This window comes from Arthrobacter sp. MYb214, assembly GCF_002979865.1.
In the GTDB taxonomy this organism is placed as follows: Bacteria; Actinomycetota; Actinomycetes; order Actinomycetales; family Micrococcaceae; genus Glutamicibacter.
Window position 1 is genome coordinate 55,568 of sequence record NZ_PCPZ01000003.1, and the last position, 113,948, is coordinate 169,515.

Here is a 113,948-nt window from a genome sequence, read left to right on the forward strand (position 1 = left end):
ACGGCAAACCCTGTTGCCGCCATGCCAAAGACCCATGGGGCTGCGGGCAAGACAATGCGGTAGAACCGCTGGAGGTTTGCCGGAGTCGTCACGTCGGCCTCCAGGTGATGCCCTGCCCGGTCAGTGACTCGGTCTTCTCGGGCGGTGAACATCAACAGCAACCAGGAAAGCGCCGCGGCGGCATGAACGATGTATGCCAGTTCCGGGCTGCCGCTGGTCCCGACAATTGCCCCTGAAATGACCGGTCCCAGCGCGAAGCCCAAGGACGTGCACAGCGCGGCACGAGTCGCGCCGGCAGCTCCCGGGCTAAGCAGCTTCACCCAGCTGGTGATGGCAACCATGGCCAGGCCCATGCCCAAGCCGGTCAGGATGCGTCCCGCATAGAGACCGGACTCGTGAACCGATCCGAAGATGAGCCCGAGGGATCCCAGAATGGAGCAGGCCAGGGCAAGCAGCGAAAATGGCTTGCGCCCGAACTTGTCCGCCAGCGGGCCGCCGAAAGCCAACGCCGGGATCATGCCCGCCAGGTAGCTGCCCATGACCAGCATGGCCTCGAACTCACTGAGCGCGCGGAATTGCTGGTACCAATTGATCAGCGATACGTATTGGTTGGCACACCAACCAGTGAGCACAAGGCATACGCCCGGAAGCCACCACGGAGTTGCCTTTCGGGTGGTCATGCGAACAGTGATTTCTACCGCTCCAACTCGTGGAACAGTTCACGGACGCGATCAGCAATTTCATCGCGGATCATGTTCATTCTTTCGGCACCGGTGATGCCGTCTTCACTGGGTTCGTAGGTGACCCAGCGTTCGGTCTTGATGGACGGATCGAATTGCGGATTCGCATCGGAGCCAAGGATTACCACGCGGTCAACTTGCTCGACGACGCGAGGGTCGATGGCCTTGGGCGTGCCCTGCGACATGTCCGCGCCGGCCTGCGAGAGCGATTCAACCGCTTCGTGGTTGATGCCTGAACCTGGGTTGGTTCCAGCCGAGTAGCTGGTAACTTTCCCTTCAGAAATGTAGTCCATCAATGCGGCCGCCATTTGCGATTTGCCTGCATTGCGGGAGCAGATGAAAAGTACCGAGTTAGCCATGAACCTATTGAACCATTTGCGCGCCGGTTAGGAGCCTTTGGACGAGAAGGTTGCGAAGCAGGCAAAGACCTGCCCTTGGAGAAAGCAAACAGCACTCCCGCTATAGCTAAAAGTGGCGGATTTGGCTACGGTTGGAAATACTCAGCCCAAGGCAATAGGAGAAAACGTTGCTTGCTCTACATAAGAAGATGATTGTATCCGGCGTCGTCATCGTGTTGGCAGGCGTTCTCATCAGCAGCATCTTGCCCGTCCTGGCGATGTGGAGCTTCGACTCCGGTTTTGGAAGCAGCCCTTTGGGCAGCGCGCCGCTGGCTTTCCTTAATTCATTGATCCAGAGCGCGCTCATCCCCTTCGGCGCCGTGCTGGCCGCCATCGGCGTGGCCAAGCACATGACCCGGGCCGACGCCGCCGACTAGCGGCAAGATAGCTCCTGCGGCGGCGGCACCGAACACGAAGGACCACCCGCGATTCGTTCGCGAGTGGTCCTTCTGGTTCGTTGCGCCGGTCCTACTTCAGCAGCTTGTAGGTCTTGATGGTTTCTCCCTTGAAGAACGCCGGGTGGCGCACCCGCATCCACAGCATGATGCCAACGCCCAGCAGCAGCACGCCGACCCCGAGGATGAACACCATGCCCACTCCCCCGATATTGGAGCCCGAACCGTAGTCCGGATTCATGGATTCGATGGCGGTGGCAAAGAACATCACCAGCAAGACGACGCCACCTGCCAACGGCGCCAAGAACTTGCAGAAGAAGTTCCTGGCATTGGAGAACAGTTCCCCGCGGAAGTACCAGACGCAGGCCAAGGCGGTCAGCCCGTAGTAGAAGCAGATCATCAGGCCCAGCGCCGTGATCGTGTCCCACAATGCGTTCTCCGAGAGCAGCCTGGTGACCACGTAGAACACGGCAGCGGCAGCAGCGGAGGCGAAAGTCGCCACCGACGGGGACATGAAGCGCGCGGAGATCTTCGCGAAGCTGGAGGGCAGCGCCTTGTAGTAGCCCATGGCCAGCAAGGTGCGTGCCGGCGAAACCATGGTGGATTGCAGCGAGGCCGCGGAGGAGGACAAGATGGCCAAGGACATCAGCATCGCCAGCGGGCCCATGACCGGACCGGAAAGCACCGCGAAAATTGATTCCTGGTTCTCCGGGTTGCCTGCGCCCAGGCCCGTGGTGCCCACCCCGGCCCAGTAGATCACCCCGAGGGATACGGCCAGGTACAACGCGATGATCACCAGCACCGTCCAGGTGGCACCGCGTCCGGGGACCTTCTTCGGATCGGTGGTTTCCTCGTTCATGGTCAGGGTGACATCCCAGCCCCAGAAAACGAAGATGGACAGCGAGATGCCCGCGGCGAAGGCCGAGAAGGTATCGATGCCGGCCGGATTGAACATCTGCCAGGTGATGGGTGTCGGATCATTGGGCTGGCTGGAGGTCAGGGCCATGACCGCGAAGAGCAGCAGCACCGCCACCTGGAACCCGACCAGCACGTACTGGAAGACCTTCGTGGCGTTCATGCCCCGGTAGGAGATCCAGGCGGCCACCGCAATGAACACCAGCGTGGTGGGGATGTTGACCCACAGGTTGCCGGTCAGCTCCGCAATCCACGGCTGGCCGGTGAGCTGGGCAATCAGGATATAGAAGAAGTCCACGGCCACTGCCGCCAGGTTGGAGAGCACAATCACCGTCGCAGCGATCAGGCCCCAGCCTCCCATCCAGCCGATCATCGGGCCGAAGGCACGCGTCGCCCAGGTGAAGGAGGTGCCCGAATCGGGCATGGCGCTGTTCAGCTCGCGGTAGCCCAAGGCCACCAGCAGCATCGGCAGGAATCCGGCCAGCAGGATCGCAGGCAGGCTGGTGCCGACTTCGGCCACCGTGGCGCCGAGGCCTGCGGTGAGGGTGTAGGCCGGGGCGATGCAGGAGATGCCGATAACGACAAGCCCCAGAACGCCAACGGTGCCCTTGGACAGTCCTTTTTCGTGCAGTCCGCTCTCGGAGCGTGCAGGCGGCGATGCCTGCCTCAAGTCGTGCGACATGGTGGTTACCTTAAACAATTAGCGAGGTGTGAGTGCGTCGGCCAGAAGTACCGAGCCACCTTCCGTCAGGGGTCAGATGGGCACCGTCCGCGTGCTTCGCGACGGCAAGTGCCCGGGGAACAAGGATCGTGCAGGAATGATGCGCTGCCTTCTAGCTGGCAGCCTCGAGGGTCGGGACGACGCCCATCGGGACGTTGAGCTGGCCCAGGATCCGCTGGGCCTTGGGGCCGATGAACAATCGGCGCGGGGCGGCCAGCCGGGCCGATCCCAGCAGTGCCAGGTCCCCGTCCTGCCAGGACAGCTGGGCGGCCGCTTCGTCCAGGCCGCGCCCGGAGACCACCTCGACTACCGCCTCCAGGCCCAGGGAACCGGTCAGTTCCTGCAGGTAGCTGCGGGTTTGGGCCAGATGGTCATCCAGCTCCAGCCGGGGGTCAGCCAGATCCATATGGGAGACCAGCGTGGCCACGCGCAGCGGCAGTCCGCAGGCGGCGGCGATCCGCGCCGAGAGGCCGATGACTTCCCGTGCCCCCGGGCGGTCCCCCACGAATGCGGTCAGCCTGGTGATCTTCCCGCCGGCTGCGCGCAACGTGGCCAGGGAGGCCGGCGAGGACATGAACACGGCCATCGGCGAGGAATGCAGCAGCGCATTGGCGATCGCCCCTGGGCTGAAGAATCCGGCGCGGTGGCGCTTGCGGCCGCCCAGCACGATCCCGTGGGCCCCGAATTCCTCGCCCAGGCCAATGAGCCCCTCGGCCACCGAGGGCACGGAACGGGCTACCACCGAGGTGGCGATTCCTTCCGGCACCAGGGCCAGGGCCTGCGCCGCCCAGCGGTCCACCTGGTCGGAAAGGATGGAGGAGAACCCATGGTCCCCGCCGGGGTAGACCGCGTTGAACGGGGTGGCGGCAGGCAGCACGATGGCGATCCGCAAGGACGCGTCGCGGGTACCGGCCACCAGGGCGCTGGCCAGTTCGATGGCTTCGGCACCGCGCTGGTCCGCGGTGTAACCTACGAGCAATTTCATGGCCTAGGCACTGGCCTTTTCCTTGGACGGGGTCAGCGTGGCAACGCCATCGTAGCTCTGGTCGTAGGCGGTGCCATCCAGTGCGGCGATGATGCGCGCGGCCGAGCGGCGGCCCATGCGCACCGCGCCGTCCACGTGCTGGAAGCCTTCGCCGGCCAGATCCGAGGAGGAGAAGTAGATCGGTCCGACATTCTCGTTCTGCGCCGGGCCGAAGCGGTGCAGCCCGCCCAGGTCGTAGCTGGTGGCGTAGGCGCCGCGGGTCCATTCCTCGGCGGCGAAGTCCGAGAGGTAGAAGACCTTGGGATCCAGTGCCTTCTCGCCCAGGTAGCCGGCCATGGCCTTGAGGATCACCGCGCGGCGCTGTTCCTCGTCCAGTTCCCACATGGCGTCGGCCTTCAGATCCGAGATGAAGCCGACCAGTGTGCCGGTTTCCTCCCCGGCATAGGTGTTGTCGTAGAGCTCCTGGACCAGGCTGCTCGGGCCGAAGCAGGTGCCCGACAGGCCCTCTTCGCGCCAGAACGGGGTGTCGTAGACGGCGTGGACCTTGATGACCAGGCCCATGGACTGGTGCTGGTGGGTGATCTGCTGCTTGCGCGGCAGCGCCGGGACGTAGGAAATGCGCGAGTACAGGTTCGGCGGTACCGCCAGCACGGCCTTCTTCGCCGAGACGGTCACGGTGCTCCCGTGGGCCACCACCCCGCCATCGAACCATTCGAGCTTGAGCACGGGGTTGTCCAGGAAGACGGTCTGCTGGCCCAGCTTCTCGGCCAGCGTCTTGGATACGCCCTGCATGGTGCCCACAATGCGCCGGTCCAGGATGAAGTCCTCGTCCACCAGGTTGTCGAAGGAGCCGGCCGAGGACGCCATGAGCACCGCCTGCAGCGCGGAGAAGGTGTGCGCCGGCTTGGTCAGCATGCCCCCGGCGATGAACAGGCCCACGTTGTTGCAGGCCAGCTCGTCGGCACAGTGCTGGCGCAGGAAGTGGTGGAAGGAGACCTGGTCCAGCTCCTGGGCCTGAGGGTGCTCCCACGGCTTGTCCGGGTCCATTTCGGCGGCCAGCTGGTTCATGAGTTCTACCAGCTTGTCCATTTCGGCCACGGTGCTGGCGGCCACCGGGAAGTCCTCGCCCTCATAGGCGATCCGCTCGCCTTCCCCGGTGAGGTAGACGCTCTTGCCCGCCTTGTAGCGTTCGAAGGTCTCGATGCCAAGTTCATTGATCAGCGAGTAGAGGCCGGTCTGGTCGGGGCTGATCCACTGGCCGCCGATCTCGATGGTCGCACCGTCCATGATGTCGGTCCAGGTGCGCCCGCCGACGCGGTCGCGGGCTTCGAGCACCGCGACGGACTTGCCGGCCTTGCTCAGCTCATAGGCTGCTGTCAGTCCCGATGGCCCTGCACCGATGACGACGACGTCGCGTTCCAGATGTTGCATGATCGACTCCCTTGCACATTTAAATGAATAAGGTTCATTTACCTGTCATATAGCATAGGGTACGAAGATCCAGTTGTGAAGCACCCCACGTCAGGAAGAGGTCCGCATGAGTGAAACGGAAGCCAGGCGAGCCGGGCGCCCGCGCAAGGCGGTGCTGAATCGGGAGCGCATTACCGAGCACGCGCTGGAACTTGTTTCCGGGGACGGCTACGAGTCCCTGACCATGCAGCGGCTGGCAAAATCCCTGGGCGTCTCTCCATCGGCCCTCTACAACCACGTCGATTCCAAGCACGACCTCCTGCAGTGGATCCAGGAACTGGTCATGGCCGATATAGACACCTCGGTATTCGACCAAGCCGATACCAAGCAGGCTTTGCTTCAATGGGCTACGAGCTACCGGAACGTCTTCGCGCGGCACATTCCCCTGATTCCGGTCATCGCGGTACTGCCCGTCTCCGATTCGCCGCGCACCTTGGGAATGTACGAGCGCGTTGCCGAAGCGCTGGCAGACTTCGGCATGGCAGAGAACGAGATTGTTCCGACGATTGTCGCACTGGAATCATTCATCTTCGGCTCGGCCATGGATACGGCCGCTCCGCATGACATTTTCGACACCAGCAATCACCAGGATCTCACTCCGCATTTCACCCAGGCTGTGGCCGCGCAACGCCGATCAGAGCTTGATACCAGCGACGATTCGTTCCAGCGCGGGTTGTCGGCTCTCGTTGCCGGCTTGCTGGCGAACGGAAGCTGAGCATGGGCTATCCGGAGCAGCGGCCGCCGAAGAAGGGGCTTAGCGCCAAGCAATGGGCAGCTATTGCACTGGTGATCCTCGCGGTGGTCTTCATGCTGCAGAACCTGGCCTTCGTCCGCGTTGAATTCTTCTTGATCCATTCCACGGCCCCGCTGTGGCTTGTCCTGCTCATTACCCTGGCCGCGGGGTATGCCATCGGGTGGTTCTCCAGACGGCGAGGCTAGTCGTCGAGGATTGCCCACTCCCCTACCTGCTCGTTATCCGAGTCGTAGACATCTTCCTGGGCGCCGGCAACGATCGGATACATCGTGATGTTCGTCGACCAGTCGCGCAGAATCTTCTGCAGCTCCTCCAATGGCTTGAGCTGCATGTTCTCGGTATCGAAGTTAACTTCCAAAACAAAACGCATGGCCTGCTCCCGTCCTTCCCGTTGCCGCCATCCTATGCCTGCCGGGCAAGAAATACGAGACTTGCCGCAAGCCCGGCCTCGGAGTAAGCACCTGGTCCGGAAACAGGAAAACGGGATCCCGAGTTGCCTCGGAATCCCGTTTTCCTGGAAATGCTTGCGAGAGCTACTGGCTTGCGCCCATGTAGCTCAGCGACTGGAGAGCTTCATTGCCGCCGACCTTGTACAAAGCCAAGACCAGGCCGCCGAAGACGATGCCCATGATGGCAGAAAAGCCGAGCGAGATCTTGACCAGCGAACGAACTTCGCCGCGGCTAACCTCGGCTTCATCGTTGAGGTAGCGAGCCGCGCCCTGAGTGAAGCTGGCTGCCGGGGTCAATGCGGGAACTGGTGCGGTGAGCAGGTTCGAGGCCGTATCGGTGGCTCCACCGCGCAGATGGGCAACAGTGGTGCGGTTCTTCCGATCCTGGCGGAGCTTGACGATGTTGGCGCCGTGGCGTGCCAAGAGGATGTCTTCACCGAGTGGGATCGAGGCCATTGTTGTTGCTCCTAAAGAATTAACGCTGCTGCATTTCCAGTCATATCCATCATTTCCGACCATTTATCTATTGAGAAGTGGTTTGTTCAGAACCCCACATGCCCCTGTGATGCAATCCGCATGATTCAGGGGTTAAATCGGCTTTTCCGGTGACCGGGGACATAGTTTCCCGGAATTGCGCGAGGTTAATTACCTGCCTGCATTCCGCTGGCACCTGCCGTTTATTCCCGACGCCATTTCCCGGTTCATCAGCTTTGGATAAAGACGGGGCCAGCGGCCGCCCAAGGGCCCTTGACGCGGCTGAGCCCCAGTCCGGAAATGGACTGGGGCTCAGCATCGTCAGCGCATGGGTGCAAACCCTATGCGGTCTTCAGGTCCTGCCCATCCTGCTTTCGCTGGCGCTTTGCCGCGCGGATCTGCAGTACCAGATCGTGGTTCGACAGGTCTTCCGGCGAGGCAACGCCGCGCTTCCGGGCCTTGGCAACCAGGGCCTGGCGGATTTCTGCCTGGTGGGTGCGCTTGTACCGGATCACCAGCACAACGGTTGCGATGGCCAGAACAATCAAGGTCACCAGTGCGGTGACAACAGTTGCGTCAAAATGCATTATCTTCTCGACCTCCCCATTCTTTCAGTCGCAGCTGCGGTGGGGTCCGTTGCTTGTCTGGAGAACCGATCCCCAGCTGCCAACGGGCCGCAGCCATGCTAAGAGAAGAACATCAAGTTTAGCATGTTTCTTCGACCAACGCAGGGCTGCGGGTTGTTCCTGCGAACATCGGCGAGATGGAAATCGGTCAAGAATGGGGCCTAGTACTCTCCGCTGCCGTGGCCGTGTTCGAATACCAGGGAGGTTTGGGTGGTGGCCACGGCCGGATTGGCCGAGAGGTTATCGAGCACGAACTGGCGCACATCCGAAGAATTGCGCACCGCTACGTGCAGGACGAAGTCGTCAGCGCCGCCCAGGAAGAACAGCTGTCGCACCCCCGGTTTGCTGCGCATGTCAGTAGCGAAGTTCGACATCAGGTGACGGGCTCCGGGACGGATTTTCACGAAGATCAGCGCTTCGAGCTCCCGGCCCAGAACCTGCGGATCCACTTCGATGGTGAAGCGCGAAATCACTCCCGAATCGCGCAAGGCATTCAACCGCGCCAGGCAGGTGGACGGTGCTATGCCCAGCTCCTCGGCCAGGGAGTTGTTGGTCCGCCGGGAGTTCTTCGTCAGCAACGCCAGCAGTTTGCGGTCTATGCCATCAAGCTGCGTCGCACGGCTCTCCCGTCCTGATTCGTTCATCGACATTCAGCCGCACCTGCTCCTCATTATTGCGGTTCGCTGGATTCATCATACGGCCCGATTGGCGTCGCCTTGGCGTTTTCTCGCCACCAGTTCCTGGCGCCGCGCCGTTTCGGTTTCAGTCGTTGCGCGATGCTGGAGAATCTTCGTCCAGGATCTACGGAACGCTCTTGATCTGGCGTACCAGCACGGCGCCGAAGAGGCTGATCACCACCGAGCACAGGAACAGGGTCGGGTAGCCGCCGAACCAGCTCACCGCCAGCCAGGCGATCAGCGGGGCGACCACCTGCGGCAGCGAGTTGGCAATGTTGATCATGCCCAGGTCCTTGCCGCGCGAATCGGCGTTCGGCAATACCTGGGTCAGCAGCGCAAAGTCCACCGCCAGGTAGGCGCCGAAGCCGATGCCCAGGAGCACTGCGGCGACAATGGCGGTGGCGAAGGAGGTTGCCGTCGCCAGCACGCCGGCCGCGGCGGCCACGATGACCGAAGAGATGATGACGTACTTCTTGCGCTTGCCGTCCTTGTCCGAGAGCTTGCCGGAGATCACCGAAGAGAAGATCACGCAGAAGGCGTAGATCGCGGTCAGCACCAGCACGCCCTGGGCCGGTTCTGGATGCTTGATGGCATCCTGCAGGAAGAACAGCAGGTAGACCAGGCACAGCTGGCAGCCGAGATACAGCAAGAACCGGGTCAGCCACGCCCATCCGAAGTCGGCATGCTTGACCGGGTTGATCCAGAAGCTGCGCACGAATTCCAGCGGCTTGACAGGCTCCAGTGCTCCCTTGGGCAGCGGAACATCCTGGCGCATCAGCACGAACGGAATGGAGCAAATGGCCACGGCGGTAGCGACGATGGCGTAGCCGAAGACCAGGTTGCTCGCAGCGACCATGCCGATCACGGCACCGATCAGCGAACCGCAGGTTTGGCCCAAGGCCACCAGCCCGCCAACCATGCCGCGCTGCTCTACCGGCACCTTGTCCGGGATGGCCGCGAAGATCGCAGCCAGCGCGGCGTTGCCGGCAGCTTGCATCAGCGCCCAGCCGATGACCAGCGTGCTCACGGTTTGCGAGGTCGACATCAGCAGCAGGGCCAGCGCAGCGCAGATAGTTCCAAAGAACACCCACGGGATGCGGCGCCCGAATTTCGATGTGCTGCGATCGCTGAGCGCGCCGAACAGCGGGTTGGCCACCAGCGAGACTGCCGCGCCGACGCCGGTGACCAGCGAGAGAATCGCGTTCTTCTGGCTGGCATCCAGCTGTTCGGCGTGCAATCCGAGCAGTACCTGGATCGGTGCGAAGAAGCCGACATTGATACCGATATGGACAATGACAACCGCAGCGATCCAGCCAGGGCCGACCCGTTTGGTGGGCGTCTGCAGGGCCGCGGGAACCTTCAGTGGTTCGGCTGCATTCATAAGTTTCTTACCGGCCTAACTCGCGCGGACCCGTCAGGGGGTCCTTCAATTGTTCAATGCTTGGGGTGGCTGATTTCGCAATGAGCCGTTTCGCGGCCTTGGCCATCAGGCCGCCATCGATCATCGAGGCGGACACCAATGCGCCCTTGGCGTCGAGCCCGAAGACCGTCTGGATCTTGCCTCGCCGGTTCAGGCGCGTCACGGTGCTGGCGGCCTGGCTGAAGTCGCCCACCGTTTCCACGTGCATTTCGTGGCGGTCGCTCCAGAACCATGGCACCGAACGCTTCGGTGCGGCTGTGCCCATGATGGTTGCCGCCGCTTGGGCGGCATCTTCCATGGCAGCTTCCCAGTGCACCGCACGGGGCTGGTTTTCCTCCCGGGCGACGTCGCCGATAGCCAGCACCTGGGGGCAGCTGGCAGAACGCTGCTGCGCGTCGACCACGATCCCGTCGTCGACTTCCAGGCCCAGCTGCTCGGCGAGCGCAGTTTCGGGTTCGACGCCGATGGCTGCCACGATCAGCTCCGCATCATGGCGCTGGCCATTGGCCATTGCATAGTTGGGGCCGAGCTCGGTCACCGCACCGGTCAAGGTGGCAATGCCGTGGTTGGCATGATCCGCGTGCAGCTGTTCGGCAAGTTCGTGGCCCAGCACGTGGGCAAGAGGTGCGTCGGAGCTGGAAATCAAGGTGACTTGTGCCCCGGACATCTTGGCGGTGGACGCGAACTCGGCCCCTACCAGCCCCGCTCCGATGACAAGCACCCGCTGGCCGAACATCCCCGATTCCAGGACGTCTGATATGCGGGCGGCGTCAGCTGCGCTGTGCAGGCTGAGCGCATGGTGCCCGCCGGGAACATCCAATGCCTTGGGCGTGGTGCCGGTAGCCAGCACTACCCAGTCGTCAGCGGACTGCGGCAGTTGCAGGCTTTGGACATCTTCCTGGATCAGGCCGACGCCATGGTGCTGGTACCAGGACACCGGTGCGAACGGTTCAACCTGCAGGGACTTGCTCAGCGGCGGACGATCATAGGGCAGGCCCTGGGCATCGCTGATCTTGATGGATCCGGCGTACTGCTGCTGCACCAGGTGCCGGGCCAGTGCGTACCCCGCGACCCCGCCTCCGATGATGTGCACGGAAGGCATTTAGATTTCAAGCTCCAAGAAGCCGTCCACGACGTCCACCTTGTAGGTCCGGGCGTCCACGGTGGCTGGCATGCACTGCACCTTGCCGGTTTTCAGGTCGAAGGTCGAGGAGTGGATGGGGCATTCGATGCTGCAGTCTTCGAGCCAGCCGTCGGAAAGCGAAGCGACCTCGTGGGTGCATTCATCCTGCAGCGCGTAGAAGTTGCCGTCTTCGGCGTGGAAGATCGCGATGTCTTCGCATGCGCCGCTGTCTTTGGCTTCAACCAGCAGCGATTCGCCTTCGGGGACAAGATCTACGGGACCGACTCGGAAACTCACGATGACTCCTTAATAATCACGACGTTCTCCACTAATCTTGTCACCTATTGATTGCCTGCGCCTATTTGATGGCCAGTTATCACCGCTGCCCACGTCTTATGGCTGGGCGCCAAAGCGCGATACGAGGCCTTGCAAGGCGTGGTCCGCTGGCAGGAGGGCCAATGCACGGGCTCCGTCCAGCCCATTTCCCGGCGAATCCTGGACTTGCGCGGCAGGGACCAGCAGGTGCAGCTCCCGCACGAAGCTGCTTCTGGCGAATTCGCCGGCGAGCACTCCCCCGATGGCTGCGACCGGAATCGCTCCGGCCTGCTGTTCCAGCCTCGCGCGGCGCAATGCCGTTGCTGCGGAGCTGGCCAGTTCTGCACCGGCGAGCGCGCAGATCCGCGCCGCCATTTCATCGGTCGAGGCCAACTGGGCAACCCTCTGCGCAAAGGAGGCGACGATGGCCACCCTGTCCGGCATCGCTTGCAAGTCAATATACGCTTCGGAGAGATCGGGCCAGCGCTTCGCGAGTTCCCCGGTCAGCGCGGTAGCTGGCCCGCGGCCGTCAAAGCCGCGCATGGCCGCGTTCATTGCCTTCTGGCCAATCCAATAGCCGCTGCCGGCATCACCCATGATGTGGCCCCATCCATCAACTCGGGCCACCGAGCAGGGGCCTACCGCCAAGGTGACGACACCGGTACCGGCTGCAACGACAGCGCCGTGGCGTTCTCCCAGCGCTCCGAGATAGCTGGTCACCGAGTCGTGGGCCAGCGCAATATGGGAAATAGCGCTGGATCCGATGAGGTCGTAGAACTGCCGTGCATCATGTTCGGCTTTCACCAGGCCTGTGGTGCCTACGCTCACGGTGCTGCACTCCCATTCGGCGGCAGCGGCAGCTTGGTTAATGGCGCGTGCCAGTTGGGGCAGGACGGGTTCATGGGTTTGCACACCGGGAAGCGCTAATTCTGCAGTTTCGCCATCCTGCTCGAATCTCAGCTTGATTCCGGTCTGCCCGCCGTCTACTGCCAAAAGTCCAGATGCCATTTTTCCATTCCTCTTGCACTTAGTTTTCAGGATACTTTGTGCTCCCCGCATTGGCCGCAAAGCTGGCGGGGTTCGACCTGCAATCCGCAGGTGCCGCAAACCGATCACCGGCAAGGTCGAGCCAGCAGCTTTGCGGCCCAGAACTGCGGGCACCGCGGTGTGGTTACCTCTGGCAATGGATGGAAGAAAGCAGGAACCCATTGGCAATTCACCTCTGCGGGATTCCAGCTGATTGGCAGCACCCTTCCGATAGGCCATGCTCTGGAAAGTTCAACGGCCGCTGGCGCCTCGCATCCCGGTTGCTGGTGCACTCGCGACTCGTCGCACGCAAATGGCTAGAGAGGCTTGCTTGGGCGCAGATCACGACCGAACAAGGTTATGAGGCATCTGGAAGCCCTGGTTCAAACCGCAGCCCTGTACGGCACGCGCCGTGGCGAATTCAAGGATTGCACCGCGCAGAGAGTTGAAGGAGGAGCAGAATGAACTTTCCCTCGAACGCGCAAAGGCCGTTGCAATCCCCGGGATCCAGGGATTGCAACGACCGCAAGAACGATGGTTGATTCTCGTTCAGCTATTGGGCTACCGCAGTTTCGATTTCCTTGAAGGCATTCTGCGCCGCGTCGCTTACGCTCTGGCGCTCGAAGAACACTTCCATTTCATAACGGTAGAGGACATCCTGAACCGCACTGAACCCCATTGGCGGGATTGGTTCCGTGCTCTGAAGTTCGGGTTTCAAGCTCGTCACGAATTCTGCAGAAGAAGCTTCGATTGAATCCAATTTTGAGACGACTTGTTCCCGCACTTCGGTGTTCGAAGGTAACCCGCGGTCCATCTGGTTCAGCGCGCCAGCTTCTTGCGAATTCACCATGAAGTCAACAAATCTCTTGACCTCTTCCGGGTGTTCGGTGCGAGCATACCCCGACATCATCATTGACGACTTGTGCCAAAGACCATTGTCCTCAGCCTTGCCGGTGTGGCTTGGCAGTCGCAGCGGAACCAAGTCCGAACCAACCGCTGTGGAAAGGCCTCCCAACTGGTTGCTCCACCACATGCCGAAGGCTGCCACTCCCGTGCCTGTCATAGAACGGTCTGGACCTGCATTCTGGTTTTCCGCCAGGACCGAGGCCTTTGGATAAGAACCGTTATCCATCAAGTCCTTGTGGTGCTGGAAGTACTTGGCCAGATCGTCAGGCGAGAATCCGAGTGATCCATCCGAGCTCGTCAGATTCTTCTTGTCTTGACGCAACCAGGTCTGCAACCCGGCCGGTTCGTTCGGGGCTTCGGCTCCATATTTGCCGTCGAGCTTCTGGCTCACCGTCTCGGTGATCGTCCGGTAGTCATCCCACGTCCAGGTCTTGTCATCTGGAACTTCCAGGCCAGCTTCGGCTAAGACTTTTGGATTGGCGGTCAATGTGAAGGAATTGATTCCGGTGGTAATGCCGACAAGGCCGGCATCGGTCGTACCGTTTTGAACGGCAACGTCTTCGAACTTGGAAACATCTACGCCTTCGAGGTCCAGCAATGCGCCGCGGTCCGCGTATTCGCGAAGGTACTTGTCGTCCATCTGGATAATGTCCGGAGCATCGTTGGAGGCAACCTGTGTTGCGAGCTTGTCCCAGTAGCCGCTCCAGTCGGAGTACTCGCCTTGGACATCGATGTCCGGGTTGGCCGCTTCGAAAGCCTCAATAATTTCATTGGTTGCCTGGGCCCGCGAATCCGAGCCCCACCATGAGAAACGAAGCTGGATCTTCCCGTCCTCACCGTCGGCAGCGCTGCTACCGCCACAGCCAGTGAGGGCCAGAGCGGCTACCGCCACAACTGCAACTGATTTGCTTAGCCGCAGACCGAATTTCCGTCCAGTTTTTCTCGTGCATACCTGCTGAGTCATGAAAATCTTCCTTGGGTGGGGTGGTGATGCGAGGCCATCCTGCAAGCAACACCTGGTTTTTCATTGTGGAAAGCGCTTGCCAAACAATCTAGGTGTGATTGCGGTCACTGGTCAAGGGGTTTCGGGAATCAAGTCAGTTAGTTTTCGCATGGCACGATTCCCAATGAACATCACTACTGGCCGTCAGCCAGCTGCGTGGACTCGCGCAGGACCGGCACACCGGAAACCACAATCTTCCGCAGTTCGCCGTGGTTCAGCGCCATCTCACCAGCCCATTTTCCGATTTCTTCCAGAGGAAGTCGAGCAGTGCTGACCGTGGGCGTAATGTCGATAAGGGTCGGGATGTCGTCGAATCCCACCACAGCGATATCTTCGGGAATACGCAAGCGGTTCTCGCGAATCGCCCGAATGGCACCCAGGGCCATGACATCCGAAACGCAGAACACGCACACCCGATGGACACCGCCTGCCGACTTCTGCCGCTTGAGGTAATCGCTCATTGCAACATAGGCCCCCTCGCGCGAGAAGGGGCCGCTGATAACTTCCTCTGCATCCAGGCCACTGCGCTTCAGCTTCTCCAGGAACCCGTTGGAACGGTCCCTTGATGTCAGCAGATTCGCTTCCCCGGCCAATACGACAAACCTGCGGTGGCCGGCACTGATCAACTCGGCCGCCAGGTGCTCGGCAGTTGCCTCGTTGTCGATTTGTATGCCGCCCATATCGGTCATGGGCTGGCCGATAATCATGACTTGGCCACCATTTTCCTGATAATTCTCGATCAGTTTCAGCAACTGCCCGTTCTCGCCCAAACTGCGCGATCCCGACAGGATGATAGCGTCCGTCCGTTGCGACATGAATGCCTGAACGGCTTCGATTTCCCGCTCGGGATCGTACTCCGTGCTGGCCAAAAGCAGCTGGACACCGCTATCACCAAGAGAGCGCTGCACTCCCCGGGCGATGGTAGAGAAGTAGGGGTCGGCTATGTCCCTGACCACCAAGCCGATCAGCTTCGTGGTGGATCTGGCAAGCGCTTGCGCTTGGGCATTGGGGAAGTAACCGAGCTTTTCAGCCGCAGCACGCACTTTATCCGAGATTTCCACAGCCGGCTTGCGTGCTGACCCATTGAGCACTCGCGAAGCGGTCGCCAGGGAAACCCCGGCTTCATTAGCCACATCAGTTAGTCGAACAGCCATCTGAAATCCTTATCATTCTCTGCAACCTGGCACAAGCTTATCTTTCGCGAACGTGATGGTTGACACTCCAATTACACCTCACTATCGTGGAAAGCGCATTCCCATTCTATTCCCTTACGCATTCCCCGTTTCGAGGAGACCCCAGTGACAGAAACAAAAGTTCTACGCATCGCCATGAACGGCATCACCGGCCGCATGGGATACCGCCAGCACTTGCTGCGTTCAATCCTTCCTATCCGAGACCAGGGAGGAATCACTCTCGGGGACGGTTCGAAGCTGACCGTTGAACCGATCCTCGTTGGACGTAACGAAGCGAAGCTGCGCGAACTTGCGCAGAAGCACCAGGTTGAGCACTACAGCACCGATCTTGACTCCCTGATTGATGACCCGAGTGTCGACATCATTTTCGACGCGTCCATGACTTCCTTGCGTTACGAAACGCTGTCGAAAGCCATCGGGGCAGGCAAGCATATCTTCACCGAGAAACCGACCGCTGAAACCCTCGAAGAGGCCGTGGATCTCGCCCGCCAGGCACAGGCCAAGGGAATTACCGCCGGCGTCGTGCACGACAAGCTCTACTTGCCGGGCCTGGTGAAGTTACGCCGTTTGGTCGACGAAGGCTTCTTCGGACGCATTCTCTCAATGCGCGGCGAGTTCGGCTACTGGGTATTCGAGGGAGACATCCAGGAAGCGCAGCGGCCTTCCTGGAACTACCGTCTTGCGGATGGCGGATCGATGACCACCGACATGTACTGCCACTGGAACTACGTCCTTGAAGGAATCATCGGCAAGGTCAAGTCCGTCACCTCGACCACGGCAACCCACATCCCTACCCGCTGGGACGAACAAGGCGAAGCCTACGAAGCCACCGCAGATGATGCGGCCTACGGCATCTTCGAACTCGAAACTCCTTCCGGCGATGCAGTAATTGCGCAGATCAACTCCTCGTGGGCAGTGCGCGTCTACCGCGATGAACTGGTGGAATTCCAGATCGACGGCACCCACGGTTCCGCCGTCGCGGGATTGAACAAGTGCGTTGCCCAGCAACGCGCCCACACTCCGAAGCCTGTTTGGAACCCCGATTTGCCAGTCACTGAGTCGTTCCGCGACCAGTGGATGGAAGTTCCCGCCAATGCCGACCTGGATAACGGATTCAAGCTGCAGTGGGAAGATTTCTTGGCCGACGTCGCAGCGGGACGCGAACACCAGTATGGCCTGCTTTCGGCCGCTCGCGGTGTCCAGCTAGCGGCTTTGGGATTGCAGTCAGCCGCCGAACGACGCACCCTCGATATCCCGGAGATCACGCTATGAGCTACGCATCCTTGCCCGAATTGACACTCATTGACGAAAACGGGCAGAACTTTTCCTATCGGTTGAAAGGCCCCGGAGAATTCCAGCGGCCGTCTGCCCCGCTTTCCTCGCGCAAGGCCTATGCCGCAGCCCATGTCATCCCCCTCATGGGAGCAGACAATACGCCTGGCGCACCGGCAAGCATCGATTGGGATGCGACGCTGGCCTACCGGCACGAGCTATGGTCCTACGGGCTGGGTGTCGCCGATGCGATGGATACGGCGCAGCGAGGCATGGGGCTGGACTACGCGGCTACCTGCGAGTTGATCAGGCGATCGGCGATCGAAGCGGCCGGGGTTCTCCAGAAGAACAGCTACCCGGCCTTGGCCGGGCTCACCGTCAGGGATATTCTCGCCTGCGGTGTCGGCACGGACCAGCTGTCGGCAGACACTGTCCAGCCGGGCCAGCTGGCTGAAGTCACCAACGCTTATTTGGAGATGCTGCGCCTTGTTGAAGATTCAGGTTCGAAGGCGATCTTGATGTGCTCCCGGGCCCTGGTCAAGGCTGCGCGCACCTCGCAGGATTATCTGGACGTGTATGCGACTTTGCTCGATGCTGCCAAGCAGCCAGTGATCCTGCATTGGCTTGGAGACATGTTCGATCCACAGTTGAGCGGCTACTGGGGAACACCGGATTTGGCAGAAGCCACCGGGGTTTTCCAGTCCATTCTGGAGCAGCATGCGTCGAAAATCGACGGCGTCAAAGTCTCTTTGCTCAATGCCGAGCATGAGAAGCAGCTTCGTGCCGCATTGCCAGCTGGAGTGCGCCTCTACACTGGCGACGATTTCAACTATCCCGAGCTGATCCACGGTGACGGGCAACTGCATTCCGATGCGTTGCTGGGAATTTTCGCCGCCATCTATCCCGCTGCGTCAACGGCCCTGCAGGCTTTCGATGCAGGCGACGCAGAACGCGGCCGGAAGATCCTGGACTCCACCAGAGAGCTGGGATTGCATATTTTCAGCGCCCCAACGTTCTACTACAAGACCGGGATTGCCTTCCTTTCGTGGCTCAATGGGCACCAAAGCGGTTTCCAGATGATCGGCGGGCTGCACGCCGGACGTTCCCTGCCGCATTTGGTGCGCACATTCGTTCTCGCTGATGGCGCTGGCCTGTTGCAAAACCCTGATCTGGCTGCTGAGCGAATGGAACAGCTCGTGGCAATTTCTGGAATCAAAACTACAACTTCGTCCCTGACAGGTGTGTCATGACATTCGAACTATCGCTTAATACCGGCACTACCCCGAATCTCAGCCTCCACGAAGCCGCCGAAGCTGCAGCGCAGGCGGGCCTGAGCCATATTGGTCCGTGGCGGCATTTGCTTGCCGAGGCCGGTGGCGCTGGGCCAGCAGCCCAGATCATCGCTGGGGCAGGGCTCAAAGCCAGCACCTTGTGCCGTGGCGGCTTTCTCACTGCACCTTCTGCCGAAGCCCAAGCTGCCGCGCTGGCATCGAACCGGCAGGCCATCGAGGAAGCTGCCGTCATCGGCGCCAATGAATTGATCATGGTCGTGGGCGGCTTGCCGTCGGCCGCGCATATTCTGGGCGGCACCGGAGATCCAGCAGACAAGAACATTGTCGCGGCTCGCGATCGCGTCGCGCGAGGCTTGGAAGAGCTGGTTCCCATCGCCCTGGAACACGGCGTTCGGCTGGTGCTAGAACCGTTGCATCCAATGTATGCCGCCGACCGAGCAGTGCTTTCCACGCTCGGACAGGCCCTGGACTTGGCCAGTCCTTATCCGACCAAGGCCGTAGGCGTTGTTGTTGACACCTTCCATGTGTTCTGGGATCCGCAATTGCAGCAGCAGATCCAGCGGGCAGGCCTTGAGCATCGCCTGGCCAGCTACCAGATCTGTGATTTCAATCTTCCGATTGCCAGCAATGCGCTGCAATCCAGAGGCATGATGGGCGACGGCCATATCGATTTCTCGGCGATTTCCCGATGGGTGTCACAGGCCGGATACCGAGGTCCAGTTGAAGTCGAGATCTTCAATGACGAGATCAACCAGCAGGATTCCGCGCTGACCTTGGCAACCATGTCCCAGCGCTACGAAACTCTCGTATTGCCCCACCTTGAGCAAGCTGCGGGCGTTCAGCCGGCCAGCGCATTAAACTGATCTGAATTCGAATATCTCTGAAGGAACACGATGAATCAGCAAGCCACCGCAGCGGGATCTGCAACGACTAGTGCCCTGGCAGCGCCAACTGCTCCTGCGGTGGTGCTGATTGGTCTGAACGGATTCGGACGCCAGCATTTGGCAAATATCCATCGACTCGCAGCCGAGGAGAAAATCACGTTCCTTGCCGGCATCGATCCGGTCGATCCCGGGAAAGAGATGCGCGGCAAGGACACGCACGTGTTCGCCGACTTTGATGCTTTCCTCAGCTCCGGATTAACCCCGGACATCATCATTATTTCAACGCCGATCAGTACGCATGCCGACCTTGCGATGGAGGCCTTGCGTACAGGTGCAGATCTCTACCTCGAAAAACCGCCGACAGCGACCCTGGATCAGTATTCACGCCTGCTGCAAGCCGCGGCCGATGCTGGCGCCCACGTGCAAGTAGGGTTCCAGGCCCTTGGCTCGACAGCCTTGAAAACCATAGATGGGTTCTTCGCCGATAACGCGAAGAACTCTCCCATCGGGGCCCTTCGTGCGGTGGGTGCCAGTGGAAATTGGCTCCGCACCACGGGCTACTATGCACGTTCGCCTTGGGCAGGACATCGAAAACTCGACGGCGTCGAGATTGCCGACGGTGTAGTGACCAATCCCCTGGCCCACGCGGTCGCCAGCGCCTTGCACATCGCCGGAGCGCGCAAAGCCCAGGACGTCGCCCATCTTGCCACCGAGCTGTATCACGCGCACAGCATCGAAGCAGACGATACCTCCGTGGTGCGCGTGCAAACGAGCACCGGAATCCCCGTCATTGCCGCGCTGACCGTTTGCGCCAGTGAACAGCAGGATCCATGGATCACCATCTATGGCACCGAGGGCACCGCAACGTTGTACTACACCCGTGATGAGCTGCTGGTTCGACCCAACCCGGACTTGGGACTTCCAGAATCTTCTGAAGTTTTCGGACGAGTCAACCTTCTCGAGAACCTCGTCGAGGTGCGCAACGGCAGCGAAACTGAACTCTTGAGCTCTTTGGCGTCGGCCGGTGCTTTCATGCGCGTCCTCGAGCAGATACGGACCTCGGATGCTCCAACTCAGATCGCAGAAGAGCAGGTTATCCCTGCCGGGGATGGAGCAGATTTCCACCCAGTGATACCGAACATCGAACGATTCATCGACCGGGCGGTGGCGGCGCAGTCCAGTTTCTCTTCGCTCGGAGCGCCTTGGGCCTTGCCAGCGAAAACCAGTGGCTCGTTGTCGCTGATCAATCCCGCAACGGGGAAACAGCGCACCCTTGCGGAGTTGAGGACGGGAGAAGATATTTCCCGCACCAATTCACCGCGTCCCTTCTTGGATAACCTGAAGACCTTCAACGGAGTTGTGGTCAGTGAGCAGCAACCGCTTGACCACACCTGGCATCTAGGTGTCGGGGTTGCATTGCAAGATGTGAACGGGACCAATTTCTGGGGTGGGCGCACCTACACCCGCGACGCCTCACGCTACATATGGCGCGCGGACCATGGACATATCCGCACAGCGTCCAATGCGTTCGCCCGCAATGGCAGCGCTTTGGATTCGCAGCTCGAATGGGTCAGCCACGAACAGGAAATCCTGCTCGATGAGTACCGTTCGATTGAGCTCAATGCATTTGAGGACCATGAAAGCGCCATCACCGGCTGGAGCCTGGATTTCAGTTTCAGGCTCTCGGCGCGCGAACGCCAGGTGTCGCTTGGCTCTCCGGGTACCAACGGCCGTCACAACGGCGGCTACGGAGGTTTCTTCTGGCGTCTGCCGCCAATCGCTGATCCACAGATTTTTACCCCATCGGCTTCCGGGGAATCGCAAGTCCACGGTGTGCACAGTCCATGGCTCGCCTTCAGTGCTACGTTCTCCTCGGACTCGGTGGCTTTGGCTGATCTTGCTGAAGGCCACGGGGATGCCACCATCATTTTCTGCAGTGAGCATGATGACCCATGGTTTGTTCGCAGTTCCGGATATCCGGGTGTCGGCAGTTCGCTGGCCTGGTCTACACCGGTTGTGCTGGACCCTCAGGAAGCGATAACCCGCCAAGTTCGAGTACTCGTGGTTGATGGGAGGGTCCCGGTGCAGACCGTGGCCCTGCTAGCCCGAAAATACGGTTCAGGTTCCAAGGAAGGCTGATTGTGCCCACCACCGCCACTCATGAATACGCAAAGAAGCATACCCAACTGGTCGAGCTCATCAGAAGCCGCGATGGGCAGTATCTGCTTCTCTCAACCCCCGCTTCGCTTGCCTGGCTCTTGGGCGGTGCCCGCACGCACGTATCTCTTGCGGCACCACCCATTGCCAGGGTTCTGGTTCATGCCCAGGGGTGCGAGCTTGCAACGTCCGTGAGTGAAGCTGCACGGATCCAGCGAGAAGAGCTCGGCAACGTGGAACAAGTTTCGGTGCATGTCACCGCCTGGTACCAGGATCTCGACAATGTCCGAGAATGGTTTCCAGCGGCGAGCGGACAAAAGATCCTCAGCGAGCGGGAAATCGAGTCCGATTTGCGAGCCCTTCGCTCAGCACTCAATGAAACTGAGATTAATAGGTATCGCGCTCTTTGCCGCGACACGGCTGCGCTCATGACCCAAGTGCTGTCGGCCGCCCGTAGCGATGATTCCGAGTTCGACGTGGCAGCCAAGCTGACAGCTGGAGCCGTCGTCCAAGGAGGCGAAGTGCTCGTTGCCTTGGTCAGCGGCGATTCACGTGCCGCAGCCCGGCACCCCCTGCCCACCGCGGCCCCGCTCGGAGGCAAAGCCATGGCAGTGCTGTGCGTAAGACGTCATGGGCTCATTGCCAACATCACCAGGTGGGTGCGATTCGGTGCGCCGACGCCTCAGGAACTCTCTGGAGAAGACGACATCCTGGCTGTCGAGGCAGATATCCTTGCGGCAATTCGCCCTGGCGGCGTTCTCGGTGAATTATTGCCCGTCATCCAGGAATCCTACCCGGAGCATGGTTTCGATGCCGGGGAATGGTCGTTGCATCATCAAGGCGGCATTGCCGGCTACAACGGACGAGATCCCCGGCTCACCCCAGGAGCAACTGATCTCTTCCAGTTGAACCAGGCTTTTGCGTTCAATCCCAGTGCAGCACGCGATGGTCTTGCGTTCAAAGTTGAGGACACCATGCTGCTGACCGAGTCCGGGGATTTTGAGGTTCTCACCTTCGATCCGCTCTGGCCCTCAAACCTGGTTAACGGTTTGCCACGGCCAGCAGTACTTCAACGCTAAGCGCACCCTAAACAATTATTGGCTGGGAAATCCTTTTGAGGTTTCCCAGCCAATAATTTTATGTACCGATGCCTTTTATACGGTGGCCTTCAATTCCGAGCGCCAGCTGCGTTTCGGTTCCCAGCCAAGGACATCTCGCGCTTTCTGGATACTGAAGGCAGGGCTATCCGTGGTGAGTCCCGCTGCGACGTCCTCGAGCTCCGGATAAATCTCTGGGATCAGCTCTGCGAGCGGACGCGTTGCCATGGCATCCTTTGCACCAACGAAGAACACCGAGCCATTCTCTACGCGGTCAAACCGTTCAAGCAGTACCAGCAGGAAATCTGCCACGTCCCGCGCATCAACGTAATTGAATAGCGCAGGCGCTGACAAGCGAGGATCTTGTAGGCGCTCAGCAACAGTGTGTCCCTGCTGCGTTGGAGCGCCGGCCCACTCTTCCTCTGCGATCACATAGCAGGGCCTGAAGGAAGCGAACTTCACCGAACTTGCCGGTCCCATTTTCGCTGCGAACATGGCGGCAATCTGCTCGGCTACGAATTTGGAAAGCCCATAAGCATGCCATGGCTTGGGAACTTCGTTTTCATCAAGAGGCAGCTTCTCCGGCACCCATCCGCCCGGAGAACCATAGCCCATTATTGATGGGCTGGAGGCCAGCACGACCCTGGTAGCACCGGCCTCCACTGCCGCCGAGGTGACGTTATGGGCAATGGTCGCGTTCGTGTGCAGAAGCACCTCTTCCGGGGCCATGAAAGGAACAGCCATTGCCGCGAGGGACACCACCGCTTGCGGAGCAAGCTGCTCGAATAGCGCATGCGTAGCCTTCGCATCCATCAGATCGATGCAGTGATACTCCACGCCATCGAGAGGTTCTTCCGGAATCTGCCTGTCAAGAGAGATCACTTCATGCCCTGCGTGAGAAAACCCCGCGAGCACGGCACGGCCTAAACGCCCTGCTCCCCCGGTGATGACGACTTTTTCACCCATGGCTCCGTTTACACCTTGACCTTCGGTTGAAACGAAATGTCCACGCCCAGGCCAGCACTCCCGACGTCCACGAGCTGCCTGGTTTCCAGCGATTGATTTCCGCAAATCCCGACAGCAATGGCGCGCACACCGTCGATGAATCCGGCTTGCCGCGCATATCCATCCTCGTTGGCTCCGCGGAAGAGCTCTTCGAGCAGGAGCTTGTCGCCGCCACCATGCGATCCATTCGAGTTTTCGATCTGAATCTCCACTGCTTCTTCCCAATGCCGCTGCAAAAGCAATCTCTCGCCTTTCGACCTGGCATTGCCGCTCTGGCCATCATTGCTATATGAAGGATCCACCGGATGCCCGCCGGCCGCGGGCAGTACTGCTGCCCGTTCGACAACGTCCAGTTCCAGGCGTCCTTCCGTCCCGTTCACCGCAACCCGGTATCCTTCCCATGGGCTGTGCGCGTTCAGGGAATATGAAAGCACCGGTCCGTTTTGATACTCAGCAGTCAGGCTCAAATTGTCTTCGATGGTGATCTCGCCATTGAAGACTCCCTGGTCTCGGCGGTACCCATCAAAGTGTTCGTTCTCTAGATAGAGCTTTTCCAACCGCTCATCGCTGCGAAGATCCAAATCAAACGGATCCTTATCGCTTAGCCCGTGGGTACCGCGTTCGTTGGCTTGGCGGCCCCTGAACTCTGCGTTGTCGGGCCCGTAGAACTTCAGCCCTCCTGTTGCAAAGACCTTCTGCGGTGAATCGTCGAGCCACCAATTGACCAGATCGAAATGATGGCTGGACTTATGGATTAGCAAGCCGCCAGAGTTTTCCTTGAGTCGATGCCATCGGCGAAAGTAGTCTGCTCCGTGAACGGTATCCAGCATCCAGTTGAAGTCCACGGATGTGACTTGGCCGATTTTCCCATCGTCGATGGCCTTCTTCAGGGCTGTATTCCGAGGAGAATAACGGTAGTTAAACGTGACCACGATTTCATGGCCGCTTTCTTCCACCGCCCGAGCTATACGAGCGGTGCTCGGCGCATCAATTGTTAGTGGTTTCTCAACTATCACATCGGCGCCGGCATACAGAGCGGTGCAGATCAGCTCAGCATGCGTGTAGTCCGGGCTCGTGATGATTACCCGGTCAATGTGGCGTTCTCGAATGACTTTGGCCAAGTCTTGCGGGTCAAAGGACCCAACCTTCTCGCCGAAGGTCTGTTCAACTACGTCTTGGTAGTACTCGATTCGCCCCTGGTTGGTATCTGCCAATGCGACAAGTTCAGCGACGTCGCTATGTTCACCGAAGATAGCAGTCAGGTACATTTCGCATCGGTTCCCTGTGCCGATCAGTACGTAGCTGGTGCGTGATGAGCTTCCCATGCGGTTTCTCCTACGATAAGTTTCTGGCGCTTGTGTCTGGTATCGGTCGAGGCCACTGGCCTAGCGCTGTTGTCCTAGGCCAGTGGCATATTCCTGCTATTTGATACCAGTAGTTGCGATGCCCTTGACCAGGTATTTCTGCCCGAAGAGGAAGGCAAGGAATACAGGGACCAACGTGACGATCGACATTGCGAACAGTGCGCCCCAGTTGGATTCTCCGGTGGAGTCTATGAATGCGTTGAGCGCAACTTGCACGGTGTAATTACTCGGGTTGGTGAGGTAGATCAGTGAGGTAAAGAAGTCGCTCCAGGTCCAGATGAACGTGAAGATTGCCGTAGTTGCCAAGGCTGGAACCATAAGCGGCAGGATGATCTGCAGGAAGATCCGTGGATGGCCGGCGCCATCGATTCGGGCTGCTTCATCCATATCCTTAGGGATTCCTCGGATGAATTGGATCATCAGGAAGATGAAGAACCCGTCCGTGGCAAGCAGTTTCGGAACGATGATTGGCCAGAAGGTATTGACCCAGCCGATCTGAGAAAACATGATGTACTGCGGAACGATAATCACGTGGATCGGCAGCATGATGGTCATCAGCATCAGCGCGAACATAATCTTCTTGAACTTGAAGTCAAGCCTGGCAAATGCGTATGCCGCCATGGAGCAGGACACCAAGTTGCCAAGGATGCATCCCAAAACCAAAATCGCAGAGTTCATCAAGTACTTGCTGAAAGGTTCAGACAGCGCGTTCCAACCGCTGGGGTAGTTATTCCAGTCCACCTGGGAAATAACCAAACCGGCCTCGCGGAAGATCAGGTCGTTCGGGCGGAAGGAGCTAGCTACCATCCACAGCAATGGATAGATCATGACTCCGGCACCCAGGATCAGCAGCGCATGCTTTAGCAATGAGCGCATTGAAACCTTGAACTTCGGGCTCTTACCCTTTACGGTCTTGCCTCGTTCATCAGTACCGCCAACCGGCGGCTTTTTTCCGAGAAGTTCTTCCTCATCAAGCACGAGTTCTTGCGGTGACCCACCGCGTACTTGCGAATCTGGAAGTGAAGTTTGATTAGTCATCGTAAAACACCCAATACTTAGAAACGAAGAAGTTCACAGCGGTAAATGCACCAACTATGAGCACCAGGAGCCATGCCATGGCTGAGGCATAACCCATATCGAACTGTTTGAATCCTTGCTGGTACAGGTAGAGCGTGAAGAACATGGTGGAATCGGCAGGACCGCCCGATCCATTGGACACGATGAAAGCTTGAGTGAAGTTCTGGAAGGCCCCAATGATCTGCAGGACCAGGTTGAAGAAAATAATGGGGCTAATCATCGGCAACGTGATACTCAGGAACTGCCGCCATTTGCTCGCCCCATCAATGGAGGCTGCTTCGTAATACATCATGGGAACTTGACGCAGACCTGCAAGGAAGATCACCATCGGTGAGCCGAAGGTCCACACGTTGAGCAAGATCAGGCTTCCAAGTGACGTGTTTGGATCGGAGATCCATCCAATGCCTTGGATACCGACCAATTCCAAGAGCTGATTCACCAGGCCGGTGGTACCGAAAATCTGCTTCCACAGCACTGCGATTGCAACTGAGGAACCCAGCATGGAAGGCAGGTAGAAAATTGAGCGGTAAAAAGAGAGCCCGCGCATTCCCCGGTCAAGCAAGATTGCTACGGCGAGGGCCACTGCCAGCTGCAACGGAACACCGATCAAAACATAGGTGAACGTGACCCGCAATGAATTATGCAGCCGCTGGTCGTCGAGCATCCGTTCAATGTTCTCAAACCCTGAAAAGGACGGAGCCTGCAAAAGGTTGTAGTCCGTAAACGCAAGATACAGCGACATGGCCATGGGCCCCAGGGTGATAAGGAATAACCCGATCGTCCACGGAATGAGGAAGATATGCGCTGCCTTGTTGTCCTTGGGAGGGACTTTGCGGCCATTGTTCTTGCTGAGGTTCTGCAGTTCGGCAATGGCGCTCATTGACCACTACCTCCTTTCGACGAAACGCGAAGGCAGCCCTTACGAATCGGGACCGACATGAGTGACTCCTTGCTAGAAGCGCTTGGTGAAGATGATTCGAAATCGACTTCAGGAATGCGCTTTCCAATCTCTATTCCTCAACGCTAAACTAAACACCAACGTGAGGTCAACCACACTGGCGAGATAGGTTTGAGGAATCGCCTCGGAGCCACCGCTGGACGCCATCACACGGTGCGAACAGTCGCTGGATGCGTCCATATGAAAATAGGAGATCAGTAAAATGTCGCAGGCCAAAGACGGTTTAAGTGACACTATCGTGTCAATAGAGCTCTATCGGATATCACTGCCTTTTGATGCCGCGCGGCGAAGCCAGGAAGATTCCAATGCGGAATCAATCGATGCTTTCAATGCATCATCACGCACGTTGACCCAGATGGAATCATTAATGGTGAAGGTGCAAACCGCGGATGGGTTCACCGGCTGGGGCGAAGCCTTCGGCCACAAATCCAATCCCGCGACATGGGCTGCCCTTGAACAGATCGTGGCCCCCTTTTTCTTGGGGCGTTCATCGGCCCTCGACGGGAGCATTGCCTCGGCCGAATATGCATTCCACGCTTTCGGGCGCACCGGACCCATTCACTTCGCACTATCCGCAGTGGACATCGCTCTTTGGGATATAGCGGCACGTCGTGCAGGACAGACGCTGCGGGAATTCATCAATATCGATGCCCGCCATGAAATCAATGCCTACGCGTCTTTGGTCCACTATGCCGAGGATCCGCAGGAGGTTGCTTTTCATCTTTCCAGGGCTTTGGAACACGGATTCAAGGCGTTCAAAATCCATGAGTCCTCGATTCCAGCCATCAAGGCCGCACGGCAGGCCGTGGGCTCCCACCCGCTGATGGTCGATGTCAATTGCAAGTGGCATCATCCAGCCGAAGCCGGGTCGTCGATTGCTGCCATGGCGGCCCTGGAGCTGCTGTGGATCGAAGAACCGATCTTCCCGCCAGATGATTCGCAATCACTAGCCGCCCTCAATGCTCGTTTCGGCAACGTCTCCGGTGGAGAAAACCATTCAGGGGTCCAGGGGCTGACCTCGGATATGGAACTCGGCGCCCTGCAGTTTGCCCAGCCTAGCGTCGGAAAGATTGGCGGACTCAGCGCCATGCTCAAAATTCGCGAGGCGGGTCAACGGCTTAATGTCCATGTGGTGCCACACTGCTTCTACTACGGTCCGGCCCTCCTGGCCACCGCGCAGCTGATCGCCGCAGACCAGGAAGTCCAGCTTGCCAACGGGTCACTCCGTCCGGAATTGGAAATCCCCTTCCTCGGTTGGGAAACCCAGCTCCACCCTTGGCATGCGCCGCATCAGGGGAAGCTCACTAACGAGGGTACGATCCGCCTGCCAACGGAAGCCGGGCTCGGTTTCACTCCGGATCCAGTCGTTCTTGAAAACCATGCCCTCAAGCATCTGGTCTTGACCACTGCGCCTTGCGAAGGGTAAATGATCCGGCAAGGCAATAGCCGCTTCAAGCATTGCGGACAGCCCGCGATTGCCTGGAGCCCCGCCGTCCAGACGGGAACCTGCCGTGGTTTCAAGCACCCGAGCGGCAGCTCCGGGCGCATTCGACCACAGAGAAGATAGGGGCAGCAGGCCACCGAAGAAAACACTCGAAAAATCACTTGTGTAATAAGTTTCTTACTTATAGGATAAGTAATTAAATGAGCTTACCCCCACAGTGATCCCAACAGGAGATTCCCGCCATGACCTATACCCCCGACGCCATCCGCCACGTCAAGCTTTCAACGGCCCGGTTGCCGCTGGCCACACCGATCTCCGATGCGAAAGTTTTCACCGGTCGCCAGAAGCCAATGACCGAGGTGGTCTTCCTCTTCGCGGAGATCACCACGGAACAGGGCCATGAGGGTTTCGGGTTCTCCTACTCCAAGCGGGCTGGCGGTCCTGCACAGTACGCCCATGCCAAGGAAGTCGCACAAGCGATGATTGGTGAAGATCCAAGTGACATCGCCAAGTTGTACACCAAGCTCCTCTGGGCCGGCGCTTCGGTGGGCCGCTCTGGTGTGGCTACCCAGGCGTTGGCCGCACTGGATATCGCGCTCTACGACATGAAAGCCAAGCGCGCGGGGCTTCCGCTAGCCAAGTTCCTCGGCTCCCACCGCGATTCGGTGCGCACCTACAATACTTCCGGCGGCTTCTTGAACGCCAGCATCGAGGAGGTCAAGGATCGGGCTACCCAGTCCATCGAGGAAGGGATCGGCGGCATCAAGATCAAGGTCGGCCTGCCGGACAGCGCCGAAGACCTGCGCCGAGTTGCCGCAGTGCGCGAGCATATTGGCCCGGATTTCCCGCTCATGGTCGACGCCAACCAGCAATGGGACCGCGCTACCGCATTGCGCATGGGGCGCAGGCTCGAGGAGTTCAACCTCGTCTGGATCGAAGAACCGCTGGATGCCTACGATGCTGAAGGCCATGCGGCCCTGACCGCTGCCCTGGATACGCCAATAGCCACAGGAGAGATGCTTGCTTCGGTTTCCGAGCACGAACGCCTGATTGCCGCACGCGCCTGCGACATCATCCAGCCTGACGCTCCCCGGGTTGGTGGCATCACCCAGTTCCAGAGACTGGCTACTTTCGCTGACCAGGCTGGTCTGGATCTGGCACCGCACTTCGCAATGGAAATCCACTTGCATCTGGCAGCAGCGTACCCACGCGAGCCTTGGGTGGAGCACTTCGACTGGCTCGACCCGCTGTTCAATGAGCACCTGGAAACCAAGGACGGCCGGATGATCGTTCCGAACAGGCCGGGGCTCGGCTTCACCCTGAGCGACCAGGCCCGCGCGTGGACCACCGAAACCGCGCAATTCGGCACCGCCTGAGTCCCCATGACTGGACCTTCGCGCCGGAACCGCCTGCCAGGCGGTTCCGGCGCTTATCCTTTAAGCATGCACAACGCCAAACCCAATCTGGCATCGGCCTTGGTCGGGCACCTGCGCGCGCAGATCAGCGGCGGGGCCATTCCTCCGGGACAGAAGCTGCCCAGCGAGAACGAGCTGATCGCCGAGCACGGGGTATCGCGCACCGTGGTCCGCGAGGCCATTACCCGGCTGCAGGCCGAAGGGCTGGTCTACACGCGGCGCGGCGCGGGCAGCTTCGCTTTGACTCCTCCACCGCCCGCCGAGCCTGCCGCTCAAGCACTGGTTCCGCGTACCGTCGAGGAACGCCGCCAGTTGATCGAGTACCGGGTGGGTTTCGAAACCGAGGCCGCCGCCGTCGCGGCCCACTCCCGCACCGCGCAGGATTTGTCCGCAATGGACCAGGCCCTGCGGGGCTTCGAGGCCGCAGCGGGCAATGCGGCGGTGAGCATGAGCTGCGATTTCGAGTTCCACCTGGCCGTGGCCAGGGCTACCGGCAATCCCTACTTCGGCCAGGCTGTGGAGAATTTCGGTCCCTCCATGATCGCGATGCCGCGCGGCCGGCTGGATTCGGCCGACACGATCACCGCCGACCGGCTGGGTTCGGTGGCCGCAGAGCACCGCGCCGTGCGTGATGCCATTGCCTCCGGCGACCCGCACATGGCGGCCGCGGCCATGCGCATGCATCTGGGCAACTCCATGCTGCGGCTGCAATCCGAAGCGGGGCTCGGCCCCGCGCTTTAGGGCCGGGACGCGGAAAAGACCTCCGGCTGGCCGTGGCAGCTGCCATCAGCTCCATGTCGCCGAGAGGTCTTTCCTTCAAAGTTCCGTACCGGGCCTAGGCGATCACCAGGTCCAGTGCGAAGACCCCGAGCAACCCGAGTACCGCCAACGTCGTGGTGTAGGTGGTGCGCACCGCGAGCGCCTGCCCGACATTGAGGTTGAAATACTCCTTGAACATCCAGAAGCCCGGGTCGTTCACGTGGCTGAAGGCGATCGAGCCGCAGGCGGTGGCTAGCACCATCAGCTCAGGCGACGCTCCGGTGGCCGCGACCAGCGGTGCGGCGATGCCGGCGGCGGTCGATACCGCCACCGTAGCTGATCCCAGCGCGATGCGCAGGATCACCGCAATGATCCAGGCCAGGAACAGCGGGCTGAGATTCCACCCCGCAGTGGTGTCCGCAATGTAGTCGGCAATGCCGGCGGAAACCAGCACCTGCTTGAAGGCGCCGCCGGCGCCGATGACCAGCAGGATCATGGCCATGGCCCGCGCGGCCTCGCTCATCGACTTGGCGACCTGCGCCATGGAACGGTTGTTCAGCGGGCCGAAGGCGGCAATCGCCACCAGCAGGGCGATCAGCAACGCAATTTCCGCCGAGCCCAGCAGCGCGAGCACATCGTCGGCCTCCTCGCTCAGCGTCACGGTCATGCGCAGGATTTCCGAACCGGCAATCAGCACGATGGGCAGCAGCGCCACCAGGAAGGACAAGGCGCCCGAGGGCAGCTCGTCGTCGGCGAAGTCCTTTTCCGCGAGCAGCCCCGAGGGCATCTGCGGGTTCATCTGCCGCACGAAGGACAGCCGCGGCCAGGCCATCGCAATGGCCACACCGGCCGGAATGGCGATGAGCAGGCCGTAGGCCAGCGTCAATCCGACCGATGCGTTGTACAGCCCGGCCACTGCGGTCGGACCCGGGTGCGGGGGCAGGAAGGAATGCATGGTGGACAGCGAGATGGACATGGGCAGGCCCACCCACAGCAGGTTGACCTTGGTGGCGCGCACCAGGGTGAAGGCGACCGGCACCAGGATCACGAACGCGACCTCGTAGAACATGGTCACGCCGATCAGCATCGCGGAAATGATCATGGCCCACTGCACGCCACGCTCGCCGAAGACCGAGAGGATCTTGCGGGCAATGCGCTGCGCCGCCCCGGCGTCGCCCATGACGCGGCCAATCATGGCACCCAGGCCGATGACGACGGCGGTGCTTCCCAGCTGCCCGCCCAGGCCCTCGGTGATGATCTCCGGAATGTCAGCGACGCCCGCGGGCTCGCCGTCCACGCTCAGCGATCCGGTGGCGACGGCCCAGAAGGCCACGAGGGTGGCGACGAGGATCAGGGCGATGAATCCGTTGAGCTTGAACCTCATCATGAGGATCAGCAGCACGACTACCGCCAGCGCTACGACAAGCAGGGGCATAAAGGGGCTCCGATCTGGGGAATACTTTGGAAAGGGTGGAATCTCGGCATCGCGGGTGGCGGCGGGGGCTTGGGTTTACGTGAGCTGCCGCATATCGCCATGTGCCTGTAGTCACGTTAGTAAGCCGGGATCGCTCCCGTCCAAGACTCGATCCGCATGTTTTGATACCCAGCAGGCATCGCGTTGCGTGCCCGGGTGGCGGCCATCCCCGCGATCCCGCGACATTCCGGCACTCCGCGCCCGGTAGCGCATTCGGCTCGGCGTTTCGGCACTCCCCGGGAACCGTGCATTGAGTGACGAGCCTCACAGTAGTTGACGCGCTGCAACCATTGAGGAGCCACCGGACCGTGGACGCGCAAAGGCCGCGGAAGGCTTCCGTTGAAGCCTTCCGCGGCCCTTGGCAGCGGTGCGGTAGCGGGTCAGCCGGCCTTGACGGCCAGCACCGGATGCTGCGCCTGCAGCAGGATTCGCTGGGCGTGCGAGCCCATGATGAACTTGCCCACCTGGCTGCGCTGGCGCAGCCCGATGACGATCAAGGACACCTCGTGCTTCTCGGCCAGCCCCAGGAACTCCTCGGTCAGGTCATCACGGTAGCTGGACTCCACGATGCGAGCCTCGACTCCCGCCGTGGCGGCAGCTAGCAGCACGCGTTCCAGGTCCTCGGGCGAAGCGGTGTGCTTGTCCACCAGCGACCCCTCGCGCGAGGAGTTCACGATCAGCAACGGTTCGGCGCGCAGCTTCGCCTCGATGATGGCCGCGTCGACGGCGGCCTGCCCTACTGGGGTGGGGACGTATCCCACGATGATGCTCATGCGTTTTCCTTTTCCTTTACGGCCTGCACGGCCACCAAGCGGTTCTTGCGCTGATCGATGGCGGACTTGATCATCGGCCACACGGCCACGAACACGAACACCACCAGCAGCGTTGCGGAGATGGGTCGGGACAGGAAGCCCGAGGGGTCGCCTTCCAGCACCAGCAGGGATCGGCGCAGGTTGGATTCCAGCAGGCTGCCCAGCACGAACGCCAGCACCAGCGGGCCGGGCTCGAAACCGAATTTCTTCATCAGGTAGCCCACGGCGCCGAACATGACCACCAGCATCACGTCGAACATGGAGTTGCGGATGGTGTACGCGCCCAGCAGGGTGATCAACGCGGTGATCGGCGCCAGGATCGCGGCGCGGATGCGCAGGATCCGCACGAATACCCCGATCAGTGGGATCGACATGATCAGCAGCAGGATGTTGCCGATATACATCGAGTTCACCACGCCCCAGAACAATTCCGGGTCATTGGAGATCAGCTGCGGGCCGGGGGTGACCCCCTGGATCAGCAACGCCCCGAAGATGATCGCCATTGTCGCATTCGCAGGAATGCCCAGAGTCAGCAATGGGATGAACGAGCTGGTCGCCGCCGCATTGTTCGCGGTTTCCGGTCCGGCGACACCCTCGATCGCCCCCTTGCCGAAGCGCGTAGGGTCCTTGGCGGTCTTCTTCTCCAGCGCGTAGGAGGCCAGCGAGGAGATCGTCGCGCCGCCGCCAGGCAAGATGCCCAGGAAGAAGCCGAGCACCGACCCGCGGCCGATCGCCCCGGAGGCCTGCTTCAGGTCCTGGCGCCGCGGCCACACGTTGGCCACCTTCAGCGGGGCGGACACGGCCCGGTGCCGCTCCTCCAGGTTGTAGAGGATCTCGCCCACGCCGAACAGGCCCATGGCGATCGGCACGAAGTCGATCCCGTCGGCCAGCGACAGGTTGCCGAAGGTGAAGCGCTCGGCCCCGGTGAAGCCATCGCGACCCACCGTGGCCAGGAACAGGCCCAACGCCGCGGCGATGATCGCCTTGATCTTGGAGCCTCCGGAGATGGTGGCCACCAGCAAGATGCCCAGCAGCGCCAGCGCCGTGTACTCCGGCGGGCCGAAGTCCAGCGCGAAACTGGCCACCAGCGGAGCCAGGAAGGTCAGGCCCACAATGGCGATCGTGCCGCCGATAAACGAGCCGATGGCGGCAATGCCCAGTGCGGTGCCGGCCCGGCCCTGCTTGGCCATGACATAGCCGTCGAAGACCGTCACCACCGAGCTGGCCTCGCCGGGAAGGCGCAGCAGCACCGAGGTGATCGTGCCGCCGTACTGGGCACCGTAGAAGATGCCGGCGAGCATGATGATGGCGGTCACCGGCTCGACACCGTAGGTCAACGGCAGCAGGATCGCGATCGTGGCCGCCGGGCCCAGGCCCGGCAGCACGCCGATCAGCATGCCAATGACAACGCCGAGCAGGCAATACAAGAGGTTTGTGGGGTCCAGGACGGTGCCGAAGCCGTCCAGGACTGGTCCGAAGAAGTCCATGGGAGTCAACCTTTAATTGCGACTTAGAACAGTCGGGGAATCGTGGTGCCGAGCGCGGCAATGAAGATGGCGTAGAAGGCCACGACCACCAGCACCGAATACAAGGCGGCAGAGCGCCAGCGCTCACCGCCCAGCCAGCGCATCCACACGAAGCACAGCAGCAGCGCGGGAATCTCGAAGCCGATCAGCGGCATGAGCACCACCATCAGGATCAGGGTGGCGAAACCAATGACGGTGTACCAGCTCATGGCACTGAACTTCTCCCCGTCCTGCCCGCCGCGCCTGCCCACGATGAGCTGCACCACGGCCATGACGGCGGCAATCAGCGTGACGATGAAGGGCCACATCCCGGCGCTGGGCGCCGCGGGGGTGCCCAGCCCCAGGCCAACGGACAGCGCCATGCCGGCGCAGCCCAGCGCGAGCACCACCAGGCTGGAGGCAAGGTTCGCCACCGGTCCGGCCGGTTCCGGGGCCTCGGCTTCCCACTGGGCGGCGAGTTCCTCCGGGGTCAGCGCCTCGGGCGACGAATCGTCCTCGGGCTGCACCGGGCCGGATTCCGCGCGGGGCGCGGCGGGCACCGGCGGGCGTTCAACGTGTTTGGCTTGCATGATGTCCTCCTGTGCTTGAAGTGTTCCGGATCAGCTGGCTGCCGGGAGGCTACTTGCCGGCCAGCGAGATGTCGTACTCATCGGTCAGTTCCTTGTACTTCGCGGCCAGCTCATTCCATTCGGCGGTGACTTCCTCGCCGGAAATCTCGTTCGGAGTCAGCATGTTCTTCTCGTTGAACGAGGTGTAGGTGTCCGTGGCTACCGCGTCCTTGATGGAGGCCACCAGCTTCTGCTTGGCGTCATCGCTCAGGCCCTTCGGGGCTGCGATGGCGCGGTACTGGGAGACCGGGACTTCATAGCCTGCCTCGATGGCGGTGGGCACATCGGGAAGGAACTCATTGCGCTCGGAGGAGAAGACCACGATCGGGGTGACGGTGCCGGCGTCGATCTGCGGCTTGGCTTCGCCCAGCTGCACTGTGGAGACCTGTACCTGGTCGCCCATGACGGCGGTCAGTGCCGGGGAACCCGAGTCGAATGGTACTGTGGTGCCTTCGATGCCCGCCTGGGCCAGGATCAGTTCCTGGGCCAGCTGCGAGCCGGTGCCCACGCCGGTAGTGCCGAAGGACAGCTTCTTGCCGCTGTTCTTGATGTCATCGAAGTTCTCCATCCCCGACTTGGTGCTGGCTACCATGACGTAGTCATCCTGACTCAGTCCCATGAGGACATCGAGGTCATCGAGCGAAACCGCCTCGTCCGCGGATACCGCCAGCGGGGTAATGGTGATCAACGAGGCGTTGAGCAGCACGAGGTTCTGCCCGTCCGGGGCCATGGCCGCCACTTCTTCGGTGGCCAGCGCGCCGTTGGCGCCCGGCTTGTTCACCACGGGCAGGGCCACGCCCAGGGAATCCGCCATGCCGTCCGCCGCGGCGCGCGCGATCAGGTCGGTGGAGCCGCCAGGCGCCTGGCCGACGGTCAGGGTGATGGGGCCGCTGGGGAATTCGGCGGAGGCCGAGCCCCCGCCGACGTTGCCGCCGCAGGCGGAAAGCGCTAGTACCGCGCCAGTGGCCGAGAGGGCGAGCAGCGAGCGGCGAGTCAAGCGATTTTTCATGGGAAGTTCTCCTGTGGTGTCGAGTGTGGGACCCCGGCCGAGGCCTCGAGTGAGACAGCTCACCTTGCTGGTCTTGGAGTCAAGCGTAGAAACTTGAAGTGATGCATGTCCAAGGTTGAATGTGCATAGAATGATTCCAGAAAGGTATCAAATGTTTACTCTGGACCAAGCACGCAGTTTCGTTGCCGTTGCCGAGGAATTGCACTTCGGCCGTGCCGCCGAGCGGCTGAACATGACCCAGCCGCCGCTGAGCCGGCAGATCCAGAAACTCGAGCGCACGGTCGGCGTGGAACTCCTCGAGCGCGACAACCGCCGCGTGGCCCTCACCGCGGCGGGCCATGCTTTCCTCCAGGATGCCCGCCGGCTGGTCGTGGCCGCCGAGCGTGCCCCGGACAATGCCCGCCGCATCGCCGCCGGCCAGCTGGGCGAGCTGCGCATCGGCTTCACCGCGGCCTCGGGCTTCAGCCTGCTCGGCCCGCTGCTGGGAGAAATCTCGGCGCAGATGCCGCAGGTGCACCTGGAGCTGTCGGAAATGGTGACCGGCGAGCAGGTCGACGCCCTGCTGGACGGCGACATCGATCTGGGCTTAGCCCGCCCGCCCTTCGACGAGAAGCTCTTCGAATCCGCACTGCTATTAACCGAGGGGCTCTACGTGGCAGTGCCCTCCGGCCACCGGCTGGCCCGGCTGCAGCGGGAGGTATTGTTCGATGACCTGCGCAATGAACCGCTGATCATGCACTCCCCCACCAAGGCCCGCTACTTCTACGACCTGGTGGTGCGCCGCGTCGACATCGAGCACAAGAACGTGCGCCATACCGTCAGCCAGGTGCTGACCATGCTCGCGCTGGTCTCCGCCGGGCGCGGTATTGCTTTCGTCCCGGAGAGTGCCAAGCTGCTGGGCGTGGGCGGGGTCAGCTACCTGCGGCTGGGCGAGGTTACCGACGATCCGGTGCAGCTGCACGCCATCTGGAGCAAGTCCTCGCGCAATCCGGCGCTGGAACGGGTGGTCTCGATCGTGCGCCACGCGCTGCACGCTGAATGATGCACAGTAGGTATCAAACAATACAAATATGGGCTTGGACAGGCATCATAGAGGGTTCCTAGGCTGAGGGTAATACCAATGCACCGCCCCCAGCTTTCCCGCCTCGCCTGAGGCGGGAACCAGTCAAAGGAACAAACCATGGCCCAGTACACCCCCGCCGAACTTGCCTCCAAGCTCAAGGACGGGTTGCTCTCCTTCCCGGTCACCGCATTCGACGCGAACCTGGAAATCGACGAGGCCGCGTACCGCAACCACCTGGCCTGGCAGTCCAGCTTCGATGTCGCGGGACTGTTCGCCGCCGGAGGCACGGGCGAAGGCTTCACGCTGACCCCGGCAGAGGCCTCGCGTGTGGTCCGCATGGCAGTGGAAGAAGCCGGCTCCAAGGTTCCGGTGCTGGCCTCGGCCGGCGGTTCGACCAAGCAGGCCATCCAGAATGCGCAAGACGCCGAGGCCGCAGGGGCCGAGGGCCTGCTGCTGCTGCCGCCGTACCTGACCGAATGCGACCAGGAAGGGCTCTACCAGCACGCGTCGGCCATCTGCGCCTCGACGACGACCGGCGTAATCGTCTACAACCGCGCCAACGCGATCTATTCGGCGGACACCGTGGCCCGGCTGGCCGATAACCACGAGAACTTCATCGGCTTCAAGGACGCGCTGGGCGACATCGAGCACCTGACCAAGGTGTACGCCAAGAACGGCGACCGCCTGTTCTACCTGGGCGGGCTGCCTACCGCGGAGACCTTCGCGCTGCCGCTGCTGCAGCTGGGCATGAGCACCTACTCCTCGGCCATGTACAACTTCGTTCCGGAATTCGCGCTGGACTTCTACAAGGATGTGCGCGCCCAGGACCTGAAGGCGGTCAACGAGAAGCTGAACCGCTTCGTGCTGCCGTACCTGGAAATCCGCGACCGCGTCAAGGGCTACGGCGTATCCATCGTCAAGGGCGGGCTGAAGGCCATCGGCCGCGACTCCGGCTCGGTGCGCCCGCCGCTGCAGGATCTGACCGAGCAGGACCTGGCGGACCTGTCCGCGCTGATCCAGCAGGCAGGCATCGTTCCCGCCGGCGCGAGCCTCTAACCAGCACTGGCACTTTACGACACACCAATCAGTCGACTCAGGAGCAATTCATGAGCACAACCACGCAGAACCTCACCGGCGAGTCCATCCTCGCCGGCGCCAGCACCGAAGGCAACGGACGCAAGGTCAACGGCTATAACCCGGCGACCAACGAGCGCCTGGAACCTGCCTACAGCCTCATCAATGAGCAGCAGCTGAAGCTGGCCACCGCTGCGGCGGCCGAGGCCTTCGAGTCCTTCCGTTCCTTGGAACCGTCGAAGCACGCAGAGTTCCTGGAAGCCATCGCGGAGAACATCGAGGCAGTGGGCGCCGAACTGGTCGCTCGCGCCATGGCCGAAACCGGCTTGCCCGAGGCGCGCCTGACCGGCGAGCGCGGACGCACCACCGGACAGCTGCGGCTGTTCGCGCAGGTGGTGCGCCAGGGCGACCAGCACGGCGTGCGCGTGGACCCGGCCCTGCCCGAGCGCACCCCAGCCCCGCGCGTGGACATCCGGCAGCGCAAGATCCCGGTGGGACCGGTCGCGGTGTTCGGCGCGTCGAACTTCCCGCTGGCGTTCTCCACCGCAGGCGGCGACACCGCCAGCGCACTGGCTGCCGGCTGCCCGGTGGTCTTCAAGGCCCACAATGCGCACCCCGGAACCAGCGAGATTGTTGGCCATGCCATCAGCAAGGCCGTCGCCGACTTCGGGCTGCACCCGGGAGTCTTCTCACTGGTTTATGGCCCCGGCGCGTCGATCGGCCAAGCCCTGGTGAAGGATCCGGCCATCAAGGCCGTGGGCTTCACCGGCTCGCGGGCCGGCGGCACCGCCCTGATGGCCGCCGCGGCCGCGCGACCGGAACCCATCCCGGTGTATGCCGAGATGAGCTCCATCAACCCGGTGATCTTCTTCGAGGGAGCATTGGCTCAGGATCCCGTTGCGCAGGCCAAGGCCTACTTGGCTTCTGTTGTCGGTTCTTCCGGGCAGCTGTGCACCGCACCGGGACTCGTCTTTGTTCCCACCGGAGCTGCCGGCGACGCATTCGCCCGCGCCGTCAGCGGCCAGGCACCGGAAACTTCCGGGCAGACGATGCTCACCGAGGGAATCTACAATTCCTGGACCGCTGGTGTCCAAGCGCTCGGCAGCCAGGACGGTGTCGAACTGCTGGGCCGTGGCACCGAAGGGGCAACCGAGAACGCTCCGGCACCAGCCATCTACACCGCTGGAGTGGAGCAGCTGCTGGCCAACCCGGTGCTGCAAGACGAAATCTTCGGAGCCGCCTCGCTGGTGATTCGCTACGCCGATGCCGCACAGCTGCAAACCGCGCTGGGCCGGCTGGAAGGCCAGCTCACCGCCACCTTGCAGCTGGACGATTCGGATCACGAAGCCGCAGGGCAGATCATCGGGACGCTGGAAACCAAGGTCGGGCGCATCCTGGTCAACGGATGGCCAACCGGTGTGGAAGTGGGCCACGCGATGGTGCACGGAGGTCCATTCCCGGCAACGTCCGACCCGCGGACCACCTCGGTGGGCACCCTGGCCATCGAGCGCTTCCTGCGCCCGATCGCCTACCAGAACTTCCCGGACGCGCTTTTGCCCAAGCCCATCGCGGAAGACAACCCGTGGAAGTTGACCCGCCGGATTGACGGCGTCCTGCAGGCGAAAGGCGAATAATCCATGACTTCCCAGCCCACCATTGCCTCGGTGAAGGTCATCCCGGTCGCCGGGCATGACTCCATGCTGCTGAACCTCTCCGGGGCGCACGGGCCGTTCTTCACTCGCAATATCGCTATCCTCACTGACTCCGAAGGCCGCACGGGCCTCGGCGAGGTACCTGGCGGCGAAGCGATCCGTTCGACCATAGAGGAGGCCGGCACACTGATTACCGGCGCCCCTGTGGCGACTTACCGTTCGCTGCTGCGCCAGGTGGCAGCCCGCTTCGCAGACCTCGATTCCGGCGGACGCGGTGCACAGACCTTCGATTTGCGCACCACCGTGCACGCAGTCACCGCACTTGAGTCTGCACTGCTGGATCTGCACGGCCAGTTCCTCGGAGTGCCGGCGGCCGAACTGCTCGGCGACGGGCAGCAGCGCGACGCGGTTCCGATGCTCGGCTACCTGTTCTACGTGGGCAACCCGGATACGACGGATCTGCCGTATCTGCGCGAACCGCAGGGCAACGACGATTGGGAGCGCTTGCGCCGCGAGGAAGCCATGACACCAGAAGCCGTGGTGCGCCTGGCCGAGGCGGCTCAGGCCCGTTACGGGTTCAAGGATTTCAAGCTGAAGGGCGGCGTCCAGGACGGGGACTCCGAGGTCGATGCTGTCATCGCTTTGAAGGAACGCTTCCCCGAAGCCCGGATCACGCTTGACCCCAATGGCGGCTGGCTGCTCGAAGATGCTATCCGGCTTGGCAAGCGCATGCGTGGAGTGGTGGCCTATGCCGAGGATCCGTGCGGCCCTGAGGGCCGCTTCTCGGGCCGCGAGGTCATGAGCGAATTCCGCAGGGCGACCGGTCTGCAGACCGCCACGAACATGATTGCGACTGACTGGCGAGAAATGGCGCACGCGGTGCGCACCAATGCGGTAGACATCCCCCTGGCAGATCCGCATTTCTGGACCATGTCCGGTTCAGTGCGCGTTGCCCAGCTGTGCAACGAGTTCGGACTGACTTGGGGGTCGCACTCGAACAACCACTTCGACATCTCGCTGGCGATGTTCACCCAGGTCGGCGCCGCTGCTCCGGGCGAGATCACGGCACTCGATACCCACTGGATCTGGCAGGATGGACAGGGCCTGACCGAGGAACCATTGGTGATTCGGGACGGAGAGATCAAGGTTCCGCAGCGGTCCGGCTTGGGTGTCAGCCTGGACATGGATCGGGTCGCCCAAGCCCACGAACTGTACCTGGAACATGGGTTGGGCTCGCGTGACGACTCGGTGTCCATGCAATACCTGATTCCCGGCTGGACCTTCGATTCGAAGAGTCCCGCGCTGGTTCGCTGATGGGCTGCCAGGGAATCTGAATAATGCACCGTGGACGGTAGAGGGAGCTTTCGCACCCTCGCCGTCCACGGCTTCGAGAAGCCCCGGAGCTGGGAACACCAGTACCGGGCGGGAAAGGCAATATGCAAGGAGTTCTACAGGGATTCTCCGTTGTCTTGATCCTCATCGGCATCGGCCTGCTGATGTCGGTCGCACTGCCGCGACAACGCGCGGCCATTGCCCAGGGGCTCACCCCGCTCATCTTCTACATCACCAACCCCGCCCTGATGTTCACCCTGCTTGCCAGTACCGATCTGCATGCGGTGGTTGGTGTATTCACCCCGATAGCCTTGATGGTTGCGGTGCTGACCGGCTCCGCTTATGCATTGGTCGCGCGGCTGGCCTTCAAGACTCCAGCTCATCGGCTGCCCGTTGCGGCCATGTCCACGAGTTATGTGAATGCTGGAAATATCGGTGTGCCGCTGGCCCTTTATGCGGTGGGCAGCACCAGTCCCGTAGTGTCGGTGCTCATCGCGCAGTTGCTGATCATCGCTCCCGTCTACCTGTGCATGTTCGCGGTGCTCTCCCGCGCCAAGTCCGGTGACGCGGATGGCCTGCCCGGTGCGAAAATGATCCTCAAGTCCATCGCCAACCCTGTCTCTATTGCGACCTTCCTCGGTGCGGTGTTCTCCTTCTTTGGCCTGGCACTGCCCGAAGTCATTCATGCGCCAGTGCAAATGATTGGCGACGCATCCATCCCCCTGTTGCTGATGTCCTTTGGAATGGCGCTATACGGCCAGCGTCCATTGTCAGATAAGAACCTGCGCGGCGAAATCTATCTGGCGACCGCGTTCAAGGTGTTCTTCATGCCTTTGCTCGCCTGGCTCGTTGCCCGCTTCGTTTTCGGCCTATCAGGAATCGAACTTCTCGGAGTGGTGATCATGGCGGCGCTTCCAACCGCGCAAAACGTCTTGCTGTTTGCCCAGCAATTCAAGCTGCCCGTCGCCGTGCCGCGCGAAGTGGTGCTGGCAAGCACCCTGCTGACCTTTCCCAGTGTGCTGGTCATTGCCTTCTTGCTGGGCTAGATACGTGCAGCACCGGTATTCGCTCCGGTGGGCATCTTGGGCCTGCCGCTGCTACCCATCCCGTGCGACAGCGTAATCCCTGCCTCGAATGCGCTCGAACCACCTTGCCGAAGCTATCCGTTGCCAGCTGTCTTCCGAACGGTAACTCGGCGGAACTGATGGGCTGGCCAAGCGTCCAGCCGATGAGCTGGCAACCAAGCGGCTATTGGCCATCGCACGGTGCCGAATCCGGAGGGACGCCATTTATTCAATGAATTAGCCAAGATACTTAGCACGCTTGGACCACGGCTTCGACGCCAGGAGAGCTGGATCCCGGAATGTACTCCTAGCGTGAAACAACTTTGGAAAGATAGCGTTCGCTATGCAAATAATTATGTGTTTTCCATGGTCAGTGCGGATCTGAAAATTTCGAACTCCCCAAACATGCAGATAACCATCATTCATTTTTCGAATCTGCGAGTCCGCCGGGATAGTTCCACAGAAATATGTGAAACACCTTTTTAGTACATGAGCGAATATAAAAGATTTATTTGAGAAGTACTTCCTTTAGGAGTTGCCGAGCAGTTACGCTCCTACCGGCACACACCACATCGATTGATCACCGACCTTTGTGCGCCCAAAAACCCTACAAGGAGAACATCAATGGCACGTTTTTCTACCCCTCTTCGGAGAACCCTGGCCGTCTCCGCGGCCGTAGTGATCGGCATGAGCGGCTTCGGCGCTGGCGCCTTGCCAGCTACCGCCTCCCCCGTATCGGCTCCCGCTGAAAAGTCCCTCCCCAAGGCAAATGGCGAAGACAAGGTCAAGATCGGTTCGGTTCAATCAGGCGAGGCCTACGACCAATTCATCGTCACCTACAAGGCTTCAGCCACGCAGACGGGCAAGTCCTCCCGCGCCAAGGCCTGGGGCCAAGCAGCCAAGGCAGCAGGCGTTACCGTCAAGGAAATGCGAGCCATGGCCACCGGCAGCTTCGTGGTGAAGGCCGACAAGAAACTCAAGGGCAACGGCGCCAAGGAGTTCATGGCCGATATTGCGCAGTCTGGTCTCGTGGAATCGGTGGAACCCGATGCCATCATGAAGATTTCCATGACGCCTAACGACACCCGGTACGGCGAGCAGTGGCACTACAGCGGCACCAACGGGATGCGCTTGCCTTCGGCCTGGGACATCGCCACCGGCGAGGGCAGCATCGTCGCAGTCCTGGATACCGGCATCACCTCGCACTCGGATCTGAACGCCAACATCGTTTCCGGCTACGACTTCGTCTCCAGCTCTGCCTCGGCCCGCGACGGCAACGGCCGCGACGCGAACCCCCAGGATGAGGGCGACTGGTCCGCCGCCGGTGAATGCGGCGGCAGCTACTCGGGCAATTCCTCCTGGCACGGCACCCACGTGGCCGGCACCGTAGCCGCAGTCACCAACAACTCCAGCGGCGTGGCCGGAGTTGCCCCGGATGCCAAGATCCAGCCAGTCCGCGTCCTGGCCAAGTGCGGCGGCAGCCTGTCCGACATCGCCGATGCCATCATTTGGGCTTCGGGCGGTGCGGTCCCGGGAATTGCCAATAACCCAACCCCGGCAGACACCATCAACATGTCCCTGGGCGGTGGCGGCGCTTGCGGAACTACCTACCAGGCGGCCATCAACGCCGCGGTTTCGCGCGGCACCTCGGTGGTAGTTGCCGCCGGCAACGAAAGCCAGAACGCTTCGAATTCCCGCCCGGCCAACTGCGAAAACGTCATTACCGTAGCGGCAAGCAACCCTTCGGGCGCTCCGTCGTACTACACGAACTACGGCTCGGCCGTTGACGTCACCGCACCTGGTGGCGACACCCGCTACGCCGGCCAAGGCGTGCTGTCCACCATCAATACCGGCACCACTACTCCATCCAGCCAGGGCTATGCCTTCTACCAGGGCACTTCCATGGCCACCCCGCACGTAGCGGGCATGGTCGCACTGATGAAGTCGGCAGACCCTGGGATGTCCCCCGCCTCCGTGGAAACTGCGTTGAAGCAGGGCACCCGCGCGATGCCAGGCGGTTGCAGCATCGGTTGCGGCGCCGGACTGGTGGATGCCGCCAAGATCATGAATGCCCTGGACGGCAGCAACCCAACACCAACCCCGGAGCCAACTCCGGATCCGGAGCCAAGCGGCAACCTGCTGAAGAATGCTGGCTTCGAGAACGGGGCGGATTACTGGACCGCCAACCGCGCCGACACCTTCGAGTCCGGCTCGGCAGCCCGCTCCGGCAGCGGATTAGCTGGGCTGAATGGTTGGGGCAATTCCAACACCTACACCCTGGACCAGAAGGTCGCCATCCCGGCAGATGCCACCAATGCGCAGCTGGAGTTCTACCTGCATGTGCTGACCAATGAAACTACTGCCTATAGCCAGTACGACAAGCTGACCGTACAGGTTCTGGACGGCTACGGAACCTACAACATGGGCACCTGGTCGAACTTGGATGCCGGCTCGTCCTACGAACTGCAGGCTGTTGACCTGAACAACTTCCGCGGTAAGACCGTTACTTTGCGTTTCAAGGGCGTGGAAGACAGCTCGCAGGCTACCTTGTTCCGCATTGATGATGCATCGGTAGCCGCCAGCTAGAGGATCGACCAGAAAAGTCCACTATTACCTGCGCAAGCGCGGCACCAATCGGTGCCGCGCTTGCTGCGGGAAAGATAGGGATATCGCCTAGCTCAAGGTCCAGGAGCGCTTGGACAGGCCGTACCAGAAACCGTCAATTGCCGTCTTGGCATCAATTCCACCCGAGGCGTATGCCGCACCCAGCGCAACGTACAGCGGAGCCCAATGCTCCGAGCGCGGGTGCGCTTCGCGGGCCGCCGGGGCCTTGTGCAGGAAGTCGAGGATGGAGTCCACATCCCCGCGGGCCATTGCCTCCTCGGCCCAATGGTCGAACTCGCTGGAGGCCGATGGCGGCGCCGAATCCGGCCCGCCGGCTGGGTTGAACCAGCGCAAGTTGTGGGTGGTGAATCCGGAACCAACGATCAAGGTTCCCCGCTCGCGCAAGGGCGCCAAGCTCTTGCCCAGATCAAAGAGTCCTGCAGGATCCAGTGTTGGCATGGACATCTGCACCACAGGTACATCCGCATCCGGGAACATTTCCTTCAGCGGCACGTAGGCGCCATGGTCCAGCCCACGCGTCTCGTCGCGCTCCACGTGATGGCCATAAGCCGAGGTCAGCCGTTCGACTTCATTGGCCAGCTCGGGCGCCATTGGCGCATCGTAGCGAACGTCGTAGTACTTCTGGTCGAAGCCCCAGAAGTCGTAGACCAATTCGTTCTTCTGCTGGGTAGCACTCAGCGTCACCGGCGCATTTTCCCAGTGCGCGGAGATCATCAGAATATCTTTCGGCTTCTCGAAAGTGCCGGACCAGCTAGCCAGCTCCTGGGTCCAGCGCTGGTCGTCGGCCAGTGGCGGTGCACCATGGCTAAGGAACAAGACGGGAGGGGCATCGGATAGCTGATTCATGATTAAAAACTACCAACCATTAGTTGAAGCGTCAAGCTTTATTTTCATGAATCCCGATATCCAATTCATGCAAGACCCTCAATGCTCTCCAAGAGGGCCGTGGACAGTGCGGACAGCTTCGCCGCACCACGTTGGGTCCAACGCCAGCGGCAACGGAGGCCATGGCTTTCTTGCTCTGCTTCTGAGCGGCGGCGGGAATCTATTGCTTCTCTAATCACGAATGCAATTGGCAAGTCGGTCCTAAGCTGCGCCGGAGCAGTGGAACTGTACGGCTTTGCAGGCATCAGGCGTTGCCTGGCCAGTCTTTTCCAAGCCATTAATTACGCTCAGCTGGGGATTCGCAGTACGTTCAACACTTCGGCTTCGAACGGCTGCGGTCTCCAATATCAGACTTATTGACCATTAATCTTTAGAATGGTTTGTATGCAAGAAGAAGAACTGATGCAGACGGTCGAAGAAGAATTCACCGCCATCTTATTGCGCGCCCGCCAGATGCTGATCCGTCGCGCCAAGATCATCCACCCGGACCTGCAGGATCCGGGGTACCGCTTGCTTGCAGTGGTCATCCGTGATGAAGCCCAGCAACAGGGAGCACTCGCAGAAAAACTGCGTCTGGACAAGGCGACTATTTCCCGCCTCGTGCAGCACCTCGAGTCTCTGGAACTTGTCACCCGCACCCAGGATCCTTCCGATGGCCGAGCCCAGCTGGTCTCGGCAACAGAAAACGCCAAGGAAAAATGGCGCTCCAGCGGTAACACGCTGCGTGAGGAACTGCGCCGCCAGCTCAAGGAATGGGAAGCCTCCGAACTGAAGAATTTTGGAGATCTCCTGCACCGCCTCAACGACAGTTTTGAACAGATTCTCTAGTCCCCGATCATCAGCTGAAGCCTTGGAGACCTTCTGGTTTCCAAGGCTTCAGCTTTTTAGGCTCACTCCATCAGCGCCAGGAAATCATCGGCGCTTAACGCAGCACTCTGCGCGGCTTGGGCAGTCTCTCCCAGGACATCATTGAACAGCTGCGTCTTCTTGGCCTGCAGCGCGAGCACCTTGGATTCGATGGTGTCCTTTGCCACCAAGCGATACACATAGACCGGACGAGTTTGCCCAATGCGGTGGGCCCGGTCAATAGCCTGGGCTTCGGCCTGCGGGTTCCACCATGGGTCCAGCAAGATGCAGTAGTCGGCGGAAGTGAGATTAATGCCGAAGCCGCCGGACTTCAGCGAGATGAAGAAGACCGGGAAATCTCCCTCGCTGAAACCGTCAATCAGTTCCTTGCGCTTTGGGCCAGTGGTGGACCCATCAAGGTATCCGTGCTCAATGCCCAGCTCTTCAGCGACGTCGCGTGCCTTGGCCAAGAAACTGGTGAATTGGCTGAAGACCAGAATCTTATGCCCTTCAGAAACCGCGTCCCCCATGAGTTCGCGCAGCATTTCCAGCTTCGCGCTCGGAGCATCGCCCTCGCCTACCAAGGACGGATCCAAGGCCAGCTGGCGCAGCAAGGTCAGCGATTGGAGAATCTGGAAGCGATTCGAATCAACGTCGTCAACCAGCCCCAGAACTTCTTGCCGCACACGCTGGAAGCGGCGGTCATAAGCTTTGCGGTGCCCCGGCTCCAGTTCGACTTCCAGCACCTGCTCGGTCTTCGCCGGCAACTCTGGAACGACCTGTTCCTTGGTACGGCGCAGCACGAACGGACGCAGTCGGCTCTTCAGGCGCTCCAGGCGCTCCTGGTCTCCGTCGGCAATGGGCTTCTGGTAGTTGTCCTTAAAGGACTTCGCACCGCCCAGCAGGCCTGGTGCAGCCAGTGAGACCAACGCCCACAGTTCCAGCAGGTTGTTTTCCATGGGAGTGCCAGTGACCACGAATTTGCACGGCACTGGCAGCTGCCGGGCCTGCTTGTAGCCTTTGGAGGCATGGTTCTTCAGTTGCTGGGCCTCGTCCATGATCATGACGTTGAATCCGGCGGCTTCAAAATCCTCATAGGCCAGGCGGAAGATCGTGTAGCTGGTAACTACCAATTGGGCGTCACCGATCTGCGACGCCATGCTTTGGCCGTTCTTTCTAGCTGTTGAAGTGATGCCGGTGACTCTCATCTGCGGCGCAAATCGCTGCGCCTCATTGATCCAGTTGCCCACCACCGAGGTAGGAGCCAGCACCAGGAATTTCTGGGCAGGATCCTCGACGCGCGCTTGTTCAAGGCAAGCCAGCAACTGGACGGTCTTGCCCAGACCCATATCGTCGGCAAGGACGCCACCGAGATCATGGGTACGCAAGAAGTTGAGCCAGGATAGGCCGTGGCCCTGATACGGGCGCAGTTCAGCGTTGAACGTTTCCGCTAGCTGGACCGGCTGCATTTCTTCACCGCTTTGCAGCGCCTTCATGGTCTGCAGCCACTGGTTGTGCTGGGCTTCGATAATGCCCAGATCCACCAGTTCTTGCCACCAGTCGATGCTCAACCTATGGATGCGGATCGTATCGCCCTGCACCGTGCCCAGCTCCCCGGCCTCTGATATCAGCTGGCGCAGCTGCGTGAAATCTGCACCATCAATCGGGATCACCGTAAGGTCATCGAGGACGAGATACTCATCTTGCTTGGTCAAGGCCTCCAGCAGCAGTGGGAACGGGACCTTGGTCTCGTCCAGGAGCACTTCCACAGACAAGTCGAACCAGTCCCCCGTGCTTTCGCCGGCTTCGACACTGACAGCGGCCGGGGCGTGGCTGATCCGGTACTTCGGCAGCCTGTTCTGCTCTTCAACGACCACATCGGGATGCTCTGCCAATAGCGGCAACGCGTAGACCAAGAAATCGATGGATTCGGAGGTGCTGAATTCCTTCGGCGGGAAGATTCCTGAAGAGGTCAGTTGCCCCAAGGAAGCCTGCGCGCCGAGCTTGTCCTGCACCGAAGCAGCAATTTCCTTTTCCACGGCATACTGGCGGGGTCCCGCGGAGGCGTACTCCCAGGAATAGCTCACGGTCAGCGGAGTTCGGATGCTCTCCAGGGACAGCTTGAGGCTGGGGCGTGCTGGAACAGGGATGCTGTAGCTGTCATCCTCGCTCTTCAACGGTGCCATCAGGCGCAATCGGTCCAGGTGCTGGCGCTCGAAAAGCTCAACGCCTTCCTGCGGGATGGATTGCGCACCGGATTCAATAAATGTGGCCAGTTCCTTCGTGACCGGTTCAGCGAACCGGGCCAAACCGATTTCCCTGGCCTTCGGCAAGGGGCTGGACGCGTAAGCCAACAAGGTCGGCGGCGTGCCTATGGGCAAGAGGTAGACGTGCTCTTCGCTCGGCCCGCGCAGCTTCCCTTCCATGCTCAGGCCATGTTCACCGCGACGCACATCCACGTGTGCCATGGCTGGTTGCTCGCTGAACTCCACCGGGGCCTTGGCCGTAGAACCGCCGTTGACGATCTGCACTCCAGCTTCACGCAGGGCTTCGAACGCATCCAGCAGGTCCTGGCCTGGAAGATCCATCAAGGAGATCCACTCCTTGGGATCCCACGAATGGCGATAAGTATCTTGTTCAACGTGTTCACGCAACCGGTCCAGTTCAACGACCGCACGACGCTGCTTCTTGGAGAACCGCGTATCAAAAGCAACATTGCGCCAGCTGATCCCGGTTTGGATCCAGGGGCTCTTGGTGCCCTGGCGGGCCGGGCGTGCCTGCAAGGTCAGCGCGTCCTCGCCGCCATAACGCGGTTCGCTTACCACTTTCAGGATCAATCCCAGCGGTTCTTCGGCAACCAGCGGCTCATCGGAAATGACTGGAAGCAGACGGTCAAGGGTACGTTCCCACTGCGGCTTGCTATTGCGTTTCCAAGCGTGGGGATCCACCCCGGAGTCGGAGACGAAAAAGCCCTGGTCTTCTTCGGTGGTGACCTCAATGAGCAAGGCGGCGACATCTTCACAGGACTGAACCCCCGGATGCTTGCCGCAGAAGCTGGTGAAGCTGATATTGCCCTCGGTGATTTCCAATTGGGCCATCACCGATTCACGCAGCACCACACCGGAGATGCGGGTAGATCCCGGTTGCATTACCCGGTTGGCGATCTGCACTTTTCCGGAATCACACAGGAATTGGCCCAGGTTGTATTCGGATTCGGTCACCAAGGTCTGGGCCGCAGAAAGTGTCAGCTGGAATTCCATACTCGCCGTTCATTGTTCGTGCAGTGGGCGCCCGAGAGCTAGATTCCATCTTAGCGAGCCGGAAAGCAAGATGCCCGGTGACGAAAAGTTACTTCTGCCCTTTACCCGCGGGCCCTGCAACCGATAGAAATTAATCACTGAATCACGAGTTCCACTCTTTGAGCCCTGGCTGAGTGGACGGCAACCCTCCTGCGTCATTGTGCGGGGTGCCCCAGGTGAAGATTCGACGCATCTTGAACGCCAAGATGCGTAAGCGATGGCGCCCCTTGCGCCAGAAAGGGGATCAATTCCCCATGACTAATGCAGCATCTGCCCCAACCGTATCCGAAGACCGCGCACAGCGCCTGCAGGAAGCAGGCAAGGGCTGGGGCGAACGAATTTCGGCTGCCCCGCAAAGTGCCCAATTGACTTTCACCGTCGAGGGCGAAGGCTTCGATTCGGTAGCCAGCAACATTGTCTCCGGCAAGCACACCTTCCAGGTCGACGAGCCAGCTGCCCTGGGCGGCAGCGACCTGGCCGCAAGCCCCGTGGAATACGCGCTCGGAGCGCTCATCTCCTGCCAGGTTGTGGTCTACCGCTTGTACGCGCAGAACCTCGGCATCCAGGTGGACGACGTGAAGATCCAGGCCAATGGCCACCTCGATGTCCGCGGACTCTTCGGCATCGACCAGACCATCCGCCCCGGCTTCTCGTCGGTGGATCTGGACATCCGGATTGCCGGACCGGAATCAGCTGAACGCTATGAAGAACTGCGCCGCGCAGTGGATGCACACTGCCCGGTGCTGGACCTCTTCGCCAATCCGGTGCCCGTGACATCCGCGGTAAGCATCGCAGAGACCAACTAGAGTTCGCTGAACTAAAAAGCACCGCGGCGGCCCCCGACTTCAGGGGCCGCCGCGGTGCACTTCTAGCTGAAGCCAACTATTGCCCCAGGAAGTTCAGCAGGACTTTGCCGGAGCGAGCCGAATCCTTGGCCGTTTCGAAGGCTTCAAGCGCATCGGCGACCGGGAACTCGTGGGTTACCGCCTCGGAAACCTGCAGTGAACCGTCGGCCAGGGCAGCAAGCACATGGTCGATTTCGTCGTTGAAGCGGAAGGAACCAACCAGTTCCAGCTCGCGGGTAATAGCCAGCGAAATGAGTGCGGGTTGTTCTCCTGAGGGCAGCAACCCGACCATGACCACTCGACCGCCGCGCACGGCACCGCGCACGGCGGAGGCCAACCCACGGAAGTTGCCGCTGGCCTCGATCACCACGTCCGCGCCCACCTGGGCAAGAGCTTCCTGGTCATCGGCGCGCAAAGTTGAAGTGGCACCGAGTTTCCCGGCGATTTCCAACGGCTTCTCGTGCATGTCCACTGCGATGATTTCTTTGGCTCCGGCACGCTTGAGCACTGCTACAGCGAGAGCTCCGATCGGCCCAGCACCAATAACCAGCGCCTTCTTGCCGGCGACTTCACCGGCGCGCGACACCGCATGCCAAGCAACCGCAGCCGGTTCTGCCAGTGCCGCATCACGCAGTGCTAAGCCAGCAGGCAGCTCACGCAGCATGCGTGATGGCAGGTTCACTTCGCGGGCGAATGCGCCCTCGGCGTGCGGGTAGCGGGCGGCCGAGCCCAGATAGGTGCACCCCGGGGAAAGATTCGGGCGGTCGGCCGGGTAGGGTTCCCCGGTCTCGCCTGGTGTTGCCGGGTGCACGGCGACTTTGGTTCCGGCTGCCGGCCCGCTGCCGTCAGCGGCGGCCTGCATGACGGTCCCGACGATTTCATGCCCGAGAACCATTGGAGCCTCGAGGATCGATTCCCCGGCGGCGCCGTGGCTCCAGTAATGCAAGTCTGATCCGCAAATACCGCCGTAAGCGATGGCAACGCGTGCTTCATCTGCTCGCGGCGCTGCCAGCTCGATTTGTTCAATACGCAAATCATCGGCTGCATGGGCCACGACGGCCAACGTGCTGGTGGCGAGGGAATTAGACGACAACGCTCATGCCTCCGTCGATGAAAATGGTCTGTCCGTTCACGTAATTTGATCCGTCCGAGGCCAACCAGACTGCTGGTCCGGCCAGATCCTCGACGGCGCCCCAACGCGCTGCGGGGGTGCGGCCCAGAATCCAGGAGTTGAATTTTTCGTCGTCCACCAGATTCTGTGTCATTTCGGTGTGGATGTAGCCCGGTGCGATGCCGTTGATTTGCAGTCCCGAACCAGCCCATTCGGCGGTCATGGCGCGGGTGAGATTGCGCAGACCTCCCTTGGCCGCGGTGTAGGCGGAGATGGTGGGGCGGGCCAGGTCGGTTTGCACCGAGCAGATGTTGATGATCTTGCCTTCGCCACGCTGCACCATGGAGCGTGCGACCTCTCGGCCTACCAGGAATGCGCTGGTGAGGTTCGTGTCGATCACGCGCTGCCAGTCAGCCACCTCCAGATCCAGCATGGGCACGCGGTGCTGGATACCCGCGTTGTTCACCAAAATGCGGATGGGGCCGATGTTCTTTTCAATGGCTGCGATGTTCTCGCGCACGGCGGCATCATCGGTGACATCGAAGCAGGCGCTATGGATTTTTTCAGCTCCATAGCGTCTGCTGAATTCGGCAACGGTTTCGGCCAGGCGTTGCTCGTCGCGGCCATGCAGGATGATGGTGGCACCGGCATCCGCCAAGGCACTGGCAAGTTCGCGGCCAATGCCGCGGGAGGATCCGGTGACCAAGGCCAGGCGTCCGGACAGGTCAAAAAGTTGGCTCATGAATTCCCTCGCATGAAGTGTCGATGGTACATCGACGGGAACTCATCAGCGGTATGAACCAGCTGTTAAATCCGAAAAATCAGCCCCGTCGCTTCCCCAAAACATATCAGATATAAGAGGTGCGAGGTGCCTTAAAGTCCGACTTATTTACCTGAAAACTATCCTGCCGGATCTAGCGGGTCTGCGAGTAGAACCAGTTGATGTGCTCTTCGAGCAGCTGGGCCGCCCGTTCGCGCTGGTTCGTCGCGAACGCGTGGTGGATGGCCTTGTGCTGGCGGCGCAGGATGCGCACCACCGGCTGCCAGGCCTCGTCGCTGGGCACCGATTCGGAAACATAGTCGCTGATCGAGTTGCGCAGCGATTCCATCATCGATTCCACTACCGCGTTGCCGGCCATGGAGGCCAGGAGCACATGGAACTCGGCATCAATACGGTGGAAGGCCTCGCGCGAGAGCTGCGCGTCGTCCATGCGCATGATCAGCACCGCGGTGCGGTCAATGACCTGCTGGGCATGGATTGGATCGCGCGGCGTCATTTGCGCTGCCCAGGTTTCCAGCAGGATGCGAGATTCGACGATCTCGCGGACGTTGATCCCCTTGGCCGCCAGATGCAGGCGCAATGCCTGCGAAATGCCAGCCGAGGGGTTGGAGATGATCACCGCTCCGGAGTTGGGTCCGGAGCCGGTGGAAGTCTTGATAATGCCCATCACATCAAGGATGCGGATGGCATCGCGGACCGAGGCCCGCGAGATCCCATGCTGCTCCGCGAGCGCACGCTCGCCGGGAAGCTGGTCTCCAACGGAGAGCTTCTCCTTGCGCAGATCCTCTTCAATTGCTTGGAGAACAATCTGGTACGCACGCGGAGCTGGGTTTACTGGCATCGGATCTATTTTAGCCGTTCACGGCTAAGGCAGCATCCAGGACAGAACCGGGGTGGACTGCAGGTAAACCAAGCAGCACAGCACCAGCAGCATGCCTACGGACCAACCGGCAACCTTCTTGAGGATCACCGACTCCTGGCCTTCCATCTTCACCGAGGTAGCGGCGATGGCCAGGTTCTGCGGGGAGATCAGCTTGCCGACCACGCCGCCAGAGGTGTTGGCGGCAACCAGCAGGTTCGGATCGATGCCGGCATTGATGCCAGCGGTCTGCTGCAACTTGGCGAACAGCGCGTTGGCCGAGGTATCCGAGCCGGTCACCGCGGTGCCGATCCAACCCAGGATTGGCGACAGGAAGGCGAAGAATGCGCCGGTGCCTGCCAGCCAGGTGCCAATGGTGATGGTCTGGCCCGAAAGGTTCATCACGTAAGCCAGGCCGAGGACCGACAGGATGGTCAGCGCGGCGTAGCGCATGTTGTAGACGGTCTTGCCGATTTCGGCAGCACCCTCGGCGAAGGTCATCTTGTACTTGCCGTTGCCGTCGTTCTTCGCGTAGACCAGGGCCACGATCAGGCCGGTGATCAGCAGCAAGGTGCCCGGGGAGGATAGCCACTGGAAGTTGTAGATGGTCGAAGATACCGCTTCGCCATCAGCATTCAGGATCTTGCCGTCCAGTCCTGGCCAGCCGAACTTGATGTCCGTGGTTGCCAGCCATGCAGGAATGTCCACGCCCAGCTTCCACAGCTTGGCCACGCCGAAGATGACGATAACCAGCAGGTACGGGAACAAAGCCATCCAGGTGTTGACCGGGTGCAGCTTGGCATTGGCCTCGTATGGAATTGCGGCGGCTTCAGCAGTCAGCACGCGCTGGCGTGCCTCGTCGGCACCCTTTGGAGTCCAGAAGCGCAGCAGGATCACTGCGGCGGCCAGGCCAACCAGCGCAGCAACGATATCGGTCAGCTCATAGGAGAAGTAGGTCGAGCACAGCCACTGGGCGACACCGAAGGAGATGCCGATGGTCAGCGTTGCCGGCAGGGTCTGGCGCATGCCGCGCCAGCCGTCGAGGATCAGGACCAGGATCGACGGGACGAACAGCGCCAGCAGCGGGGACTGGTGTCCAACGATGGCGCCGATGTCGGCAGCCGGGATGCCGGTCAGGGCACCGGCGGTGGTGATCGGGATCGCCACGGCGCCGAAGGCCACCGGGGCGGTGTTGGCGATCAGCACGGCGCAGGCTGCGCGCAGCGGCGACAGGCCCAATGCCAGCAGCATGGTGGCGGTAATCGCCACCGGTGCGCCGAAGCCGGCCAGCGCTTCAAGCAGGCCGCCGAAGCAGAAAGCAATCAGCACGGCCTGGATGCGCACGTCGCCGCCGCCGATGACGTCGAAGACGCGGCGCAGGTCTTCGAAGCGGCCCGACTTGACGGTGACCTGGTAGAGGAAGATCGCCATGACAACGATCCAGACAATAGGGAAGGCACCGAAGACCATGCCCATCAGTCCGGAGTTCAATGCCAATCCAACCGGCATGTTCCAGCCGAAGATCGCCACGAGGATGGCAACAGCGAGCGAGCCGAGGCCGGCCCAGTGGGCCTTGACCTTGACTACCGCCAGAAGTACGAAGAAGGCTACAAGCGGGATCAGTGCGATGAGCGCTGAAACAGCTATGCTCCCCGCGATCGGATCCGTGGAGGGTGTAAACACGGTGTGGGCGTCCTTACTCGAGATGGTCTGACCATATGTGGTCCGACCACCTAGAGTACAAGGTGAGAGCTATCACAACAAGTCTTGACTATTACGAAGTGCGTGGCATAGTATGGTCTGACCACACCCTGAAAGAGTCATTTATTATGCGAATTGCTCTCTTTGCCACGTGCATTGTGGATGCTATGTATCCGGAAACCGCCAAGTCGACAGTGAAAATCCTGGAACGCTTGGGCCATGAAGTAATTTTCCCCAAGGCGCAAGCCTGCTGTGGGCAAATGCACATGAATTCCGGTTATATGCCTGAAGCCCTGCCCGTGGTCGAAAACCACATCAATGCCTTCGACACCGAAGACTATGACGTCGCGGTGGCCCCCTCGGGCTCCTGCGTTGCTTCGGTCAAGCACCAGCACCCTTTCCTGGCCGAGCGCCTGGGCAAGCCGGAGCTCAAGGAACGCGCAGTTGCCGTGGGCAAGCGCACCTATGAACTGAGCCAGCTGCTGGTGGATGTCCTGGGGATCACCAACGCCGCCGAGCAGCTGGGCAGCTACTTCCCGCAGACCATCACCTACCACCCTTCCTGCCACGGCATGCGTTCGCTGAAACTCGGCGATCGGCAACTTGATCTGCTCAAGACCGTCGGCGGCATCACCGTCAACGAACTTCCGGAAGCTGACCAGTGCTGCGGCTTCGGCGGTACCTTCTCGATCAAGAACTCCGATGTCTCCACGGCAATGCTCGAAGACAAGATGAAGAACATCTGCTCCACCGGCGCCTCGGCCTGCGCGGGCGGCGATGCCTCCTGCCTGATGCACATCGGCGGCGGACTTTCACGCACCGGAGCCAAGCCAAGGACCCTGCACCTGGCAGATATCCTGGCCAGCACCATGGAAGAGACGGTGTCACTGTGACTCAGGTATTCCTCGGCATGCCTGCCGGCGGGCAGGGCAACCTGTTCGAGACCGAGCCATTCCCCAAGGCCGCGCACCGCGAACTGGGCAACACCCAGATGCGCAAGAACCTGCGCCACGCCACCCACACCATTCGCGACAAGCGGCTGAACGTCGTCGGCGAGCTTCCGGACTGGGAAGAGCTGCGCGACGCCGGCAGCGCCATCAAGAACCTGACGATGGCCAACCTCGAAGAGCGTTTGGAAGAGTTCGAGAAGAACTTCACCGCCCGGGGCGGCATTGTCCACTGGGCCCGTGACGCGGACGAAGCCAACAAGATCGTTACCGAGCTGGTCAAGGCGACCGGCTCGAAAGAGGTCGTCAAGGTCAAGTCCATGGCCACCCAGGAAATCGGCCTGAACGAGCACCTGGAGACCGAGGGCATCGAAGCCTTCGAAACCGACCTTGCCGAGCTGATCGTCCAGCTGGGCAACGACAAGCCAAGCCACATCCTGGTTCCGGCGATCCACAAGAACCGCACCGAGGTGCGCGACATCTTCCTCAAGGAAATGCCGGTAGTGGATCCGAACCTGACCGATGAGCCAGCCAAGCTGGCCGAAGCTGCCCGCAAGCACCTGCGCAAGAAGTTCCTTTCCGCCAAGGTCGCCATCTCCGGCGCGAACTTCGCGCTGGCCGATACCGGCACCCTGGGCGTAGTGGAATCCGAGGGCAACGGCCGCATGTGCCTGACCCTGCCCGAAACCCTGATCACGGTCATGGGCATCGAGAAGGTTCTCCCCCACTGGGAGGACATCGAGGTCTTCATGCAGCTGCTGCCGCGGTCTTCCACCGGCGAGCGCATGAATCCCTACACCTCGCTGTGGACCGGCGTGAGCGAAGACGATGGTCCGCAGAACGTGCACATCGTGCTGCTGGATAACGGCCGCACCCGCGCCCTGGCCGACCGCTTCGGCCGCACCGCGCTGAACTGCATCCGCTGCTCGGCCTGCATGAACGTGTGCCCAGTGTACGAGCGCACCGGCGGCCACGCCTACGGTTCGACCTACCCGGGCCCGATCGGCGCAATCCTCTCCCCGCTGCTGACCGGCATCGAGGTCGAGGAAAACGGTTCCCTGCCATATGCTTCCTCGCTGTGCGGCGCCTGCTACGACGCTTGCCCGGTGAAGATCAACATCCCGGAAATCCTCGTGCACCTGCGCGGCGAGGACGTGGATGCCAACCGCGACAAGCACAAGCTCCCGACCCAGATGGATCTGCTGATGAAGGGCGGTTCCTGGGCGTTGGGCAAGGGCAAGAACCTCGGCCTGCTCGAAAAGGCCTTGCCGCTGGGCCGGCTGATGTCCGGCAAGGAAAAGAAGATCAAGAAGCTTCCGGGCATCGCCGCAGGGTGGACCGCCAGCCGTGACATTCCCGCCCCGCCAAACAAGTCCTTCCGCGACTGGTGGAGCGACGAGAAGGAGTCCAAGTGAGCGCAAAAGACGAAATCCTGGGACGGATCCGCTCGGCACTAGCCGATGCTCCCGTCGCCCAAGAGGTACCCCGCGAATACCGCAAGACCTCGGATATGGGTGAAGCTGAGCTCATCGACCTGCTGGTGGACCGCTTGGTGGATTACAAGGCCGGGGTGGACGTCATTGACGCCGCGCAGATCCCGGAATACGTAGCGGCCAAGCTGGCGGGAGCCTCCAGCGTTGTCTACCCGCATGGCTTGGACACCGGCTGGCTCTCAGGGCTGGGCGAGAAGGTCGAGCAGCGCATCGATGCCCCGGGCGCACGGCTGAGCATCGCCGAACTGGATGAAACCAGCGCCGTGGTCACCTCGTCGGCCGTTTCGGTCGCCGAGTCCGGCACCATCATCCTCGATGGCGAGCCAAACCAGGGCCGCCGCGCGATTTCGCTGGTACCCGACCACCATGTGTGCATCGTGCCGATCTCCTCGATCGTGCGCCTGCTGCCAGAAGCCATGCCGCGACTGGCCATCACCCGTCCGCAGACCTGGATCTCCGGTCCGTCGGCCACCAGTGATATCGAGCTGGAGCGCGTTGAAGGCGTGCACGGCCCGCGTACCTTGGACGTCCTGATGGTTCGCGGTCTGTAAGGCTGGCGCAATATAAGCTTTCGCGGCCGGTTCCCCCCTCCTAAACCTCCAGGGGAACCGGCCGCGAGTGCATTTAAGCGTGCTGTCGACTTCTTGCCCTAGCCGCCGGCAGTGAAATCCTTCAGGTCCGCTTCTATTCGATCGCGCGCGGCAAAAACCGAAGCCGACAGCCCGGCCTCGAACATTTCGCGGAAGCGCACCGGTGGAATGGAAACGCTCAACCCCGCGATGACTTCCCCGGCTCCACCGTGACGGCAATCCGTTATGCTTCCCTTGCCTCGGATTTTCATTACCGGATATACCTGGCGCACCCAGCCCGCCAATCCTGTCCAGGCTTGGACGTGTCCATGGTGCTGCCGCTGGACGCGACCGGTGAGTTGGGCGAATTCTTCGCTCAATTCATGACTGAAGCACCAGTAACTGCCTAGCTGCCGATCCGTCATCTGCCCGTGGCAGCTGTCATCCAAAACAGCATCAGCGGGCAGATTCTGATTACATGGATAGGCAGGCGGAAGATTCTCACTTGAAAGGCCGGGATGGAGAAACAACAGGACCTTCGGATTTCGGTACGCACCATTCCCGATTCGGCTTTGCGCTTCGTCGGCTTCCTTTCCTTCTTCGATCGCTATGGCACCCCTCCCATGCTGGTCGCACTTTCGCTGGGCACCTCGCTCAGTTTCGCCCAAGCCGTCCAACTGGTAGCTTCCTATGCCTTGTTCTATGCCATAGGCCAGCCGATCTGGGGCGTGCTTAGCGATCGTTTCGGGCGTCTTGCGGTTTTGCGCGCGGCGCTCATCGGCGCTGGCCTCGGCGCGGTCGCCAGCATCATGTTCACCGACTATTTGCCGCTACTCGTTGCTCGCTCCGTCACCGGGTTCATGTTCGGCGCACTGTATCCAACCCTGATGACGCTCCTGGGCGATACCCGCACCGGGGTGGAACGCGCTCGCGGCTTATCTGATTTGCAGATCTATTCCTCGCTGGGCACCACCCTGGCAACATTGGCTTCAGGAGCATTGGCAACATACGCGAACTGGCGGCTGGTGTTCCTGTTGCCTGCACTGGGTTGCTTAGCGGCCCTGTATAGCTTGCGGAAGGCGGCAGAGCCCGAGCATTCGCGTTCCGGATTCAAATTCCGTGCAGCTTTACGTCCTATGAACTTGGCTCTTTATGCCATCGTCTTCCTCGAAGGCGGGCTACTCATGGGATTGCTGACCTATATCGTTCCCGCCTTGCAAGAATCCGGTGTCGCTATTGGCTTTGCAGGAGCGCTAGGTTGCGCTTTTGCCCTGGGAGTCATTCTGGGTGCACGCTTGATGCGCCGATTGGTGGCACGCTTCGGCCGAACGTGGCTTATTGGCGGTGGAGGCCTGGTGCTTTGCGCAGCTTTCCTCCCTTCGGCGTTCGCCCCGTCCCCTGCCTCATATACCTTCACCGCGTTCTTCCTGGGTGCCGCGAACGCGATCATGCACTCATCGATGCAGGGGTGGGCGACCGATATCTCGCCTGATGCGCGGGCCACCACCGTTTCACTGTTCGTTTTTGCCCTGTTCGCCGGGGCATCTGCGGCGACCTACCTAACTGCAGATTTAGCGCAGAATGGCCACTACGGCCAGATCTTCGGGATCGGCTTGGCACTGAGCCTATTACTTGTGGCGGTGGCGACTGGCGCTCATGCGCTGTGGCGTAGAACGCATCCAGCCAGCTGACTTCCCTGGCAGGTACGGGGCATTCTGGCATTGCAGAGAGTTCTTCTAGAGATTAGATGTTATTGCCGGTTGCATGTGAGAATCTTGAATTAAGCGAACGAGCCTCACAAGCGGAAAGCAGGTTGCCATGACCAGTCCAAGCGAAGAACCACGAAACCCTTATTCTTCAGGGCACCAGGGTCAGAACCGGCAGTACCAGCAGCCTGGTTCCTACGACCTCAACGGCGTCCCGCAACAGCCTTACTACAATCAACAGGCACATGGCCAACCGGGCCAGTATCCCCCGGGCAACTTCGGCTATCCGACAGCATCCCAATTTCAAGGCACCCAGCTGGCACAGACCTCGATGATTCTTGGCATTGTGTCCATCTTCGTTGCAGGCGTGATCCTTGGCCCGATTGCTATTTTCAAGGCCAATAAAGCCGAAAGGGAATTCAATACGGTCTCCACGGTCGGCAAAGTGACCGGTTGGATCGGCACCATTTTGGGCGTGCTCTGGATCGTGTATGTCGCATTCCTTGTCATCGGTGCTATCGCATTTTCCGTGGACCCGTCATTCAGCGGTTCCTAGGCACGTCTTTCCTCGACTTTAACGACAAAGCCTCCGGCTCACTTTCGTGAGCCGGAGGCTTTGCCGGTATCGGCCCTTATCCCGTCATCCCCATGACGGCCTTCGGGAAACTTTTACTCTGCGGTTGGCAGTACGAACGAAGCGTCGATTTCGATCTTGACCTTGTCGCTGACCAGAACGCCACCGGCTTCCAATGCTGCGTTCCAGGTGATGCCGAATTCCTTGCGGGAGATGGTCGTGGATGCGAAGAAGCCAACGCGGGTTGCGCCGAAAGCGTCTACAGCTTCGCCGCCGAGCTCTGCTTCGAATTCAACTTCCTTGCTCACGCCGCGGATGGTCAGATCGCCAACGAGAATGAACTCGCCAGCCTCGCCCTTGACCGCAGTGGACTTGAAGGTCATGGTTGGGAACTGCTCGGCGTTGAAGAAGTCCTCGCCCTTCAGGTGGCCGTCGCGGTTAGCGTCCTTGGTATTGACCGATGCGATCTGGACGGTTGCCTCGACCGAGGAATCTGCCAGGGTTGCGCCGGTGGTCAGGGTTGCGTCGAATTCTGTGAAGCTGCCGCGAACCTTGGAGATGCCTGCGTGGCGAACCGAGAAGCCGATCTCGGAGTGCGATGCGTCGAGGTTCCAGGTTCCGGTGGTCAGTGCAGATGCAGTCATGTCTAAATCCTTTCGTCGGGCCATCAAGTAGTTGACGCCTCAATTTGTTTTGCTGATACCAGTATGCCACTAATGAAGTTGAAGCGTCAACCACTTTCCCTAAAAAAGTTTCATCCGGATATTCAAGAGATCCTTATTTTGATACTGACTAGGAAAGTTTCTACTGAAGTTATTTTTCATGCACCCCTTTACTCAGACGTGTACATGGCTAGACTGAGGCCATGAACGCAAATGACCCAGTTCCCGATCATGCCCAAGAAGAAGCCGAGTTATCCGCAGAGCTAGAGGAAATTTGGCAGGAAGAATCCATCACTACCGCTGCCACGACCGAAATCGCCGATGAAGTCGACGGCGAGCTAGGTACCCGGAATCAGCAATAGGTAGATGGCCTCCACCTATTTCCATCCTGCAAGCAAATCCATCCGAGAGAAACCAATCCCCAGTGAATCCTCGGCGACATTGAAATGGATCCCCGGCATCGCGATGCCGGGGATCCATTGCTTAATCCATGCAGTTTTCGTTGCCTCGGTTAGGGATTGGAGACCAAGCCTTGGCCAACCATCCATTCGAAGGCAACATCTGCCGGTTCACGGCCAACCACGTCCACCTTGTAATTCAGGTCCATCAAGACCTGATCAGTCAGCAACGGAGCGATCTTGTCCATGATCTGCTGGATTTCCGGGTGCTTTTCAAGGAATTCTCCGTTGAAAGCCGGGGCGGCGTTGTAGCTTGGGAAATACTCCCGGTCATCTTCCAGCACGGTCAAGTTAAGCGCCTTGATGCGCCCGTCAGTGGTGAAGACTTCACCGAAGTTGCACGCGCCATTAGCGGTTGCCTGGTAAATGGCACCCACGTCGTACAGGCCGATATTGTCCTCAGCCACTTCTGAACCACGGTCGATATCGTAGTGTTCCAGCATTGGAGTCAGACCGTCTCGACGGGAATTGAATTCCGGGTCGACGCAGAACGTCAGATCTTCGGGGTCCAGCGTCTGCAGTTCGGAAAGCTTGGTGATACCCAGCCGCTTGGTCGTTTCTTCGTTCATCGCCAATGCGTAGGTGTTGTTCAACGGTGCCGGATTTCCCCAGATAATTCCATTGGCAACATCCTCATCGTGCACCGACTGCCACTGCTCTTCTTCACCCACAACAGGTGATTCGTGGCCCAAGTAGGTCAGCCACGCGGTACCGGTGTACTCCCAGAGCACGCTCGCGTCGCCGGAAAGCAGCAACTGACGTGCCGGCTGGGAGCCAGGAACATTGGTCAGGTCGGTGACGTCATAGCCGGCAGCCTTGAGCGCGATCACGGTGATCTTCCCCAGCAGCAGCTGCTCGGTAAAGGACTTGGACGTGACGGTCACGGTGGTGTCTTCAGCGTTTTCGACCAGCGGCTTGATCTCGGCGGGGCCGGCGTTGGGCACCGTCCCGGTCGATGGGCTAAGTCCGCACCCAGTCATTCCGATCAGCGCGGCCATGGACAGGACAGCTAAATTCAGTTTGCGGTTCACGAAAGTCCTCTCGGTCGTGCCACCTGTTCGACGACGCGGCCAAGCCAATCAATCGTCAAAGCCAGCAAGGCCACTAGCAACGAGCCGGCAATCAGCACCACATTCAGGTTCAGGTTCACTCCCGTAGTGATCAAGATGCCCAGCCCGCCGCCGTTGATAAAGGTTGCCAACGTCGCGGTGCCTACCAGCAGCACCAGGGCTGTGCGGATGCCCGATAGCATCACCGGGACGGCCAACGGCAGCTCGACCTTCAACAGCACGGACATCTGGCTCATGCCGATTCCCCGCCCGGCCTCCACCAGGCGTTCATCAACCTGCTGCAGGCCAACAATGGTGTTGGAGAGCACCGGAAGAATCGCATAGATCACCAGTGAGACAATGGCAGTTTTCGGGCCGAACCCCAACCAGAAGGCCAAGAGCACGATGACGCCAATGGCGGGTGCGGCTTGGCCGAAGTTGGCAATGGCGCGCACCGCCGGGGCTGCCTTGCGCAGTCCGGGGCGAGTGAGCAGCACGCCGAGCGGAATCGCGATCAGTAGCACGATGAGCGCCGAGATGACCGTGATCTTCAGGTGGTCGAGGGTGTAGCCCCAAATCGTTGCCGGATCCAGCGTTTGCTGTTCGGTCTCGGTCAGGTCGGCTGTTACCAGCCAACCCACCAAGATGGCGAAAGCAGCTGCGATTCCGGCGATCTGCCAAATCAAGCTGCGGGTTTCGGATCTCATGCCGATTCACCATCCTGCCCGGTGGCCGCACTATCGATATTCACGACGTTGATGGCACCCGAGTTCAGGCCAACCGGCGCCTCGTGATTAGCATCCGTGGTGTTGTTCGCGGCCGCGATCGCCTCCATGACGGTCTGCACCGTGATGACACCCGTGAGCACATCACGGCGTCCCGTTACCAGGGCCGACTCGGAACTGGCCACCAGCATGGTGTCCAATGCGTCGTTCAAGGTGGCCTGCTCACCGACGACCGGCATGGATTCATCGTAGGTACCCTCGATGATCTGGGCACGCGACAGTTGCCGGCGGTCCATGCGGCGCAGCGGACGTCCCCGCGAATCAAGCACTACCGCGTATTTGCGTCCGGCGCCCTGCAGCTGCGAGAGCACCTCCGAAGCATTCTTGCCCGGTGTGGTGGTGATGGCTTCTCCCAGTTCCACTTCGTTCACCCGCGTCAAGGTCAGCTGCTTCAAGCCGGCACCCGAACCGATGAAGTTCTCCACGAACTCGCTGGCCGGATTGGCCAGGATCCTTTCTGGGGAGTCGTACTGCTCCAACTGCGCACCTTCGTTGAAGATCGCAATCCAGTCGCCGAGCTTCACCGCTTCGTCGAAGTCGTGGGTCACGCACACGATCGTCTTCTGGACTTCAGACTGGATGTTCAGCAGCTCATCCTGCAGACGCTGGCGGGTAATTGGGTCAACTGCACCGAATGGCTCATCCATCAGCAAGACCGGTGGATCCGCTGCCAATGCACGGGCGACGCCCACACGCTGCTGCTGGCCGCCGGAGAGCTCCTTGGGGAAACGGTCCCGGTAAAGTTCCGGATCCAGCGAGACGAGTTCCAGCAGCTCGTCGACGCGGGCAGCGATCTTCTCCTTGGGCCAACCCAGCATCTTTGGAACCATGGCGATATTGGTCGCCACGGTCATATGCGGGAACAGACCGCCAGCCTGGATCACATAGCCAATGCGGCGGCGCAGTTCATCACCGTTCATGCCGGTGACATCTTCGCCGTCAATGACGATCTTGCCGCTGGTCGGCTCGATCAGGCGATTAATCATCTTCAGGGTGGTCGTCTTGCCGCAGCCCGATGGCCCCACGAACATCACGATGGACCCGGCAGGGATCTCCAGGGTCAGGCCGCCTACGGCCGATTTCTTTTGTCCCGGGTAGGTCTTGGTTACTTCTTCAAGCATGATCGAAGCGCCAGTGACATTCTGGGCCACGGCATTTTCAGGGATCTTATGTTCAGACACGGATACCTCGCGGGGTAGTCAGTCGGCCAATGCCGAGCAAAATCAAATCAAGAATGAGCGCCAGGATCACGACGCCAACTACGCCGGTGATCACGGATTCCAGGGAGTTCGCGCCGCCCAGACGCGAGAGTCCTTGGAAGATGAACCCGCCGAGGCCAGGACCCAGGGCGTAGGAGACCACTGCGGCGACGCCCATCACCATCTGGGCTGAAATTCGTACGCCAGTCAGGATCACCGGCCAAGCTATGGGAATTTCTACTGATATCAGAGTCTTCAGCCGGCTCATGCCGATGCCGCGCGCTGACTCGATAATGGTTGGTTCGATGTTGTTCAGCCCAACGATCGCGTTGCGCAGAATTGGCAGGGCGGCGAAGAACGTCACCACGATGACTGCCGGAGTAACCCCGAAGCCCACGGGGACAATAAGCAAACCGATCAGGGCAAAGGACGGAATAGTCAGGCCGATGGCGCTAATGCCGTTAGCCAAGCCTGATAGGGGCTTGTTGCGGTATACCAATACGGCAATCAGCACAGCAATAATTGTCGCCAGGATCAAGCACTGCGCGACTAGCGAGAAGTGCTGCCACGAGGCGAAGAGGATATGGCGAGATCGCTCGCCAAAAAAGTCACCCACATTAAAACCTGCTTCACTTTAGTTTCGTATCTAGATCGTTATTTCAAGACTGGTCTCTGGGACCGTAGCTTGCCATGAGTTTAGCCGGGTCAGCGGAGCATGGCCAAGCCACGTTTTCCAGATCAAAGCTCTGGCTCGGCCGTATTTAAGGCCAATTGCTATCAATTGCCGATCACGAAATATGGTGCACTTTCAGCGAGAAGTGTAGTGAGATAGATTCATGAAACTTGCAACGCTCCGCCTCGCCAGCGAACCAGGCCATACCACCGCTGCTGTCATTGAAGATGGCCGCGCCTACTACTTGGACAATCTCGATTCAGTGCAGCGTTTCCTGCGTCTTGATGACGCAACTCAGCAAGAAGTAGTTGCTCGCGCTTTGGTGGGTGATTCCATCGCCGAGGGCGAAGCCGACTACGCTCCGCTGATCCCCAAGCCGGAGAAAATCTACTGCATCGGTTTGAACTACAAGACGCATGCGGCCGAGGTCGGCGAAGACCTGCCGAAGTATCCGACGGTGTTCGCGAAGTTCGCTTCCACCCTATGCGGCGCCAAGGACACCATCGAAATTCCAGTGGAAGACCACCGGGTGGACTACGAAGCAGAGCTGGCTATCATTATCGGCAAGCCGGGTCGCCGCATCAGCCAGGAGGATGCTGCCGCGCATATTGCCGGCTACGCCGTGGCCAGCGATGTGTCGATGCGCGGCTACCAGGGCCGCACCCAAGAGTGGCTGCAGGGCAAGATCTGGGATCGTTCCACTCCCCTGGGCCCGTGGCTCGTGACCCCGGATGAGCTGGATCCCGCCGCCCGCATTACCAGCACGGTCAATGGCACCGTGGTGCAGGACGAACAGATCGATGATCTGATTTTCTCGGCTGACGCCTTGGTTTCCTACCTCTCGACATTCAATGAATTGCAGCCAGGCGACGTCATCCTGACGGGTACGCCCTCTGGTGTTGCGTTAGGCCGCCGCGACGAGAATGGGCGTCACCCGTGGCTCAAGCACGGCGATTCACTTGAAACTTCGATCGAAGGCCTGGGTACCTCTGCGGTAGTTTTCAACGCGCCGCAGAACTGATATTCCTTGTCGCTTCCGGGGGCCTGTCCGCATTGGCGGGCGGGCCCCCGAGGCGTTAAGCCCCGTTCCCAATTTTGCTATTGAGACTCATTCTCATATAAGCTTGAACGCGTGAATCTCATCGTTCTCTCCGCACTTGATACTTCCAGCCGCGACTCCGGCCTCAGCCACCTGGGACACCACCATCCTGACGCCGTCATCTTGCGCTATGACTTCGTCGACGGCAATCGGCTGGTGCGCCACGTCTCCGGATCTGCAGCCGCAGAACATGCCGAAACCGTTCTTGGGCACCCCTGCATCGGCTGTGCCACGAAGTTCGAGATCCTGCCGACGATCCAACGCCTGGCCCCCGAAGATTCCGAGGCCACAATGATCCTGGCGTTGCCCGCCACATGGCATAGCGGAACAGTGCTGGACATGCTCGGAGCAAAGCTCGAACCACTGGAAATCCGGATCAGCAGCATCGTCTTGTCCCTGGATCCCTCCGAATTGGAAAACCAGATGTGGGACCGGCACACCCTCTGGGAATCGGGATTCAACGCCATGGAACGCGATGCGAGGACGTCGGGAGAGTTCTTCTTCACCGAATTAATGCAGGCAGATACCCTCATTCCGGTCGAAGGCCTGGAAACCCAGCTGCTCGAAAGCGCCACCGGTCCACGACGCGCTGGCGGCGCCGACTATGAAGCCGGCCTCGAATTAGCTCGGCAGATGGCACCGCATGCGCATATCTGCGTGCACGAAGAAGGACTCGGCTCCTTCCACCCCGGAGCAGCGCGCCAACGCACCAGGGCCGGGCACCTGCCGCGAACAGCAACCAATGCCCGCACTGCGCCGATCCGCCTGCATGCCGAACGTCCGCTTCATCCCGAGCGCTTCCGCAAAGCCCTGCCGTCCCTGGCTGAATCCTGCACCTGCATCCGCGGAATCCTCTGGGTGGCTAGTGCCCTCAGCGAGCGCGTCGCCATCGGCGGAGCCGGTCCGCGCATCTGGATGGAAAACACCGGCGCGTGGAATTCGAATATCGCCGTCTCGGAATTGCTGCTCTACGGATCCGAACACGAAGCTTCGCAGATCGAGACGGTCTTCGAGCAATGCCAGGTCACCGAAGAAGAACTCAAGGACCTGTTCAGCTCCGCACATCATGAAGGAGGTGAATGGCATGAAAGTTAGGAATTCCATCCGCGCACTGAAGAAGGCGCCCGGCTCCCAGGTGGTCAGAAGACGAGGTCGCGTCTTCGTGATCAACAAGCAAAATCCGCGCATGAAAGCGCGGCAGGGCTGAAGCCCGGAAATTGCCGGCGTCCACTTCGGTGGATGCCGGCAATGCAGCAGCCAGCCCGAGCCCCGGGCCTGATCGTGAAATAAAGTTAAGAAACCGGACATGGCATCCGCCAGCGCGCTTTGTGACACAGTTCTCCCCTTGCCATATGATGGCACTCACATAAGGGGATCGGCTTCTCGCCTGAAACTCTTCATCATCAGTCACTCGCACATAAGGATATTGAGTCCATGGACGCTTTGGGCGATCTCTTCGGGGACATCTCCTCCGTCATTTGGGGACCGTTTGTCCTCATCCCGCTACTTTTGGGTACTGGCCTGTACCTGACCATCCGCTTGGGTGGCCTGCAATTCTTCAAGCTCGCTGCCGCATTGCGCCTTGGCCTGCTCAAGCGCAAGGATGCCGAGGCAGAAGGCGACATCTCGCAATTCCAGGCACTGACCACAGCGCTGGCGGCCACTGTCGGAACCGGTAACATCGTCGGTGTCGCAACCGCCATCGGCATCGGCGGCCCAGGTGCCCTGTTCTGGATGTGGGTCACCGGCCTGCTGGGCATGGCATCGAAGTACACCGAGGCCTATCTCGGCGTGCGTTACCGCGGCACCGACGCCGCAGGCGAAAAGTCCGGCGGTCCGCAGTACTACCTGGAACGCGGCATCAAGGGTCCGCTGGGCAAGTTCCTGGCCCTGTTCTTCGCCATCGCCGCCACCCTGGCCTGCTTCGGCATCGGCAACATGACCCAGGGCAACTCCATCGCCCTGAACTTGGAGAATTCGTTCCACGTCACCCCATGGGTTACCGGTGTCGTGCTGACCGTGCTGTCGATCGCTGTCCTGGTCGGCGGCATCAAGTCCATCGGCCGTGTCACCGCTGGATTCGTTCCGGTCATGATCGTCTTCTACGTGGCCGCATCGATCTACATCCTGATCGCTAACGTCGGCGGCATTCCTGCAGCTTTCGGCGAGATCTTCACCGACGCCTTCACCGGCACTTCCGCTGTTGGCGGCTTCGTCGGCTCGGCCATCATCATCGCTGTCCAGTACGGTGTTGCCCGCGGCATCTTCTCCAACGAATCCGGCATGGGTTCGGCTGCTATCGCTGCCGCGTCGGCACAGACCACCCACCCGGTTCGCCAGGGCCTGGTCTCCATGACCCAGACCTTCATCGACACCATCATCGTTGTTACCTGCACCGGCCTGGTCATCATCACCACCGGCACCTGGAAGGTGATCGATGAATCCACCGGCGAGCAGATCTCCGCTGCGTTGATGACCGGCCAGGCTTTCACCCACGGCCTGCCTGGTGAATGGGGCCACTGGATCGTGACCATCGGACTGGTCATGTTCGCCTTCTCCACTATCTTGGGCTGGAGCTACTACGGCGAGCGCAACATCGAGCGCCTCTTCGGCCGCAAGCTCGTGATGCCATTCCGCATCGTCTTCTCGCTGGTAGTCTACGTAGGCTGCACCACCGAGCTGACCGCCGTTTGGAACTTCTCGGACATGATGAACGGCCTGATGGCGCTGCCGAACCTGATCGGCCTACTGATCCTCTCGGGCATGGTGGCTCGCGAAACCCACTGGTACCTCAAGCATGACCCGAAGCTGGAAGCCAACAAGGCGCAGATCGAGGACTTCATGAATGATCGTCCGGGTTGGGCTGAATGGAAGGCTGGCGACGTCGTCGGTTCCTCTCGCAACCGCGGTGCCCACGAGGCATAGGCACCGCAAGCTAAAAGAACCCGTTCAGCATCTGATTGATTCCAGATGCTGAACGGGTTCTTTGCTGTTGGAAGACAGCTAAAGGCTTAGGCGTTCCACAGGCCGTAGGAGTCGGCCAGGTCGGCGATCTTCTGGGCACGGGCCAGACGCGGCAGGTATGAGCCATCGCCCACCGAAGCGCCGGCGGCGTGCGCTTCGAGCAGTTCCATGGCCCAAGACAGCTCGTCTTCGCTGGGTGCCAACGCGGCGTTAATGCCATCTACGTGATCGGTGGACAACGACAGCTTGCCGGTCATGCCCATGGAGGCGGTGATGCGGGTTTCTTCGGTCACCTTGGCGGCATCGGCACCTGCCGGTGGAGGTCCGTCGATAGCGCCAGGCAGCTTGCCTACACGCGAAGCGATCACGAGCCGGCCGCGTGCGTAGGCCAGTGCCATCGGGTCGTCGGAGACGCCCGTGTCCTTGCGGAAGTCGTTGATGCCGAACGCCAGGCGGAAGGTACCCGGGGCCGAAGCGATCTGCGTGGCGTTCTCGATACCCAAAGCGGTTTCGATCAAGGCCAGGACCGGAGTGCCCGCGCGCAGCCTCATCGCGCTGTAGGTAACCTGTTCAGGCTGCTCGGTCATGGCCAGCATGATTCCACGCAGGCCGGGAGTTCCCGACAGCGCGGCAAGGTCATCGGCCCAGAAATCAGTGTCAATGCCGTTGACGCGCACCCACGCAGTCATGCCATTGGACAGTGCGCGCACTACGTTATCGCGAGCCTGGATCTTCTGGTCGTCAGGAACGGCAGCTTCCATATCAAAAATCACCGAGTCCGCTTCACAAGCCAGCGAAGGAGCGAAAGTTTCCTCCTTGGCCGCATTGACCAAGAGCCAGGAACGGGACAATTTTGCAGGAAGAGCCGCAGCTCGACGATTTCGGAATGCCATACGTCCTACACTACTCACTTGGCCCTCCAAGCTTCCACTGGCCATGTACAGTATTTGCTTCAAGTGAACCAAAAGGCGCGGAATGCAGCGCTGGAGCAGTCCTGTTACGCATTGCCAAGATGGGCCGGGTCATCTTCTGCGCGGTAGAGCTGAACATGGATGCAGTGTTGCCCGTGGTGCTTCCCGGCTCCCGCGTTCCGCCATTTCCGAAGTCCAATTGCAGGTGGGACATACGGGTATTGATCTTCGGTGGTACTGATTCTCCAGATCAACCGCCTCCCGCTAATTCCATTTGCCGGAACCGGAGGATTTCCTTCGCACAATTTCCCGCGGCTTTATTTTCGGGTACATGCCGCCACCCTGCGGTCCAGCAGCATCCAAATGCCCCATTCAAGTGCAGGTTCTGCCCATCTGGCTACTGCGCGAAGCAGCGGGCTGCCTGCCCGAATCCAGTGGCGTATAACCAATTTCACAACTGTTAAGCTTGCTCGCAGTCCACGGTGACGGCCAAATATAGCTGGTCAATATATCTGCGATAACCTCTTCCAGCGGTCTAGTTCTTCTTCCGAGCAGGCCGTCTCCTTCGAAAAACCGAAGGGATCTGCTCATGAAAGGTGCAGCCGTGGCGAACGATTCCACGCAAGTGAAAACCGTTTCCGACGGAACGAAACTTGAGCGCGGCCTGTCCAGCAGGCACATCCAACTCATGGCGATCTCCGGAGCAGTCGGCACCGGTTTGTTCATGGGCTCCGGCAAGACCATTTCCGCTGCTGGACCGTCCGTCATCTTCGTATACATGATCATCGGTTTCATGCTCTTTTTCGTCATGCGTGCCATGGGCGAGATCCTGCTCAGCAACTTGAACTACAAGACCTTCGCAGATTTTGCCGGCGATCTCTTGGGACCTTGGGCTGCCTTCTTCACCGGCTGGACCTATTGGTTCTGCTGGGTTGTCACCGGCATTGCGGACGTAGTCGCGATTGCCCAGTATGTCGCCTACTGGTGGTCCGAGATCCCGTTGTGGCTCCCCGCGCTTTGCTGCATCCTGCTATTGGTCGGGCTGAACCTGCCCACGGTCAAGGCTTTTGGCGAAACCGAGTTCTGGTTCTCCTTGGTGAAAATCGTTGCAATCCTGGCGTTGATCGTTTGCGGCCTGGCAATGATTGCCACCGGGTTCAGTTCTTCCGAGGGAGACACCGCTTCCTTCGTCCACCTGTGGGCGCACGGCGGCATGTTCCCCACTGGTTTCATGGGCTTCGTCGCAGGCTTCCAGATCGCCGTTTTCGCCTTCGTCGGCATTGAATTGGTAGGTACGGCTGCGGCTGAAACCAAGGATCCTGAAAAGAATCTCCCGAAGGCCATCAATTCCATTCCGCTGCGCGTGATCCTGTTCTACGTCGGTGCCTTGACCGTCCTGATGGCAGTCACCCCCTGGTACAAGTTCTCCGCTGATGCATCGCCATTCGTTGGCATGTTCTCGATGGCTGGCTTGGCCGCAGCTGCAGGTCTGGTCAACTTCGTCGTGCTGACGGCCGCCGCTTCAAGTGCAAATTCCGGAATCTATTCGACATCGCGCATGCTGTACGCCCTGTCGCAGGATGGAGATGCTCCGCAGAAGTTCAGCAAGCTTTCTGCCACGCAGGTGCCACGCAATGCGTTGCTATTCTCCTGCATCTTCCTTCTTGCTGCCGTCGTGCTGTTGTACGCGGGTGACTCCGTAGCCCAGGCCTTCACGTTGGTGACCACGGTGTCTGCCCTGTGCTTCATGTTCGTCTGGTCAATGATCCTTATCAGCTATTTGGCCTTCCGCAAGCGCCGCCCGCAGCTGCATGATGCCTCCAAGTTCAAGGTCCCCGGCGGCATGGGAGCCCCCTACATGGTCCTAGCTTTCTTCGTATTCGTCCTGTGGGCATTGACCACGCAGGCCGATACGCGTGCTGCGTTGCTGGCTACGCCCCTGTGGTTCCTTGTAGTTGGAATGTTCTACCTGAAGGTGCGCAAATCCGACGGCCACCAGGCCCTGCGCGCAGCACATCGGGCAAAAGTCCGCGCGGAGAACGAGGCCGCTGCAATCCATCGGCGAAGCTAGGCGCTTGGCAAAGGATGCCAAGGCCTAATTGTGCCGGGCAACTACATATTCGTAAGGGATATCCCTGCCGACGAGTAGGACTTCTAGCAACCCCAGGCTTTCTCCGTACCTCTGATAAGCCAATGGCACCTGCTTGCGGATCCCGGTACTGATCTTGGAGAAGTACAACAGTGTTCCGTCCTTCCAGCGGCCGGTGTGCCCGTGGGCGAAAACCTCATTCCATTCCAGCACGGACGCAGAAAATCCGTTGAGCATCTGAATGCTGTCATCCATGTCCAGCCCTCGAACAAGGAATTCTGGGTGCCCGATGCGACTCAGGCCAACGGTGTAGGCAAGCGATGGGCTGATCCGGTCCGACTCAACAAAAATCACTTCATGTCCGTAGTCGCGGATCCGCTGGTCGATCAGGGCTTCCAGTTGCTTGCGTGTCATGCCATTGCACATATCGCACATGGTCCAGTTCCTTTCCTCTGCCTGCTCATCTTTTGACGATGCGGCGCAGTTCCTAGTGAGCAGACTGTTGCTGGATCACGGCGAAGTCCCTGGGTTGCATGCAATGCAGGGTTCTTATCGGGATGTCGCCAAGGATCAGACTGGTGAGGGGAAGAGTGTTCAGTTCCGCCTCTGGCTCCGAGAAAATGAGCTCGCTAAATAGCGATGTGTTGTGGGTACCTTCGGAAAAGAATTGTCCATGCTCGACGACTTGTGATGCCAGATGCGTGAGAAGCCCAAAAACATCATCTTCGCCTCCACCGATACTGACGATTTCAGGATGCCCTCGTTTCGCCAATCCCAGCGTGTACCCCAGGACCTGTTGCTGCCTTGCCATAGTGCTGAGCACTACGGCATACCCCTTCTCTGATACTTCGCGCAGTGCAACAACGCCAAGTAGCTGCATTTCGGGCAACGAGCTGCGGACACTGAGATGGACGCCTTCAGGATTACGCATCGCATTCCTCCTTGGTTGATCTGATGCCAGCAAGTGTGGCGCGAATTCATCGCCCCGGCAGGAACTTTCTACGATTGTGGATATCCCAAGACAACGGCCTCAGAACAGCCTGGCGCATGAAAAAAGCACTGCCCGCAACGAGTCGTTGCAGGCAGTGCTTTTTCGCCAGCTTTTTCTACCTGGCCTTTTCTGCTTCCGCAGCCACAGCCGCGGCTACAGCAGGCATCACGCGGTCATCGGTTGCCGAAGGAATGATGTAATCCGCTGCCAGATCATCACCAACCAGGTTGGCAATGGCATGGGCCGCGGCGACTTTCATGCCCTCGGTGATCTTCTTGGCACCGGAGTCCAGGGCGCCGCGGAAGATGCCCGGGAAGGCCAGCACGTTATTGATCTGGTTCGGGAAGTCGCTGCGGCCAGTGGCCACCACGGCTGCATACTTCGCGGCAGCATCCGGCATGATTTCCGGGGTCGGGTTGGACAGCGCGAAGATGATGGCGTCCTTGTTCATCTTCGCCACGGCAGCTTCTTCGAAGGTCGATGAGGAAAGTCCCACTACGACATCCGCGCCGTCCAGTGCCTCAGCCAGGCCACCCATGACATCTTCACGGTTGGTGCGGCTGGCCAGGTCGGCCTTGACCGGATTAAGGTCGTCTCGTTCGCGGTGGATGGTGCCACGCGAGTCGAGCACGATGACGTCATCCACGCCGGCCGAAAGCAGCAGGTTGGTGACGGCGACGCCAGCCGAACCGGCACCGGAGATGACGACCTTCAACGAGCTGATGTCGCGCTTGGTCTGGCGGGCCGCGCCGATCAGAGCTGCCAGCACCACCACCGCGGTGCCGTGCTGGTCATCGTGCATAACAGGGATATCCAGCGCCTCGATCAGGCGCTTTTCGATTTCGAAGCAGCGCGGGGCGGAGATGTCTTCCAGGTTCACGGCGCCGAAGCTCGGGCGCAGGCGAATGACGGTTTCGACGATTTCATCGACGTCGGTGGTGTCCAATACCAGCGGGATCGAATCCAGGCCGCCGAATTCCTTGAACAGGGCGCTTTTGCCTTCCATGACCGGAAGCGAGGCAGCGGCGCCGATGTTGCCCAGGCCCAGCACAGCGGTGCCGTCCGAAACCACAGCAACCAGGCGGGAGGCCCAAGTGTGGGTTGCGTGCTTGGCTGGATCATCTGCGATGGCCTGGGATACCTTGGCTACACCCGGAGTGTAGGCGATGGACAGGTCGCGCTTGGTGTTCAGCGGCATTTGCGATGAGACGGAAAGCTTGCCGCCAAGATGGGCGTCGAAAATCTCTTCGTCGGTGATGGTGGACAGGTCTTTAGTGGATTCAACAGACATTGAATAGCTCTTCTTTCAAGAAAGTTCTGATTGACGAAAACGCAGTACCCACGAAATTGGTGGCAGAGCGTAGGAACGCGCATGACCATTCATCCGACCGCAATGGAGCGTGACCCACAGGCAATTAAGGAGGGCGTCAGGCTTCCATGTACACAATTCCCAGAGGGGCTCCGCCGGGTGAGGCTGAAGGATCCGTCATGGTGTGCCGGAAGATGGCTGGTCAGTACTTTCTTTAGACCTACGTTTTCCACCATACGGGAACCGCTTGGCGCTGTACAACCCCCATTCGTCGCATCTGTGTCATAAAGGAGTTGCGACAGGCAGTCCATTTGCAGCGTCATGAGGTGCGTCCGAAGGACATCTCAGGCAAAATAAGGGCCATGGCATCACCGACTTCAGCACTGGGCAGGGTCCGCACCTTCGAGGCGTTAGATGAGAAGACCACCGCGCGGCTACGCCGCGCGCTGGACGAGTCGGATGACACGACCGTGTTCGTCAACGGCACCGCGTTGAAGTTGCCCAAAGAAGCGCACCAGGCGCTGATCGAGGTGCTTTCACGGTTTGCAGATGGCGAGTCCGTCAGCATCGGCACACCCGAGCTGCTCCTTAATACTTCCCAAGCAGCCCAAATGGCCGGGATTTCCAACAGCTACCTGCGCAAGCTGGCCGATGCGGGGATTATTCCGGTGGAATACCGTGGAACGCATCGCCGCATTCGCCCAAGCGCCATCCAGTCTTGGCTGGATTCCCGCACCGAAACCGAGAAGTGAGCCAACCAGCCGGCGAATACGCCAGCGGCCCGCAGGAAGTCGGATGATGGGATCGCCTGCTGATCAGGGTCCCGGGTTATTCCCTGTTCGCATGGATGGGCGCCTCCCGGTCTTGGGTATTTCCGGGCTTCGGCGGACTGCGTCGAATTACTGGTCCTCTTGGTCCGGCAGTGCTGGCTGGCCGGGAGCTAGCCGCGAAACCTTTCCGAGAAACTTCACGGCCGCGTCAATTCGGCGTTGGGCCAGCTGAAGATCGAGGAACGCAACGCCTCGCCTGGAGCAAAGAATCACGTGGTTGAAAACTCAGCTCTTGCCAAGCCTTGAATTTCCTGCTGGAATACCAAAGTATTCTATTTGAAAACAATTCTTGTGCCGCACCCAGCGCAGGAACCCCGCTCCCCCGCCCCGGGAGCCTTGCCGAGGAGAACCATGACCACCGCATCAGAACCGCTGACCACTTCGCACGAATCCTTGCTATCCGAGCGCGCGGCCGGAATCAAGCAGTCCGCGGTGCGCGACGTATTCGAGCTCTCCTTGGACCCTTCCCTGGTCTCCCTGGCCGGAGGCAACCCCTACCTGCAGCTGCTCCCGCTGGAAAAGGTCGGTGAAATGGCCCGGCGCATCATCGTCGAGCAGGGCCCCGAAGCATTGCAATATGGCTCCGGACTTGGCACTCCTGAACTGCGTGCACAAATTATCGATGTCATGGCAGCTGAAGGCATCACGAACGTGGGGGTCGAAGATGTCGTGGTCACCAACGGCTCCCAGTCAGCACAGGACATGGCCTGCAAGGTTTTCTGCAATCCCGGAGACACTGTGCTCTGCGAAGATCCGACCTATGTCGGGGCCCTGAATACCTTCGAGGCCTACCAGGTGTCCGCCCGCCCCGTGGGCACCGATGCAAATGGCTTGATTCCTGATGCCCTGCGTGCGCGCATCGCCGAATTGCGCGCCGCCGGCGAGCGCATCAAATTCCTCTACACCATCCCGAACTTCAACAACCCATCAGGGATCACTCTGGCGGCCGAACGCCGCCAGGAAATCGTGGACATCTGCCGCGAAGCCGGCATCCTGATCCTGGAAGACAACCCGTACGGAATGCTGCGCTACGAGGGAACCCCTGCGCCTACCCTGCGGAGCCTGGACCCGGAAAACGTCATCTACATGGGTTCCTTCTCCAAGATCTTCGCGCCCGGCCTGCGCATCGGCTGGGCAGCGGTCCCGACCCACCTTTTCCGCCGCTTCTACCTGGCCGGCGAGGCGGTAGCCCTGTGCCCACCGACCTTGAACCAGATGATCATCAGCGCCTACCTCAACGAGCATGATTGGAAGGGGCAGATCACCAAGTACAACGACCTGTACCGTTCCCGCCGCGACGCGATGCTCGAAGCATTGGCTAAGTACCTGCCGGCAGGCGTCACCCATACTCGTCCCGAAGGCGGCTTCTTCGTTTGGTTGACCTTGCCTGAAGGCATTGACACCTACGCGTTGCTGCAGCAGGGCGTGAAGGCCGGGGTCATCTTCATCCCAGGCGCGGCATTCAGCCCGAGCGGCCAAGCCGACAACAAGCTGCGATTGGCTTTCTGCTCCGTTGACGAGAAGACCATCGACGAAGGCGTCCAGCGACTGTCGGGCCTGCTCAAGAACGAGATCTCCAAACTCTAAGGCCGGAGGCTTGTACCGGGAGCTCACGGCCCGGTACAAATGGCCGCCCTTGCATCCTTGATGGGAAGCTTGCTGTCCGCCTCGTGGCCAAGTCCGCACAGTTCCAAGCCGGGGCCTGGATCTCCGGCTAGCCCTGCGCAATCCGTGATTCCACGGAAATCTCAAGCAGCTTCTGCTCGGTCGCTTTCAAGACACGGTGCGCAGGCCATATCGCCCGCAGCTCGCGCAACAGCGCCGGCCCATCAAACGGGATCTCGACGAGCAGCCCCTGCTCCAACTGGCTCTCTACCGCCAAATGGCTGAGCACAGCGGGCCCCATTCCGCGCGCCACGCACTGGCAAATCGTTGCGTTCGAGTTGAAGACAGCGACCGGATTCGGGCGTTCGGCATGGGCAATGTAATCCAAGAATGCCCGGGTGCCGGAGCCTTCCTCGCGTTCTATCAGCGCCGTGCTTTGCAATTCGTGCAGGCTCAGCGGTTCCTGCCGTTGTGCCCAAGCATGTGAAGGCGACGTGACCACGAGCATTTCATCGTGAAGTACCTGCCGGCTTTTCAGGCCCAGAGGAATGTGCGGGGTTTCCACGAATCCTAGTCCCAGTTCCTCCTGCTGCACTGCACGAATAACATCTTGGGAATTCATGATCTTCATTCGAGGGATGACTCGTGGCAGGGCACGATGCAGTAGTCCGATCCAATTTGGCGCCAAGAATTCAGCCACCGTCATGCTGGCTCCGAATTCCAGCTCTCCCTCTCCGGTTTCAGCCAGCGAGCGCGCGCCAGCGGCGAAGGTTTCCAGGCTGTCCAGGACTTCACGAGCCCATTGGACGGTCAGCACTCCCTCTGCGGTCAAGCGCGATCCGGTGGTCTTGCGTGCCACAAGCTGGTATCCCAGCCGGCGCTCCAACGTTTTCAATGCGCGGGTGGCATTTGGCTGCGCCATCCCGGCCGCACGGGCACCGGCGCTCAGGCTCCCGTGATCGGCGATGCCGACCAGCAACTCCAATGAGGAGGGTTGAATCCAGCGGGCAATGTCTTCGAGAGATGACGAGCTGCTTTCCATATCATGATCATATGTCCGCGATAGCAAGAAGTGGTATACCGCAATTCGCCATGCCGGAGAAGAATTATTTCCATGCACGACTCCACAAGTTCCATCGAAGAATCCGCCACCTCCAAACGTGACCAGTCCGCACATCGAAAACCTGCTTCGCGTTTCGCTCCTGCTCTTCCGGGACTTCTCCTCTGCCTTCTCGCCGGCATCTTGTGCATGTTTGCCAGCCACTACGTCAATGGCCTGAGCGCCCTGCTGCTGGCTATCCTGCTCGGTGCGCTGTGGCGCAATCTTGCCCCGGTCCCGCAGGCTTTTGCCCCCGGCACGGCAATTGCCGGCAAGAAGCTGCTGCGCCTGGGCATTGTGCTGCTGGGCTTGCAGCTCTCGCTGGGCACCATCCTCGGCCTGGGCCCCGGGGTACTGCTGGTGGTGGTCCTCTCGGTTGGCATCACGTTCTTGGCCACCTTGTGGATCGGCAAGAAGCTCGGCATGGATCTGCCGCAGCGCCTGCTCATCGCCACCGGCTTCTCCATCTGCGGTGCCGCCGCGGTCGCAGGTGCCGAGAATGTCGTCAAGGCCAAGCAGGATCAGGTCGCCACCGCGATCGGGCTGGTAGTGCTCTTCGGGACATTGATGATTCCGCTCATGCCCGCGGTGGGCTTGCTGCTCGGGCTGGATGAACGCAGCATCGGCATGCTTATCGGTGCGTCCACCCATGAGGTCGCACAAGTCGTCGCCGCCGGCGGTTCGGTAGGTGCCGGCGCCTTGGCCGTGGCGGTGACCGTCAAGCTGGCCCGGGTGGTCCTGCTGGCTCCAATCATTGCCGGCGTCGGCGTCTTCATGCGGCGGCGCCAATCGGTGCAAGGCGGCAAGAACCCGCCACTGGTGCCGCTGTTCGTGCTCGGGTTCCTGGCGGCAATGCTGCTGCGCACCACCGGGCTGGTGCCCGAGGCGTGGCTTTCAGTTGCGGCCAGCGTGCAGACGCTCCTGCTTGCCGCGGCCATGTTCGCCTTGGGGCTCGGGGTCCACCTGCGCAGCATCGTAAAAACCGGCGGACGTTCATTGCTGCTGGGGCTGCTGTCCACCTTGGTGATCATCGCCGTGTCGATCGGCGGAACCCTGCTGTTCCCGCCGGCTTAGGCATGGCAGCCATGTGTGCCCGCCGCACCTATTTCGCGCTCCAGCCGCCATCCATGGTGTAGGACGCTCCGGTCACCATGCCCGCGGTATCCGCACTGAGCCAGGCCGCCAGCGAAGCGACTTCCTCTGGTTCAACCAGGCGCTTGATGGCCGATTCGGCAAGCAAGATCTTCTGGATGACATCCGACTCGTCAATGCCATGCGAATTCGCTTGATCGGCAATCTGCCGCTCCACCAATGGGGTACGCACATACCCCGGGTTGATGCAGTTGCTGGTGATCCCGTAGTCGGCACCTTCCAATGCAGTGACCTTCGACAGTCCCTCCAACCCGTGCTTGGCCGCAACGTAGGCGCTCTTGAATGCGCTGGCCCGGAGCCCGTGGATCGAAGAAATATTGATGATGCGGCCGAAGCCGCGCTCGCGCATGCCGGGCAGTGCTGCCCTGATCAGCAGGAAAGGCGACTCCAGCATGAGCCGATGGATCAGCCTCCAGGCTTCGGGGTCGTACTCGTGGATTGGAGCCACCCTTTGCACGCCGGCGTTGTTAATCAGGATGTCGGTATCCACGCTGAGATCTTCCAGCGACGCGGTATCCGAAAGATCCACGGCCCATGCTTTTCCGCCAAGCTCGCGGGCCGCTTCTTCAGCGGCCTGTTCATTGAGGTCGGCAATCGTCACGGTGGCACCGGCGTCGGCCAATGCCCGGGCACTGGCCAGGCCTATGCCGGAGGCGCCACCGGTAACCAAAGCGCGGCGCCCCTTCAGCCCTTGGGGCCATGGGCCAATTTGTTCCGCCATTGCGCTCATCCTCTGCTCGGCTCCCCTGCGGCTTCCAGTTGCGATGCCCGCAGCTTCGCGCAGGTCTCTGTGATTCAAACTAGGCTCCGCCAGGAATCCGGTCAACGGCATTTGCTGTGCAGATTCCGCAGGTCAATGTGCAAGCATGCACAGCGGCTTCTGCCGGTTGCGCGTTTGCTGTGCGCTGGAAGCTAAGCTGGCTCTCGAAGGCTATTCTCACTTCCAAGAGCCAAGGACATGGTAGGCAATGACGACTTCCCCGATACCTGCGACTCCCACCGAGGTCCCGATCCGCAAAGCGGCCAGTGTTTTGCTGCTGCGCGAGGCAGCTGGCGGGTTTGAGGTTTTCGTCCAGCATCGCGTGAACACCATGGACTTCGCAGCCGGCATGGTGGTTTATCCCGGCGGCCGAGTTGATGCCCAAGACGGCCAAGCGGTGGCGGCAGGAGAGCTGGATCCCGCCTTGCTCAGCGAGCACGCCCGGCAATGGGCGCGCACCTCGATCCTTGGGGAAGGACCAGATCGCGCGGAGCATCTGGCCGGGGAGATCCTGGCCGCAGCACGTCGTGAAGTCTTCGAGGAGACAGGGCTGCTGCTGGATCCTGGCCAACTGCGCCCCTGGGCCAATTGGGTCACCCCAGCCGGTTTCCCGCGGCGGTTCGATACGTACTTCTTTGTCGCGGCCTTGCGCCCCGGCCAGGAACCAGTCCACCAGACCACCGAAGCGGTGATCTCCACATGGATCAGCCCCAAGGAGCTCTTCGCTTCCCTGGAACGCGGCGAGATTAAAATGATGCGCCCTACCCAGCGCACCTTGCGGGATGCGATGGAGCAGGGCAGCATCGAGCAGATCATTGCCAGCGAGCCAGCCATCTCATCGATTCATCCGGATCCCCGTGATTCCCTCTCGGGAAACGCTGTGCGGAATTCGGAAAAGCAGTTCAACGCCTGATTACCACCGGTCAGGATTCCAGCAGCGTGCGTCCGACGATGAGCGACATGATCTCGTTGGTGCCTTCCAGGATCTGGTGCACGCGCAGATCCCGGGTGATCTTCTCCATCCCGTAGTCCGCGAGGTAGCCGTAGCCGCCGTGCAGCTGGATAGCGCTGTTGGCGGCGTTGAATCCGGCGTCCGTGGCCATCTTCTTGGCCATCGCGCAGAGGCGGACGCGGTCCGGGCTCTTCGCGTCCAGTGCGGCGGCGGCACGGCGCAGCAAGGAGCGGGCGGCTTCCAGCTCCATGTCCATTTCGGCCAGCTTGAAGACCAGCGCTTCCTGCCTGGTCAGCGGACCGCCGAAGGCCTGGCGCTCCTTCAAATACAGCGCCGACTTCTCCAGCGCGCTCTGCCCGCCACCCAGCGAGCAGGCCCCGATGTTCAGGCGGCCGCCATTGAGTGCCTGCATGGCCATGGAGAATCCCTGGCCTTCCTCGCCCAGCAGGCTGGCGGCGGGAATGCGCACGCCTTCCATGATCACCTGGCGAGTGGGCTGCGCCTTCCAGCCCATCTTCTTTTCGTTCGGCCCGAAGCTCAGGCCCTCGGCATCCCCGGGAACAAGGAAGGCGCTGATGCCGCGCGAACCGGTATCAGCGGTACGGGCCATGACGATGTAGAGCGCCGAGCTTCCAGCTCCCGAGATGAATTGCTTGACGCCGCTGAGCACATACTCGTCACCGTCCTTGCGGGCACGGGTTGACAGGGCCGCCGCATCGGAGCCGACTCCGGGCTCGGTCAGGCAGTAGGAGCCCAGGTCGTCCATGGCGGTCATCGATGGCAGCCATTTGGCGCGCTGCGCGTCGTTGCCGAAGGTGTCGACCATCCACACGACCATGTTGTGGATGGAAATGTAGGCGGCCAAGGTCGGGTCGGCCTTGGCGAGTTCCTCGAAGACCAGCACCGCATCGCTGCGGCTCAGACCGGATCCGCCATGATCTTCAGAAACATAGATTCCGCCCATGCCCAGCTGTCCGGCTTCGGCCAGCACATCCACCGGGAAGTGCTGTTCCTGGTCCCATTTCAGGGCATTGGGAGCAATCCTGGTCTCGGCGAAATCATGGACCATCTCGATCAACGACTTCTGGTCTTCGCTTACTTCAAACAACACCGGCTCCTTTGCCTGCACCTTGCGTCTTTGACCTCAGTCTATGTGACGCAAGATACAATGAGGGCCAATAGGATGAGTTCCGAAGCATTCATTTCGAAAGAGTTGGGCTAAGCGCATGCAAATCCGGACAAGCACCGCCGGGGATTGGCCTGGGATCTTCGGCTTCTACCGCAAAATCATGGATGAGGGGCAGACCTACGCCTTCCCCCAGGGCCAAACCCTTGAAGAAGCCCGCCCCTGGTGGATGGAGACTCCGCCAGGGCAAACGGTCGTTGCCGTGGCAGATGGCAGGATCATCGGTTCGGCCAAGATGGGGCCAAACAAGCCCGGACGGGGAGCCCACATCGCCACCGCGTCCTTCCTGGTCGATCCGGAAAGCCGCAATCGCGGCGTGGGACGAGCACTGGGCGAATACGTGATCGACTGGGCCCGGCAGGAAAATTATCACGGCATCCAGTTCAATGCGGTCGTCGAGACCAATGAGGCTGCAGTGCGTCTATGGCAATCGCTGGGCTTCAAGATCCTGGGCACCATTCCGGGCGCCTTCAACCATCCGACCAAGGGGCTGGTGGGCCAGCACTTCATGTTTCTGCCGCTGCGTCCCGCTGCTCCACCTGGCCATTAGCCGCGCGCGTCGAACCGCTCACGGGCAGCGAGCACTTTGGGCACATGCTCCTCGGACCACAGGCGCAGGATTTCCATGGGTTCCAGGATCCCGCGTCCCAAATCAGTCAGCTCGTAGTCGACCCGCACCGGCACCTGGGCATATACGGTGCGCTGCACCAGCCCGTCGCGCTCCAGGTTGCGCAGGGTATTGGTGAGCACTTTCGGGGTGACCGCGCCGATGCGCTGGCGTAATGCGGAGAAACGTTGCGGGCCGCAAGCCAGGGACAAGAGGACCAGCGGAGTCCATTTATCGCCTAGGCGCTGCATGATTTCACGTGAAGGGCATTGCTGCACGAACACGTCAAAAGAGCCATGGCTATCCATGAGGAAACCTAGTTTCGTTGTAGTGGGCGGTATCTAAAAGATACCATTGTGCCGGACCCAATTTCCCAAGGAAAGAGAACACCATGAAGATTGCAGTTTACGGAGCTACCGGCATGGTCGGCTCGGAAGTCGTTGCCGAAGCCATTTCACGCGGCCATGAGGTCACCTCGGTCTCCCGCTCGGGCAAGGTAATCGACGGAACCACCACCGTGGCCGCCGAGCTGGGCGACGGGGCAACCTACCGCGACCTGGGAAAGAACAACGACGTGCTCGTCATTGCCGTACCGCCATCGCGCACCGGTGGCGACCACCAGGAATACCTGGATGCCTTCGAACAGATCACCGAAACCCTGGTCCCAGCCCGCCTGCTGGTTGTCGGCGGCGCCGGCGCTACCGAGGTAGACGGCGTCCGCCTGGTCGACACCCCGGGCTTCCCGGAGGAATACAAGGCCGAAGCCACCACCTGCGCCGAGGTCTACGACATGTTCACCTCGGTTTCCGGCATCACCTGGACCGTCGCGGCTCCAGCCCCGGTGATCGTGCCTGCACGCCGCACCGGCAGCTACACCCTGGGCACCGATTCGCCAGCAGGCGACTTCGTTTCCTCCCAGGACTTCGCCGTGGCCATCCTCGATGAAATCGAAACCCCGGTCCACCAGAACCGCCGCATGACCGTGGCCAGCGAAAAGTAGATCCCTCGCGCAGTGCCGCTAGCCAGGTTTCGTCGGATCGGAGCGATTCGCTCCGATCTGACGAATGCGTTCCAGATGGCTAGAGTTGGTTTGGTCATCACCACTAGTTCATCGAGGTAAGCCCTTCCCCATGCAACGAAACTCGCGCGCGTCCAGGATCCTTGGCTGCGCTATCGCGCTCCCGCTCCTTGGATCCCTTCTAGCCAGCTGCTCGGCAGGGGCAGGACCCGATGCCCCCGCAGAGGAGGCGAAGCCGGTTGCCGGCGGCACCCTGGTCTATGCTTCGGGCGACGCCGAGCCGGCCTGCCTGGATCCGCATGTGGGCGGCAACTACCCGCAAGCCCTGGTAGCAAGCCAGTACCTCGAATCCCTGTTCACCAAGGATGCGGACGGGAAGATCATCCCGTGGCTGGCCGAAAGCACCGAGGTCTCCGAGGACGGCCTGACTCGCACCATCACCCTGCGCGATGGGATTTCCTTCACCGACGGCACGAAGCTCACCGCCAAAGCCATCGAAGCCAACATCGAGCACCTGAAGGATCCGAATACCGCGTCCTCCACCGGCTATCTGGCCGTGGGCAAGGTCGTGGATATCGAGATCGCCGATGAGCTCACCGCCAAGCTGACGCTCTCCGCCCCGGATAACGCGCTGCTGGAATCGCTGTCCATGCCATGGACCGCCATCGAATCCCCCAAGGCGCTGGAACGCGACCAGGCTACCAACTGCGCCTCACCGGTAGGCACCGGCCCGTTCAAGGTCGAATCCTGGGAGCACCAGAAGGCCGTGAACCTGGTCCGCAACGAAGACTACGTGCCGCCGGTCAAGAACGCGGAGCGCTCCGATTCCAAGGCCTATCTGGAGGCCATCACCTGGCGCTTCATCCCTGAGGCCGCCACCCGCTACGCAGCCCTGGTCTCGGGCGAAGTCGATGTCATCGACAACGCGCAGCCGGACACCATCGCCACGGCAAAGCAGGACGGCTCGCTGGGCCATCTGGACGCCCCGCGCCCGGGTGCTTCCAACCGCCTGGAGCTGAACAGCTCCAAGGCGCCATTCGATGACCAGCGCGTGCGCGAGGCCTTCATCCGTTCCGTGGATGCCAGCGCCGGCGTCAAGGCCCTCTATTTCGGCACCACCGAGCGCAGCTACTCGCTGCTGTCGTCAGCCGAGCCGCTGGGCTACTCCGATGAATCGCTGTTCGGCACCGATGCGGCCAAAGCCAACGCGCTGCTCGATGAAGCAGGCTGGAGCGAACGCGACGCCGAGGGCTACCGCGTGAAGGACGGCAAGCGCCTGTCGCTGGACTTCCCGGTCTCCACCAACCAGTCGGTTCCTGCCGAGCAGTCCCTGTTCGAGCAGTTCCAGGCCCAGGCCAAGGCCGTGGGCTTCGAGGTGAAGATCCAGCTGCTGGACCTGTCCAGCTGGTACGGCGCCCTGGCCAAGCACGATTACAATCTGGTCTCGGCTCCCTACACCAAGGTCGGCCCGTCGGTGCTGCGCATCCTTTACCACTCCGACTCGACCGTCCCGGCGCCATCGGGCTACTTCGCCAACAATGCGCAGGTGAAGAACGAGAAGCTCGATGGGATCCTGGCCCAGGCCGAAGAGGCCAATGATGTAGCCCAGCGCGCTGCGCTGTACGAGCAGGCCCAGAAGCTGGTCCTGGAGGGCTACTCCGTGCTGCCGCTCTACGACCAGCAGAACCACTTCCTCTACGGCAAGAACGTGCACGGCATCGGCGCCACCACCGCGGTGTCTTCGCCGGTCTACTACGACACCTTCATCACCAAGTAGCACCCCTTGGGCACGATTGCTTGGGCCGGGCGCAAGATCGGCGGCGCGCTGGTGGTGCTGTGGCTGGTGGCCACCGCCATCTTCATCGCCATCCGGCTGATCCCCGGCGACCCGGCCGAAGCAATCATGGGCGGCCCCGGTTCCCAGGCCTCGGCCGAAGCGCTGGCCGCGGCCCGCGCCGAGTACGGACTGGACCTGCCGCTCATCTCCCAGTACCTGATGTACCTGGGCAAGCTGGCCACCTTGGACTTCGGCACCTCCTATTCGCTCAAGCAGCCGGTCGCCGGCATCATGGGCGATCTCCTGCCCAATACCCTCTGGCTTGCGCTGCTGGCCCTGGCGGCCGCCTGGGTGCTGGCCCTGGGCTTCGCGGCATCGGCCATGCGGGCCAACCGCTTTGGCGCATGGCTGGGAAATATCGTGGAGATCATTGCCGCCGCCGTGCCGCACTTCTGGCTCGGCGCGGTGCTGATCATGCTCTTCTCCTCGATGCTCGGCTGGCTGCCGGCCGTGGATAACGGCACCGCCCAGGGTTTGGTACTTCCCGTGCTGACCTTGGCATTGCCGCTGGCCGGGTTCCTCACCCAGCTGATGCGCGATTCGCTGAGTGCAGCCCTGGGCAGCCAGTTCGCGCTGGCCGCGCGTGCCCGTGGCGAAAGCCGGCTGGCGGTCTTCTGGCGCCATGGCTTGCGCCATGCCGCCTTGCCTGCCCTGGGCCTGACCGGCTGGGCTTTCTCCTCGCTGCTTTCCGGCGCGGTGGTGGTCGAGGCGATCTTCGCCCGTCCGGGTCTGGGGCGCTCGCTGCTTTCTGCGGTGCTGGCCCGCGACATCCCGATGGTCACCGGCATCGCGCTCTTCTCCGCGCTGGTCTACATCGTGGTCATGGCGATCACCGAAGGCATCGAGCGAGCCATCAATCCGGCAGGGGCGAGCTCATGAGCCGCACCGCAAGAATCTTCGCCGCCGCATTCATCGCCTTGTGGGTGCTCATCGCGCTGGTTCCTTCGGTGCTGGCCCCGGGCGACCCATTGGCCATCAACCCGGCCGAGGCATTCAGCAAACCCGGCGCCGCGCATTTCTTCGGCACCGACGAATCGGGCCGCGACATCTATACCCGTGTCATCCATGGTGCCCGCGACTCGCTGGCTATCGGCCTGGCGGCCACGGGATTGGGCATGGGATTGGCCATCGTCTTGGGCACAGCTGCGGCATTGTCCCCGCGCTGGCTCGACGAGATCATCCTGCGCGTGCTCGAAGCGCTCTACGCGATTCCATCCTTGCTGATGGCACTGCTGATCATTGCCTTCACCGGACCCGGTGTCGGGCCGGCCATCGTCGCGGTGGGCCTGTCCACCGCACCGGGATATGCCCGGCTGGTGCGCAGCCAGATCCGCACGCTGAAGAGTTCGGAAATGCTGGAGGCAGCCACCGTGCTGGGCCGCGGCTCGTGGCTGTTGGTCCGCAACCATTTGGTTCCCAACGCCCTCAAGCCCCTGCTGGCGCTGGTGACCTTGGGGATCGGCCAAGCCGTGATCTGGGCTGCTGCCCTGTCCTTCCTGGGCTTGGGCACTCCCCCGCCAGCTCCCGAATGGGGTGCCATGCTTTCGGCCGGGCGCACCTACCTGCACTTCGCGTGGTGGATGAGCTTGTTCCCCGGCTTGGCGATAGTTGTCGTGGCCGCAGGCGCCACGCTGATTGGCCGCGCGCTGGGCGGAAGGGCAAGGACAGCATGAACGAGCAAGCACTGATTACGGTCAAGGACCTTTCGGTCCATTTCGGTTCCACCGTGGCGGTGAAGAACATTTCCTTCACCGTAAAGGCCGGACGTTGCCTCGCATTGGTCGGCGAATCCGGGTCGGGCAAATCCGTGACCGCCCGCAGCCTGCTTGGCCTCTCCGGCGGCACCGTCAGCGCCGCCGAGCTCGCTGTCTGCGGGCAGAACGCCTTGGAGCTCTCCGACCGCGGCTGGCAGCAGATCCGCGGGAATTCGGTGTCCATGATCTTGCAGGATGCGCTGATGGCGCTCGATCCGCTGCGCCCGGTGGGCCGGGAAATCGGTGATGCGCTCAAGGCGCACGGCAAGATGTCGAAATCCGAGCGCCAGCAGCGAGTGCTCCAGGTGCTGGAATCCGTGCGCATGCCCGAGCCCGGGCGCCGTGCCAAGCAGCGTTCCACCGAGCTCTCTGGCGGCATGCGCCAGCGTGCCCTGATTGCCCAGGCCCTGGCCGGCAACCCGCAGGTAGTCATCGCCGATGAGGCAACCACCGCCTTGGACTCGGCGCTGACAGCACTGGTCCTTTCGCAGCTGCGCGAGCTCAAGGAGCAGGGCCGCGGCGTGCTGATGATCAGCCACGATCTGGCCCAGGTAGCGCATTTGGCCGACGACATTGCGGTGATGCGCAACGGTGCAATCGTTGAGGCCGGCAGCACCGGGCAGATCCTGGGCGACCCGCAGCACGAGTACACCCGCCAATTGCTGCGGGCCGTGCCTTCGGGGATACCGCGCTTCGCCCCGTTGTCGGCAGCCAGCAAGCCGTTGACGGCACCACCGCCAGAAGCACCCGCCACTACTGCCCCCGCGTTATCAGTCACGCAGCTGTCCAAAACGTTCGGCAAGCACCAGGCCGTGGATGCGATCAGTTTCGAACTGCCCCGGGGCAAGACCCTGGGCGTTGTCGGCGAATCCGGGTCCGGGAAGACCACCACCGCGCGCATGGTGCTGGGCTTGCAGAAGCCTGATGCAGGCAACGTCAAGCTGCTCGGCGAGCACTTTGCCCCGGCCCTCGAATCCCAGCGCCGAAAGCTGCGCGAACAAATCGGCGCGATCTACCAGAACCCGTTGGGGTCTTTCGATCCGCGCTATTCGGTGGGGCAGCTGCTGGCCGATGCGCTGAGCCGCGGCAAGTCCAAGCGCGCAGCCGAGTACCGCAAGCCGGCGGCTGAACTGCTCGAACAAGTCGAGCTGTCCACCGAATTGCTGGGCCGCAACCCGCGCGAGCTTTCCGGCGGGCAGCGCCAGCGCCTGGCGATTGCCCGTGCGCTAGCGCCCAAGCCGCAGGTGCTGGTCCTTGACGAGCCGGTCTCGGCCTTGGATGTATCAATCCAAGCCACGGTGCTGGACCTCCTGGATCGGATCCAGCTGGACACCGGAACCAGCTACCTGTTCATCAGCCATGACCTGTCGGTGATCGAGCACATGAGCGACTCCGTTGCGGTGATGCATGAAGGCAAAATCATCGAGCAGGGCTCTACTGACCAAGTCTTCGGCGCCCCGCAGCATGATTACACGAAACTGCTGCTCTCGGCGATGCCGCGGTTGCGCTAGACCAGATCGACCATCTGGTCCTTGACCTGCTTGCGCAGGATCTTGCCCAGCAGCGAGCGCGGCATCTCATCGATCTGCACAATGCGCTTAGGCACCTTGTAGGCGGCCAGCAGCTCGCGGCAGTGGGCGCGCAGCGCGTCCTCGTTCAGCCCGCAGCCCTCTTCGAGCTGCACCGCGGCAACTACCATTTCGCCGCCGCGGGCCAACGGCTTTCCGAAGACCGCGGCATCGGCCACGTCAGCGTGCTGGCGCAGGGCGATCTCGACCTCGGTCGGTGAAACGTTGAAGCCGCCGGTGATGATCAGCTCCTTGGCGCGGTCCACCACCTGGGCGAAGCCGTCCTCGTCAACGGTGACCACATCGCCCGAACGCAGCCAGCCGTCCTCGGTTTTGGCCTTGGCCGTTTCCTCCGGGTTGTTCCAGTAGCCCTGGAACACCTGCGGGCCCTTGATCAGCAATTCGCCCGGTTCTCCCTGGGCCACTTCCCGGCTCGGGTCCTCCACGTCCACGACCTTCATCAGTGTCGAGGGGAAGGGCACGCCGATGGTGCCGGTGCGGCGGCTGGGGTGGAATGGGTTGCCCAAGGCCACCGGCGAGGACTCGGTCATGCCGTAGCCTTCCACCAGCAGGCCGCCGGACATCGATTCCCACAGCTCCACCACATGGTCGGGCAGGTTCATCGCCCCGGAGATGCAGTACTTGGCGCTCTTCAGCGAGACGCCGCGCTCCTTCGCCGCCAGGGCGGTGCGCTCGTAGATCGGCGGCACCGCGCAGTACACGGTGGCCGGGGACTTCTTCCAGGCATCCAGGATCATCTGCGGATCGAACTTCGGGAAGAGCACCAGCAGGCCCTGCTTCTTCACTCCGAAGGTCAGGTACAGGGTCATGCCGAAGGCATGGAACATCGGCAGGATCGCGTAGAGGATTTCCTCGCGCTCCTGCGCCCCGAGCATCCAGGCCTCGCCCTGCAAGGCGTTGGAATAGAGGTTGAAGTGGGTGAGCATGGCACCCTTGGGGTGGCCGGTGGTCCCCGAGGTGTACTGGATGACCGCCAGGTCATCGACATCCGGATGCGGGTGGTTCGCATCCAATTGCGCACCGGAGAGCAGGTCCTTCCATGCCACGGTGCCCGAGGTGCGCGCCGTGAGCGACGCCTTGGTCTCGCGCAGCTTCTTGACCGGCAGGTTCAGCGCCAGGCGCTTGACCGCGGGGAAGGCTTCGAGCAGGTTGACCGAGACGATCGAGTCCAGCTGCACGTCCTTGGGGAATTCCTGGACGTTGGCCACGACCTTGTCCCAGGCAATCGCGATGCGCGCCTGGTGGTCCTCGAACTGGTGGCGCAGTTCCCGCGAGGTGTACAGCGGGTTGTGCTCCACCACGACGGCGCCAAGGCGCAGGATCGCGTAGAAGGCGATCACGTGCTGCGGGCAGTTGGGCAGGATCAGCGCAACGCGGTCGCCGGCGCGCACGCCGAGCTTGCGCAGGCCCTCGGCGGCCTTGGCTACCTGCGCGCCCAGATCGGCGTAGCTGGTGCGGCGGCCGAAGAATTCGGTCGCCGGGCTATCGCCGGCTTCACGCACGGAGCGCTCGAACATGCGGCTGAGCGGTTCGGTGGGCAGCTCGATTTCGGCCGGGACTCCCGGCTGGTAATTTGCCACCCATGCGGGCGCAGCACTATTTTCCATACCTCCAATCATGCCCTGTTACGGGACATGGCGCGATTCCAGGGCTTCCCGGGTGCAAACGACGCGCTGCAGGTGGCGGATCCGCCCGCTGGCAGGAATACCCCGGCACCGCACAGCTGGGATTTTCCTGCGAACACCCGGAGCAGGGCAGCGATCGGCGATAGCGTGTGCGTGATTGCACGGCTACGCAACTACCGGGAGGCATCCATGCCAGCACGCCGAAGCAAACGGCTTCCCATCACGCGCCGGCGCGCGGGAACCGGCTTCTTCTACCTGGAAGGGGCACGCACGGTGAAGGACCAGCACCTGCTGGATCGGATCAGGCAATTGTCGATCCCGCCGGCATGGAAACAGGTCCAGATCGCTGCCAGTGCGCGGGCCAAGGTCCAAGCTCGCGGAATCGATGCGGCAGGACGCACCCAGATGATCTACCACCCCGATTTCCGCGAGCGGCAGGATGCCGCCAAATTCGACCGGTTGCCGGCGTTCGGCCGCGCACTGCCCAATCTCCGCCGCCAGCTGCTGCGGGATCTGCGCCGGGGAAGAAACGACAAGGACAGGGTCACTGCGGCCGTGGTCCTGCTGCTGGATCTGCATCTGCTGCGCATCGGCACGCACGCCTACTCGCGTTCCAACCAATCGTTCGGGGCCGCTTCGCTGCGAGCCAAGCATCTGGAGGTCCAAGGGCATTGCGCCACCCTCGAGTTTCCCGGCAAGAGCGGCCAGCAGCAGCATGTGAAAATCAGGAGCCGGCGACTGGCACGAGTACTGGTCCAATTGCGCGATCAGCCGGGCTACGAGCTTTTCCGCTACCTGGATGACGATGGGCACTCGCACCTGCTCCAGCCTGCGCAAATCAACCGGTACCTCGAGGAGCATCTGGGTAGCGGATTCACCGCCAAGGACTTCAGGACCTGGGGCGGCAGCTTAGCGGCTTTCAGGGCACTGATCGAGGCTCCCGCCTCGGCTATGGCTGCCGATGATGCCAGGAATCTGCGCAAGCTGGCCATCGAGCAGGCCGCCGGAAAACTGGGCAATACTCCCGAAATCGCGGCCGGCTCCTATATCGATCCCCGTGTGCTGGAGCTGGCGGACGATCCGGAAAAATTGGCGGCGCTGCGCCGTTCCAAACGGCAGCTGGGGACCAAGAACCATTTGGATCCGGCTTCGCGCTGCCTGCTGCGGTTCCTTGAAAGGGCCAGCTAGGTTCAGAATCTAGAAGTTCAGTCCTCTGGCCGCTACATCCCATACCTCGCTGGTGCCGTCCTCATGCACTGCCAGCACGTTGTCGACCAGGTTCACCGCGACGCAGACATGGTTCGGGATGACGTGGAGCTGCTCGCCGTGGGCCGGCAGGTCCAAGTGCTCGGGCCACAGCACGGTGGCGTGATGCTCCGATAGTGCGCTGATGCGGGCTTCAGGGCACTGGGCGATGCGCCCGTATCCGGTGGCCCAGGCCGGGCAGTCGCTTCCGAGCACCTTGCTGCCGGCGTCCAGCACGATGCGCCGGGGAATCTGCCCATCGCCTTCATGGCGGCTGATCACGGTGGAGGCGACGGTCAGGGAAATATCCTCCCAGCGCACGCGCCCCAGCTCGAACTGCTGCGCATCGCCGAAGACGTATACCCCTGGACGCACCTCGGTCAGCACCGAGTTGTCGCTCAGTTCGGCGGTCGGGGTGGAGCCCCCGCTGATGCGCTTGATGGCATGCCCGGCCTCGCGCAGCAGGCACGCCGCTTCGGCCAGGGCCTTGTGCTCATCGTTGAGTGCCGCGTCGATGCCGTGCGGCGAGTAGCTGTGGCCGGGGAAAGTGAAGATCCCATGCACGCGCATGCCTGCTGCACGGGCGGCATCGGCTATTTCCACCGCGCCTTGCGGGCTGGTGCCGCTTCGGTGATGGCCGCTGTCGATCTCGATGACGAGCTTGATCTTGGAGGCCTTCTCCCCCAGCATCCTGGCCATCTGCTGCACGGCCTGGACAGAGTCCGTGCCGATGCTCAGCTTGGCACGGCGCATCAGCTCCAGGATGCGTGCCGCCTGGGATTCATTGACCCACAAAGGGTAGGCGATGAAGATCTTCGCGACCCCGTGCAGCGCAAACGCGAGGGCTTCGCCGACAGTTGCCACGGTGAGTCCGGCGGCACCGGCGTCCATCTGGCGTTCGGCGATTTCATGCATCTTGTGCGTCTTGGCATGCGGGCGCAGTTTCAGGCCCTGGCTCGCCACTCGGTGGGCCACCCGGTCAATGTTCTGCTGGAGCTTCGCTACGTCAACGATGACCTGCGGGGTGTTGATTCCGGCCGGGATAGTGCCCAAATTTTCCGTCCTTCTGCACTTGGCTGCGTCACGGGGAATCCTGGAAATAGGCATTCCCGCCGATCTGAAAGATTACCGCAGGAAGCTTTGTACCGGGGAAGGAAAAACTAGCGTGGAAGCGTGCTTGACCGGGCCGACAGCTTGGTGGACAACTCATGCGCGTGGTGCAGCAGCAGGTTGCCCAGCTCTTCGCGGCGGTCCGCTTCAAAGCGCGTGTGGATCCCGGTCAGGCTCAGTGCCCAGGCAGGCTGTCCCGAGTTGTCGAAAACCGCAGCGCCCATGCCCCAGCTGCCCTCGACGATCAAGCCGGGGTTGACCGAATAGCCCAGCTGGCGGGTTTCGGCGACCTTTTTGCGCAGCTCTTCGCGCGAATGCGCCGGCCCATATCCTGGCTCTAGATCGGCATCGCGCAGGTAGCGCTCAATGCCCTGTTCAGGCAGGAAAGCAAGGATCGCGATTCCGGCCGAAGCGACTCCCAGCGGGAAGCGCCGTCCTTCATACAGCACGAACGAGCGGATGGGAAAGGCTCCATCCTGGCGCAGCAAGCACACGGTTTCGTCCCCTCGCCGCGCCGAGAGGAACGCACTTTCCCCGGTCGCCTCGGCCAGCGCGGCAACATGCTCGCGGGCCAGTTCGCTGATGTCGTAGCGCTCGGCTGCCACCGCTCCCATGAGGTAGAGCTCGGGGCCAAGCAGCCAGCGGCCGGTGCGATGATCGTGGTCGCAGAATCCTTCGGTGGCCAACGCGCTGAGCAGGCGATGCACGGTGGGCCGGGCCAAACCGGTGCTCCGGGCAGTTTGCGTCGTGGTGATGCCCTCGGGCATTGCGGTGCTCACGGTGCGAAGCACGGCAGCCAGCCGCCCTACGACTTGGGTTCCAGCCGGGGAATTGCTCATGACCACATTATGGACGATCGGTTACGGGCCGGATAATTCCCTCTTCATACTTTGTCGCCGTACCCCTGTTGCTATCGAGCTGGTCGGCGGATAATTCAGCACATGGAAAATACATGGCAAATCGTCATCGACTGCGCCGGCCCGCAAGCAATGGTCCGGTTCTGGGCCGAAGCCTTGCGCTACGTTCCCGAGCCCGCCCCGGACGGGCATCCCACGTGGCGCGCCTACTGGCAGTCCATGGGCGTGCCGGATGATGAATTGCCGCCCGGAACCGGTGATGAACCGGAGTCGCTGGTCGATCCGCAAGGTGGTGGGCCAAGGATTTGGTTCCAGCAGGTACCGGAGGCCAAGAGCATCAAGAATCGCCTGCATCTGGACTTGCTGGTCAGCGGCGGCCGCGGCGTTCGCTTCGAAGAACGCAGGCAAATCATCACCGACGAGGCAGAGCGCCTGGTGGCCCTGGGGGCCAAAGTCCGCACCGTTCACGACATGCCAGAGATGGGCCATTTCGCTATCTGCATGTTCGATATCGAAGGCAATGAGTTCGACATCGTCTAGCCCTCTCAGCTATGTCCATAATATGGACCGCTTGGCCGTTCCTCCTCACCATCCGACCAGTTACCCGGCAATGCACCGGGTCTATTGCATGCTCACCTGCGACTACGTACGTTAGAGGATAAGCAGATCCGCGCTCCACATAGTGGACACATGGAGGAATCGATGACAACGAAGTTTCGGGATGACGCAGCCGCCGCCTTGGCTGCCGTCGTCAAGGATGGCATGACCATCGCAGTAGGCGGTTTCGGCCTCTCCGGCATCCCCAACCGCCTGATCACCGCACTGCGGGATTCGAAGGCAACCAACCTGACCATCGTGTCAAACAACATGGGCGTAGACGGCAAGGGGCTGGGCATCCTGCTGGAAAATAAGCAGGTCTCCAAGGTCCTGGCCTCCTACGTCGGGGAGAACAAGCTGTTCGCACAGCAGTTCCTCGATGGGGACCTGGAAGTTGAATTCTGCCCGCAGGGCACCTTGGCCGAGCGCTTGCGCGCTGGCGGGGTGGGCATTCCCGCCTTCTTCACCCCCACCGGCGTGGGAACTCCGATCGCCGAAGGCAAGGATGTCATGGAATTCAACGGCAAGCCAGCGATCCTCGAGCGCGGAATCTTTGCCGATATCGCACTGGTCAAGGCGCACCAGGCCGACGCCGAAGGCAACCTGCGCTACCGGATGACCTCGAAGAACTTCAACCCGCTGGCCGCCATGTCCGGCCGCCACACCTTCGCCGAAGCCGAGGAAATTGTCGAGGGCTACCTGGATCCGTCGCTGGTGGAGACCCCCGGCATCTTCGTGCAGACCCTGGTGCAGGCCGATGCGGTCAAGGACATTGAACAGCGCACCGTGCGCAGCCGAAAGGAGGCCTGAGCATGTGGACTCGCGATGAAATGGCGGCCATTGCCGCTAGCGAATTAACCGACGGCCAGTATGTGAATCTCGGTATTGGAATCCCCACGATGGTGGCCAACAACCTGCCGGAAGGCGTTTCGGTCAAGCTGCAAAGCGAAAACGGCCTGCTGGGCATGGGTCCCTTCCCCTATGAAGGTGAAGAAGATGCGGATCTGATCAATGCAGGCAAACAGACCGTGACCATCCTGCCCGGCGGCAGCTTCTTCGATTCGGCGACCTCCTTCGGCATGATCCGCGGCGGCCACGTCCAGACCGCGATCCTCGGCGCCCTGCAATTGGCCGCCAATGGCGATCTGGCCAATTGGACCATCCCGGGCAAGCTGGTCAAGGGCATGGGCGGAGCCATGGACCTGGTCGCCGGCACCCCGCGCGTGATCGTTCTGACTGATCACGTGGCCAAGGACGGGACGTCCAAGATTGTGGAGAAATGCGACTTGCCGCTCACCGGAGTCGGCGTGGTCAACCGCATCATCACCGACCGAGCAGTGTTTGATATAGAAAACTCGACCTTGACCCTGCGTGCAGTAGCCCCGGGTGAAAGCGTGGAAACCATCAAGGACATCACGGCAGCAGAATTTGCCGTGGATATTGTGGAGGATCTGAAAGCATGACCGCAAAGATTGTGGGCTACGCCCGTACCCCATTCGTGAAATTCAACGGCACCTTCGCCGCTGTTCCAGCCACCGAGCTCGGCGCCCATGCCGGCAAGGCCGCGCTGGAACGTGCCGGAGTTGATCCCAGCGAGGTCCAGCAGGTCATCGCCGGCCAGGTGCTGCAAGGTGGCGCCGGCCAGAACCCGGCCCGTCAATCCGCTGTGGGTGCCGGCATTGCGCTGGACGTTCCGGCCATCGCCGTGAATGCCGTATGCCTCTCAGGTGCCGAGGCCGTTGTGGCAGGAGCCCGCCTGATCAATAGCGGCGAGGCAGACGTTGTCCTGGCTATCGGCCAGGAATCCATGTCGCTGGCTCCGCATGTGCAGCGCGCCCGTGCCGGAACCAAGTACGGTGCCATTGAACTGATTGACACCCTGGAATACGACGGCCTGACCGATGCTGCCGAGAAGCGTTCGATGGGCGCTTCCACCGAGGAGCACAATGCCAAGTTGTCGATGACCCGCGAGGCCCAGGATACGGTCTCGGCCGCATCCCACCAGCGCGCTGCCGCGGCCCGAGATTTCGCAGCCGGCGAGATTGCGCCATTTACCATTTCCAGCCGTCGCGGCGACACCACGATCAGCGAAGATGATGGCATCCGCGAAGCAACCACCGTGGAATCCTTGGGCAAGCTGCGTCCGGCCTTTGCCAAGGAAGGCACCATTACCGCAGGCAACTCCTCGCAGATCACCGACGGCGCAGCAGCCGTGGTGCTGGCCAGCGATGCGGCCATTGAGCGCCTGGGCCTGGAGCCGCTGGCTGAAATTCTCTCGCACGCTTTCGTTGCCGGCCCGGACCGCACCCTGCACGAGCAGCCATCCAATGCCATCAGCGCAGCCCTGGAGAAGGCCGGCGCCAAAGCCCAGGATCTGAAGGCCGTCGAAATCAATGAGGCGTTCGCCGCTGTTTCGGTGCAGTCCACCAAGGCACTGGGTCTCGATGCCTCCATCGTGAATCCGCATGGTGGCGCGATTGCCCTGGGCCACCCGATCGGCGCTTCCGGTGCACGCATCATTGGCACGTTGGCCCGCCAGCTCCACGAGATGCCGGCCGGCTCGCTGGGCGCCATCGGCATCTGCGGTGGCGGCGGCCAGGGCACCGCAATGGTGCTGCGTTCGCTGTAGCCGCTGTCCGATTAGCCGGTGCGGTTGGGTCTGCCGGGATACAACCGCACCGGCTTGTCCTTTTACCGGTGAAGTGAAAGGCGGAACTCGCTCCTTAAACCCGCCGCATGTTTCTTAACTGGACTTTGTTCCTCCACTTACTTGTTATGTAATTGGAAGGTCATATTCCAATTGTTCGACTTTAAGTTTCCAAGAACGCCCGGATGTGACGCCATCATCGCACCATGTGAGGACTCACCTTGGAATATACGCAATTGCCTGATGATCCAAAGGTGCCACCGGCACCTTTGGATCCATTGCCAGCGCCGGCGGCACCGGCGAACCCGTTCCAGAATGCCGGGCAGAACCGGCAGGTCAGGAAATTCACCAACGCGGTCCTGGAATTGAAGTCGCGTGCCAGCCTGCAGCTTCTTGGATTCCAAGCCGGCGCCATTGCGGCCATTGGCATCGTCCTGGCTCTTTGCTATCTGATCCCCCTGGCCTCGATGGCCAAGGAGATCGGTGGCGGCAGCTCCGCTGAATTCAACGTGGCGTCCCAGCTCAATTCCTTCAAGGCCTTCATCATGGTCTTCGGTGCCGTCCTGGGCGGCGGGCTGAAGATCACCGGATCCGGAGGCGGATTCGGCATGTTCGGCGAGCTCAGCCTCGCATTCGCCCTCGTTTCGGTCACCTCCATCGTGGCAATCTGCGCCGCGAACTACCTGATCGTGCGCAAGCTGCGTCGTGGCGCACGCAACGGCGGTTGGAAGAGCGCTGCATTGGCCTCCGGACTGCACGCGCTGGTCCTGGCATTGGTCTTCCTGGTCATTGCGCTCTTCGGGAAGCTCAGCATCCAGGGTGGCGAATTCTTCTCCGCCGCGGTGTCCCCGCGATATGCAGGTGTCTTCTTCACGATTGCCTTGGCCGTTTTCTTCTCGCAGTTCCTTGCCACCGCACCCCAGCGCGCCAACGCCGGATCCCCATTGATTACCGGCGTCCGCGAGGCCGTGGCCCTGGCCGTTTCGACCTTGGCGGCTTTCGCCTTGGGCGGCATCATTGCCGCATTCACCCAGCGTCCAGATGACATGCCCTGGAGCTTGGGCCTGATCCTGCTCCCGCTGCTGGGAACCATCGGTTCATATGTGGCAGCGTTGGGCTTCCTCGGGGCGCTGGCTCCGAATGTCTCCGGCATGGCCAGCTTCCTGGGCGAATACACCGCCGATGCCCTGCCCGAATCCGTCCTGCGCATCTGGGATATCGCCGACGGCAAGGGTGCTTGGCTCCTGGTCCTGAGCGCCCTCCTGGTACTCCTGGCGGCTATCCGTATTGGCGTGCACCGTGGTCGACTGGCCACTGGTTTCAACCTGCAGCGCGCTTGGCAGCTGCCAGTAGCGGCTTTGGTCCTGTGGATGATTCTTGCCGGGCTGACCAACATCTCCCTGGGTGGCGCTATCACCGCCAACGAGATGGGCAACATGAGCGGCAGCATGTCCTACGGCATCACCTGGTACTCGGTGATCTTCCTGGCACTCGGGGCCGCAGTTGTCTCGCTGCTGGCAGAAGTCCTGCCCTTGCAGGTCTACCGCTTCGCCCCATCCCTGCTGGCAGTGATTGCCGGCAAGGACGCCGCGGCGCGATGGATTTCCGGCCAGGCACCCGCCGTTGCTCCGGCTTCGCCGGTTGCAGCCGCACCCAGCCAGGCTGCTCCAGTTGCCGCCGCAGCCCAATCCACCCCTGCCGCGGCCGCCAACGGCCAGCCGATGGCTGGTGAACCGGCTCCGGCGCTGGCCCCGGCCTCGGAAGAGTCCAAGAAGAAGGCCAAGGCCGTTGGCTTCTCGGTTCTTGCGCTGGCAGTCATTGCCGGTCTGGGCTTCGGTGCCATCGCCTACCTGAACGGGCAGCGCAAGCCCGAAGCTGAAGTTGAGAAATACCTCGCGCTGCTTGCCGAGGGCCAGGCCGGCAAGGCGACCGAGATGGTCGACCCGGGGATCGACAACGCCTCGCGCGTCCTGCTCAGCGACGATGTCCTGGGCAACGCCAAGCAGCGCTTGGAACTCGTTGATGTCATCGAGGAATCCAAGGGCAAGGACTCGGCCCGTGTGCGAGCGATCTACTCCATCAACGGCGAGCGCCACGAACGCTCCTTCAATGTCGACGCGGGCGACAAGGACTTCGGCCTGCTCGATACCTGGGTGCTCAATGAATCATTGATTGTTCCGGTGGAGATCACCTCCGATAAGAGCTCGGAAGTCACTGTCGGCAAGGCCAAGGTCAAGCTGCTTGAAAGCGAGGACTACTACGGCGAGGGACGTTCCTTCACCGGCAGCTTCTATGCCTACCCGGGCATCTATGATGTCTCAGCGCCTGGCAATGAATACCTGACGAGCGAAGCGCAGGAATTGCGCGTCAACCATCCTGATTCGCAGCCGGCACAGGCGGCGCTGGTTACGACCACCACCGAGAAGCTCGACGAGCTGGTTCTGGATGAGGTCAAGAAGTTCGCTACTGCCTGCGTGACCGTTCCAACCAACCTCGATGACGGTTGCCCGAGCACCTTGCAGTCCAAGGACATCGCATCGTTCTCTGTGAAGTCGCATGCTGAAAGCGTGGCCATCGAGGAATCGGGCAGTTTCTCAAGCTCCGAGATCGTCTTCAAGTACAAGCTCAATGACACGGAGTTCATTGATTACGACGAAGAAGAGCTCACCCGCAGCTTCACGGGCAGCGTGGATTGGTACGGCGAGAAGCCCCAGGTCACCGTCGAAGGCGCATCCTGGTGGTAAGCCGCTGCTTCAGCTGCTGCTAGCCCGCCGCTGACTAGAACGCAAAGCCGCGTGCCGGCCATGATCCATGGCCGGCACGCGGCTTTGCCCTTTGCTTCCTAATGCCACAGCGGTTCGCGCGAGACGTGGTTGACCAGTAGCTGCGCATCCAGCTCGACATAGGTTCCATTGGCCATGCGCGGATTGCTTTCGCCGGTGAGCGCGGCGATTACCGAGCAGATCAAGGCGCTATGGCTCACGACCATCACGTTCTGCCCGGGATGCTGATGGCAGATCTTGAACAATGCGTTCACTGCACGCCCCACCAGATGCTCTTCGGTTTCTCCGGTGCCAACCAGCAGCTGGCGCTGTTCGTCGGCGCCATCGGCCACCAGGGTGCCTTCGAGATCGCCGAAGTCCTGCTCCATCAGTTCCTGGTTTTCGTGCAGGGCACGGATGCCCAGGCTATTGGCGAGGATCTGCGCTGTTTGGCGGGCACGGAACAACGGGGAGGAATACACCGCGTCCCAAGTACCTTCGGGTGCCAGCTCGGTGGCCAGCTGCTGGGCTTGGCGGATGCCGGTATCGTTCAGTGGCAGGTCGCTGCGTCCATGCAGGCGTCCTGCCTTGTTCCATTCGGTCTGTCCGTGGCGGATCAGGATCAGGTTCTTTGCGCTCATCGTCTTCTTCTTTCTGGCATGCACCGAAGCAACAGGTGCCCGGTGCGAAGTAGTGTTCTTGAAGTCAGTTGCCGGTCTGCGAACTCTTGACCGGCGCTGGCAGCGGGGTGCTCGCGTGCAGCGCGGCGTACTGGCCGCTGGATGCAGCGAACGCGTCGACCGATTTCGCCCCGACCTTGATGACATTGAATCCCGCTGCGGGCTCGTCAACGATCTGCGTCGGGGCAAATGGATTCATGTTGTAGGACACTGCAGGAGCCATGAACACCGGGGTGCTCAACAGCTGGCTGGTGGACGCCTGATGGTAGTGGCCGCAAAGGATTGCACGGATATCGCTTCCGGCGGCGATGGCCGCCAGCTCCATCGGGTTCTCCAGCCCGCGGCCGGCGCGGGCTTCATTGGCGGCTTCCACCGGAGGATGGTGCAGCAGAAGCAGGGATCCGCGCGGCGCCGGAACCGCCAGCAGCGAGGCAAGCCAATCGAGCTGCCGCTGTTCCAAGCGTCCCCGGGCCAACTGGAATCCCCCGCTGTCCAAGCCGATAATCCGAAGCCCCAGGACCTCGTGCACCGTGTCGGCTGGATGCGGACCGGTGGACAGACGCCTGGTGTTGAAGGATTCTCCAATCGCGCCCAACGGATCATGGTTGCCCGGAACGGTGATGACCGGACAATCCAGTTCGCGCTGGGCCTGGTTGAAGATCCCTGCGGCCCGCTCATGGATGTCCGAACCGCGGTCTGCGATATCGCCGGTCACCACAATGGCATCCGGACCCAGATACGCGGCTGCTTCCAGCGCCTGTTCTGTTCGTTGCCACGAATCAATGGATCCGTGAAGCAGCTGCCCTTCGGGACGCAGGTGGGTGTCGCTCAATTGGATTATCGTCAGAGGTTCCATTTTTTCCTCCTTCACGGCTGCTGCATTTCATCCCATTGAACGCCGGGGTTCTTGCCAGCAGGTGAACAGGGTGTCGACGCCATATGAAGTCCTGAAGAATCGGGGTTTTGCCGATAATCGGACAAATCGGCCATGGAAGTCAGGTAAAACTGGCTGACACATGCTTTCTGGCGCATATGAACGGCGAGTAGCATCCAAAACGACTAATCTTAGAAGAGAAGATTTGAATCCACCGAGGAGCTATATCCATGACCGGCAGCAAAGTCGTCGCCTTTGGCCACTTCCAGCCAGAGCGCATCGTCCCTAACACCGAGCTGGAAAAGTTGGTGGAAACCAGCGATGAATGGATCACCCGACGTGTCGGCATCGAAGAACGCCGCTGGGGAACCGGTGTTGAAACCGTAGACTCCATGGCCATCAAGGCCGCAGAGATGGCGCTGGGCAACGCAGCTGGCATCAAGGCAGCCGATATCGACATGATCATCGTCGCCACCTGCACCGCTACGGACCGTTCGCCGAACATGGCCGCACGCGTAGCTAACGCCCTGGGCATGGACCAAGGGCCGGCAGCGGTGGACGTGAACGTGGCTTGCGCAGGCTTTGCCCACGCCGTTGGCCTGGCCCAGGGCACCATTGCCGCTGGCTCGGCGACGAATGCCTTGGTTATCGGCTCGGAGATGCTCACCGACTACACCGACTTCACCGATCGCACCACCTGCGTGCTGACCGCGGACGGCGCTGGCGCCTTCGTGATCACCGCGTCGGAAGACAACGGCATCTCGCCGGTGGTCTGGGGTTCGGTTCCATCCCTGTCCGATGCAGTGCGCATCGAAGAAGAAAACAACATGAAGTTCGCGCAGAACGGCCAGAGCGTTTACCGCTGGACCGTCACGCAGCTGCCGAAGATCGCTTCGAAAATCATCGACCGTGCCGGCATGAAGCCTGAGGAGCTGGATGCCATTGTCCTGCACCAGGCCAACCTGCGCATCATCGAGCCATTGGCAGAGAAAATCGGCGCACCGAACGCGCGCGTGGCCACCGATGTGGTGTACTCGGGCAACACTTCGGCCGCTTCGGTTCCGCTGGCCCTTTCCAAGTTGATGGCTTCGGATGAGCCATTGCCTTCGGGTTCCAAGGCGTTGCTCTTCGCCTTCGGTGGCGGCCTGGCTTACGCCGGCCAGATCATCACGATCCCTTAAGTATTTTCGCCATGAGTGGGCGCTACGGCATTTTGCCGCGGCGCCCACTAGTGCTTTAACGGCGCCTTCCGCATCTGCCCTAAAAAGCTGCTCCGAACCCCTTGCAACAACGCGTTAGTGACTGCTAACGTATTTTTCATGCTTGATCTACTGGAAGTCGCTTCCGAGCCAACGCGCAGGCGCTTGATTCAGTTGCTGGGTTCCGGGGAACGCACGGTGACGGAACTGGCCGCGAACTTCGCCGTCAGCCGCTCCGCCATCTCGCAACACCTGCTGCTGTTGATTGACGTAGGACTGCTGCAAGCCCGCAAGGATGGCCGCAGCCGCTACTACTCGCTGGACCCTGCAGGCATCACGAAGCTCAAGGCCCTCCTTGACTCGTTCTGGAATACCGAACTCGACCTGCTCGTTGCCGAGGCCGCCGAATTGGCGTCGTTCAATGGGCCACCGCACCAGCCACCAGGAGAAAAGCCATGAGCTTTGAACGAACAGTCATCCTCCCCGTTGACGCCGACACCGCCTTTGCACTGGTCACCAACCCGGAACGCCTTCGCCGCTGGCAAACCGTTGCCAACCGCGTTGACCTGCAGACCGGCGGCAGCTACCGCTTCACCATGGGTCCGGGCCACCAGGCCTCGGGCACTTTCACCGAAATCGAGCCCGGCAAGCGCCTGGTCTTCACCATGGGATGGGAAGGTTCGGATGCCGTTCCGCCCGGCGATTCGACGGTTTTCATCACCCTGGAACCGCTGGATCAGGGCACGGCCCTGACCTTGCGCCATGAGGGGCTGGACGCCGAGCAGTCCTCGGGCCACGCCGAGGGATGGAACCACTTCCTGGATCGGCTGAAGGAGTTTGCCGAAACCGGCGAAGCAGCCATCGACGAGTGGAACGCCGTGCCCGAGCCGCAGAATCCGATCGTTTCCGCCGAGGGCTCCGTGGCAGCCCTGCAGTTCATCCTGAACAACATCTGCGCAGCGGACCTGGCCAAAGCCACTCCCTGCTCCGAGTTCTCCGTGAGCGAGCTGCTGGATCACCTTGCGGGTTCGGTCTCGATGATCGGCGGTGCCCTGGGCGCTGCGGTATCCGATGACCCGGCCCTGGCGCCGGAAGCACGCATCGCCAACCTGGTGCAGCCGACCCTGGAGGCTTTTGCCGCTCGCGGCGTTGCCGGCGAGATTGATCTCGGATTCGCTGTCATGCCGGCTTCAGTGGTTGCCGGGATCCTGAATCTGGAACTGATGGTTCACGGGTGGGACTTCGCCCAGGCGACCGGCCAGGAGTTCGCGATCCATCCTGGCCACGCGGAATACGTACTGGGCTTGGCACGTAAGACTGTGGGACCGGCTCAGCGCACCTCCGGTTCCTTCGCGGAAGAAACCATGGTCGCCGAATCCGCCAGCAGCCTGGATTGCCTGATTGCGTTCACCGGCCGCGTTCCCGCAGGAGCCTGAGGACCTCCCATGGTTGACGTCTCCACGAGCATCGCTATCGACCGGCCACGTTCGGTGGTGGCCGGCTACGCGATGAACACGCTGAACGCTCCAGCGTGGTACCGGAATATCCACTCGGTGCGCCGGCTGGATCCCCATGGCTTCGGCCTCGGATCACACACCGCCTTCGAAGCCAGGTTCCTTGGACGGAAGCTTTCCTACACCTACGAAGTCACCAGGTTCGCGGAGAACGAGGAACTGGTCATGGCCACCGCGCAGGACCCGTTTCCCATGCGCACCACCTATCGCTTCGAAGCGATAGGGCCAACGGCGACCCGGGTCCACCTGCGCAATGACGGCGAGCCAACTGGCTTCGGCAAACTGGCCGGCCCGCTGATGGAAATGATGATGCGGCGAGCCAATATGGCTGATCTCCGGGCGCTGAAAAGCATCCTGGAGAAAGACTGAGGACCAGCGGCGAACACCGCGGATACCTTGCCTGTGGCATCGCGTCCGCGGTGTTCGCGCGTCGCTGACCTGAGCATTCCCGATTGCTCCAGTTCCCGACTTGACGTTAAGTGGATCACACCCCAGACTGGTACACGTGAACCTGTCTGACAGCTGGACACCCGGACAGCAACCGATCGAACGACGATCCGCTGCCGAAGGCGTCTTCCATGCACTCCGCCTAGCCATTGAAGCCCAGGAAATCGCCATCGGCGCGAAACTGGGATCCGAAGCTGCCCTCGCGGCCGACTACGGCGTGAGCCGCTCGGTCATCCGCGAAGCGCTGCGCTCCTGCGCGGCCCTGGGCCTGACCCGCACCGAAACCGGGCGCGGCACCTTCGTGGTCTCCCACCGGCCCACCCGCGAGCTGAAACTGGGCACGTTCTCCTCCGACGACCTGCACGAAGCCCGTCCGCATATCGAAATCCCGGCTGCCACCCTCGCCGCCACCCGGCGCACCGCCGAGGACCTGGAGCGGATCAGCGGGCTGATCGAGGCGATGGAGCAGGAAGACGACCCGGCAGCCTGGGTCGAGCTGGACGCCGCCTTCCATGCCGCGATCGCCCAGGCCAGCGGCAACTCGGTGTTCTCCAAGGTCGTCGCGGACATCCGCGAGGCCATGGCCCGCCAGTCCGAGACCGTGAACCTGGTTGCCGGCCGCCGGTCGCCGTCGAACTCGGAGCACCAGGAAATCTACCAGGCCATCGCCGCCCAAGACCCGCAAGCGGCCAACAATGCGATGGCCAAGCACCTCAATGCGGTGCAGCAAGCAGTATCCACCATAGTCAGGAGCAAGAAGTGACCCCCGCCGATCCCCAGACCCTGCGCGCTTCGCTGGTCGTTGAGGCACTGCCGCAGCACGAACCGCTGGTCATCGCCACCCGCGGCGAGGCCGTGGAGTCCATCCACTACGGCTCGGCCGTGCTGCTGGATCCCGCCGGCTCCATCGCCGCCAGCCGCGGCGATGCCCAGGCCGCGTTCTACCCGCGCTCGGCGCTCAAGCCGCTGTTCGCCGTGGGCATGCTGCGCGCCGGACTGCAGCTCGACGACCAGCAGCTGGCCTTGGCCTCGGCCAGCCACTCCGGGAGCCCGCGCCACCTGCAGGTCGCCGAATCCACGCTGGCCGCCGCCGGCCTGGACCACACAGCGCTGCGCAATTCCACCGACCTGCCCTACGGCGTTGCCGAGCGCCAGGACTACCTGGCCGCTGGCGGCAAGGCCACCGCGCTCGCGCAGAACTGCTCGGGCAAGCACGCCGCACTGGCGGCCCTGTGCGAGCTCAAGGGCTGGGACACCGCCAACTACCTGCACGACGAGCGCCTCCTGCAGCTGCTGCAGGACACCGTGGAGGATCTTTCGGGCGAACAGATCTCCGGGGTGAGCACCGACGGCTGCGGCACCCCGGTCTACCGGATGACCCTGGCCGGATTGGCCCGCGCCTTCGGCAAGCTGGCCAGCGCCGCGCAAGGCACCGCCGAGGCACGCGTGGCCGCGGCAATGGCCGGCTACCCGGAACTGGTAGCCGGCGTTGGCCGCGATGTCACCGCCCTGATGCGCGCGGTGCCCGGCTCCGTGGCCAAGGACGGTTTCGAGGGCATCCAGGCCGTGGGCCTGCCCGATGGCAGCGCGCTGGCCGTGAAGATCGCCGACGGCTCGGACCGCGCCCGGATGCCGATCACCGCCAAGCTGCTCGCCGAGCACCTGGGCTCCGAGGCCGCGATCGCCCTTGAACCGCTGGCTACCAGCCCGGCCTTCGGCGGCGGTGCGCCCGTGGGCCTGCTGGCCGCACTGTAATTTTTTCCGTTCCAACCATTTCAACGAATCCTGGAGAAGAATCCACCATGCCTGAAACCTTGCTCAGCGGCCAGACCCGCAGCGAGCATGACCTGATCGGCGACCGCGATATCCCGGCGGATGCCTACTGGGGCGTGCACACGCTGCGCGCCAAGGAGAACTTCGACATCACCGGCACCGAGCTGTCCGGCAACCCGCACCTGATCCGCGCATTGGCGCGCGTGAAGCAGGCCGCGGCGCGTGCCAACCACGAGCTGGGGCTGCTGGACGCCCAGCGCGCGAACGCCATCGACCAGGCCTGCGAGGCCATCGCCGGCGGGGCGCTGCATGAGCAATTCATCATCGACCCGATCCAGGGCGGGGCCGGCACCAGCACCAATATGAACGCCAACGAGGTCATCGCCAACCTGGCGCTGGAAATCCTGGGCCATGCCAAGGGCGAGTACCAGCACCTGCACCCCAACGACCACGTGAACCTCTCGCAGTCCACCAACGACGCCTACCCGACCGCGGTGAACATCGCCACGCACTTCGCCACCCAGCCGCTGCTGGCAGCCATCGAGGTGCTGCAGGATTCGTGCATCGCCAAGGCCGCCGAGTTCCGCACCGTGGTGAAGATGGGCCGCACCCAGCTGCAGGACGCCGTGCCGATGACCGTGGGCCAGGAGTTCCGCGGCTGGGCCGTGACCCTGGGCGAGGACCGGGCGCGGCTGGAAGAATCGCTGTGCCTGGTCACCGAGATCAACCTCGGCGCCACCGCCATCGGCACCGGGCTGAACGCCCCGGCCGGCTATGCCGAGGCCGCCTGCCGCCACCTGCGCGAGCTGACCGGCCTCCCGCTGACCACCAGCCCGGACCTGATCGAAGCCACTTCGGATGTGGGCGCGTTCGTGCACCTCTCGGGCGTGCTCAAGCGCGTGGCGCTGAAGATCTCCAAGATCTGCAACGACCTGCGCCTGCTCTCCTCCGGTCCGCGCGCTGGCCTGAACGACCTGCAGCTGCCGGCCGTGCAGTCCGGTTCCTCGATCATGCCCGGCAAGGTCAACCCGGTGATCCCGGAAGTGGTCAGCCAGATCGCCTACCAGGTGGTGGGCCACGACTTGACCGTGACAATGGCCGCCGAGGGCGGGCAGCTGCAGCTGAACGCCTTCGAGCCGGTGATTGTGCACTCGATCGGGCTCTCCCTGAAGCACCTGGCCAACGGCTGCCTGACCCTGGCGCACAAGTGCATCGACGGGATCACCGTGGACGAGCAGGCGCTGCGCCGCGAGGTGGAGAACTCCATCGGCCTGGTCACCGCGCTGAACCCGCGACTGGGCTACGCGGCATCCACCTCGGTGGCCCTCGAAGCGCTGCACACCGGACGCGGCGTGGCCGAGCTGGTGCTCGAACGCGGCCTGCTCTCGGCCGAAGACCTCAATGAGTTGCTCTCCCCCGAGCGCCTCGCCAACCTCACCGACTAGATCCGAGGAATCATATGGATAATTCCACTCCGCACGCCACCGCGGCGCACGTCCCCGATGCCGCGCTGACGGCCGGCGACAACGATTACCACAAGGGCCTGTCCTCCCGGCAGATGCAGATGATCGCCATTGGCGGAGCGATTGGCACCGGCCTGTTCATGGGCGCCGGAGGGCGCCTCGAGGCGGCCGGCCCGGGCATCGTCATCAGCTACGCGGTCTGCGGCTTCTTCGCCTTCCTGATCCTGCGGGCGTTGGGCGAACTGGTCATGCACCGTCCGTCGACCGGCTCCTTCGTCTCCTACGCCCGCGAGTTCTACGGCGAGAAGGCGGCCTTCGCCACCGGCTGGCTGTACTGGCTGAACTGGGTGATGACCGCCATCGTGGACATCACCGCGGTCGCCCTGTACATGGGCTTCTTCGGCAAATACGTGGGGTGGATCAGCTCGGTGCCGCAGTGGCTCTGGGCGCTGGCCGCGCTGGCCGTGGTGCTCACCATGAACCTGATCTCCGTCAAGGCCTTCGGCGAGATGGAATTCTGGTTCGCGCTGATCAAGGTCGTGGCCCTGGTGGCCTTCCTGATTGTCGGCTGCTACTTCGTCATCTTCGGTACCCCGCTGGACGGGCATGAGGTCGGCTTCTCGCTGCTGGCCGATAATGGGGGGCTGCTGCCCAACGGCCTGCTGCCGGTGCTGGTGCTGATGCAGGGCGTGGTCTTCTCCTATGCTTCCATCGAGCTGATCGGCACCGCCGCGGGTGAAACGGAGAATCCGGAAAAGGTCATGCCCAAGGCGATCAACACCGTGATCATCCGCATCGCCGTATTCTACGTCGGCTCGCTGGTACTGCTCTCGCTGCTGCTGCCCTACACCGCGTACAGCGCCGGGGAATCGCCGTTCGTGACCTTCTTCGGATCCATCGGCGTGCAGGGCATGGACGTGGTGATGAACCTGGTGGTGCTCACCGCGGCGCTGTCCTCGCTGAACGCCGGGCTCTACTCCACCGGGCGCATCATGCGCTCCATGTCATTGAACGGCTCGGCGCCGAAATTCGCCGGGCGCATGAACAAGGCCGGGGTACCCTACGGCGGCATCGTGATCACCGCCGTGGTGGCAGTGCTCGGCGTGGTGCTCAACGCCGTGGTCCCGGCCAAGGCCTTCGAGATCGTGCTGAACTTCGCTGCCATCGGCATCATTGCCTCCTGGGCGATGATCGTGCTGTGCCAGATGGCCCTGATGAAGTCCGCCAAGCGCGGAGAGCAGGATCGACCCAGCTTCCGGATGCCATTCGCCCCGGTTTCAGGCTGGGTAACCCTGGGCTTCCTGGCCCTGGTGCTGGTGATGATGGCCTTCGATAATCCGGTAGGCACCTGGACGGTTGCCTCGCTGGTGATCATCATCCCGCTGATCATCGGCGGCTGGTACCTGTGCCGCGGACGGATCAACGAGATCGCCGAGGCACGGCTGCGCAACGAGCAGCCGGCCAACCAGCCGTAGCAGGATCGCAGAACCGGCCCGGATGCAGCATCGCGCTGTGTCCGGGCCGGTTTTCTGCGTTCCGAGCCTGGCTAGCCGGTGATCTTGGCCTTGAGCAGCACCTGCGCCAGATGCATGCCGCGGACCTCCGTGCCCTCGGCGATCTGCGTGCGGCAGGAGAATCCGTCGGCGAGCACCACATCGTCCTGCGCACGATTGCGGATGGCCGGGAAGAGCTCGCGTTCGCCCAGCGAGCGGGATAGTTCTGCATGTCCGGGTTCGAATCCCCAGTTGCCGGCCAAGCCGCAGCAGCCGGTTTCGATTTCACGCTCGGCAATGCCGATGCTGCGCAGCACGGCCGAGGATGAGCCATGGTCACCCTGCGAACGCTCATGGCAATGGACTTGCGACACCGCGCCGACGTTCAGCTGTTCGAAGGGCCAGCTGGCGCTGGGCTTGCCATCGGCCGGAACATGCTTGGCGATCAGATCCGCGAACGGCACGACGGCCGCCGACAGCGCCGCCGCGCGAGGATCCTCGGGAACCAGCTCGGTGATTTCGTGGCCGAGCATCACCGTGCAGGACGGTTCCAGGCCGATTACCGGGTAGCCGGCCTTGACCAGGGGTTCCATGACGTCCAAGGTGTGCTTGATGACCTTGCGCGCGGTATCCAGCTGGCCGGTTGAGTGCCACGTCAAACCGCAGCAGACGAACCCTTCGGGAATGATCACCCGGTAGCCGAGGGTTTCGAGCACTTCGACTGCCGCCTCGCCTGGTCCGGTATCCAGGTGGTTGTTGAAGGAATCCGGCCAGAGCACCACGGTGCCCTGCGGCGATGCGGCTTCTGTTTCGTTCCGCTTGGCCGCCCAGCGCTGCAGCGATTCGCCCGAGAACGTGATCATCTTGCGTGTCGGTTCAATGCCGCCAACCTTCTTGACAAGCCGTTGCACCGCTTCGAAGCGCAGCACGGTGTTGGCCAAGGATGCCGCACCTGGCACCTGGTGCATCCAGTGGGTAAGCTTGGGTAGCCACCCCATGGTGTAGTGCGCCATCGGGCGGATGCGACCCTCGTAGAACTTGTGCAGGAACTCCGACTTGTAGGTAGCCATATCCACATTGACCGGGCATTCGGAAGCGCAGGCCTTGCAGGACAGACAGAGGTCCAGGGCGTCCTTCACCTCTTCGGACTTGTAGGCATCGGGCAAGGTGGTGCCGCGGAACATCTCGGAAAGCACCCGGGCACGGCCACGCGTGGAGTTGACCTCGTTATGAGTGCCCTGGAAGGACGGGCACATGGCCCCCTCGTCCGAACGGCACAGGCCTACGCCCACGCAGCGGTTGACCGCGTTGACCAAGGAACCCTTGTCGCGCGAGAGCGCATGAACCGGCGTCAGCTCGAAGCTGCGCTGCCCGGGTCCGGGACGCAGCGACTCATCGATGCGTTCCGGATTGACCAATACCCCGGGGTTGAACAGGCCCTCGGGATCGAAGGCCGCCTTGAAGCTGGCGAATGCCTTCATCATCTTCGGGCTGTACATGCGGGTGAGCAATTCCGAGCGCGCCCTGCCGTCCCCGTGCTCGCCGGACAGCGAGCCTCCGTGCTTGGCTACGGTGTCGGCGGCCTGTTCCATGAACTGGCGGAAGATCGCCATGCCTTCTTCGGTGCCCAAATCGAAGGAGATGCGCACGTGGACGCATCCCTCGCCGAAGTGCCCGAAGGGGATGCCGCGCAGTCCATGGGTGTCCATGAGCGCGTACAGGTCGCGCAGGTAGTCGGCGAGATTTTCCGGCGGAACCGCGGAATCTTCCCAGGACGGCCAGGCCTCGCCGCCATCTGGCAGACGGGTGACAATACCGGCGGAGGCTTCGCGGATCTTCCATAGCGTGCGGGCCTCGGCATGGTCCGTCACGACCACGGCATCGATCGCAGCTCCGGTCTGCGCGGCATACGCGGACTGCACCAGCTCATCGGCGATGCTTCGTGCCTGTTCCATGGTTTGCCCAGCAGTCTCGCAGAAGAGCCAGCCGCCGGCCTTGGCTACGCCACCGCGGTTGGCGGCACCCATGCCTGGCAGGTTGGATCCGGCATCCTGCTGCCCGGGGCGGCTACGCAGCGCATCGAGCAGATCTCCGCCCATGCCTTCCGCGGTGGCAAGGCCTGGCCGGCGCAGGGATGCGGCCGCAGCCGCGGCGTCGAAGACCGTTTCAAAAGCCAATACTGCCAGCGCCGTATGCTTCGGCTTCTCGACAAGGCGCACCACCAGCTCGGTGATGACCCCGCAGGTACCTTCGGAACCGGAGAGCGCCTTGGCGACATTGAACCCGTTTTCCGGGAGCAGATAGTGCATGCCGTAGCCGGAGACCTGGCGGGCGAAGCGGCCCAGTTCGGTGCGCAATTCCTTGAGGTTCGCATCGCGAAGCGCCTTGAGCTTTCCGTCAAGTTCTTCGCTGCTGGTGCCGTCGGAGTTGACCTCAACCACGGATCCGTCGCCTAGCATGATCTTCATGGACACGACGTTGTCCGCGGCGGTGCCCCACGCCAGCGAGTGCGAGCCGCAAGCGTTGTTGGCCACCATGCCGCCTACGGTGCAACGGCTATGGGTCGACGGGTCCGGGCCGTAGGTCAGCCCGTATTCAGCAGCCGCATCACGCAGCTGGTCGCAGATGACTCCAGGCTGGATGCGTGCGGTCTTCGCCTCGGGATCGATGTCGAGGATCTTATTGAAATAGCGGGAGGTGTCCAGGATCAACCCCTCGCCGATGGCGTTGCCCGCAACCGAGGTGCCGCCACCTCGCGACGTGATCGAAAGGCCTTCGGCCTTGGCATATTCGATACCCAAGGCGATGTCGGCCTCGCTGCGCACTTCGAGGACCGCTTGCGGAACCCGACGGAATATCGAGGCATCGGAAATATATGCAGCCCGAGTCGTCAGATCGGTCCGTAGCCGTTCCCGCATCTCATTTGCCTCAGGACTCAAGGTCTGGATGCTCGACTGAGCTGACATGGTGATCGCCTCTCGTTGATTCGTCTCATCAGAGTAACATGTTACACACTGTTTAGTTTCTTGATTACGTGAAAACTCCGCAGTCGATTTCAATGAGAGAATCAGTTCATGACCTCCGATCCCCAAGTCCCCGCCCAACATGGGCGCACATTGACCGAACAAGTGATGGACTACGTCCGTTCAGCTGTCATTTCTGGGGAATTGAAGACCGACACCCTCTACAGCGTGTACCAGCTGGCTGATCGATTGAAGATCTCCCGGTCACCGGTGCGCGATGGCCTGTTGCGTCTGGAAGAAGCCGGCTTGATTGAATTTGCGCGGAATCGCGGCTTCCGCATCATTCCGACCCAGCCAAAAGATGTCGCAGAAATTTTCTCGCTACGGCTGGCTCTGGAGGTTCCTGCCGCGTTCCGAGCCGCGCAGGCCTGCACCCCGCAAATCGCAGCGCAGCTAAATGAGATCGTTGGCGGTCTGTCCCGTTGCGCCGAAGCCGAACTGACCGAAGAGTTCTTCGATCTGGACCAGCAGCTGCACGACTTCATCCTTGAAGTCGCGCAATCGAACCGCGGCCGCAACATCGTGAACCGCCTTCGTGTCGCAACGCGGCTGCTGGGCGTTTCCACCGCAGGCAAGCAGCGCACGCTGAGCGACATCATGGTCGAGCATGAACCGATTATCACCGCAATCTCCAGTGGCAACGCCCCGGCAGCGGCCCTGGCGATGCGCCAGCACCTGGTCGCGACAGGAAAGCTTTTGCTCGCACAAGCAGTTCAGGGCCAAGGTTTGGACCTTGACCCTGAAAACTTGTGGACAGAACTGACAGCTGGCTACTAGTCCTGCTCGTCTTCCTTGTATTCCTTTGAATACTGCAGCACGAAGGCACACAGAGCGCACGCTGTCGCGAAACTGAATGTCCACGGGTACAGGACCTGCTTTGCGCCGCTGACCAGGTCGCCATTCAGCGACAGCACACCTGCCAGCTGCGTGCCGACGATTGCCGTGCCGCCGATCATGAACAGCGCCAAGAAGATCAGAAACAGAATTTTCATGAGTCGCATGTTTATCTCCTACGAAATCGGAATCGGCAGCCAGCCCATGCCGACAAGCCAGGCAATGGCGATCATTGGCAGCACGAAGTAGCCCAGCAATGGCATGAACATCTTGGTTGGATTGGTTTCGGCGAAGCCGGCAGCCAAATAGATCGGCGCTCCGACCGGTGGCGAAGAACCCTCGGTCGAGGTGCACAACAGCACTGTCACCACGGCGATGACTGGGTCGATACCCACGCTGGTCAGCGCCATCACTGCCGGTGCACCCACGGCCGCGGCGGTTGCCGTCGAGGACAGCGGGGTGGCTACGACCACAGCCATGACACAGACGATTGCGACAATCGCCGCCTTTGGCATATCCAGTGAACCCAGGAAATCTGAAAGCTGCGGCCCGACGCCCAGGGCCTCCATGATGTTCGATGCGCTCAGCGCCGCGAAGAGTGAAACACCAACAGTGGCGAACTGCGGCAGCTCGCGATTCAAGATCACCTTGAACTTCGAATCCGGTGCGAAGATCCGCTTTCGCCCCTCGATCAATGCGATCGCCGAAATCAGAATCGGAACCCAAACGATGATCGAGATCGATCCCATCGAGTCCTTGCCCACCAATTCCGGACGGGATAGGAATTCAAACAGCGGGCCGAAGGTCAGCGCGACGGGGATCGCGATACCCAGGAAGATCAGCAGCGAGCGCCAGCCTTCGCGCAATGCTTGCCCCAGCGTCGCCATGCCATCGCGATTCGCTACGGGAATGCCGTCGGCACGAGCCCAAGTGAACACCAGGATCATGCGGTAGAGCACGCAATAAGCGCCGCCAATGGCCAGTGCAACATATACGTCGCCAGCGGAAATTCCAGCGGCAGCCGGCATGGCCAAGAGGATGAACATGGTGCTGTTCGG

General features: G+C 61.4%; 107 protein-coding genes and 1 riboswitch (2 of these 108 running past the window's edge). Of the genes, 55 read left to right on the plus strand and 52 right to left on the minus strand.

All coding sequences use genetic code 11. The annotated features are described in order from the left end of the window. Together CQ012_RS09040 and CQ012_RS09045 are read right to left on the minus strand one after the other, a co-directional pair. Positions 1-680 carry the 5' portion of an MFS transporter gene (locus CQ012_RS09040; RefSeq protein ID WP_105661967.1) on the minus strand. It extends 514 nt beyond the left edge of the window, so the window shows 680 of its 1,194 coding nt (coding positions 1-680); the start codon lies at positions 678-680; its stop codon lies beyond the left edge, outside the window. Positions 681-694: 14 nt separating this feature from the next. Then, on the minus strand, positions 695-1,099 hold the full coding sequence (locus CQ012_RS09045; protein WP_105656315.1) for an arsenate-mycothiol transferase ArsC: 405 nt from the start codon (positions 1,097-1,099) through the stop codon (positions 695-697). 188 nt (positions 1,100-1,287) lie between these two features. On the opposite strand from CQ012_RS09045, the gene CQ012_RS09050 reads away from it, so the two are divergent. Beyond that, the gene (locus CQ012_RS09050) at positions 1,288-1,515 is read left to right on the plus strand and encodes a hypothetical protein (RefSeq protein ID WP_105661968.1); all 228 of its coding nucleotides are present in this window, start codon (positions 1,288-1,290) and stop codon (positions 1,513-1,515) included. A 91-nt stretch (positions 1,516-1,606) separates the two neighbouring features. Here CQ012_RS09050 and CQ012_RS09055 read toward each other — a convergent pair whose 3' ends face one another. The 3 genes from CQ012_RS09055 to CQ012_RS09065 all read right to left on the minus strand — a co-directional run bounded on the left by CQ012_RS09055 (position 1,607) and on the right by CQ012_RS09065 (position 5,585). Then, positions 1,607-3,130 (minus strand): APC family permease, encoded by a 1,524-nt coding sequence (locus tag CQ012_RS09055; RefSeq protein WP_105661969.1) that lies wholly within the window; start codon positions 3,128-3,130, stop codon positions 1,607-1,609. Positions 3,131-3,281: 151 nt separating this feature from the next. Continuing rightward, on the minus strand, positions 3,282-4,154 hold the full coding sequence (locus tag CQ012_RS09060) for a universal stress protein (protein WP_105661970.1): 873 nt from the start codon (positions 4,152-4,154) through the stop codon (positions 3,282-3,284). Positions 4,155-4,157: 3 nt separating this feature from the next. Then, positions 4,158-5,585, minus strand: coding sequence for a flavin monoamine oxidase family protein (locus tag CQ012_RS09065; RefSeq protein WP_105661971.1), 1,428 nt, complete (start codon positions 5,583-5,585; stop codon positions 4,158-4,160). A gap of 106 nt (positions 5,586-5,691) precedes the next feature. Here CQ012_RS09065 and CQ012_RS09070 point away from each other — a divergent pair, with 106 nt between their 5' ends. Both CQ012_RS09070 and CQ012_RS09075 read left to right on the plus strand, forming a co-directional pair. After that, positions 5,692-6,339, plus strand: coding sequence for a TetR/AcrR family transcriptional regulator (locus CQ012_RS09070; RefSeq protein ID WP_105656310.1), 648 nt, complete (start codon positions 5,692-5,694; stop codon positions 6,337-6,339). A gap of 2 nt (positions 6,340-6,341) precedes the next feature. After that, the gene (locus tag CQ012_RS09075) at positions 6,342-6,563 is read left to right on the plus strand and encodes a LapA family protein (RefSeq protein WP_105656309.1); all 222 of its coding nucleotides are present in this window, start codon (positions 6,342-6,344) and stop codon (positions 6,561-6,563) included. On the opposite strand, the gene CQ012_RS09080 is transcribed toward CQ012_RS09075, so the two are convergent. From CQ012_RS09080 to CQ012_RS09125, 10 genes are all read right to left on the minus strand, one after another. After that, complete coding sequence (locus tag CQ012_RS09080) at positions 6,560-6,748, minus strand: hypothetical protein (protein WP_038993331.1); 189 nt, start codon at positions 6,746-6,748, stop codon at positions 6,560-6,562. The genes CQ012_RS09075 and CQ012_RS09080 overlap by 4 nt on opposite strands. A gap of 163 nt (positions 6,749-6,911) precedes the next feature. Continuing rightward, entirely contained in the window at positions 6,912-7,283 is a 372-nt protein-coding gene (locus tag CQ012_RS09085) for a hypothetical protein (protein WP_105656308.1), read from the minus strand. Between the two features lie 359 nt (positions 7,284-7,642). Further along, positions 7,643-7,888 carry a hypothetical protein gene (locus tag CQ012_RS09090; protein ID WP_105656307.1) on the minus strand — a complete coding sequence of 82 codons (246 nt, stop codon included), beginning with the start codon at positions 7,886-7,888 and terminating at the stop codon, positions 7,643-7,645. A 200-nt stretch (positions 7,889-8,088) separates the two neighbouring features. Then, positions 8,089-8,577 carry an Lrp/AsnC family transcriptional regulator gene (locus CQ012_RS09095; protein ID WP_105661972.1) on the minus strand — a complete coding sequence of 163 codons (489 nt, stop codon included), beginning with the start codon at positions 8,575-8,577 and terminating at the stop codon, positions 8,089-8,091. A gap of 151 nt (positions 8,578-8,728) precedes the next feature. Beyond that, positions 8,729-9,985 carry an MFS transporter gene (locus tag CQ012_RS09100; RefSeq protein ID WP_105661973.1) on the minus strand — a complete coding sequence of 419 codons (1,257 nt, stop codon included), beginning with the start codon at positions 9,983-9,985 and terminating at the stop codon, positions 8,729-8,731. A gap of 7 nt (positions 9,986-9,992) precedes the next feature. Continuing rightward, positions 9,993-11,117 (minus strand): NAD(P)/FAD-dependent oxidoreductase, encoded by a 1,125-nt coding sequence (locus CQ012_RS09105; RefSeq protein WP_219844357.1) that lies wholly within the window; start codon positions 11,115-11,117, stop codon positions 9,993-9,995. Positions 11,118-11,126: 9 nt separating this feature from the next. Beyond that, entirely contained in the window at positions 11,127-11,444 is a 318-nt protein-coding gene (locus tag CQ012_RS09110) for a bifunctional 3-phenylpropionate/cinnamic acid dioxygenase ferredoxin subunit (protein WP_105661975.1), read from the minus strand. Between the two features lie 96 nt (positions 11,445-11,540). Next, positions 11,541-12,470, minus strand: coding sequence for an N-acetylglucosamine kinase (locus tag CQ012_RS09115; protein ID WP_105661976.1), 930 nt, complete (start codon positions 12,468-12,470; stop codon positions 11,541-11,543). Positions 12,471-13,041: 571 nt separating this feature from the next. After that, the gene (locus CQ012_RS09120; protein WP_105661977.1) at positions 13,042-14,358 is read right to left on the minus strand and encodes an ABC transporter substrate-binding protein; all 1,317 of its coding nucleotides are present in this window, start codon (positions 14,356-14,358) and stop codon (positions 13,042-13,044) included. 173 nt (positions 14,359-14,531) lie between these two features. Beyond that, positions 14,532-15,551, minus strand: coding sequence for a LacI family DNA-binding transcriptional regulator (locus CQ012_RS09125; RefSeq protein ID WP_105656299.1), 1,020 nt, complete (start codon positions 15,549-15,551; stop codon positions 14,532-14,534). Positions 15,552-15,725: 174 nt separating this feature from the next. On the opposite strand from CQ012_RS09125, the gene CQ012_RS09130 reads away from it, so the two are divergent. The 5 genes from CQ012_RS09130 to CQ012_RS09150 are packed head-to-tail and all read left to right on the plus strand — an operon-like array spanning position 15,726 to position 22,274. Continuing rightward, positions 15,726-16,862 (plus strand): Gfo/Idh/MocA family protein, encoded by a 1,137-nt coding sequence (locus CQ012_RS09130; RefSeq protein WP_105661978.1) that lies wholly within the window; start codon positions 15,726-15,728, stop codon positions 16,860-16,862. Positions 16,863-16,873: 11 nt separating this feature from the next. Further along, positions 16,874-18,112 carry a dihydrodipicolinate synthase family protein gene (locus CQ012_RS09135; RefSeq protein ID WP_402741645.1) on the plus strand — a complete coding sequence of 413 codons (1,239 nt, stop codon included), beginning with the start codon at positions 16,874-16,876 and terminating at the stop codon, positions 18,110-18,112. Then, positions 18,109-19,017, plus strand: a complete 909-nt coding sequence (locus CQ012_RS09140) for a sugar phosphate isomerase/epimerase family protein (RefSeq protein WP_105661980.1) — start codon at positions 18,109-18,111, stop codon at positions 19,015-19,017. Before CQ012_RS09135 ends, CQ012_RS09140 begins: the two co-directional genes overlap by 4 nt. Positions 19,018-19,047: 30 nt before the next feature. Beyond that, entirely contained in the window at positions 19,048-21,177 is a 2,130-nt protein-coding gene (locus CQ012_RS09145; protein ID WP_105661981.1) for a DUF6807 family protein, read from the plus strand. Positions 21,178-21,179: 2 nt separating this feature from the next. Next, positions 21,180-22,274 (plus strand): M24 family metallopeptidase, encoded by a 1,095-nt coding sequence (locus CQ012_RS09150; protein WP_105661982.1) that lies wholly within the window; start codon positions 21,180-21,182, stop codon positions 22,272-22,274. A 75-nt stretch (positions 22,275-22,349) separates the two neighbouring features. Here CQ012_RS09150 and CQ012_RS09155 read toward each other — a convergent pair whose 3' ends face one another. From CQ012_RS09155 to CQ012_RS09170, 4 genes are all read right to left on the minus strand, one after another. Next, complete coding sequence (locus tag CQ012_RS09155) at positions 22,350-23,258, minus strand: NAD-dependent epimerase/dehydratase family protein (RefSeq protein WP_105656293.1); 909 nt, start codon at positions 23,256-23,258, stop codon at positions 22,350-22,352. Positions 23,259-23,266: 8 nt separating this feature from the next. Then, entirely contained in the window at positions 23,267-24,622 is a 1,356-nt protein-coding gene (locus CQ012_RS09160) for a Gfo/Idh/MocA family protein (protein WP_105656292.1), read from the minus strand. A gap of 96 nt (positions 24,623-24,718) precedes the next feature. Then, positions 24,719-25,699 (minus strand): carbohydrate ABC transporter permease, encoded by a 981-nt coding sequence (locus tag CQ012_RS09165; RefSeq protein ID WP_286134060.1) that lies wholly within the window; start codon positions 25,697-25,699, stop codon positions 24,719-24,721. Then, positions 25,692-26,618, minus strand: a complete 927-nt coding sequence (locus CQ012_RS09170; RefSeq protein ID WP_105656291.1) for a carbohydrate ABC transporter permease — start codon at positions 26,616-26,618, stop codon at positions 25,692-25,694. Before CQ012_RS09170 ends, CQ012_RS09165 begins: the two co-directional genes overlap by 8 nt. 280 nt (positions 26,619-26,898) lie before the next feature. On the opposite strand from CQ012_RS09170, the gene CQ012_RS09175 reads away from it, so the two are divergent. From CQ012_RS09175 to CQ012_RS09185, 3 genes are all read left to right on the plus strand, one after another. Next, positions 26,899-28,122 carry a mandelate racemase/muconate lactonizing enzyme family protein gene (locus CQ012_RS09175; protein ID WP_105661983.1) on the plus strand — a complete coding sequence of 408 codons (1,224 nt, stop codon included), beginning with the start codon at positions 26,899-26,901 and terminating at the stop codon, positions 28,120-28,122. Between the two features lie 260 nt (positions 28,123-28,382). Further along, positions 28,383-29,516: an L-talarate/galactarate dehydratase gene (locus tag CQ012_RS09180; RefSeq protein ID WP_105656289.1), complete on the plus strand. Its 1,134-nt coding sequence runs from the start codon at positions 28,383-28,385 to the stop codon at positions 29,514-29,516. 66 nt (positions 29,517-29,582) lie between these two features. Then, on the plus strand, positions 29,583-30,296 hold the full coding sequence (locus CQ012_RS09185; protein ID WP_105661984.1) for a FadR/GntR family transcriptional regulator: 714 nt from the start codon (positions 29,583-29,585) through the stop codon (positions 30,294-30,296). Between the two features lie 94 nt (positions 30,297-30,390). Here CQ012_RS09185 and CQ012_RS09190 read toward each other — a convergent pair whose 3' ends face one another. The 5 genes from CQ012_RS09190 to CQ012_RS09210 form a co-directional block, all read right to left on the minus strand. Next, positions 30,391-31,749 (minus strand): GntT/GntP/DsdX family permease, encoded by a 1,359-nt coding sequence (locus CQ012_RS09190; protein WP_105661985.1) that lies wholly within the window; start codon positions 31,747-31,749, stop codon positions 30,391-30,393. A gap of 419 nt (positions 31,750-32,168) precedes the next feature. Further along, positions 32,169-32,561, minus strand: a complete 393-nt coding sequence (locus tag CQ012_RS09195; protein WP_105661986.1) for a universal stress protein — start codon at positions 32,559-32,561, stop codon at positions 32,169-32,171. Further along, on the minus strand, positions 32,558-34,087 hold the full coding sequence (locus CQ012_RS09200) for a tripartite tricarboxylate transporter permease (protein WP_105656285.1): 1,530 nt from the start codon (positions 34,085-34,087) through the stop codon (positions 32,558-32,560). Before CQ012_RS09200 ends, CQ012_RS09195 begins: the two co-directional genes overlap by 4 nt. A 23-nt stretch (positions 34,088-34,110) precedes the next feature. Continuing rightward, positions 34,111-34,695: a tripartite tricarboxylate transporter TctB family protein gene (locus CQ012_RS09205; protein WP_105656284.1), complete on the minus strand. Its 585-nt coding sequence runs from the start codon at positions 34,693-34,695 to the stop codon at positions 34,111-34,113. Positions 34,696-34,744: 49 nt separating this feature from the next. Continuing rightward, complete coding sequence (locus CQ012_RS09210) at positions 34,745-35,743, minus strand: Bug family tripartite tricarboxylate transporter substrate binding protein (protein ID WP_105661987.1); 999 nt, start codon at positions 35,741-35,743, stop codon at positions 34,745-34,747. 151 nt (positions 35,744-35,894) lie between these two features. On the opposite strand from CQ012_RS09210, the gene CQ012_RS09215 reads away from it, so the two are divergent. The 6 genes from CQ012_RS09215 to CQ012_RS09240 all read left to right on the plus strand — a co-directional run bounded on the left by CQ012_RS09215 (position 35,895) and on the right by CQ012_RS09240 (position 44,514). Beyond that, on the plus strand, positions 35,895-36,785 hold the full coding sequence (locus CQ012_RS09215; protein WP_105656282.1) for a LysR family transcriptional regulator: 891 nt from the start codon (positions 35,895-35,897) through the stop codon (positions 36,783-36,785). 138 nt (positions 36,786-36,923) lie between these two features. After that, a complete protein-coding gene (gene kdgD, locus CQ012_RS09220; RefSeq protein ID WP_105656281.1) occupies positions 36,924-37,862 on the plus strand; it encodes a 5-dehydro-4-deoxyglucarate dehydratase in 939 nt (312 codons plus the stop codon). 50 nt (positions 37,863-37,912) lie between these two features. Next, positions 37,913-39,514 carry an aldehyde dehydrogenase (NADP(+)) gene (locus tag CQ012_RS09225; protein ID WP_105661988.1) on the plus strand — a complete coding sequence of 534 codons (1,602 nt, stop codon included), beginning with the start codon at positions 37,913-37,915 and terminating at the stop codon, positions 39,512-39,514. A gap of 3 nt (positions 39,515-39,517) precedes the next feature. Next, a complete protein-coding gene (locus tag CQ012_RS09230) occupies positions 39,518-40,846 on the plus strand; it encodes an enolase C-terminal domain-like protein (RefSeq protein ID WP_105656279.1) in 1,329 nt (442 codons plus the stop codon). 122 nt (positions 40,847-40,968) lie between these two features. Next, on the plus strand, positions 40,969-41,910 hold the full coding sequence (locus tag CQ012_RS09235) for an AEC family transporter (RefSeq protein ID WP_105656278.1): 942 nt from the start codon (positions 40,969-40,971) through the stop codon (positions 41,908-41,910). Between the two features lie 642 nt (positions 41,911-42,552). Next, on the plus strand, positions 42,553-44,514 hold the full coding sequence (locus tag CQ012_RS09240) for a S8 family peptidase (protein WP_105661989.1): 1,962 nt from the start codon (positions 42,553-42,555) through the stop codon (positions 44,512-44,514). Between the two features lie 87 nt (positions 44,515-44,601). On the opposite strand, the gene CQ012_RS09245 is transcribed toward CQ012_RS09240, so the two are convergent. After that, positions 44,602-45,399 carry a dioxygenase family protein gene (locus CQ012_RS09245; RefSeq protein ID WP_105661990.1) on the minus strand — a complete coding sequence of 266 codons (798 nt, stop codon included), beginning with the start codon at positions 45,397-45,399 and terminating at the stop codon, positions 44,602-44,604. 423 nt (positions 45,400-45,822) lie between these two features. On the opposite strand from CQ012_RS09245, the gene CQ012_RS09250 reads away from it, so the two are divergent. Next, positions 45,823-46,266, plus strand: a complete 444-nt coding sequence (locus CQ012_RS09250; protein WP_181148765.1) for a MarR family winged helix-turn-helix transcriptional regulator — start codon at positions 45,823-45,825, stop codon at positions 46,264-46,266. 62 nt (positions 46,267-46,328) lie between these two features. Here the strand turns inward: CQ012_RS09250 and CQ012_RS09255 are convergent, their stop codons facing one another. Beyond that, positions 46,329-49,544, minus strand: coding sequence for a DEAD/DEAH box helicase (locus tag CQ012_RS09255; RefSeq protein ID WP_105661991.1), 3,216 nt, complete (start codon positions 49,542-49,544; stop codon positions 46,329-46,331). 140 nt (positions 49,545-49,684) lie between these two features. Then, a riboswitch (SAM riboswitch) is annotated at positions 49,685-49,806 on the plus strand. A gap of 31 nt (positions 49,807-49,837) precedes the next feature. Between CQ012_RS09255 and CQ012_RS09260 the strand changes: the two genes are divergently transcribed. Continuing rightward, complete coding sequence (locus CQ012_RS09260; protein ID WP_105656273.1) at positions 49,838-50,389, plus strand: OsmC family protein; 552 nt, start codon at positions 49,838-49,840, stop codon at positions 50,387-50,389. Positions 50,390-50,465: 76 nt separating this feature from the next. Here the strand turns inward: CQ012_RS09260 and CQ012_RS09265 are convergent, their stop codons facing one another. From CQ012_RS09265 to CQ012_RS09280, 4 genes are all read right to left on the minus strand, one after another. Beyond that, on the minus strand, positions 50,466-51,521 hold the full coding sequence (locus tag CQ012_RS09265; RefSeq protein WP_105661992.1) for an L-idonate 5-dehydrogenase: 1,056 nt from the start codon (positions 51,519-51,521) through the stop codon (positions 50,466-50,468). Further along, positions 51,511-52,281: an SDR family oxidoreductase gene (locus CQ012_RS09270; RefSeq protein WP_105661993.1), complete on the minus strand. Its 771-nt coding sequence runs from the start codon at positions 52,279-52,281 to the stop codon at positions 51,511-51,513. The genes CQ012_RS09265 and CQ012_RS09270 overlap by 11 nt, the downstream gene beginning before the upstream one ends. 172 nt (positions 52,282-52,453) lie before the next feature. Next, positions 52,454-53,161 carry a FadR/GntR family transcriptional regulator gene (locus tag CQ012_RS09275; RefSeq protein WP_105661994.1) on the minus strand — a complete coding sequence of 236 codons (708 nt, stop codon included), beginning with the start codon at positions 53,159-53,161 and terminating at the stop codon, positions 52,454-52,456. A gap of 24 nt (positions 53,162-53,185) precedes the next feature. Next, complete coding sequence (locus CQ012_RS09280) at positions 53,186-54,862, minus strand: L-lactate permease (protein ID WP_105656269.1); 1,677 nt, start codon at positions 54,860-54,862, stop codon at positions 53,186-53,188. 146 nt (positions 54,863-55,008) lie between these two features. On the opposite strand from CQ012_RS09280, the gene CQ012_RS09285 reads away from it, so the two are divergent. The 3 genes from CQ012_RS09285 to CQ012_RS09295 are packed head-to-tail and all read left to right on the plus strand — an operon-like array spanning position 55,009 to position 57,871. Next, complete coding sequence (locus tag CQ012_RS09285) at positions 55,009-55,773, plus strand: (Fe-S)-binding protein (protein ID WP_105661995.1); 765 nt, start codon at positions 55,009-55,011, stop codon at positions 55,771-55,773. 17 nt (positions 55,774-55,790) lie between these two features. Continuing rightward, complete coding sequence (locus tag CQ012_RS09290; protein WP_105662149.1) at positions 55,791-57,242, plus strand: LutB/LldF family L-lactate oxidation iron-sulfur protein; 1,452 nt, start codon at positions 55,791-55,793, stop codon at positions 57,240-57,242. Then, positions 57,239-57,871 carry a LutC/YkgG family protein gene (locus CQ012_RS09295; protein WP_105656267.1) on the plus strand — a complete coding sequence of 211 codons (633 nt, stop codon included), beginning with the start codon at positions 57,239-57,241 and terminating at the stop codon, positions 57,869-57,871. Before CQ012_RS09290 ends, CQ012_RS09295 begins: the two co-directional genes overlap by 4 nt. Before the next feature lie 98 nt (positions 57,872-57,969). Here CQ012_RS09295 and CQ012_RS17430 read toward each other — a convergent pair whose 3' ends face one another. Beyond that, on the minus strand, positions 57,970-58,419 hold the full coding sequence (locus CQ012_RS17430; protein ID WP_219844360.1) for a hypothetical protein: 450 nt from the start codon (positions 58,417-58,419) through the stop codon (positions 57,970-57,972). On the opposite strand from CQ012_RS17430, the gene CQ012_RS09300 reads away from it, so the two are divergent. Both CQ012_RS09300 and CQ012_RS09305 read left to right on the plus strand, forming a co-directional pair. After that, positions 58,408-59,580 carry an MFS transporter gene (locus CQ012_RS09300; protein ID WP_105661996.1) on the plus strand — a complete coding sequence of 391 codons (1,173 nt, stop codon included), beginning with the start codon at positions 58,408-58,410 and terminating at the stop codon, positions 59,578-59,580. The genes CQ012_RS17430 and CQ012_RS09300 overlap by 12 nt on opposite strands. Before the next feature lie 127 nt (positions 59,581-59,707). Next, a complete protein-coding gene (locus CQ012_RS09305; RefSeq protein WP_105661997.1) occupies positions 59,708-60,151 on the plus strand; it encodes a DUF4190 domain-containing protein in 444 nt (147 codons plus the stop codon). Between the two features lie 113 nt (positions 60,152-60,264). On the opposite strand, the gene CQ012_RS09310 is transcribed toward CQ012_RS09305, so the two are convergent. After that, a complete protein-coding gene (locus CQ012_RS09310) occupies positions 60,265-60,813 on the minus strand; it encodes a YceI family protein (protein ID WP_105656264.1) in 549 nt (182 codons plus the stop codon). Between the two features lie 221 nt (positions 60,814-61,034). On the opposite strand from CQ012_RS09310, the gene CQ012_RS17590 reads away from it, so the two are divergent. Next, complete coding sequence (locus CQ012_RS17590) at positions 61,035-61,193, plus strand: hypothetical protein (RefSeq protein ID WP_166650780.1); 159 nt, start codon at positions 61,035-61,037, stop codon at positions 61,191-61,193. Positions 61,194-61,342: 149 nt separating this feature from the next. On the opposite strand, the gene CQ012_RS09315 is transcribed toward CQ012_RS17590, so the two are convergent. The 4 genes from CQ012_RS09315 to CQ012_RS09330 are packed head-to-tail and all read right to left on the minus strand — an operon-like array spanning position 61,343 to position 64,938. Continuing rightward, positions 61,343-62,320 carry a glycine betaine ABC transporter substrate-binding protein gene (locus tag CQ012_RS09315; protein ID WP_219844361.1) on the minus strand — a complete coding sequence of 326 codons (978 nt, stop codon included), beginning with the start codon at positions 62,318-62,320 and terminating at the stop codon, positions 61,343-61,345. Further along, positions 62,317-63,045, minus strand: coding sequence for an ABC transporter permease (locus tag CQ012_RS09320; RefSeq protein ID WP_105661999.1), 729 nt, complete (start codon positions 63,043-63,045; stop codon positions 62,317-62,319). The genes CQ012_RS09315 and CQ012_RS09320 overlap by 4 nt, the downstream gene beginning before the upstream one ends. After that, positions 63,042-64,304, minus strand: coding sequence for a betaine/proline/choline family ABC transporter ATP-binding protein (locus CQ012_RS09325; protein ID WP_105656262.1), 1,263 nt, complete (start codon positions 64,302-64,304; stop codon positions 63,042-63,044). Before CQ012_RS09325 ends, CQ012_RS09320 begins: the two co-directional genes overlap by 4 nt. Beyond that, complete coding sequence (locus tag CQ012_RS09330) at positions 64,297-64,938, minus strand: ABC transporter permease (protein WP_105656261.1); 642 nt, start codon at positions 64,936-64,938, stop codon at positions 64,297-64,299. The genes CQ012_RS09325 and CQ012_RS09330 overlap by 8 nt, the downstream gene beginning before the upstream one ends. A gap of 220 nt (positions 64,939-65,158) precedes the next feature. Between CQ012_RS09330 and CQ012_RS09335 the strand changes: the two genes are divergently transcribed. The 4 genes from CQ012_RS09335 to CQ012_RS09350 all read left to right on the plus strand — a co-directional run bounded on the left by CQ012_RS09335 (position 65,159) and on the right by CQ012_RS09350 (position 69,019). Beyond that, a complete protein-coding gene (locus CQ012_RS09335) occupies positions 65,159-66,016 on the plus strand; it encodes a fumarylacetoacetate hydrolase family protein (protein WP_105656260.1) in 858 nt (285 codons plus the stop codon). Between the two features lie 111 nt (positions 66,017-66,127). Continuing rightward, a complete protein-coding gene (locus CQ012_RS09340; RefSeq protein ID WP_105662000.1) occupies positions 66,128-67,189 on the plus strand; it encodes a GTP-binding protein in 1,062 nt (353 codons plus the stop codon). Then, complete coding sequence (gene ykgO / locus CQ012_RS09345) at positions 67,179-67,301, plus strand: type B 50S ribosomal protein L36 (RefSeq protein ID WP_081461171.1); 123 nt, start codon at positions 67,179-67,181, stop codon at positions 67,299-67,301. The genes CQ012_RS09340 and ykgO overlap by 11 nt, the downstream gene beginning before the upstream one ends. Positions 67,302-67,528: 227 nt before the next feature. Beyond that, positions 67,529-69,019, plus strand: a complete 1,491-nt coding sequence (locus CQ012_RS09350) for an alanine/glycine:cation symporter family protein (protein WP_105656258.1) — start codon at positions 67,529-67,531, stop codon at positions 69,017-69,019. An 86-nt stretch (positions 69,020-69,105) separates the two neighbouring features. On the opposite strand, the gene CQ012_RS09355 is transcribed toward CQ012_RS09350, so the two are convergent. Next, entirely contained in the window at positions 69,106-69,951 is an 846-nt protein-coding gene (locus CQ012_RS09355; protein WP_105656257.1) for an HpcH/HpaI aldolase/citrate lyase family protein, read from the minus strand. Positions 69,952-70,558: 607 nt separating this feature from the next. On the opposite strand from CQ012_RS09355, the gene CQ012_RS09360 reads away from it, so the two are divergent. Next, a complete protein-coding gene (locus CQ012_RS09360; protein ID WP_105662001.1) occupies positions 70,559-72,040 on the plus strand; it encodes an amino acid permease in 1,482 nt (493 codons plus the stop codon). A gap of 24 nt (positions 72,041-72,064) precedes the next feature. Here CQ012_RS09360 and CQ012_RS09365 read toward each other — a convergent pair whose 3' ends face one another. From CQ012_RS09365 to CQ012_RS09375, 3 genes are all read right to left on the minus strand, one after another. Further along, positions 72,065-72,472: a DUF4262 domain-containing protein gene (locus tag CQ012_RS09365; RefSeq protein WP_181148764.1), complete on the minus strand. Its 408-nt coding sequence runs from the start codon at positions 72,470-72,472 to the stop codon at positions 72,065-72,067. 73 nt (positions 72,473-72,545) lie between these two features. Continuing rightward, the gene (locus CQ012_RS09370) at positions 72,546-72,989 is read right to left on the minus strand and encodes a DUF4262 domain-containing protein (protein WP_105662002.1); all 444 of its coding nucleotides are present in this window, start codon (positions 72,987-72,989) and stop codon (positions 72,546-72,548) included. A gap of 175 nt (positions 72,990-73,164) precedes the next feature. Next, positions 73,165-74,340, minus strand: a complete 1,176-nt coding sequence (locus CQ012_RS09375) for an NAD(P)-dependent malic enzyme (RefSeq protein WP_105662003.1) — start codon at positions 74,338-74,340, stop codon at positions 73,165-73,167. A gap of 380 nt (positions 74,341-74,720) precedes the next feature. On the opposite strand from CQ012_RS09375, the gene CQ012_RS09380 reads away from it, so the two are divergent. Continuing rightward, a complete protein-coding gene (locus CQ012_RS09380; RefSeq protein ID WP_105662004.1) occupies positions 74,721-75,110 on the plus strand; it encodes a helix-turn-helix domain-containing protein in 390 nt (129 codons plus the stop codon). 429 nt (positions 75,111-75,539) lie between these two features. Continuing rightward, complete coding sequence (locus CQ012_RS09385; protein ID WP_105656250.1) at positions 75,540-76,775, plus strand: aminotransferase-like domain-containing protein; 1,236 nt, start codon at positions 75,540-75,542, stop codon at positions 76,773-76,775. A 127-nt stretch (positions 76,776-76,902) separates the two neighbouring features. Here CQ012_RS09385 and CQ012_RS09390 read toward each other — a convergent pair whose 3' ends face one another. Then, a complete protein-coding gene (locus CQ012_RS09390; RefSeq protein WP_105656249.1) occupies positions 76,903-77,835 on the minus strand; it encodes a LysR family transcriptional regulator in 933 nt (310 codons plus the stop codon). A 72-nt stretch (positions 77,836-77,907) separates the two neighbouring features. On the opposite strand from CQ012_RS09390, the gene CQ012_RS09395 reads away from it, so the two are divergent. After that, entirely contained in the window at positions 77,908-78,966 is a 1,059-nt protein-coding gene (locus CQ012_RS09395; RefSeq protein WP_105656248.1) for a YeiH family protein, read from the plus strand. Positions 78,967-78,994: 28 nt separating this feature from the next. On the opposite strand, the gene CQ012_RS09400 is transcribed toward CQ012_RS09395, so the two are convergent. After that, positions 78,995-79,765, minus strand: a complete 771-nt coding sequence (locus tag CQ012_RS09400) for a 3-hydroxybutyrate dehydrogenase (RefSeq protein WP_105656247.1) — start codon at positions 79,763-79,765, stop codon at positions 78,995-78,997. Positions 79,766-80,012: 247 nt separating this feature from the next. On the opposite strand from CQ012_RS09400, the gene CQ012_RS09405 reads away from it, so the two are divergent. Next, on the plus strand, positions 80,013-80,717 hold the full coding sequence (locus tag CQ012_RS09405) for an NUDIX hydrolase (RefSeq protein WP_286134052.1): 705 nt from the start codon (positions 80,013-80,015) through the stop codon (positions 80,715-80,717). A gap of 10 nt (positions 80,718-80,727) precedes the next feature. On the opposite strand, the gene CQ012_RS09410 is transcribed toward CQ012_RS09405, so the two are convergent. After that, positions 80,728-81,864 carry an acyl-CoA dehydrogenase family protein gene (locus CQ012_RS09410; protein WP_105656246.1) on the minus strand — a complete coding sequence of 379 codons (1,137 nt, stop codon included), beginning with the start codon at positions 81,862-81,864 and terminating at the stop codon, positions 80,728-80,730. Positions 81,865-81,982: 118 nt separating this feature from the next. On the opposite strand from CQ012_RS09410, the gene CQ012_RS09415 reads away from it, so the two are divergent. Beyond that, a complete protein-coding gene (locus CQ012_RS09415; RefSeq protein WP_105656245.1) occupies positions 81,983-82,492 on the plus strand; it encodes a GNAT family N-acetyltransferase in 510 nt (169 codons plus the stop codon). On the opposite strand, the gene CQ012_RS09420 is transcribed toward CQ012_RS09415, so the two are convergent. Continuing rightward, on the minus strand, positions 82,489-82,857 hold the full coding sequence (locus CQ012_RS09420) for a winged helix-turn-helix transcriptional regulator (protein WP_105662005.1): 369 nt from the start codon (positions 82,855-82,857) through the stop codon (positions 82,489-82,491). The genes CQ012_RS09415 and CQ012_RS09420 overlap by 4 nt on opposite strands. Before the next feature lie 83 nt (positions 82,858-82,940). Here CQ012_RS09420 and CQ012_RS09425 point away from each other — a divergent pair, with 83 nt between their 5' ends. From CQ012_RS09425 to CQ012_RS09445, 5 genes are all read left to right on the plus strand, one after another. Beyond that, positions 82,941-83,549: an NAD(P)-dependent oxidoreductase gene (locus CQ012_RS09425; RefSeq protein WP_105662006.1), complete on the plus strand. Its 609-nt coding sequence runs from the start codon at positions 82,941-82,943 to the stop codon at positions 83,547-83,549. A 130-nt stretch (positions 83,550-83,679) separates the two neighbouring features. Next, positions 83,680-85,344, plus strand: a complete 1,665-nt coding sequence (locus CQ012_RS09430; protein ID WP_105662007.1) for an ABC transporter substrate-binding protein — start codon at positions 83,680-83,682, stop codon at positions 85,342-85,344. A gap of 6 nt (positions 85,345-85,350) precedes the next feature. Continuing rightward, positions 85,351-86,283, plus strand: coding sequence for an ABC transporter permease (locus CQ012_RS09435; protein ID WP_105656241.1), 933 nt, complete (start codon positions 85,351-85,353; stop codon positions 86,281-86,283). Beyond that, positions 86,280-87,077, plus strand: a complete 798-nt coding sequence (locus tag CQ012_RS09440; protein ID WP_105656240.1) for an ABC transporter permease — start codon at positions 86,280-86,282, stop codon at positions 87,075-87,077. Before CQ012_RS09435 ends, CQ012_RS09440 begins: the two co-directional genes overlap by 4 nt. Further along, complete coding sequence (locus CQ012_RS09445) at positions 87,074-88,669, plus strand: dipeptide ABC transporter ATP-binding protein (RefSeq protein ID WP_105662008.1); 1,596 nt, start codon at positions 87,074-87,076, stop codon at positions 88,667-88,669. Before CQ012_RS09440 ends, CQ012_RS09445 begins: the two co-directional genes overlap by 4 nt. Here CQ012_RS09445 and CQ012_RS09450 read toward each other — a convergent pair. Next, a complete protein-coding gene (locus tag CQ012_RS09450) occupies positions 88,666-90,354 on the minus strand; it encodes a long-chain-fatty-acid--CoA ligase (RefSeq protein WP_105656238.1) in 1,689 nt (562 codons plus the stop codon). The genes CQ012_RS09445 and CQ012_RS09450 overlap by 4 nt on opposite strands. Positions 90,355-90,381: 27 nt before the next feature. Here CQ012_RS09450 and CQ012_RS09455 point away from each other — a divergent pair, with 27 nt between their 5' ends. Further along, positions 90,382-91,560, plus strand: a complete 1,179-nt coding sequence (locus CQ012_RS09455; RefSeq protein ID WP_105662009.1) for a DNA topoisomerase IB — start codon at positions 90,382-90,384, stop codon at positions 91,558-91,560. 9 nt (positions 91,561-91,569) lie between these two features. Here the strand turns inward: CQ012_RS09455 and CQ012_RS09460 are convergent, their stop codons facing one another. Both CQ012_RS09460 and CQ012_RS09465 read right to left on the minus strand, forming a co-directional pair. Next, entirely contained in the window at positions 91,570-92,670 is a 1,101-nt protein-coding gene (locus tag CQ012_RS09460; protein WP_105662010.1) for an alanine racemase, read from the minus strand. 107 nt (positions 92,671-92,777) lie between these two features. Next, complete coding sequence (locus CQ012_RS09465) at positions 92,778-93,566, minus strand: IclR family transcriptional regulator (protein ID WP_105656236.1); 789 nt, start codon at positions 93,564-93,566, stop codon at positions 92,778-92,780. A gap of 102 nt (positions 93,567-93,668) precedes the next feature. Between CQ012_RS09465 and CQ012_RS09470 the strand changes: the two genes are divergently transcribed. The 5 genes from CQ012_RS09470 (at position 93,669) to CQ012_RS09490 (ending at position 99,572) form a co-directional block, all read left to right on the plus strand. After that, a complete protein-coding gene (locus CQ012_RS09470; protein WP_105656235.1) occupies positions 93,669-94,124 on the plus strand; it encodes a VOC family protein in 456 nt (151 codons plus the stop codon). 162 nt (positions 94,125-94,286) lie between these two features. Continuing rightward, entirely contained in the window at positions 94,287-94,991 is a 705-nt protein-coding gene (locus tag CQ012_RS09475) for a CoA transferase subunit A (protein WP_105656382.1), read from the plus strand. A gap of 2 nt (positions 94,992-94,993) precedes the next feature. Next, positions 94,994-95,644 carry a 3-oxoacid CoA-transferase subunit B gene (locus CQ012_RS09480; RefSeq protein ID WP_105662011.1) on the plus strand — a complete coding sequence of 217 codons (651 nt, stop codon included), beginning with the start codon at positions 94,994-94,996 and terminating at the stop codon, positions 95,642-95,644. Continuing rightward, positions 95,641-96,810, plus strand: a complete 1,170-nt coding sequence (locus CQ012_RS09485; RefSeq protein ID WP_105662012.1) for an acetyl-CoA C-acyltransferase — start codon at positions 95,641-95,643, stop codon at positions 96,808-96,810. Before CQ012_RS09480 ends, CQ012_RS09485 begins: the two co-directional genes overlap by 4 nt. A gap of 239 nt (positions 96,811-97,049) precedes the next feature. After that, entirely contained in the window at positions 97,050-99,572 is a 2,523-nt protein-coding gene (locus CQ012_RS09490) for a hypothetical protein (protein WP_146112941.1), read from the plus strand. A gap of 98 nt (positions 99,573-99,670) precedes the next feature. On the opposite strand, the gene CQ012_RS09495 is transcribed toward CQ012_RS09490, so the two are convergent. Both CQ012_RS09495 and CQ012_RS09500 read right to left on the minus strand, forming a co-directional pair. Beyond that, positions 99,671-100,231, minus strand: a complete 561-nt coding sequence (locus CQ012_RS09495) for a histidine phosphatase family protein (RefSeq protein WP_105662014.1) — start codon at positions 100,229-100,231, stop codon at positions 99,671-99,673. 64 nt (positions 100,232-100,295) lie between these two features. Further along, a complete protein-coding gene (locus tag CQ012_RS09500) occupies positions 100,296-101,126 on the minus strand; it encodes a metallophosphoesterase family protein (protein ID WP_105662015.1) in 831 nt (276 codons plus the stop codon). A 248-nt stretch (positions 101,127-101,374) separates the two neighbouring features. On the opposite strand from CQ012_RS09500, the gene CQ012_RS09505 reads away from it, so the two are divergent. The 8 genes from CQ012_RS09505 to CQ012_RS09540 all read left to right on the plus strand — a co-directional run bounded on the left by CQ012_RS09505 (position 101,375) and on the right by CQ012_RS09540 (position 109,015). Continuing rightward, entirely contained in the window at positions 101,375-102,325 is a 951-nt protein-coding gene (locus CQ012_RS09505) for a beta-ketoacyl-ACP synthase III (RefSeq protein WP_105662016.1), read from the plus strand. Between the two features lie 138 nt (positions 102,326-102,463). Continuing rightward, on the plus strand, positions 102,464-102,802 hold the full coding sequence (locus tag CQ012_RS17760) for an ArsR/SmtB family transcription factor (protein ID WP_105656228.1): 339 nt from the start codon (positions 102,464-102,466) through the stop codon (positions 102,800-102,802). Then, positions 102,799-103,779, plus strand: a complete 981-nt coding sequence (locus CQ012_RS09515) for a TIGR03086 family metal-binding protein (RefSeq protein WP_105662017.1) — start codon at positions 102,799-102,801, stop codon at positions 103,777-103,779. Before CQ012_RS17760 ends, CQ012_RS09515 begins: the two co-directional genes overlap by 4 nt. Positions 103,780-103,788: 9 nt before the next feature. Next, a complete protein-coding gene (locus CQ012_RS09520; protein ID WP_105662018.1) occupies positions 103,789-104,226 on the plus strand; it encodes an SRPBCC family protein in 438 nt (145 codons plus the stop codon). Between the two features lie 136 nt (positions 104,227-104,362). Continuing rightward, a complete protein-coding gene (locus CQ012_RS09525) occupies positions 104,363-105,067 on the plus strand; it encodes a FadR/GntR family transcriptional regulator (protein ID WP_105656225.1) in 705 nt (234 codons plus the stop codon). Continuing rightward, positions 105,064-106,059, plus strand: coding sequence for an asparaginase (locus CQ012_RS09530; RefSeq protein ID WP_286134627.1), 996 nt, complete (start codon positions 105,064-105,066; stop codon positions 106,057-106,059). The genes CQ012_RS09525 and CQ012_RS09530 overlap by 4 nt, the downstream gene beginning before the upstream one ends. Positions 106,060-106,106: 47 nt before the next feature. Then, positions 106,107-107,522: an aspartate ammonia-lyase gene (locus tag CQ012_RS09535; RefSeq protein ID WP_105662019.1), complete on the plus strand. Its 1,416-nt coding sequence runs from the start codon at positions 106,107-106,109 to the stop codon at positions 107,520-107,522. 14 nt (positions 107,523-107,536) lie between these two features. Further along, entirely contained in the window at positions 107,537-109,015 is a 1,479-nt protein-coding gene (locus CQ012_RS09540) for an amino acid permease (protein ID WP_105662020.1), read from the plus strand. Between the two features lie 71 nt (positions 109,016-109,086). Here CQ012_RS09540 and CQ012_RS09545 read toward each other — a convergent pair whose 3' ends face one another. After that, positions 109,087-111,999 (minus strand): FAD-binding and (Fe-S)-binding domain-containing protein, encoded by a 2,913-nt coding sequence (locus CQ012_RS09545; RefSeq protein WP_286134629.1) that lies wholly within the window; start codon positions 111,997-111,999, stop codon positions 109,087-109,089. Between the two features lie 108 nt (positions 112,000-112,107). Here CQ012_RS09545 and CQ012_RS09550 point away from each other — a divergent pair, with 108 nt between their 5' ends. After that, the gene (locus tag CQ012_RS09550) at positions 112,108-112,833 is read left to right on the plus strand and encodes a GntR family transcriptional regulator (RefSeq protein ID WP_105662022.1); all 726 of its coding nucleotides are present in this window, start codon (positions 112,108-112,110) and stop codon (positions 112,831-112,833) included. On the opposite strand, the gene CQ012_RS09555 is transcribed toward CQ012_RS09550, so the two are convergent. Together CQ012_RS09555 and CQ012_RS09560 are read right to left on the minus strand one after the other, a co-directional pair. Further along, positions 112,830-113,048 carry a hypothetical protein gene (locus tag CQ012_RS09555; protein ID WP_219844362.1) on the minus strand — a complete coding sequence of 73 codons (219 nt, stop codon included), beginning with the start codon at positions 113,046-113,048 and terminating at the stop codon, positions 112,830-112,832. The two genes, CQ012_RS09550 and CQ012_RS09555, sit on opposite strands and share 4 nt — an antisense overlap. Positions 113,049-113,066: 18 nt before the next feature. Beyond that, positions 113,067-113,948, minus strand: the 3' portion of a protein-coding gene (locus tag CQ012_RS09560) for a TRAP transporter large permease subunit (RefSeq protein ID WP_286134630.1). 480 nt of this gene lie beyond the right edge of the window; the window shows 882 of its 1,362 coding nt (coding positions 481-1,362); the start codon falls outside the window, past its right edge — the gene reads right to left on this strand; its stop codon occupies positions 113,067-113,069.

Coding starts and splice junctions, on each gene's coding strand:
- CQ012_RS09045 (WP_105656315.1), bottom strand. CDS start 1,099: ATGGCTAACTCGGTACTTTTCATCTGCTCCCGCAATGCAGGCAAATCG.
- CQ012_RS09050 (WP_105661968.1), top strand. CDS start 1,288: ATGATTGTATCCGGCGTCGTCATCGTGTTGGCAGGCGTTCTCATCAGC.
- CQ012_RS09055 (WP_105661969.1), bottom strand. CDS start 3,130: ATGTCGCACGACTTGAGGCAGGCATCGCCGCCTGCACGCTCCGAGAGC.
- CQ012_RS09060 (WP_105661970.1), bottom strand. CDS start 4,154: ATGAAATTGCTCGTAGGTTACACCGCGGACCAGCGCGGTGCCGAAGCC.
- CQ012_RS09065 (WP_105661971.1), bottom strand. CDS start 5,585: ATGCAACATCTGGAACGCGACGTCGTCGTCATCGGTGCAGGGCCATCG.
- CQ012_RS09070 (WP_105656310.1), top strand. CDS start 5,692: ATGAGTGAAACGGAAGCCAGGCGAGCCGGGCGCCCGCGCAAGGCGGTG.
- CQ012_RS09075 (WP_105656309.1), top strand. CDS start 6,342: ATGGGCTATCCGGAGCAGCGGCCGCCGAAGAAGGGGCTTAGCGCCAAG.
- CQ012_RS09080 (WP_038993331.1), bottom strand. CDS start 6,748: ATGCGTTTTGTTTTGGAAGTTAACTTCGATACCGAGAACATGCAGCTC.
- CQ012_RS09085 (WP_105656308.1), bottom strand. CDS start 7,283: ATGGCCTCGATCCCACTCGGTGAAGACATCCTCTTGGCACGCCACGGC.
- CQ012_RS09090 (WP_105656307.1), bottom strand. CDS start 7,888: ATGCATTTTGACGCAACTGTTGTCACCGCACTGGTGACCTTGATTGTT.
- CQ012_RS09095 (WP_105661972.1), bottom strand. CDS start 8,577: ATGTCGATGAACGAATCAGGACGGGAGAGCCGTGCGACGCAGCTTGAT.
- CQ012_RS09100 (WP_105661973.1), bottom strand. CDS start 9,985: ATGAATGCAGCCGAACCACTGAAGGTTCCCGCGGCCCTGCAGACGCCC.
- CQ012_RS09115 (WP_105661976.1), bottom strand. CDS start 12,470: ATGGCATCTGGACTTTTGGCAGTAGACGGCGGGCAGACCGGAATCAAG.
- CQ012_RS09120 (WP_105661977.1), bottom strand. CDS start 14,358: ATGACTCAGCAGGTATGCACGAGAAAAACTGGACGGAAATTCGGTCTG.
- CQ012_RS09125 (WP_105656299.1), bottom strand. CDS start 15,551: ATGGCTGTTCGACTAACTGATGTGGCTAATGAAGCCGGGGTTTCCCTG.
- CQ012_RS09130 (WP_105661978.1), top strand. CDS start 15,726: ATGAACGGCATCACCGGCCGCATGGGATACCGCCAGCACTTGCTGCGT.
- CQ012_RS09140 (WP_105661980.1), top strand. CDS start 18,109: ATGACATTCGAACTATCGCTTAATACCGGCACTACCCCGAATCTCAGC.
- CQ012_RS09145 (WP_105661981.1), top strand. CDS start 19,048: ATGAATCAGCAAGCCACCGCAGCGGGATCTGCAACGACTAGTGCCCTG.
- CQ012_RS09155 (WP_105656293.1), bottom strand. CDS start 23,258: ATGGGTGAAAAAGTCGTCATCACCGGGGGAGCAGGGCGTTTAGGCCGT.
- CQ012_RS09160 (WP_105656292.1), bottom strand. CDS start 24,622: ATGGGAAGCTCATCACGCACCAGCTACGTACTGATCGGCACAGGGAAC.
- CQ012_RS09165 (WP_286134060.1), bottom strand. CDS start 25,699: ATGACTAATCAAACTTCACTTCCAGATTCGCAAGTACGCGGTGGGTCA.
- CQ012_RS09170 (WP_105656291.1), bottom strand. CDS start 26,618: ATGAGCGCCATTGCCGAACTGCAGAACCTCAGCAAGAACAATGGCCGC.
- CQ012_RS09175 (WP_105661983.1), top strand. CDS start 26,899: ATGTCGCAGGCCAAAGACGGTTTAAGTGACACTATCGTGTCAATAGAG.
- CQ012_RS09180 (WP_105656289.1), top strand. CDS start 28,383: ATGACCTATACCCCCGACGCCATCCGCCACGTCAAGCTTTCAACGGCC.
- CQ012_RS09185 (WP_105661984.1), top strand. CDS start 29,583: ATGCACAACGCCAAACCCAATCTGGCATCGGCCTTGGTCGGGCACCTG.
- CQ012_RS09190 (WP_105661985.1), bottom strand. CDS start 31,749: ATGCCCCTGCTTGTCGTAGCGCTGGCGGTAGTCGTGCTGCTGATCCTC.
- CQ012_RS09195 (WP_105661986.1), bottom strand. CDS start 32,561: ATGAGCATCATCGTGGGATACGTCCCCACCCCAGTAGGGCAGGCCGCC.
- CQ012_RS09200 (WP_105656285.1), bottom strand. CDS start 34,087: ATGGACTTCTTCGGACCAGTCCTGGACGGCTTCGGCACCGTCCTGGAC.
- CQ012_RS09205 (WP_105656284.1), bottom strand. CDS start 34,695: ATGCAAGCCAAACACGTTGAACGCCCGCCGGTGCCCGCCGCGCCCCGC.
- CQ012_RS09210 (WP_105661987.1), bottom strand. CDS start 35,743: ATGAAAAATCGCTTGACTCGCCGCTCGCTGCTCGCCCTCTCGGCCACT.
- CQ012_RS09215 (WP_105656282.1), top strand. CDS start 35,895: ATGTTTACTCTGGACCAAGCACGCAGTTTCGTTGCCGTTGCCGAGGAA.
- kdgD (WP_105656281.1), top strand. CDS start 36,924: ATGGCCCAGTACACCCCCGCCGAACTTGCCTCCAAGCTCAAGGACGGG.
- CQ012_RS09225 (WP_105661988.1), top strand. CDS start 37,913: ATGAGCACAACCACGCAGAACCTCACCGGCGAGTCCATCCTCGCCGGC.
- CQ012_RS09230 (WP_105656279.1), top strand. CDS start 39,518: ATGACTTCCCAGCCCACCATTGCCTCGGTGAAGGTCATCCCGGTCGCC.
- CQ012_RS09235 (WP_105656278.1), top strand. CDS start 40,969: ATGCAAGGAGTTCTACAGGGATTCTCCGTTGTCTTGATCCTCATCGGC.
- CQ012_RS09240 (WP_105661989.1), top strand. CDS start 42,553: ATGGCACGTTTTTCTACCCCTCTTCGGAGAACCCTGGCCGTCTCCGCG.
- CQ012_RS09245 (WP_105661990.1), bottom strand. CDS start 45,399: ATGAATCAGCTATCCGATGCCCCTCCCGTCTTGTTCCTTAGCCATGGT.
- CQ012_RS09250 (WP_181148765.1), top strand. CDS start 45,823: ATGCAAGAAGAAGAACTGATGCAGACGGTCGAAGAAGAATTCACCGCC.
- CQ012_RS09255 (WP_105661991.1), bottom strand. CDS start 49,544: ATGGAATTCCAGCTGACACTTTCTGCGGCCCAGACCTTGGTGACCGAA.
- CQ012_RS09260 (WP_105656273.1), top strand. CDS start 49,838: ATGACTAATGCAGCATCTGCCCCAACCGTATCCGAAGACCGCGCACAG.
- CQ012_RS09270 (WP_105661993.1), bottom strand. CDS start 52,281: ATGAGCCAACTTTTTGACCTGTCCGGACGCCTGGCCTTGGTCACCGGA.
- CQ012_RS09275 (WP_105661994.1), bottom strand. CDS start 53,161: ATGCCAGTAAACCCAGCTCCGCGTGCGTACCAGATTGTTCTCCAAGCA.
- CQ012_RS09285 (WP_105661995.1), top strand. CDS start 55,009: ATGCGAATTGCTCTCTTTGCCACGTGCATTGTGGATGCTATGTATCCG.
- CQ012_RS09290 (WP_105662149.1), top strand. CDS start 55,791: ATGCCTGCCGGCGGGCAGGGCAACCTGTTCGAGACCGAGCCATTCCCC.
- CQ012_RS09300 (WP_105661996.1), top strand. CDS start 58,408: ATGGAGAAACAACAGGACCTTCGGATTTCGGTACGCACCATTCCCGAT.
- CQ012_RS09305 (WP_105661997.1), top strand. CDS start 59,708: ATGACCAGTCCAAGCGAAGAACCACGAAACCCTTATTCTTCAGGGCAC.
- CQ012_RS09310 (WP_105656264.1), bottom strand. CDS start 60,813: ATGACTGCATCTGCACTGACCACCGGAACCTGGAACCTCGACGCATCG.
- CQ012_RS17590 (WP_166650780.1), top strand. CDS start 61,035: ATGAACGCAAATGACCCAGTTCCCGATCATGCCCAAGAAGAAGCCGAG.
- CQ012_RS09320 (WP_105661999.1), bottom strand. CDS start 63,045: ATGAGATCCGAAACCCGCAGCTTGATTTGGCAGATCGCCGGAATCGCA.
- CQ012_RS09335 (WP_105656260.1), top strand. CDS start 65,159: ATGAAACTTGCAACGCTCCGCCTCGCCAGCGAACCAGGCCATACCACC.
- ykgO (WP_081461171.1), top strand. CDS start 67,179: ATGAAAGTTAGGAATTCCATCCGCGCACTGAAGAAGGCGCCCGGCTCC.
- CQ012_RS09350 (WP_105656258.1), top strand. CDS start 67,529: ATGGACGCTTTGGGCGATCTCTTCGGGGACATCTCCTCCGTCATTTGG.
- CQ012_RS09355 (WP_105656257.1), bottom strand. CDS start 69,951: ATGGCATTCCGAAATCGTCGAGCTGCGGCTCTTCCTGCAAAATTGTCC.
- CQ012_RS09360 (WP_105662001.1), top strand. CDS start 70,559: ATGAAAGGTGCAGCCGTGGCGAACGATTCCACGCAAGTGAAAACCGTT.
- CQ012_RS09365 (WP_181148764.1), bottom strand. CDS start 72,472: ATGACACGCAAGCAACTGGAAGCCCTGATCGACCAGCGGATCCGCGAC.
- CQ012_RS09370 (WP_105662002.1), bottom strand. CDS start 72,989: ATGCGTAATCCTGAAGGCGTCCATCTCAGTGTCCGCAGCTCGTTGCCC.
- CQ012_RS09375 (WP_105662003.1), bottom strand. CDS start 74,340: ATGTCTGTTGAATCCACTAAAGACCTGTCCACCATCACCGACGAAGAG.
- CQ012_RS09380 (WP_105662004.1), top strand. CDS start 74,721: ATGGCATCACCGACTTCAGCACTGGGCAGGGTCCGCACCTTCGAGGCG.
- CQ012_RS09385 (WP_105656250.1), top strand. CDS start 75,540: ATGACCACCGCATCAGAACCGCTGACCACTTCGCACGAATCCTTGCTA.
- CQ012_RS09390 (WP_105656249.1), bottom strand. CDS start 77,835: ATGGAAAGCAGCTCGTCATCTCTCGAAGACATTGCCCGCTGGATTCAA.
- CQ012_RS09395 (WP_105656248.1), top strand. CDS start 77,908: ATGCACGACTCCACAAGTTCCATCGAAGAATCCGCCACCTCCAAACGT.
- CQ012_RS09400 (WP_105656247.1), bottom strand. CDS start 79,765: ATGGCGGAACAAATTGGCCCATGGCCCCAAGGGCTGAAGGGGCGCCGC.
- CQ012_RS09405 (WP_286134052.1), top strand. CDS start 80,013: ATGACGACTTCCCCGATACCTGCGACTCCCACCGAGGTCCCGATCCGC.
- CQ012_RS09415 (WP_105656245.1), top strand. CDS start 81,983: ATGCAAATCCGGACAAGCACCGCCGGGGATTGGCCTGGGATCTTCGGC.
- CQ012_RS09420 (WP_105662005.1), bottom strand. CDS start 82,857: ATGGATAGCCATGGCTCTTTTGACGTGTTCGTGCAGCAATGCCCTTCA.
- CQ012_RS09425 (WP_105662006.1), top strand. CDS start 82,941: ATGAAGATTGCAGTTTACGGAGCTACCGGCATGGTCGGCTCGGAAGTC.
- CQ012_RS09430 (WP_105662007.1), top strand. CDS start 83,680: ATGCAACGAAACTCGCGCGCGTCCAGGATCCTTGGCTGCGCTATCGCG.
- CQ012_RS09440 (WP_105656240.1), top strand. CDS start 86,280: ATGAGCCGCACCGCAAGAATCTTCGCCGCCGCATTCATCGCCTTGTGG.
- CQ012_RS09445 (WP_105662008.1), top strand. CDS start 87,074: ATGAACGAGCAAGCACTGATTACGGTCAAGGACCTTTCGGTCCATTTC.
- CQ012_RS09450 (WP_105656238.1), bottom strand. CDS start 90,354: ATGGAAAATAGTGCTGCGCCCGCATGGGTGGCAAATTACCAGCCGGGA.
- CQ012_RS09455 (WP_105662009.1), top strand. CDS start 90,382: ATGGCGCGATTCCAGGGCTTCCCGGGTGCAAACGACGCGCTGCAGGTG.
- CQ012_RS09465 (WP_105656236.1), bottom strand. CDS start 93,566: ATGAGCAATTCCCCGGCTGGAACCCAAGTCGTAGGGCGGCTGGCTGCC.
- CQ012_RS09470 (WP_105656235.1), top strand. CDS start 93,669: ATGGAAAATACATGGCAAATCGTCATCGACTGCGCCGGCCCGCAAGCA.
- CQ012_RS09475 (WP_105656382.1), top strand. CDS start 94,287: ATGACAACGAAGTTTCGGGATGACGCAGCCGCCGCCTTGGCTGCCGTC.
- CQ012_RS09480 (WP_105662011.1), top strand. CDS start 94,994: ATGTGGACTCGCGATGAAATGGCGGCCATTGCCGCTAGCGAATTAACC.
- CQ012_RS09485 (WP_105662012.1), top strand. CDS start 95,641: ATGACCGCAAAGATTGTGGGCTACGCCCGTACCCCATTCGTGAAATTC.
- CQ012_RS09495 (WP_105662014.1), bottom strand. CDS start 100,231: ATGAGCGCAAAGAACCTGATCCTGATCCGCCACGGACAGACCGAATGG.
- CQ012_RS09500 (WP_105662015.1), bottom strand. CDS start 101,126: ATGGAACCTCTGACGATAATCCAATTGAGCGACACCCACCTGCGTCCC.
- CQ012_RS09505 (WP_105662016.1), top strand. CDS start 101,375: ATGACCGGCAGCAAAGTCGTCGCCTTTGGCCACTTCCAGCCAGAGCGC.
- CQ012_RS17760 (WP_105656228.1), top strand. CDS start 102,464: ATGCTTGATCTACTGGAAGTCGCTTCCGAGCCAACGCGCAGGCGCTTG.
- CQ012_RS09515 (WP_105662017.1), top strand. CDS start 102,799: ATGAGCTTTGAACGAACAGTCATCCTCCCCGTTGACGCCGACACCGCC.
- CQ012_RS09520 (WP_105662018.1), top strand. CDS start 103,789: ATGGTTGACGTCTCCACGAGCATCGCTATCGACCGGCCACGTTCGGTG.
- CQ012_RS09535 (WP_105662019.1), top strand. CDS start 106,107: ATGCCTGAAACCTTGCTCAGCGGCCAGACCCGCAGCGAGCATGACCTG.
- CQ012_RS09540 (WP_105662020.1), top strand. CDS start 107,537: ATGGATAATTCCACTCCGCACGCCACCGCGGCGCACGTCCCCGATGCC.
- CQ012_RS09545 (WP_286134629.1), bottom strand. CDS start 111,999: ATGTCAGCTCAGTCGAGCATCCAGACCTTGAGTCCTGAGGCAAATGAG.
- CQ012_RS09550 (WP_105662022.1), top strand. CDS start 112,108: ATGACCTCCGATCCCCAAGTCCCCGCCCAACATGGGCGCACATTGACC.
- CQ012_RS09555 (WP_219844362.1), bottom strand. CDS start 113,048: ATGAAAATTCTGTTTCTGATCTTCTTGGCGCTGTTCATGATCGGCGGC.